The organism is Phenylobacterium sp. LH3H17 (genome assembly GCF_024298925.1).
In the GTDB taxonomy this organism is placed as follows: Bacteria; Pseudomonadota; Alphaproteobacteria; order Caulobacterales; family Caulobacteraceae; genus Phenylobacterium.
This window is the reverse complement of record NZ_CP101283.1, coordinates 1,610,845-1,717,603: the sequence shown is the minus strand read 5'-3', so window position 1 is coordinate 1,717,603 and position 106,759 is coordinate 1,610,845. Positions and strand designations below refer to the sequence as shown.

Here is a 106,759-nt window from a genome sequence, read left to right as displayed (position 1 = left end):
TTGAGGGAGTGGAGCGCGCTGATGGTCCATGGTTGGCTCTTCGACGGGTTCGTTGCGGCCCCCATTACGACCTTCAAAGTCGGTGACGAAAAGGCTCCGCTACCCTCAGTCTGCGCCCGTGTCGGCCCCGAGATGGTGCAGGCTGTTCCAGCGGCGACGCCCTGCATGCGCCTGAAAAGCGCCGCACCTAAACATCACAATTGGTTGATGAATTTCCCATCAGCGATCGCTCGCCACTGTCCTCCGCATGCGAAAGCCCTCTGAGTCTCAGGGTCGATTAGACAATCTGCCGGCTGATGCGGGTTCCTTGGCGATCCACTGCCGTTCCGGCAGTTTCTCCGGGCCTAGCCGGCGCTAAATCCCAAGGTTCAAGCAGCCTCAATCCGTCGCCAGCACCACCATCCGCGCGCCCGTTCCGATTGCCCCTAGGCAGCAGTCACTAGGTGGAGGTGCCTGCGTTGCGGCGACGGCGAAGCATCGTGGTCCTGCGGCGTCAGCCCCTGGACGTGGCGGCCCCAGGCGTCGAGCGCCTGACGCTTATCGGCCAAGTACTCGTTTCGGTCATAAACCGACGTGACGGCCGCACCGTCGTGGGCGGTGTGCCCCAGGACCTTCCCGACCACAAATCGCCGAAAGCCGTAGCGTTCGCTGGTCAAGGTCGTTGCGCCGGTCCGGCGAAAATCGTGTGGGGAGCCCAGCGGGAGGCTCAGCCGGGCGCACATGCGATTAACGGCGCGGGTTATCGCGTGCGGTTCCAGATGGGCTCCGGGCCTGGTCGGCGACGGGAAGAGGTAGCCATCAAGAGCGGCCCCGGGCAACCGGCGCGCCGCGTCGAGCACCTCGATTGCCTGCGGGGAAAGCGGTACTACATGGGCCTGCCGGTTCTTCGTTCGCTCGCCAGGGATCGTCCAGGTTCGAGCGGCAGGATCGATCTCGGATCGGCGCGCGCCGGCCGCCTCAGTTCGGCGCGTTAGAGTCAGGATCAGGAACCGGAGGCCAAGAGCCATGTGCGGTGCCATCCGGGCATAGGGATCACTGCGGCCATCTCCAGCCCCGGAGGCGTCATGCAACAGCACGAGCATCTGGGAGAGCGCGGCGTCCGTGAACAGCCGTGAACGCGATTGCGGCGCGATGGGTCGGGTGAGCCCGATCGTCGGGTTGGCCTCCACGAGATCCTGATGCAGCGCGTAGGCGAAGAGCGCGCGGAGTTACGTCACCGATGCTGGCGACGGTTGCTGGACTGAGGTTCCCCTTTAGCACCAAGCCCTGCATGAACTCCCGGACGTCGGCGCGGCGCATTTCCTTGTATCGACGTCCGCCCAGGACAGGTTTTAAGTGCCTCGTCCAAAGGCTCTTCTGGCGGTCGACTGTCTCGCGCCGCAGCGGACGCTTGCGGCCCCCATGGATTCCGATAACCGCTGCTTTCCAATATCCTTCCGCCAGCTGCTCCAGGGTCTCTCCCATCCGCGCTTCGAGGCGCGCTGCTACGCGTTCCCCGGCGGGATCCTTTCCCCCCATGACTTCAAGGCGCAACGCCCCAGCCTGCAGACGCGCGGTGGCCAGGGTCACCGCGGGATAGTCCCCCAGCGCGAGGCGCCGGCGAGCGCCGCCGGGCGACCTGTAACGGACCACAAACGTCTTGCAGCCGTTGGGGTGGATGAGGACGGAGAGCCCCCTCGCCTTCGCGACGGCGCGCTCATAGCGGGCGCTGTCTGGCTTCAGCGCATTGAGTTCACGATCGGTGACTATGGCGCGGCTCACGAGTGACCTCCTCGTTGCCGGACATTGGTTCGTTTCTGGGGGCAGATTGGGGGCAGTTCCGGCAGAACTCGATGATACAATCTGAAGATCAACGCGAAAGTGTTTTTTAGTAACACCAAGGTTTGAAACGATCTGAAACCGCATGAATACTTATTTTGACAGCTTCACACCGAGGGGGTCACAGGTTCAATCCCTGTCGCATCCACCAACCTTCTTTGTTTTCGCTGAGAAATGAGGAGGCTTGAATCTCCTACCCATCATCTCAGCCATCAAACCAGCGGCGCGCGGTGTTCCCCCAACCTTTGGCCCCCGCGATTCTCGTAGTGACCGGTAGTGCGACCCGCCCCCTGGGGTCGGATGTGCTTAGCGGGACGGGGTGGTGAACGGCAGCATCGACCGGGCCACCAGAGTCGCCCCCTGGGGGAGGGGTCCGGCCCATGCGCGCGCATCCCCTACCCCACCGTCGCAGGAAATTTGCAGAATTGCCTGAATGCGGTCTGCTGCCACCGTTCGCCGACAGTGGGCGCCGAGCTGTGCCCACTGCATACCTCGGCAGGGCGAAAAGCGGGCTGCCCAAGTCCATGAGAATTAATTCCACATGACATTTATTCCCGTCAGGGGGGTTTAAACTCCTGACTTTCCGGACTTCGGCTATAGCTGAGCAACGCTCGTGTTTGGGTTTTTTCGAGCTTGCCGGGAGGGCATTGTGCGGAAATTCGGATCTCTAATCGTGTTTGCTGCGGCCATGACACTGGCCTCGACGCCCGCGCTAACTGCAGAGACCTTGCGGGTTACCCTCGACACGAGCGGCGTGTTCGGAACCTTAGGCACCGTGACGTTTGAGTTCGGTAGCCCGCTAGTCACCGGCCCCGGCTCATTCAACGCGACCGGCACGGCGACAATCACCAACTTCTTGACCGACGGGTCGCTGATGGGGGCTAGCGGGGGTGGCTACCAAAGCGGAGGCTTGCCGGGCGTTTTGACGCTCTCTGATCAGGGCGATGGGACGACTAGCCTTTACTCGCGAGGCCAAGTCTTTGGCAGCTTCAACCGGTTTGACCTCACCCTTGACTCGGGCGTGTTCTGCCCGACCACAGCCACCAACTGTTCTCGTCCGACGTTCAACCTGTACCTGAACGGGGTTCCACAATTCCAGGCCTCACTCGACCGCAACGGAGTTGGCGTTTCTGGAACGCGATTGGTAAGCCTTAGCCCCGTTTCCTCCGCCGTTCCCGAGCCTGCTACTTGGGGAATGATGATTGTGGGATTTGCTGCGGTTGGCGCTTCGATCCGCCGCCGACCGAGGCTAGCGACGATCTAAGCGTCCACTATGGGTCGAGAGCGGTCGCAGACGGACAGGGCGGACGAAGGTCCGCTCTCCGGCCCGATCCCAATGTCGGTTCATGGCGCGCTGCCGATCTATCAGGCATGCAGGCCGGCAGCGGCGAGCTGCCCGCGCTGCTCCATAGGCCATGTTGCATGCTTGCTGGATCCGATTCAGCTAATCGACCTTCCGCCGCGTGAATGTCACGGCAGGAGATTCCGCAGGCTTCGCCGGACTGGTCCGTAGGCCGATCCGCCCCCACCTCTGCTGTCATCGCCCGCCCCGGCGGCTGGTGGCCACAAGGGCCTGGCGCTAGTTCGGCGAGTCCTGAGCGCCTCCAGCCGGCTCGGGGCCTCCGCCATCGAGGAACGCCGACACCTCCGCGCGGACCGCGGCCCCGCGTCCGACCAGGAGGTGTCCCCCGGTATCGAAGACGGCGAGCCGCGCGCCGGGGATCCGGTCCGCCGCATACCGCGCCGCCGGCAGGGTGTTGAAGAGGTCGTCGCGGGCCGAGACGATGAGGGTCGGGGCGGAGATCCGCTCCAGCGGCAGTTCGTGCAGGTCCGGCGTGCTGTCGACATTGATCCCGCGATAGCGCCGCGACAGGGGCTCGACGCTGCGCACGATGTCCAAGACACGTCGCTGCTCGGCCGGCGAGGCAGCCGCGACCAGTTCCGGCCGGACGCCGAGGAATCGGATGAGGGTCGACGGCGCCATTTTCATCGCGGCCCACCAGGCGAAGTCGCCACCGGCGTTGACCACCCAGAACGCGAAGCGGCTGCCGCGGCTGGGCTCGATCGAAACGGGGCTCTGCGGCGCGTAGAGGCCGGGGACCATGAGGACCAGGGCCGCGACCCGTTCGGGCCGCCGTAGCGCCAGCTCCACCGCCGATCGGGCGCCCGCCGAGACGCCTAGGACGATGGCCTTGGGGATCGCGAGCGCCTCCAGCAGCGCCGCATGGGCCTCGGCCTGCGCCGCCGGGGAGGCGTCGGGTGGGACCGGCGTGCGCAGGTAGCCGAACCGCGACGGCGCGACGATCCGGTAGCCGTCCCCCACCAGCTCGGAGGCGTTGGCGAGCCCCTGGTCGAAGCCGCCGCCCGCTCCATGGATCGACAGCAGGGCGGGACCGCCGCCCCGGTCAGCGTACTCGATCAACTGGCCGGAAAGGCTCAGCAACCGGCTCCCGTCGCGGGCGCCGGCCTGCGCGCGGCCGAGGTCCATGCGGAAGCGCCAGGCGACCCCGCCCAGCGCCGCCGCCGCCGCCGCGAGGCCGCCGACCAGCATTCCGCGCCTCGTCATCGCCGGCTCCTCGGCGGCCGCCCGTGAGCGGATCTGGGCTAGGCGGACTTCTTCCGCGTGACGCTCAGGATGGTGATCAGCGCCGCCGCCGCCGAAAGGGCCGCAGCCGCGGTGGCGACCGGATGCGCCTTGGCCTCGGCCACGGCCTTCTGCGCCACGTATTTCACTTCGGGCGAGGCCTTGTCGGCGAGCGCCTCAGCGGCCAGGCGAAGGGCCTGAGCGGCCTGCGCCACCGCCTTCTCGGCGTCGTCGCTCAAGCCGTCGGCGGCTTGGCGCAGCGTCTTGGCGACGTCCTCAAGGGTGTCCTCAAGCTCGTGCTTCACCTTGCGGGTCAGGGATTTCGACATCGGCATTTCTCCTGTGGGCGTTAAACTAGGTGGCAACCGGCGGCGCGCCTTGCGCGAGATCAACGGCGCGGCCAGCGGCGGCTTGGAAGGTGAGCTCGAGGGTCATGCGCGGGCGCGGGCTTCGCGGAGATGGCGACGCAGGGACTCCGCGTCGTCCTGCTTGCGCTCGTGCGGATCGGTGACTTCCAACCGCGCCGCCACGGATGCCGGCAGCGCGCTCTTGAGGGCTCCCAAGGCGTGCGGCGGACCCATCAGCACGAGTCGGTCGAAGTCGCCGCGCCCGGCGCTCACCATGAGACGCGTGGCCACTCGCGTCATGAACCGCCGCTCGGCCTCGTGTTCGGGCGAGCGCTCGCCCGCGCCATGGCGCCCCGCGCCGACGCGCTGATGCACGGTGGCCCCCTGGCGGCGCCCGGCGCCGCGCTCGGCGTTGCTCGCGGTCATCCGCAGATCCGGCAGCTCGCGCAGCGCGCCGGCCCGCACGGGTTCGGAAAAGAACCGCGCCTCCACTGCGTCGGCTGTCACGATCCAGGTCACGCCGAACTCGTCCATGCTGTCCTCCTAATCTCCAAGGCAGCGTGCGCCGATGGAAAGTCTCGTTCCGTGACGGAGATCAAATCGAAGTCTGCCGTCGCCTCCGTGCTGATACTTAGGGGACGGCCCCAAATGTTCGGACAGCGTGGGGAGGCGTAGCTGTTGAGGCACCGACGAGGAGTCTTCCATGACCCTGGCCCTTCCCTTGAGCGATCCTCGCGCGGCCCGTCCGGCCACGGCCCTCACCGACGCCTTTGACCGGCTCGGCATGCGCATGCCCTTTGTCCGCAATGCGGAAATCTACGCCCAGGAGGATGAGGCCGAACTGCTGTATCGCTTGGTGCGTGGCGTGGTCCGCACCAGCAGACTGACCGTTGAGGGCCGTCGCCAGGTGGGCGCCTTCTACTATCCCGGCGACATCTTCGGGCTGGAGCCCGGACCGGACCACCGTTTCGCGGCGGAGGCCCTCACCCTCTGTGAAATCCAGGTTGTGCGGCGGGCCACCGTGCGGGCTTTCGCCGGCGACGCGGAGGTCGACCGCGCAATTCTGGAAGCCACCTACTTGGAACTTGAGCGCCTTCAGGACCACGTGATGATGCTGGGCCGCAAGAGCGCCCGGGAGCGCGTCGGCAGCTTCCTGATGTCGCTCGCCCGCAGCCGTGAGGAGAGCCATGTGGAGCTACCCATGAGCCGGCAGGACATGGCCGACTATCTCGGCCTAACCATCGAGACCGTCTCGCGCATGCTCACCCAGTTGCAGGGCGAGGCGATCGTCGAGTTTCCCTCCTCGCGGCGCTTCCAAATCCGGAAATGGGCCGCATTGCAGGCCCTCGCGGCCTAGCGGGTAATGTCGCCTGTGCGGCCGCAGGCGTAGCGCCGGCCGCGACTTGGCAAGGAAGACAATCATGACCCAGACCAAGGAACGGACCGCTGCCGAAATCGTGACTCGCCCGAGTAGCTACGCCACCCTGCTGGTCCACGCCGAGCCCGGCCTTGTAGCGTCGCACCGCGTCGAGGTCGCCGGCCGGCTCGCGCGAGACCTGGGCGCGCGGCTGATCGGCCTGGGCGCGGAAACGCTGGAGCCGATCCCGACGGCCGACCCGATCACCGGCTTCGCGGCGGCCGAATGGGTAGTCCTCGCCCAGGAGCAGGTCGGAAAGAACCTTGAGGCGGCCGAAGCCGTCTTCCGTCGCGACGCCGGCGGCGCCGACATCGAGTGGCGCGTGGTCCAGGACTATCCGGGCCGGGCTTTGATCGGCCTAGCCCGCGCCGCGGACCTGATCGTCGTGGGGCCGCGGGCCGCTGCCAGCCTGACCCGTACGGCCGACCCCGCCGACGTGGTGATGGGCGCCGGCCGTCCAGTGCTGATGGTCCCGGACGGCCAGCATCACCTGAGGGCCCGGACGGTGGTGATCGCCTGGAAGGACACCCGAGAAAGCCGGCGCGCCGTCGCAGACGCCCTGCCCTTCCTACAGCGGGCCGAGGACGTCATCGTCCACGCGGTCTGCAAGTCGGACGAAGCCGACCGGATGGCGTTTGAGGTGGATGACGTGGTCGCCAATCTCAAGCGCCACGGCGTCGAGGCTCGCGCCCTCATCACGACCAGCACGCCGGAAGGCGTCGCCGGGGAGATCGAGCAGGTGGCCAAGTCCAACAACGCCGACCTGATCGTCTGCGGCGCCTACGGCCATACGCGTCTGCGCGAGTGGGCCTTCGGCGGCGTGACCGACGACCTCATGAATCGGCCGGGATGCTTCGTGCTGATGAGCCACTGACCCCCACCGACGCGCGGGGTCGCGGCGGCTCCGCGCCGCAACACAGGAGGCCGACATGAACAGGTTGAAGGGCAAGGTCGCGGTGATCACCGGCGGGGCGCTCGGCCTCGGGCGCGCCACCGCCATCAGGATGGCGGAGGAAGGCGCAGCGGTCGCCATCACCGATGTGCTCACAAAAGAGGCCAACGATCTCGTCGACGAACTCCTCGCTCGAGACCTGCAGGCCTGCAGTTGGGTGCTGGACGTCTCGCGCGAGGACGAGGTGAAGCGTGTGCTGGCCGAGGTCGCCAAGCGCTTCGGCCGCATCGACATCCTGGTGAACAACGCCGGCGTCTCGGGCGCGAACAAGCCCACCGACCAGCTCACCGAAGCTGAATGGGACCATGTCCAGGCTATCAACGTGAAGGGCGTGTTCTTCGGCGTGAAGCACGTGATCCCGCACCTGCGGCGCGCGGGCGGCGGCAGCATCATCAATCTGAGTTCGATCTATGGCCTGGTCAGCGCGCCCGATGTGCCGCCCTACCATGCCTCCAAGGGCGCCGTGCGGATGATGACCAAGACCGACGCCCTCCTCTACGCGAAGGAGAAGATCCGGGTGAATTCCATCCATCCGGGCTTCATCCTGACCCCGATGGTCGAGGGTTTCGTAAGGGAGCTGGGGGACGAGGCCGCCAACCGCGTCGCCATCGACGCCCTACATCCGCTCGGCCACATCGGCGAGCCGGACGACATCGCCTGGGGCTGCGTCTACCTGGCCTCGGACGAGGCCAAGTTCGTCACCGGCGCGGAGCTCGTGATCGACGGCGGCTACACGGCGCGGTGAGGACCCGCCGAGCCCGGCGGCCACGGGCGGCTGGGCGGCGCCCCGCTGCCTCACCTGGAGGCTCTGCAGGTAGCGCAGGATCGCGTCGATCTCGCGCGGCTCGAACCGGAACTCCGGCATTTCCGGATGGCCGGTGAGAATCCCCTCCGCCAGGGACTCGCCCAGCGCCTCCACATCGTAGTGTTGCGAAAGGTCACGGAAGGCCGGCGCGACGGGATTGGAACTGTCGTCGGAGGGGCCGACCGCATGGCAGCGGCCGCAGTTGCCGACCACGAGCGTGCGGCCGAGCGCCAGCGCCTCGGCTGGGTCGACACCGGCCTCACCGGCTTGCGCGATGGCGGGCATGACGGCCCTGCGGAGGTCCTGTGCACGGGAAACAGCCTGGGAGCCTCCCCCGGAGCGGGCGCCTCGTTCGCCCAGGCTCTCGATGTAGGCCACGATGTCGCCGACCTCCTGGGCGCTCAGCGTGATCGGCGCCATGCCGTAGTGGCCCTGCCGCGTCAGGGCCGCGACCCTACCCTCAAGCCCCGCCGTGTGCTGCATTTCCCGGCTGGCGAACGCCGCGGCCCTGGGCTGCGGGCTGAGGCCGCCCGGCTCCACCGCATGGCAGGCGGCGCAGTGGCGCACCGCCGCCTCGTGGCCGCGCATGGCCGGCGTCGGCGCCGCCCTGCGCGGTGCTTCGAGAAGCGCGCAGCCCGTCAAGGACACGGCGAGGGCAAGAATCACGGGACCTGTTCGCATGGACCTCTCCCTGTCGGCAATGGCGCAAAGGCGACGCGGCGCGCCTTCGGCGTAGCCCGCCACGGAGGCGCGGGCGAGTCATTCCGGATTGGGGCCGAGTGATCGTCGGAGCCTGAAACGCGGCGCCTCATGGAAGGTCCTGTTGGCTATGGAGACGCCCCGGCCAGGACGTTGGGGGCTAGTTGAACTGGATCTCGATGGTCTTGGGCTCGACGCCCGGGCGCTTCCGGATGGCGATTGGTGAGCACGCCGTCTTTCATGTTGGCGGCGATCTTCGACCGGGCCGCAAAGCGCCATCCGCGCCGTCGGATTGGCTGCGCCTGCAAGAAGTGATGCAGACGAGCGGCAGCGGGTGTAGGCTTTCCCCTATCAGGATGGGGGAAGCCGCGATGAGCTATATCGCCTCCGAGAATGTCCGCCGGTTTCGCGCGCTGCTGGAAACGCCGCTGTCGCTTGAGAAGCGCAAGACGATCGAGACCCTATTGGCGGAAGAAGTCGCGGAGCTCGAAAGAGAATTGCGCCAGAAGTCCGACGCCGCGCCCCGAGCTGACTTCTGACGAAATCGCGGAATGTTGATCTGGCTCAAGGCTGCTTCGTCAACAACTAGGCGCAATGGACGCTAGTGCTCGCCGCGTCCGCCTTCCTCCGGAACCCGCCATGTCCATCCATCGCTCCGTCCCCCGCCTCGGGGTGTTTCATTGTACGGCCACAGGCGCCGCGGCGCTCGGCATCCTCTTCCTGCTGCTGTGGGCGACCGCCGCGATCGCCGGTCCTGAACCTACCGGCGTGCTGGCTTTCCTAACTCAGCAGGCTCAACGCGGGCCCGGACCCATTGGCCTCGGCCTCGTGCAGGCCGTCCTGCTGGGCGGACTGGTCGGGGGCCTGGTCGCAGTCTGCTACAACGCACTGAAGTTCCTCAACCGGCCCTCGCCGGGGTCCTGAGGCGGCAACGCCGCCGCGCCGGGTCAGCGCGTTGGGCGGTTTGAGCGCCACAGCAACCACGCCCCCAGCAACACCATCGTCTGGGCGACCGCCGAGAGGAGCAGGCTGAGGGTCAGGCCCAGCCGAAGCGCCCACGCTTGGGCCGTGGCGGACTCTCCGTAGGTGATCGCGATCAGGGCGGCCGTGCCTGCCAGTCCCGCCAGGAGCAGGGCGAGGCCAGACGCAAGCTGAGCGAGGTTAGATCCGCGAGCCGCCATGGTCAGGCCGCGAACCCTTCAGCGCGCGTGCCGTGGTTCATGAGTCCAGCGGTCGCAGGGCTCAGCAACAGGTTTCGAAAGGCCAACGCAGGTTCCTCCATACGCCCACGCGAGCCCCCCTGCGCCGTTGCGTCGAACTTCACTTCCGTGGTCACGGGCGCCTTCATCTGGAATCGAACCTCACTCCGCGTCGACGACGCCCAGCACCATGGAAATCCGTCCGTCGCCCCACATCGGCAGCAGGAGCCGTGAATAGGCGCCGCGGCCGCGCGCTTCGTCCATGTGGAAGCAGGTGGGCGCCGCGCATTCGATGGTGACGCTGCACTGGGCGCGGAGGAATTCGAACGGGTGGGCGAGCGCGGTTTCGTCAAGAAAGCGGCCTTCCATTTCGTCGCCTCCTATCCCTCCCCCCACCTCGCCGAACCGGAAGCGCTCCGGGCCCTGGAAGACGTCGATCAGGAACAGCCGACCGGTGAGGTCAGGCAGGTCCGACAACTTGGCGTCGTCCCAGAAGGGCATCTTCGCCTCCCCGCGCAGCAGCCCGCGCCAGTAGGCCCGGACCCGCGTCAGGTCGGGGGACAGGTGCGCCGGAACGTCGAAGGGATGTTTCATTAGAGTGGTCCTGGGTGAAGCCCGCACCGCGGCGCCGATCAAGCGCACGATCAGCCAGCGGCGCCGTCGTCGCCTTGATACGGGTCAAATGGCGGGCGCGACCGTCTTGACGAGGCTCAAGGAAGCCGCGCGGCGTCCATGCACTCTGCAGGCATGGAGGCGCTCCCATGCCCATCGTCGTGACCCTGACCCCGAATCCGGCCGTCGATATCTCCACCTCGGTGGATCGGGTCGAGCCCGTGCGGAAGTTGCGTTGCAGCGGCGAAAGCCGGGATCCGGGCGGCGGCGGTATCAATGTCGCACGCGTCGCGAGCCGGCTGGGGGCGCGGGCCATCGCCATCTATCCCGCCGGCGGCTTCACCGGCCAGCGCCTGGAGTCGCTCGTCCAAGGCGAAGGCGTCGAGAGCCTCGTCGTTCCGATTCAGGGCGAGACGCGGGAAGACCTGACCGTGCTCGACGAGACCACCCACGAGGAATACCGCTTCGTGCTCCCAGGCCCGCACCTGCGCGACGTCGAGTGGATGGCGTGCCTCAAGGTCCTGGCGGAAATGGAGTTGAAGCCGGACTTCATCTGCGCCAGCGGCAGCCTGCCGCCGGGCGCCCCCGAGGACTTCTATGCGCGCGTCGCCGAGATCGCCGAAATCCGCGGCGTGCGGTTCGCGCTCGACACCTCCGGTCCGGCGCTCAAGGCCGCGCTCCGCGACCGCGTGCATCTGATCAAGCCCAACCTGGCCGAACTGCGCGAGCTTGTCGCCGGCGCCCTGGACGAGGACCGCTCGCTGATCGGCGCGTGCCGCGCGCTCATCGCGCAGGGCCGGACCGAGGTCGTGGCCCTGACCTTAGGCGCGCAGGGGGCCTTGCTGGTGGTGGCCGACGCGGCCTGGCGCGCGCGGCCCCTGCCGATCCGGCCCCTGAGCACGGTCGGCGCCGGCGACAGCTTCCTGGGCGCCATGGTCTGGGCCCTGGCGTCGAAGCTGAGGCTGGAGGAGGCCTTCCGCTATGGCGCGGCCGCCGGGGCCGCCGCGCTCCTGGCCCCCGGAACCGACCTCTGCGGGGCGGCGAATGTGCGCCGCTTCCTGCCTCAGATTGAGATCGAGCGGATCGACGAGCCCTCGGTCGCGGCATGACAGGCGCACCGTCCATCTGGTCGCCCCAGGATCCGCGGCCGCTGCACCTGCCGCAACGGATGCGGCTGTTCGCGCTGGGAGCCACGGCCGAACTCGGCGCCGCTGTCGCCGGCGACCTGGGCCACCACCTCTCGCCGCTTGAGGAACGCAGCTTCGAGGACGGTGAACACAAGGCCCGGCCGCTTGAGGCGGTCGCCGGCGCCGACTGCTATGTGATCCATAGCCTGCACGGCGGCCCGGACCAGAGCGCCAACGACAAGCTCTGCCGGCTGCTGTTCTTCATCGGCGCGTTGAAGGACGCCGGCGCTGCGCGGGTGACCGCCGTGGCGCCCTACCTCTGCTATTCGCGCAAGGACCGGCGGACCAAGCCGTTCGACCCACTGACCACGCGCTACGTCGCGGCGCTCTTCGAGGCGATGGGGACCGATGCGCTGGTGACGCTCGAGGTCCACAATCCGGCGGCTTTCGAGAACGCCTTTCGCGGCCGCGGGGTCACCCTGCCGGCGGCCGCGCTTTTACTCGATGCCGCGATGCGGTTTCGCGACGAACCATTGTGCGTGCTGTCGCCGGACCCGGGGGGCGTGAAGCGCGCCGAGCTGTTCCGCGAGGCCCTGGAGGCGAGGGCCGGCAAGCCCATCGGCAAGGCGTTCGCCGACAAACATCGCAGCGCCGGAGTCGTCACCGGCGACCTGCTGGTCGGCGATGTGAAGGACGCCACCGTGCTCCTGATCGACGACCTCATCAGCACGGGCGGGACCCTGGTCCGTGCAGCCCGGGCCGCCAAGCAGGCGGGCGCGCGGCGGGTGATCGCCATGGCCGCCCACGGACTGTTCATGCCGGGCGCGGCCGAAGCCCTGGCCGACCCCGCCATCGAGCGGGTGGTGGTGACCGACGCCGTGCCCGCGTTTCGGCTGGAGGGCTGCGCAGTCGCCGGGAAGATTGAGATCGTGGCCTGCGCGCCCCTGCTGGCAGAGGCGATCTCGCGCCTCGCGACGGACGCGCCGCTTACGGACCTGTTGGTTTACTGATCAGCCGGTCGAGACGGCGTCCGTCGCGGGCCGCCATGGCGAGATAAGCCCGCGCCTGCCGCGGCCACTTTTCCGGCGTGCGCGGCGCGGGCTCCAGCAAGTGGGCGATCGCCAGGCGCGCCCGCAGGGTCGCGCGATAGCACCGGTAGAACAGGTAGACCTTGGACGCGTTGCGCTCGTGCAGCGCGGCGATGACGTGGCGGCTGATGCGCGCGCCCACCTCCGGGGCGCCCAGCCGTTCGGTTTCCAAATCGAGGAAGGCCAGCTCGTCCAGGGGATCGACGGCGCGCAGGCTGGCGCTGAATTCCAGGCGGTCGATCACCTTGACCGGCGGACCCATCCAGATGTGCTCGGGTCGGAGGTCTCCGTGCGCGTCGAGGATCCGGGCCTGGTGGACCCTCGTCTCCAACAGATCGCCCTGCGTTCGCAGGAACCTCAGCTGCGCAGCCAGCACGCCGCGGACCAGGCCGACCGGCAGGCCCAGGCGCGGCTCGAGCAGGACGCGCCGGTGATAGGCGAGCCCGTTGCGAAAGCTCCGGAGATAGGCGGCCGGCGTGATGTGGACACGCGCCGCCCGCTGGTAGAAGCGGGCGAGGAAGCCCCCAAGCGCATCGAGTTCCTGCGCCGTCAGCTCGCCCGCCACTAGCCGCGCCTCGAGCGTCTGGGCAGGATCGAAGCGGCGCATCCGCACCAGCCAATCCACCACCTCCCCGTCGCCGCCGAGCGCCAGGCCACCGGCCGTCGCCACGATCGGAACCACCGCTTCATAGATGTTGGGCGCCAGGCGCTGGTTGAGGGCGAGCTCGGCGCGGCAGGCGGCCTCCCGACGCGCCAGTGTCGAGAAGTCGAGATAGGGGAAGCGGACCGGCTTTTTCAGCTTGTAGACGGCGCCGTCCAGGAAGAAGAGCCAGGACATGTGGGTCTCGCGAAAGCTGATCGGACCCTCATGGCCGGGATGAGCCGCCGCCGTACTCAGGAAGGCGACCTTCTCGGCGAGCGTGGGAGTCGCTCGGCTCTCTGTTCTCATATCCACGCCCCCACCCAATCAGTCCTGGCGACCACGGCTCTTGACCGAACGCAATGCGGCGGCGGTTGAACAGACAATTCTCGGCTACGGACCAAGGGAGGTCGAGATGGACGCCAAGACACTTCAGGAGATCGTCTCGATCGAGGTGGAGCGTGTGAGCGGCGGGGCGCCGGTCAAGGCGTCCGTCGTCGAAGGTGTCGTCACCCTGACCGGCGAGGTCAAGGACGACGCGCGTCGGGTTTTGATCGAGCAGGAACTGCTGCGGCTGCCCGAGGTCCTGGACGTCCACAACCACCTGCATGTGCCGACGCCGGGCGGCGACGTTCAAACTCAGTTCCTGGCGCTCCTGGAGCGGGCGGGCGTTCCGACGTCCGGGATGAAGCTCGAGGAGCACGAGGGGGTGGTTGTCCTCTTGGGCCGAGCGTCCAGCTGGTTCGACCGCGACGCGGCGGAGCGGCTGGCCTGGACCCTGCCCGGCGTCCGCTCGGTGGAGAACCGGATTTCTCTGCCCCCTGACGCGGTCCAGCCCGACGACGACGGCGCCGGCGACGTCCTGGCGTGACCATGACCTGGCCCCTCATCCGCAAGACGTCGGGAGAGCGGGCGCTCGCGAACCTCAAGGACTATGACGGCGCGGTCGCCGGTTTCTCGTGGGACGCGGCGCGGGCCGAACTCGCCGGATTCGCCGACGGCGGCCTCAACATCGCCCACGAGGCCCTCGACCGACATGTCCAGTCCGGCCGCGGCGCGCAACTGGCCCTGCGCTGGATCGGCCGTGACGACACCGTCCTGGACTTCACCTATGCGGAGCTGACGGCCGAGGCGAACCGGTTCGCCAACGTGCTGCGGAGCCTGGGTCTGGGGAAGGGAGATCGGGTCTACAGCCTGCTCGGCCGCACGCCCGAGCTCTACATTGCGGCCTTGGGGACGGTGAAGGCGGGCGCCGTGTTCACGCCCCTCTTCTCGGCGTTCGGGCCCGAGCCGATCCGCGCCCGAATGGAGATCGGCGAGGCGACTGTCCTGGTCACCTCCGAGGCGCTTTATCGGCGGAAGGTCGAGTCCTGGCGCGCTGACCTGGCGAGCCTTCGCCACGTTCTGCTCACCGGTTGCGCGGCGGAGTCACCGAGCGGGACGGTCGTGCTGAAGTCCGCGATGGCCGATGCGGAACCGGCGTTCGCGACCGTCCACACGGCGCCCGAAGACATGGCGCTGCTGCACTTCACAAGCGGCACCACCGGGCGTCCGAAGGGCGCCGTGCACGTCCATGAGGCGGTGGTGGCGCACCACATCACCGGCCGCACCGCCCTCGATTTGCGGCCGGGCGACGTCTACTGGTGCACCGCCGATCCCGGCTGGGTGACCGGCACTTCCTACGGGATCATTTCGCCGCTCACCAATGGCGTCACCCTTATCGTCGACGAGGCGGAGTTCGACCCGGAGCGCTGGCGGGACATCCTGCGCGAGCAGGCGGTGACCGTCTGGTACACTGCCCCGACCGCCATCCGCATGCTGATGAAGGCCTGGGCGCAGGACCCGCGCCCCTTCGATGCCCCGGCGCTGCGGTTCATGGCCAGCGTGGGCGAGCCGCTGAACCCGGAAGCCGTGGTCTGGGGCGTCGAGGCCTTCGGCAAGCCGTTCCACGACAACTGGTGGCAGACCGAGACCGGCGGCATCATGATCGCCAACTTCGCCGCCATGGACATCAAGCCCGGCTCCATGGGCCGCCCCCTGCCCGGCGTCACCGCGGGAATCGTCGAGCGCATGCCCGACGGGTCCGTGCGCGAGGTGGAGAAGCCCATGGCCCTGGGCGAACTGGCGCTCCGCCCCGGGTGGCCATCGATCATGCGCGGCTACCTCCACGAAGAGGCTCGCTTCCGCAAGTGCTTCGCCAACGGCTTGTACCTGACCGGCGACCTCGCGATGCGGGACTCCGACGGCTACTATTGGTTCGTCGGCCGCGCCGACGACGTGATCAAGAGCGCCGGCCACCTGATTGGTCCCTTCGAGGTCGAGAGCGTGCTCATGGAGCACGCCGCCGTCGCCGAGGCCGCCGTGATCGGCCTGCCCGACCCGGTCTCCGGCGAGGTCGTGAAGGGTTATGTGGCCCTGAAGGTCGGCCTGGAACCTGGCGAAGATCTCCGCCGCGAGATCCTCGGCCACGCGCGCAAGCGCCTGGGCGCGGCCGTCGCGCCGAAGGACATCGCATTCCGCCAGAACCTGCCCAAGACCCGTAGCGGAAAGATCATGCGCCGGCTGCTCAAGGCCCGGGAGTTGGGTCTGCCCGAGGGCGACCTCTCCACCCTGGAAAGCGAGGAGCGATGAGCGACTCCGCACTGAAAGCGCACCTCACCCACGCCCATGTGGCCGAGCAGCTCGGCCGCATGATCCGCGTCCGCGCCTTCGAACAGGCGTGCGTCGAGGCCTACACCCAGGAGAAGATCCGCGGTTTCTTGCACCTCTACGACGGCGAAGAGGCCATCGCGGTCGGCGCCATCCCGGTCCTGGAGCCGCGGGATCGGATCGTCGCCACCTACCGCGAGCACGGCCATGCGCTGGTCCGCGGGGTGCCGATGAACGCGATCATGGCGGAGATGTTCGGCAAGCAGGCGGGCTGCAGCGGCGGACGCGGCGGATCGATGCACCTGTTCGACCGCGCCACCAACTTCTACGGCGGCAACGCCATCGTGGGCGGCGGGCTGCCCGTCGCGGTGGGTTTGGCCCTGGCCGACCGCATGCGCGGCGAGGACCACGTCACCGCCTGCTTTTTCGGCGAGGGCGCGGCCGCCGAGGGCGAGTTCCACGAAAGCCTCAATCTCGCGGCGCTCTGGAGCCTGCCGGTGCTCTTCGTCTGCGAGAACAATCTCTACGCCATGGGCACGGCCCTCGCCCGCTCCGAGGCGGAGACCGACATCCATCGCAAGGCGGAGAGCTACCGCATCGCCTCCGAGGTCGTGGACGGCATGGATGTCGTCGCCGTGGAAGTCGCCGCCCGCCGCGCGATCGCAGCGATCCGCGAGACCGGCAAGCCGTTCTTTCTGGAATGCCGCACATATCGCTTCCGCGCGCACTCCATGTTCGACGCCCAGCTCTATCGGGACAAGGCCGAGATCGAGGTCTGGAAGGCGAAAGACCCGATCACGCGCTTCCGCGACTGGGCGCTCTCGGCGAACCTGATCCACGCCGAGGACGTCGCGCGCCTGGAGAGCGAGGCCGCGGCCGAGGTCCAGGCGGCGGTCGCCTTCGCCGAGGCCGCGCCGCTGGAACCGGTCGAGGATCTCACGACCCACGTCTATGCCCGGGAGCGGCCGGAGCCGCCGCCCAAGATCGCCCCGGCCGCGCCGCCGCAACTGACCACCTACCGCGAAGCCGCCAGGCAGGGCATCCGTGACGCGCTGCTCCGAGACGAGCGTGTGTTCCTCATGGGCGAGGACGTGGGCGCCTATGGGGGCTGCTACGCAGTCTCAAAGGGGCTTCTGGCGGAGTTCGGTCCCGACCGCATCCGCGACACCCCGCTCTCCGAGGCGGGCTTCACCGGCGCGGGCGTGGGCGCGGCCATGGCCGGCATGCGGCCCATCGTCGAGCTGATGACCGTGAATTTCAGCCTGCTGGCGCTCGACCAGATCCTCAATACCGCCGCCACCATCCGGCACATGTCGGGCGACCAGTTCGGCTGCCCGCTGGTGATCCGCATGGCGACCGGCGCCGGCCGCCAGCTCGCAGCCCAACATTCCCACAGCCTTGAGGGCTGGTACGCCCACATCCCCGGCTTGCGGATCCTGGCGCCGGCCACCGTCGAGGATGTCCGCGGAATGCTGTCGACAGCTCTGCGGGAACCGGACCCGGTGCTGATCTTCGAGCACATCATGCTCTACAACCGGACGGGTCCGCTCTCGCCGGACGCCGGCGCCGTCGATATCGACAAGGCCGCTATCCGCCGGCCCGGCAAGGACGTGAGCTTGATCACCTATGGCGGTTCGCTGTGGAAGACCCTGGAGGCGGCGGAGGCTCTGGCGAAAGATGGCATCGACGCCGAGGTCCTGGATCTGCGCGTCCTGCGCCCCCTGGATGACGCCACGATCCTGGCCTCCGTGGCCAAGACCCGCCGCGCCGTGATCGTCGACGAGGGCTGGCGCTCGGGCTCGCTGGCCGCGGAGATCGGCATGCGGATCGCGGAACGGGCGTTCTATGACCTCGATGCGCCATTGGCCCGGGTGTGCTCCGAGGAGGTTCCGATCCCGTATGCCGGTCACCTGGAGGCGGCGGCCCTGCCGCAGGTCGACAAGATCGTCGCCGCCGCGAAAGCGGCCCTGGGGCGGGCCTGAGGATGGCCGAGTTCCTCATGCCCTCGCTCGGCGCCGACATGGAGGCCGGCACGCTCGTCGAATGGCTGGTCAAACCCGGCGCGCTGGTGAAACGCGGCGACATCGTCGCCGTGGTCGAGACCCAGAAGGGGGCCATCGAGATCGAGGTCTTCGAGGAAGGCGTCGTGGAGAGGTTCCTGGTGGAGCCGGGCGCCACCGTACCTGTCGGGACTCCGCTCGCGGTGATCCGGGGCGAAGCCGAACCGGCGGGGGAGGAAGCTGCGCCGTCGCCGGCGATCGCGGCTGAGCCTGCCGCGCCCGAACCGGTTGCGCCCGAACCCGTCTCGCCGGCCCCTGAGCCGCCGCCGGCGCCCAGCGCCGCAACTCCCGAACATGTCCGCATCTCGCCAGCCGCCCGACGGCTCGCCGCCGAGCGCGACGTCGATCTGGCGAAAGTCAGCGGCACGGGACCGGGCGGCGCGATCCAGTTAGCCGATATCGAGTCCCTGGCGGCGCCGACGCCGGCAAGCCGTCCCGCCCCGTTCGACTTCACCCAGATGCGCGCGGCGATCGCCGCGGCCATGTCGCGGTCCAAGCGCGAGATCCCGCACTACTACCTCTGGGAAACCGTGGAGCTTCGCGCCGCCAGCGCCTGGGTGGCGCACGCCAACGCCGAACAGCCGCCGGACAAGCGGCTCCTACTGGGGGCTCTGTTCGTGAAGGCGACAGCCGTCGCCGCCCGCGCCTATCCGGAATTCAACGGTTTCTTTGAAGACGGGTCCTTCCGGCAAAGCGCCGCTGTCCACGTGGGCTTGGCGATTGCCCTGCGCGGCGGTGGGCTGGCTGCGCCCGCGATCCACGATACTGCGGACCTTGACCTCGACACGCTGATGGCGCGCATGCGCGACCTGGTCGGCCGCGTGCGCGCCGGCCGGTTCCGCAGCTCCGAAGTCGCCGACCCGACGATCACCGTGTCCAGCCTCGGGGAACGCGGTGTCGAAGCGCTGTTCGGCGTGATCTACCCGCCCCAGGTGGCGATCGTAGGCTTCGGCAAGGTGGTGGAGCGCCCCTGGGTCGTCGACGGCGCAATCGGGCCGCGGCCGGTGGCGACCGTGACCCTCGCCGCCGATCACCGGGTCAGCGACGGTCATCGTGGCGCGCTGTTCCTGGCCGAGATCGGGCGGCTGCTCCAACACCCGGAGGCCCTGTGAGCGAAGCCGACATCCGCGCTGTACTACGCGATGAGCTCGCGCGCCTGGCTCCCGAGATCGACTTCGAGGCCCTGGACCCAGCGGTCGACATCCGCGAACAGGCCGACCTCGACTCGATGGACTTCCTCAACCTGGTGACGGCGCTGCACCAGCGGCTGGGAGTGGACATCCCGGACGCCGACGCCGCCAGCCTGGCCACCCTCGACGGCGCCGTCGCCTACCTGGCGCGCAAGGCCGGCGCACCGCCCTCATCGTAAGGGGGGCGATGGCCCGGTGAGCGGAAATCGCCTGAGGATCGAGGTCACGTCCTCATCGGACAGCTGGCGAAAGTCGACGTAGTAAAGCCCGATGGCGCCGAACTCCGGATAGGCTTCGAGGCAGACCACTTCATCGGCCTCGGCCCGCAACTCGGCCAACGTGTCGGTCGGCGCCACCGGCACGGCCAGAACCAGCTTCGCGGGACCTTGGCGGCGGACGGCGCGCAGGGCCGCGCGCGTCGTGGCGCCCGTGGCCACGCCGTCGTCCACGAGGAGGGCGAGACGGCCCGCCACGTCGACCCTCCGACGATCGCCGAGATAGGCTGCGCGCCGCCGCTCGATCTCTTGAAGCTGCCCCGCGCGGACGGCGTCGAACGTCGCTTCGTCGGTCCCCGTCATCGCGATGACGTCCGCGTTGCGGACGGTGCAGGGGTGTCCCGCGGCGTCCGCCACCGCGCCCATAGCGAGCTCCTCGTGGAAGGGGACGCCGATTTTTCGGACCAGGACGAGATCGAGGGGCGCGTCGAGCGCCGCAGCGACCTCCGCCGCGACGGGCACGCCGCCCCTGGGAAGGGCCAGCACCACCACGTCGTGGCCGCGATAGGCGGCGAGCGCTTCCGCGAGACGTTGTCCGGCCTCTTTGCGATCCCTGAAGGGCATGGGCGATCCTCCGGGGACAGACTGCGCTCATCGCCCGACAGCCGTCTTGACCCACGTCAACGCGCCGCCCGCCTGCAGGCGCATCTTGCAGGCTTCTCAGGAGAAGGGTCATGAGCACCGGACTGCCTGTCTTCGACACCACCGTCCAAGAAACCAATCTGTGGCTGAAGGACGTGGAAGGCCTCCTGCCGCCCTGCAACCGGCAGGAGGCCTATGGCGCCTTGCGTGCGGTCCTGCATGTGCTGCGCGACCGGCTGCCGACCGAGGCGGTGCTCGGTCTCTCCGCGCAACTCCCGATGCTGTTGCGCGGCGTCTTCCTGGAAGGCTGGCGCCCTGCCGATGGACCCACGGCCATCCGCGACCCGAAGGTCTTCGCCGGCGAGGTGGTGGAACATCTCGCGCCGACCTTCCCATGCCTGCCGAAGGACACCGTGGCGGCGGTGTTCGCCGTGTTGGCGCAACAGCTCGATCCCGGCGAGGTCGCGAAGCTCGGGCAATACCTTCCGCCACGGCTCCGAGGCCTCTTTCCTCGGCAACCCGCCTGACGGGACAACACAATTCAAGGGTGGCGAACCATGTCCAACAAGCTCCTCTTCGTCCTGGCTGATGGCGGTCGCGTCCGCTTCGTGGAGCGGTCGCAATCCAACGGCCACTTCGCGACCTTCGAAGAGATCGACCGCACCCAGGCGCTGTCGCAGCTGCGCACCGAGCTGCGGGCCAGCCCGCCCGCGCGAACCCACTCCAGCGCTTCACCGCGCCGCTCAGCAGTCGGCAGGGAGGATTACCTGCGGCCGGCCAAGGAGGCCTTCATGGTCGAAGTCGCCGCGCGCGCGGCCGCCCTTGTCCGTGAGCGCAAGCTCGACGGCGTCTTCCTGGCGGCCCCGACGCAGCTGATCGGACCGCTGCGAGCCGGCCTCGACGGGACGGCGACGGTGGTCGGGGCGATCCGCAAGGACCTGACCAAAACCCCGGACCATGAACTCGGCATCTGGCTGAGTGGGATTCACACCAGTCTGTCGCCTTCGCCCTGACGGCTCGTCATCGCCCCGGGACCAACGGCGCGACTTGATCTACCTCAAGGCGCGCCGTGACGAAGGCGCCAGGGTCAAGGTCGCTCGACCGGCCGCGAACCCGCGGCGGCCGCCTCGCCCTGGAGACACCTATGTCAGAAACCCGAGCCCTTCCGCTCGACGACCGGCCAGTCAGGTCTTCCGGCTACGCCAGCATCCTTATGCATGCGGAGGCTGGCCCGTCCGCTTCGCATCGCACGGAGGTGGCGGCAGGGCTCGCGCGGGACTTCAACGCTCATCTGATCGGCCTGGGCGCGGAAGCGGTCGAAGCGGCCTATATGGCCGACCCCTACTCCAGCCTGATGACGGCGGAGTGGATCGTCGCCGCGCAGGACCAGGTCGCGGCGCGCCTCAAGGAGGCGGAAGAAACCTTCCGGCGCGACGCCGCGGGCGTCGATCTTGAATGGCGTGCGATGCAGTCCTTCCCGAATGCGGCGCTGGTAGAGGTCTCCCGGGCAGCGGACCTCATCGTCGTGGGCGCCGTCGCCAGGGGCGCCTCCAACTACCGCACGGCCAACGCGGCCGAGGTCGTGATGGGCAGCGGGCGGCCCGTGTTGGTCGTGCCCGAGGCCGGCCGCCATCTTCGGGCCGCCAATATCGTCATCGCCTGGAAGGATACGCGTGAGGCCCGTCGTGCCGTCGCCGACGCCATGCCTTTCCTCCTGCGCGCGGAGAACGTGGTCGTGCAGGCCGTCTGCACCGACGACGACGGCGTCGAGTCCGCCGCATTTCAGGCCAATGATGTGGTCGCCGCGCTGAGGCGGCATGGGGTCGCGGCCAGGCCCGGGGTCACCACGGCGCGGGACGAGGATGTCGTGAAGGAACTCTACCGGATCGCCGGCCTGAACGAGGCGGACCTGATCGTCGCCGGGGCCTATGGCCACAGCCGCCTGGCCGAATGGGCCTTCGGTGGGGTCACAAGCGACCTGCTGCATCGCCCCGAGCACTTCGTTCTGACCAGCCACTAACCCCCACCGGTAGCGGGCTTCGGCACATCAGGTTCGCACGGATTCGGCGATCGGACGGCTGTTGGGCGCGGCCGAGGCGAGAGCCGCTTCGGCCTCCCGAACCACGCTCAGCGTACGCGGCAGGCTTTGTGGATTCACGCTCATGGAGTCGATGCCGATGTTCGTCAGGAAGGCGGCGATCTCGGGATAGGTCGCCGGCGCCTCGCCGCAGATGCCGACGTGGCGGCCGTTCCTGTGCCCGCCCGCCACGGCCTGCCGCAGCATTTCCAGGACGCCGGGATCGCGCTCATCGAAATCGAAGGCGACCGTCTCGGAATCCCTGTCGACGCCCAACACCAGCTGGGTCAGGTCGTTCGAGCCGATGGAGAAGCCGTCGAACAGCTTCGCGAAGGCGTCGATCTGGATGACGTTGTTGGGAATCTCGCACATGACGTAGACCTCGAGCCCGTCCTCGCCACGCTTCAATCCGTTGGCGGCCATGGCGGCCAGCACCCTCTCCGCCTCCTCCACGCGCCGGCAGAACGGCACCATCACCTTGAGATTGGTCAGACCCAGCACCTCGCGAACGCGGGCCAGGGCCTCGCATTCCAGGGCGAAGCCGTCGGCATAGAGCGGATGGGCGTAGCGGGCGGCGCCACGGAACCCGAGCATTGGGTTCTCCTCCTCCGGCTCGAAGGCCCTGCCGCCGAGCAGCCGGGCGTACTCGTTGGTCTTGAAGTCCGATAGCCGCACGATCACCGGCCGGGGATAGAAGGCCGCGGCGATCACGCCCACGCCCTCGGTCAGCTTGTCCACGAAGTAGCGTCCTGGCGAGGCGTAGCCCTTGCTCAGGCGGTCGATCGCCGCACGTTCCCGCGCCTTCGCCACGCGCTCGGGATGGACCGCGGCCATCGGATGCAGCCGGATCTGCTCACCGATGATGAACTCCAAACGAGCCAGGCCCACGCCGGCGCTGGGCAACTGGGCGAACCGGAAGGCGAGGTCCGGCTGCGCCAGGTTCAGCATGATGTGGGTCTTCGGCTGTATCAGATCCTCCGCCTTGAGGCGTTGGACCTCAAAGGCGACCTCGCCATCATAAACCCGCCCGATGTCGCCCTCGGCGCAGGAAACGGTCACGCGGACTCCATTCGCCAGGCGCGCCGTCCCGTCTCCCGTGCCGACGACCGCCGGCACGCCGCGCTCGCGCGCGACGATGGCCGCGTGACAGGTGCGTCCGCCGCGGTCCGTGACCACCGCGCTCGCGCGCTTCATCACCGGCTCCCAGTCTGGGCTGGTAGCTTCGGCCACCAGAATTTCTCCGGGCTGGAAGGCGGCAAGGTCGGCCGGCCCGCGAATAACCCGAACGATGCCGCTGGCGATCCGCTCACCGACCGCCTTCCCGGCGGCCAGCACGACGCCCGAGCCGGTCATCCGGAAGGTCTCGATATCCGTGCCGCGCTGGGAGGCCACTGTTTCCGGCCGCGCCTGGACCACGTAGAGCCGGCCGTCGGTTTCGTCCTTCGCCCATTCGATGTCCATGGGCGTCGGCCGTCCCGCCCGTTTGGAATAGTGATCCTCGATGCGGATGGCGACATCGGTGAGGACCATGACCTCTGCGTCGGTCAGGCAGTAGCGCTCGCGGAGGGCCCGCGGGACCGGAATCGTCAGCAGTCCCGCCCCGTCGCCCTTCGGCTCGGAGATGATGCGCGTCTGCTTGGCGCCCAGGCTGCGGCGCAACACACTGCGGAAACCCTGCCGGAAGATGGGCTTGTGCACATAGAACTCGTCGGGGTCCACACGGCCCTGGACCACGTTCTCGCCCAGGCCGTAGGCGCCGGTGACGAACACCACGTCGCGAAAGCCGCTCTCGGTGTCGAGGGTGAAGATCACGCCGCTCGACGCGTGGTCGGATCGCACCATCCGCATCACCGCGACCGAGAGGAAGACCTTGGCGTGGTCGAAGCCGTTGTTGACCCGGTAGACGATCGCCCGATCGGTGAAGATCGAGGCGAAGCACCGTCGGCACGCCTCCACCAGCCCATCCTCGTCGCGGATGTGCAGGAAGCTTTCGTGCTGGCCGGCGAAGCTGGCGGTCGGCAGGTCCTCTGCGGTGGCCGAGCTCCGCACGGCCACGCTCAGCTCGGACCCGCACGACTCCTGCAGGAGTCTGAAGGCCGCGACGATCTGGGCCCGCAGGGCAGGTCCGCCCGTGGCCTGGTACACAATCTCCCGCGCCTGCGCCGCGCGCCGGGCGAGTTCGGCCACGTCTTCGACGTCGAAGGCGAGCAGCTCCCGGAGTTTCGGCCAGGCCTGCGCGTCCGAGAGGGCGTCCCGATACGCCTCGGCGGTGATCGCAAATCCGTCCGGAACCCGGACCTCGTCATCGCGGAGCAACTGGCAGAGCTCCCCCAACGAGGCTGTCTTCCCACCGACACGCGGGATGTCGCTCAGCGTGAGGGTGTCGAAGGGTGCGATGTAATCGGCCTGCGGCATGTCCCGGCTCCGGATTTGATCTGACGCCGCAGGATGAGGGACGGATGGCGCCCTCGCCTTGAGCAGGGTCAACGCTGAACGGTCCCCCAGGACCTGCCGGGATCTAGTTAGGCCTCGGCTCGCGCTCGCGCACGCGGACCCCATCGACCACCTTGTCGGAGGGAAACGCCACGACGCGCTCGCCGCCGCGGAGCCCCTTGCGAATTTCCGCCTCCCGGTCGGTCATGGCGCCGACCGTCACAGGCGTCAGGCGCGCCCGGCCGTCGGCGATGCGGAACACCGCCCATCCGCCGTCCGCCCGCACCAGGGCGCCCAGCGGCGCCTTCACGGCCCGGGTCTCGCGACGCAGGAAGACGCGTCCCCAGACGCGGTAGCCCGGCCCGATGCGCGCCCATGCGGCGGGCGGACCTTCGAACTGCAGCAGCACGAGCACGCGCTGCTCTTCCACCCCCAGGGCGGACACCTTGGTGAAGCCCTGGGGCTCCACGCGGCGGACTGTCGCTGGAAGCGCGCCCGCGCCGCCCCAGTCGAACACCTCCGCCCGCATGCCCTCGCCGATGCGCACGGCGTCCTGGGTCAGGAACTCGATCGCAGCCTCCAACCCGCTCTGGTCGCCGATCTCCACCAGCGGCGCGCCCACGGCCACCGTGCCCTCGCTCTCCTGCAGCACGCGAGTGACATAGCCGGAGGCCGGGGCGATCACGGGGACAGCGCGACCGCCCTCGGCCTCCGGTCCCATCAAGGCCGATCGGGCGACCGCCAGCTCCGAGCGACGCACGCCAAGTTGCGCGGCCGCCGCGCGCGACGCGGCCCGCGCGGCGCGAGCTTGGGCTTCCGCCGCGTCGAGGGCCTGACGTGCAGCGAAGCCCTGCCTGGCCAGCGTCTGCACGCGGGTGAGGTCGCTCTCGGCCTTGCGGGCCTCGGCGGCGTAGCGATCCTGATCGGCCCGAGCCGCGCCGACGGCGGCCTCAGCGGCCGCGACAGTCGCCTGCGCCTGGGCCCGCGAGCGTGTGTCCAGGAGGCCGGGGCTCGCTGGGCGAACGCGCGCCACAACCGTGGCGCCGGCATTGACCCGGTCTCCGACATGCAGGTCAACGCGCTCCAGCCGGCCCGAGACCGGCGCGGCGACCACATAGGCTTCCCGGACGCGGGCCGCGCCCTGGTCGGCCACGCTGTCGGCGATCGGGCCCACGCTGACGATCGCTCCGTCGACAGCCACGGGTCGCGGCGCCAGCAGGAGGCCGAGCATCACCACGACGACCAGCGCCGCGGCCGCGCCGATGGCCCATCTCGCCCACTTGAACTTGGCCATTTGCTAGTCCCTCGTCTTCAGCACGGCCACAAGATCCAGGCCCCAGATGCGGCGGGCCACCAGCCCGCCTGCGACGATCACCGCGGTCAGGTAGGCCAGCAGCGCGATGCCGTAGCTTCGGGCGCCGATGACAGCCGGCAATCGCACCTCGTCGCGCGAATAGGCCGCGACCAGCCCGTGGGCGAGCGCTTGCCCCCCCAACACCCCCAGCGGCGTCGCCACCAGCGCCAGCACGGCCAGTTCGCCGGCCAGGATGTAGGCGCACTCGCCCTGGCCGAATCCCAGGACGCGCAGGGTGGCGAGATCGCGCGCCCGTTCCGACAGGGCGATGCGGCTGGTGTTGTACGCGACCCCGAAGGCGATGGCGCCGGCGAAGCCCACGTAGAAGCTGACGGTGACGCGGAAAGCCTCGGCCATGGCCTGCCGCCAGTTGGCCACGGTCTCGTCGCGAGACGACGCTCCAACGATCTGTGGCGTGCGCTCGATGGTCCGGTAGAAGTCCGGGCGACGGTCGGCGGCGACCTGCAGATGCGCGCCGCTGGCGAGGTCGCCCTCGCCCATCAGCGCATTCAGCCGTCGGCGGTCCATGTAGGCGGCGAAACCACTGTAATCGCGGGCCAGTCCGGTCACCGGAAGCACCCCGACCGGTCCGCGCCCATCGATGATCTCAACCCTGACAAGATCGCCCGGGTGCAAGCCCAGGCGGTCGGCCAGCGCCTCGCTGACCACGAGCCCCTGGCCTTTGAACGGCACGCGGCGGTCGCGCGCGTCCAGCGGCCGATCGAGGCTTCCGTCGGGCTGCAGGCCGACGATGCGGGTCAGTTCCACCCGGCCGTTCGCCTTCAGCCGCGCGGCCACGATGCGGACAGGCTCGGCTGCGACCACGCCGGGCAGGCGCGACACCTCGCCGAGGGCCGCTATGCTCCGCGCTTCGGCGAAGCCGATCGCCTCGCTCCACCGCTGCGTTCGATAATAGGCTTGGTCGACCACCTTATCGAGGCTGTCGAACAGGAACTGGGTGCCCACCAGCAGGGTCAGGCTCGCCGCGAGGCCGAGGGTCGCCAGCAGGCTGCGGACCGGAAAGCGCTCGAGATTGCGGACGATCACCCGCGTCGCCTGGTCCACCGCCGGCCCCCGGACCAGCCGATCGAGCGGGCCGGAGCGGTAGGTCGCCGGCCTTAGGGGCTGCATCGCCACGACTGGGGAAAGAGCCGCCGCGCGGCGCACCGCGGCCAACGACCCCGCGACGGTCGCCGCCACCGCCACGGCCGAGGCGCTCGCGAACGCCAACCAGTGGAAGTGTACCGCCAGGACCGGAAAGCGGAAGTAGTCGCGGTACAGGTCGACGATGGCGGCGCCCAGGGACGCGCCCACCAGACCGCCGGCCGCCGCGCCCACGAGGCCGATCGCAACGGCCATTCGCAGGTAGGGCTGCGTGGCTTCCGCGTCGCGATAGCCAAACGCCTTCAGCAAGCCGATCTGCTCGCGTTCGGCGTCCACCAGCCGCGACATCGTCAAATGCACGAGGGCCGCGGCGATGATCAGGAAGATCGGCGGCAGGATCGAGGCGGAGGTGGAGAGTTCCTTGAGCTCAGCGGCCAGGAACGCGTGTGACGCCTGATCCTCCCGCGCGTAGGCGACGCGACCGCCATAGGGCGCGAGGATCCGGTCGACGTCCGCCAGCACAGCCGGGATCGAGGCGCCGGGCGCCAGCCTCAGCGCCACGACGTTGAACGCTCCGGTCATGCCCGCCGCCCGTTCGACGGCCGGCTTTGGCGCCCAGAGGACGGCCTGGTGAGCGTCGTCCGGCATGAACGACTCCGGCGCCGGAACGTAGACGTACTCCGGCGACAGGACCGCGCCGACCACGGTGAAGGTGAAGGCCCGGCCTTGCACCACCGCGGTCAGCCGGTCACCCAGCCGGACCCCTGCGGCCTCCATGAAGGCCTTCAGCGCGACGACCTCGTCGGTGCGGACCGGATCTGGCATCCGGCCCTGCGTGAGGCGGATGCGATTGAGTTCGCGGCCTTCGTCGTCGGGAAGGGAGATGAGGCGCGCCATGGCTGGGCGCGAGAGCCCTGGCACGTCCATGAGCCCGGCCTCCAGGATGCGGGCGTCGACCGCCGTCACGCCATCGATGCGGTTCAATTCCTGGAGACGGGACACCGGCGCGCGCTTGGCCTGGGCGAAGACGTCCGCGAACCGGGTGTCGGCGTAGAAGGTCGCCTGGGCCTCGGCCAGCGCGCCCTGGGCCGAGAACGACATGACCGCTACCGAGACCCCGCAGGCGATCAGCAGCGCGATGGCCATCATCTGCCACTTCAGGCGCCATAGATCGCGCAGGAGCTTGCGGTCGAGCGGTTTCACCAGCTCATCTCCCGCGGCGCCGACTTCCGGGTATTGCGCTCCAAGTCGGTGATGCGGCCGTCCCGGAACCGGATGACCCGATCGGCCATGCCCGCGATCGCGGCGTTGTGCGAGACGATCATGGTGGTCGCCGCGACTTCGCGTGTGACGTCCGCGATCGCCTCCAGCACCTGGATGCCGCTTTCGCTGTCGAGGGAGCCCGTGGGTTCGTCGCAAAGCAGCAGCTGCGGCCGTTTGGCGATGGCGCGCGCCACCGCCACCCGCTGCTGCTGGCCGCCGGAGAGTTGGGCGGGAAAGTGATCGAGCCGATCGGAGAGGCCAACCCGCGCCAGAGCCTCCTCGGGCGACATGGGGTCGTGCGCGATCTCGGTGATCAGCGCCACATTCTCCCGCGCCGTCAGGCTGGGGACCAGGTTGAAGAACTGGAAGATGAAGCCCACCGAGGCCCGGCGATAGCGAGTCAGCACGGGGTCGCTCGCGCCGGTCAGCTCCAGGCCCTGGAACCGCGCCGAGCCCGAGCTTGCCCGGTCAAGACCGCCCAGGATGTTCAGCAGGGTCGACTTGCCCGAGCCGGATGGGCCCAGGAGCACGAGCGTCTCACCGCTCTCGATGTCGAGATCGACGCCCCGCAGCGCATGCACCTCGCCCGCCGCGGTCGAATAGACCTTGGCCAGGTCGCGCACCTCGAGTGCACTGTCGTTCATTCGGACACGGTTGCTCCCGGCGAGCGCCTGTCAGGCTCGGTACGGCGCCGCTCCCGAGCTCGCCTTGACCTTACGCAAAGCTTCGGCCCCCTCGAGGACTGGACGACACAAGAAGGCACGCTATCAGGTCTTCGGAAGAACCACAGCTTCGCCGCCCTCCTGGCCGTGAGGGTATCGGCCACCCCACCGCGCCCGAACCGAGCGGCTAGCCGCAGGCTCGCGGTCCGGCCTGGACGAACCCGAACGGGGGTCGGTCACGCCCGCGAAAGAGCGACGGACACCACGCCTGCGCCCGCAGGCGAGCTCTCAAGGCCGCCGCCAGGTCCTCGCCGGCATGGGCGCTATCAATGGCCACGATCTCCCGGTCCGGCGCATGGCGATCGCCGCGCGCCAGCCCGGCGACCCCTATGATTTCCGGGCGGGCGCCGCAGGGTCGTCGGGCCACGATCAACGAACCGGCGGCTGCAAGCCGGAGCAATCGCACCGGCGTCGTGTCGTCGCTCGATCCCATGAGGCCGGCGATCTCCGCGATCGCCTGGTCGTCGATCTCGGCGCCGGCAAGGCGCACGAACTCAAGCTGGTCGTTCCGGCTCATCCGCAGCCCCCCGCGATAACCCTGGCCTTAGCGATCCCCGATTCGCGGCGCGGCAGAAGACGTTGACGCGTGGCCGCGACGAATTCGTCCTGGTCATGGACGGGCCGGACCGCGGCGAAGGTTCGAGGATGGAAGGCCCGCGCGTCAGGGATAAGCTCGCGGCTATCAACCGGGCGGGACGCCACATGACTGCAGGGCAAACTCCGACGCTTCGGCGGCGACTCCACGAGCAGCTGGATCCGAGGGCGCGCAAGGCAAAGGGGCTGTCGCCGCTCAATCGCGTGCTGATGGTCCTCATCCTCGTCGCCACAGGCCTGGCGATCGTCGAGACCGAGCCCGCCCTCGCCGCCGCCTACGGAGGCGCCTTTGTCCTGGCGGAGGTCTCGCTCGGGCTGCTCTTCAGTCTCGAATACGCCCTGCGCCTCTGGACGGCGCCGGAACGGGAGCTCGAGGCACGCCCCTGGCGCGAACGGCTGCGGTTCGTCTTCTCGCCGGCGGCGATCGCGGACCTGATCGCGATCCTGGCCTCGTTCGCGGTGTTCGACGGTTCGAGCGCCATGCTGCTGCGCCTGGTCAGGGTCGGACGGATCCTGCGCCTGGCCAAGCTCGGGCGCATGTCGCGAGCCTTCAACCACATGGTCGAGGCGGTCACGACGCGGCGCGAGGAGCTGCTGCTCAGTCTCGCGGCGGGGTTCTTCCTGATGATCGTCGCGGCCACCGCGCTCTACCTCGCCGAAGGCGCCATCCAGCCCGACAAGTTCGGCAGCATCCCGCGCGCCCTATGGTGGTCGGTCGCGACCATGACGACGATCGGGTACGGCGACGTCTATCCGGTCACCGTGCTCGGCAAGGTGCTCGCCGCCGTCACCGCCATCTTCAGCATCGGCTTCATCGCCATGCCCACCGGCATCCTGGCGGCGTCGTTCAGCGACGCCATGCAGCGCCACCGGAGCGCACTGCAAGACGGGTCGGCCGATAACTCCGCGCCATGACCCCGATCGATCGGCGGCTCGCCGGCCCTAGGCCGTGACAGCCTCGGTCAACAAGGCGGCCAGCAGGCCGGCGGCCCAGGCCTGGCCGTCGGGGTCGGCGATCAGGTCCTGGCGGACCTCCAGCTCCAGATAGTCGAGACCGCGCGGATCAGCGTGGAGGGGAACGGTGTTGTCGATCTCGTCCATCCGGTAGGGCTGGTTGTCGCCCGCGTCCTCGCCCAGTTCGCGCCTCAGCAGGGCCAGCATGCGGTCCGACAGACGCGAGTCACCCCGGTGCAGCACGCCGATGCGCCAGGGACGGGCCTGGCCCTGAAAAACCGGGGTGAAGCTGTGCAGCGACACCAGCAGCGTCGCCACGGACGTCCGGCGGTCCAGTTCGGCGGCGATGGCGTCCTGGTAGGGCAGGTAGATTTCGTCATGCCGCGCGGCGATCTCGGCCGCGCCGAGCCCTGCATTGCCAGGGATCGCCACGTCGTCGCTGACCTCGGGGATCGAGCCCGCCGCGCCCGGCCGCCGGTTGCAGTCGATCACCAGGCGAGAATAGGCCTGGCGAATGAAGACGGCGTCCAGCGCCTCGGCCAGCCGCGCGCCGAGGCCCGCCACCCCAATGTCCCAGGCGATGTGCCGGTCCATGGCCGCCGGCGCCAGGCCGAGGTCGCCCAGCCGCCTTGGGATCGCGCGGCCGGCATGGTCGCCGAGCAGCAGGAATGGCGAGCAGCCGCCTAGATTCGTGACAACCACCGGCGACACATCGTCCTGACCCAGCAATAGGTTCGACGGCGGCGCTGAATCGGCCCAGCTCTTGCTCAATGCCGATCCTCTCGATCCGTCATGTCACCCGCTACCGGTACCGCAACCCCGTTGCGCTCGGCGAGCATCGCATGATGCTGCGTCCGCGCGAGAGCTACGATCAACGTCTGCTGGCCTGCGAGCTGACCATAACGCCCACGCCCGCGCGCCTGCGCTCGATGCACGACGTTTTCGGCAATTGCGTCGAGGTGGCGGGTTTCGGCGGCCGCACCACCGAGCTGGTCATCGAAAGCAGGGCTCGCCTGGACCATACCCCCCTGCCCGCCTTCGCCGACATCGACGGTGAGATCGAGGTCTATACGGGCGCCATGCCCTTCGCCTACAGCCCCGAGGACCTGCCCGACCTGCGGCTCTCCATGGAGCGGCAGTATCCCGATCCGGAGGGTCTGATCGACCGCTGGGCGCGGCGCTTCGTGCGCAAGACCGCGACCACCAGCCTGCAGCGGCTGCTCAGTGAGATGACCCAGGCCATCTATGCCGACTTCAAATACAGCACGCGCCTGGAGACTGGCATCCAGACTCCCCTGGAGACCCTGGGCCTGCGCAGCGGCTCGTGCCGCGACTACGCGGTGCTGATGATGGAGGCCGTGCGCAGCCTCGGCCTCGCGGCCCGTTTCGTGTCCGGATACATCTACAGCCCCTATTCCAACGCCGAGCACGCCCGGATCGGCGGAGGCCACACCCACGCCTGGGTTCGTGTCTATCTGCCGGCCTGCGGCTGGGTGGAATTCGACCCCACCAACGGCATCGTCGGCAACGCCGACCTCGTCCGGGTGGCGGTTTCCCGCGATCCGCGCCAGGCGGTGCCCCTGCACGGAAGTTGGGCAGGTCCGGCCTCCGACTACCTCGGCATGGAGGTCGAAGTGGACGTCCGCGGCGAAAACGAGCTGGTGGTGCAACCTCCGTCGCAGCGAATCGTTGGGGCGGCCTGCTAGCCATCCCCGGGAGATATCGATGCGCATCCAGACGGGCTTCGAGATCACCTACGACTGCCCGGCCCCGGTCCCCATGATGCTGACGCTCAGCGTGCATCCGTCCCGGCGCGGCGACCTGGAGACGCCCGACTGGGTCAGGACCGATCCGGCCCTGGACGTGCGGCAATACCTCGACGGTTTCGGCAACATCTGCAGCCGGATCCTGGCCCCGGCCGGCCGGCTGGTCCTCTCGGCGGAGTTCGTGATCCGCGACTCAGGCCTGGTGGATGACTACGCCCCCGACTCGCCGCAGATCCCCGTCGAGGACCTGCCGGACGATGTGCTGATCTTCTTGCTGGGCAGCCGCTATTGCGAGACCGACCGGCTGAGCGACATGGCTTGGAGGCTGTTCGAGAACACCCCGACCGGCTGGGCCCGAGTCCAGGCGATCGTCGACTACGTCCACAACCACATCCGCTTCGACTACCAGCACGCGCGACCGACCAAGACCGCCTACGAGGCCCATGCGGAGGCCGTCGGCGTTTGCCGCGACTACGCCCACCTGGCGATCGCCTTCTGCCGGTGCATGAACATCCCGGCCCGATACTGCACGGGCTATCTGGGCGATATCGGGGTGCCGACCGTCGGCGTGATGGATTTCAGCGCCTGGTTCGAGGTCTATCTGGGCGGCCGCTGGTACGTGTTCGACGCGCGAAACAACCGCCCGCGCATCGGCCGGGTGCTGATCGCGCGCGGCCGCGACGCCGTCGATGTGGCCATCGCCAACACCTTCGGCCAGGCGGACCTAGCCGGCTTCAAGGTGACGGCCTACGACCTGGCGGAAGCCGCCTAGCCGTGGGCGTTCATGGGCGGCTGATATTCCTCGATCAGGTCCTCACGCTCGGCCATCCGCACCGCGCTGCGGACATTGAGCCGGGTGAGGACGTCGACCTCGGAGCCATAGGTGTCCTTGGCGCGGGCCAGCTGATCGCGCCAGACCGTGCGGGCCAGGCTGTCGGTCTCGCCCACATAGAGGATGTCGACCCCCTGCGAGCCGGGCTTGGCGATGATATAGTTCGCGCCCGCAGGCGGCAGGATGCGATCCTCTTCCAGCGTTGTGTAACGATAACGGTTGCCGGACTTACCGACGATCTCGATTTGACGGGTCAAACCACGCTCCCGACCTGGACGGACACTCCGGGGTCGGACGGACCCGCCCCCGGCTCGTGATAACCGTGCGAGTGGGGCGAAATATAGACCAACCGCCGCGACAAACCATCACCAAGTCGCGAGGCGGGCGCCTTATCCATTGCACGGAACAACCGGCGCCATAAGGCGTTCCGGGTCCGGGCGCAGCTCTGCTAGGTTGACGCCGAGGGGCGTCGACTCAACCCCGCTTCCCAGGTTCGAGGCTCTACACCGCCGTATGGAACGCCCTGCCGAGTTCAGCCTTGTCGACGCCGCCGACGGTCCCAGGGCCGTCCTGGCCGGCGACTGGACAGCGACCTCCATTGGCGAGGCGGCGCGCGACCTCTACGACGCCATCGTCGAGAAGACCGCCAAATCCCTGGACCTGACCCGGGTCGGCCGGCTGGACACGGCCGGGGCCTTCGCAGTGGTTCGCGCGGCCGACGGCCACATCGACACGGACCGTATCTCGGGCCGCCCGGAATCGCTGCGGCTGCTGGAATTGGTCAGCGCCGCGGCCGCGGCCAAGCCGGTGACCCGGCCGCAGCCGCGCGGCTTCCACGAAATGACCATCCGCATCGGCAAGGGGGTGTTCAATCTCGGCCGGGAGATCTTCGAAACCCTGGTCTTTGTAGGCCACCTGCTGGTCGCCGTGGGGCGGACCTTCGTCTACCTGTTCACCAATCCGAAGCGGGTCCGCTGGGCGCCGATTGTCTCGCTGATGGAGCGCGCCGGCCTGGACGCCATTCCCATCGTCGCCACCACCTCGTTCTTCATCGGAGCCGTGGTGGGGCTGCTGGGCGCCAACATGCTGCGCCAGTTCGGGGCCGAGGTCTTCGCCGTGGAGCTGATCGGCATCGCCGTCCTTCGCGAGTTCAACATCATCATCACCGCCGTGCTGCTGGCCGGCCGTTCGGCCTCGGCGTTCGCCGCCGAGCTCGGCTCGATGAAGATGAACCAGGAGATCGACGCCATGCAGGTGCTGGGCGTCGACCCGTTCGAGGCCTTGGTCTTCCCCCGCTTCGCGGCCCTGCTGCTGACCATCCCCCTGCTGACCTTCGTGGCCACCCTGGCCGGCCTTTTCGGCGGCCTGCTTGTCACCTGGACGGCGCTGGACCTCGGTCCCTCGTTCTTCCTGCAGCGGATCGTCGACAATGTCGGCGTGACCCAGTTCTGGATCGGCCTGTCCAAGGCTCCGGTCATGGCCGCCGTGATCGCCGGCATCGGCTGCCGCCAGGGCCTGGAGGTCGGCGGCGACGTGGAATCCCTGGGTCGGCGCGTGACGGCCGCGGTCGTCCACGCCATCTTCGCCATCATCCTGATCGATGCGGTCTTCGCCTTGGTCTACATGGAGCTGGACATTTGAGCGCCGAGCCGCATCCGGAGGACGTCCTGCCCACCACAGGCCCGGCCATCGAGGTCCGTGGCCTGGTTTCGAAGTTCGGCGACCGGGTGATCCACGACGGCCTCGACCTCGTGGTCAAGCGCGGCGACGTGGTGGGCGTCGTCGGGGGCTCGGGCACCGGCAAGTCGGTTCTGCTCAACACCATCATCGGGCTGAAGGCGCCCGACGGCGGTACGGTCCGCGTGTTCGGCCAGGACATCCAGCGGGCCTCACGCCGCAAGTGGTCGGCCATCGAGAGGCAGTGGGGCGTGTTGTTCCAGCAAGGCGCGCTGTTCTCGAACCTCACCGTGCGCGAGAACGTCTCGGCGCCGATGTACGAGCACACCGACATCCCGCGCCGCATCGTGGCTCAGCTCGCCGACCTGAAGATCGCGCTGGTTGGCCTCCCGCCCGAGGCAGGAAGCCTGAAGCCGTCGGAGTTGTCGGGCGGCATGCGCAAGCGCGCCGGCCTCGCCCGCGCCCTGGCCCTGGACCCCGAGTTGCTGTTCCTCGACGAGCCCACCGCGGGCCTCGACCCCATCGGCGCGGCCTCGTTCGACGAGCTGATCAAGGACCTCTCCGACAGCCTGGACCTGACCGTCTTCATGATCACCCACGACCTGGACAGCCTCTACACGATCACCGACAGCGTCGCGGTCATAGCCGACAAGAAGGTCGTCGCGCACGCGCCGGTGGGGACGCTGGAAGACTCCGACCACCCCTGGATCCGCGAGTACTTCCTGGGCCCGCGCGGACGCGCCGCGGTCAAGGCGCACAAAGCCGCAATGGTGAACTGATGGAAAAAGACGCCAACTACGCCCTGGTGGGCCTCTCAACCCTGATCCTGTTTCTCGGACTGGTGATCTTCAGCGTCTGGCTCGCGCGCCTGAGCTTCGCCCAGGACTACGACCTGTATGACGTCGTCTTCCAGGGACCGGTGCGCGGCCTGTCGCAAGGCGGCGAGGTGCACTTCAACGGCATCAAGGTGGGCGAGGTCACCAAGATCCAGCTCGATCCCGCCAACCCCAATCGTGTGATCGCCCGCGCCCGGGTCAGCTCCGACGTGCCGATCCGCGTCGACTCGTTCGGCACCCTGGAGCCGCAAGGGATCACGGGGGTCAATTACATCCAGATCACAGCCGGGACGCCGACCAAGAAGCTGCTCAAGGATACCTACCCGGCCAACGAGGTTCCCGAACTGCGCACCCAGAGAAGCGCGCTGGCCGACCTTCTGGAGGGCGGCGGCACCGTGCTGACCCGGACGGTGGAGGCCCTGGACCGGGTCAACCGCGTGCTCTCAGACCAGAATATCAGGGCCTTCAGTGGGGTGGTCGGCGACACTCAGTCGTTCACCGCCGAGCTGCGCGAGCGCAAAGCAGTGATCGCTGACGCCCAGAACGCGCTGCGCAGCATCGACGCCGCGGCGCAGCAGATCGCCACTCTGTCGCAATCGGGCCAGCAGCTGGTCGAGGGCGACGGCAAGCGCACCATGAAGAATGTCGCCGACGCCGCCGAGGAGGCCCAGGCCGCCGCGAAGGACCTGCGCGTCATGGTCGGCAAGCTGGAGGGACCCACCAGCGACTTCGCCACCAACGGCCTGCCGCAGCTCACCGCCTCGGTCGCCGCCCTGCAGCAGACGGCCGAGTCCCTCGACCGCCTGATCCGGGACATCGAAACCAACCCCCGCGGCCTGGTCGGCAAGCCGGCGGCCCAGGAAGTGGAGATCAAGCCATGAGCGCCCTCACCCGCTCTCTCGGGGCGCTGGGCGCCGCCGTGCTCGCCGTCTCGCTCAGCGGCTGCGTCTCGCTGTTCCCCAAGAGCGACCCGGCGCAGCTCTACAGGTTCGACGCCGCCGCACCCTCCGCTGAGCAGAGCGCGGGTCGCCCGGCCGGACAGTTCGGCGTGGTGCGCGGCGGCGGGAGCTTCACCCGCGCGGCCGCCGGCGACCGTATCCTGACCGTCGACGGCGGCGAGGTGGCCTATGTTGCGAATTCGCGATGGGTGGCGCCGGCGGTGACCCTGTTCGACGAGGCCCTGGCCCAGGCCTTCGACACGAACAGCGGCGGCGCGCGGCTGATCTCCCGGGGCCAGGCCGCCAAGGCCGACTACTCCCTGCGCGTCGACATCACCCGCTTCGAGGCGGTCTATGACCGCGGCCCCAAGGCCGCGCCGCTGGTGGTGGTCAACCTGCGGGTCGCCCTGACCCGCGCCGACCGCACCCTGGCCGGGGCCGATCTCATCGAGGCTCAGGTGCGTGCCGGCGACAATCGGGTTTCCGCGATCGTGGCGGCCTTCGATCAGGCCGTGGGCGAAGCGTTGAACGGCCTGGTCGCCTGGACCAACCGCACGGGGGCGGCGCCCGCCTAGGCTTCGAGGCCGGCGATCCGCTTGGCGGCGGTGAGCGTGTTCCTCAGCAGGCAGGCCACGGTCATGAGGCCGACGCCGCCGGGCACCGGCGTGATGAAACCCGCCACGGCCGAGGCTTCCTTGTAGGCCACGTCGCCGACGATCTTGGTCTTGCCGGCGGCGGCCTTCACGGGATCGCGAAACGGCACGCGGTTGATGCCCACATCGATCACCGCCGCGCCCGGCTTGATCCAATCGGCCTTGATCATCTGCGGCCGGCCCACGGCGGCCACCAGGATGTCAGCCTCCCGACAGACGGCGGCGAGGTCTCGGGTCCGCGAATGGGCGATGGTCACGGTGCAGTCAGCGGCCAGCAGCAGCTGGGCGATGGGCTTGCCCACCAGCACCGAGCGGCCGACCACCACGGCGCGCTTGCCGGTCAGGTCGCCCAGGGCGTCGGAGAGCATGATCATGCAGCCCAGCGGCGTGCAGGGGACCAGCGCCTTCTGCCCCTGGGCCAGCAGGCCGATGTTCATCGGATGCAGGCCGTCAACGTCCTTGGCGGGATCGATGGCGGTGATCACCGCTTTCTCGTCCAGGCCCTTGGGCAGAGGAAGCTGCACCAGTATGCCGTGGATGGCCGGATCGCGGTTCAGCGTCTCCACCAGGGCCAGCAGGTCGTCCTGGCGGGTGTCTGCCGCCAGCAGGTGCGTCACCGAATGCATGCCGACGGCCTTCGAGTGCTCGCCCTTGGAGCGCACATAGACCTGGCTGGCGGGATCCTCGCCGACCAGCACGACCGCCAACCCCGGGGTCAGGCCGTGTTCCGCCTTCAGCGCGGCCACCTCGACGGCGACTTCCGCCCGGATGCGTTCGGCCGTGGCCTTGCCGTCGATGATCTGAGCCTGCGACATTCACCCTCGCGCGCGGTCGGAACAGGGCCGTGCACTAGCCGTTCAGGCCCCGGTACGCAATGACGAGGAACCGCTGGAATGATGTCGAGATTCAGCAAGGTCTTCACCCGGTTCGCCTCGGCGATCTCGCGCTGGACCGGACATCCCGTAGTGTTCATCGGCTGTTGCACCATCGTGGTGCTCTGGGCGCTTTCCGGGCCGATCTTCGGCTTTTCCGACACCTGGCAGCTGGTGATCAACACCGGCACCACCATCATCACGTTCCTGATGGTGTTCCTGATCCAGAACACCCAGAACCGCGACAACAACGCCATCCACGCCAAACTGGACGAGCTGATCCGGGTCTCGGAGAGCGACAACTATTTCATCGGTATCGAGAACCTGCCGCAGGAAGAGCTCGAACAGCTCCTGAAGGAGCTCGACGGCCTGGCGCCGGAGCTTCGCAGTTCGACGGCGCCCCACAAGGTCCGCCATCCCAGCGCCAGGGTATCCAGCCACCCCAAGGCGCCCGCGCCGCCGTCGGCTAACGGCGCAGCCAAGCGCCCACGGCCCAGGCGTGCGCCTCGTGCCGCAAAGTCCTGATCGCCTCCAGCGGATCGACCCAGATCAGGGTGTGGTCATCCTCGACCTTGAGGTCCGGCGCCTCGGCCTCGATCCGCGCGGCGAAGAACGTTCCACGATTGTTGAACCCCTTGCCCTCGGTGTTCAGGAAGAACTGATCGATCTCGGCGAAGGCTTCGCCAGCCGCGATCTTGAGGCCCGCCTCTTCGCCAAACTCGCGGACCACGGCCTGTTCGGCGGTCTCGCCGGGATCGATCGCGCCGCCCGGCAGGTCGCGCCAGACCGCGCCATCCGGTTTCTCGATTCGCACCAGAGCGATCTTGCCGTCCCGCTCGGCGATCCCGAATGCGGCCGGACGGTCGGCATAGACCCGGCCGCCCACCCGCTCCCCGAACTGCGGGACGGCGCGCATCAGTCCTTGCCGTAGAGGGCGTCGTAGGGATCGACCTTGCCGGCCAGCACATCGTCCACGCGCACCACCGGCCAGCCGACGGTGACCCGGGCGCTGGCCTTCCAGGCGGAGACCACCATGTCGCGCAGCTCGGAGGCGCCGGCCGCCAGGCGCTCGCTGGCGAAGGCCACGCCGCGCGGGTCGCCGGGCCGCAGCCCGCCACCATTCTCCATCTCATAGAACGGAACGACGAAACGGCTGGTGGCGGTCAGGTAGTTTGTCGTCCGCTGCTCGACGGGGCATTTGCAGTCCACCGGCGCCGTCATCTTGGCGTCGATGCTCAGCGGATCGATGTTGGCGAACACGAACTCACTCTCGAACGGCCCGTGGACCTTGGCGGTCGTGTAGCCGTTGGGGTTCGGGTACTCGCCCCAGCCGTTGTAATGCACGGTGACGTGCAGCGGCTGGGACCCGTCGCCGACGAAGTGCGACAGATGTCCGAGGGTCGCCAGGATCTGGGTCTCGCGCCGCGCAAGGTCTCGGCGGAGCCAGGCCCTGCGGGCCTTGTTCCGCTCGCGCGCCGCGGCGTAGCTCAACACCCGCCAGTACCCGAAGTCCTTCGCCAGTTGCTGGTGCTGGTCGATAATCGAATAGGGCAGGTAGCCTGCCTTCCAGCTGTCGATCCCGGCGGCCTGCAGCGCCTTCTCATATTCGGCGCGAGTTGCCGGCAGCGGCAGGAACGGCGGGCCGCCCAGCAGCTTGCCCTCTTCGTCCAGGTCCAGGAAATGGCCGGCGTCTCGGTTGTGATCGTGGATCCGGCCCGAACCCTTGGAGCGGTCCTGTTCGCGCGAAAGCTCGCCCACGTCGCGCACGGACCCCGGCGTGCGCAGGAAGGCCGGGAGCTCGCGCGGCAGGGCGCGCATGGCGGCCTCGCCGACGATGCGGTGGCCCATATTGCCCCAGGCCAGGGCGGGTGCAGGCGCGAGGGCCAGAAGAAAAGCGGAGGCGAGTGCGGCGGCGCGGATCATGCCTTCCCGTTTAGGCGATCTTCAGCGCGCCCTCCACCCGCTTCACCCAGGCCTGCACGTTCGGATAGCGGTCCAGGTCGAAGCCGCCCTGGTCGGCGACCCGCGTGTAGGCCACCAGGGCGATGTCGGCGAGACTCACCCGACCGCCGACCAGGAAGCCGCCGCCCGCGAGGGCGTCCTCGAGGCGTTGCAGCGCGCCATTGCCGCGATCGACGATCTTCGGCTCCAGGTCGGCGACGGGCTTGCCGAGATAGTGCACGTGGAAGCGGGCCACGGCGACATAAGGCTCGTGGCTGTACTGCTCCCAGAACATCCACTCCAGCATCCGCGCGCGCTCATAGGCATCGCTCGGGATCAGGTCCGAACCCTCCGCCAGGTGCAGGATGATGGCGTTGGACTGGGCTAGCGGCCGGCCGTCGGCGAGAATCACCGTCGGCACCTGACCGGCGGGATTCAGCGCCAGGAACTCGGCCGTGCGCGTCTCGGCCTGCAGGACACTGGTCTCGATCCAGTTGTAGGCGAGCCCCAGATGGTCCGCGGCCCATTTTACTTTCAGGCAGTTTCCGGAGATCGAGTCGCCGTAGATGCGCATGACGGATTCCCTTGCTGGACAAGGATTCCAATAGCCGAGCGCGGGGCGTTCGCAAGCCAAGCTCTTCGGGGGCGCCTGTTAGCTGGGCTGCAAGCCGGTTTGACTCGCAACCCTGAGTCCGGGTACCCAAGAGGCTGCTGCACAGATCAACGACGAAGGAGCCGCCGTCATGCGACGTCGCCTCGCCGCCCTTGCCGCCCTTTCCCTCCTCTTCGGGGCCGCCTCCACCGCACAGGCTGAATCGCCCTCGGACCCCATTGGGGACCTGATCGTTTCGGCCCTGACCGGGACCTTGCCGGGCACGCCCCAGTTCCGCCTGAAGGCCACGCTCTACCACGCCGGCGCCAAGGGCGTGGGCGCCCTCGACTCGCTCGGCTGCAAGGTGGTCGCCATGCGAACCGTGGCCATCGATCGCAACCTGATCCCGCGCCGCACGAAGCTCTACATCAAGGAAACCGTCGGCCTGCCGATGCCTGATGGCTCAAAGCACGACGGCTATTGGTACGCCTCCGACGTCGGCGGGGCGATCAAAGGCGAGAAGATCGACCTCTACACCGGCCACGGCTCGTCCTCGATGCGACCGCTGATGGCGCTGAACCTCGCCAAGCTGACCGTCGCCAAGGCCGGCGAGTTCAAGGGCTGTCCCCCGGCCTAAGGCCGGCGTCGACGCCCGACACATTTCCCCAGGCCTGACCCAACGCCGCCGCCTCGCGCTGGCGCGAACCTCCATGGCTTGAGGACATCCATGATCATCTCGAAACCGAACTTCTTCCTGTTCACCGGAGGCCCCGGCGTGGGCAAGACCACGCTGATCGAGCATCTGCGGAGCCGCGGCGAGCGCTGTGTCGAGGAGACCCATCGCCGGGTGATCCGCGAGGAGGTCGCCGCGGGCGGCTCCGCCCTGCCCTGGCTTGACGTCCAGGCCTATGGCGAACGCACGGCGCGGGAGGACATCGCCATCTTCGATTCGATGATCGATGTGCAAGAGCGGGTGTTCTTCGACCGCGGCATTCCCGACACCGGCGGACCGCACTTCACCCCGCCGCCCTGGCATCTCGAGTCGCTCAGGACACGGCGCTACAACAGGACGGTCTTCGTGCCGCCGCCATGGCGCAAGATCTACGGCCAGGACACTGAAAGAAAACAGACTTTCGACGAGGCCCTGCAGGTCCACAACCTCATACTCGGCGCCTGCCGCGAGCTGGGCTACGAGCCGGTGATCCTCCCCCTGGCCAGCGTCGAGGACCGCGCCGCGTTCGTGTTGAAGGTCGTCGATCAAGTCTCTGCCAATTGCTCCCCATCTGGGGGAGCTGTCGGCCGAGTGGCCGACTGAGGGGGACTTTGACTCTTGTTTGGGGCTTCAACCCCCTCCACCGCTTCGCGGTCCCCCTCCCCCAGAGGGGGAGGATCTAGAAGCTCTCAGGTCTCGACGAAGGCGCGTTCCAGGACGTAGTCGCCGGGGTTGGCCAGGGAGCCTTCCACATAGCCGCGGGCTTCCAGCAGCGCCTTGAGGTCGGCCAGCACCGAGGGCCCGCCGCACAGCATCAGGCGGTCGACGGCCGGGTCCAGGGGCGGAAGGCCCAGGTCCTCGAACAGCTTCCCGGACTCGATGAGCGTCGTGATCCGGCCCTGGGTCTTGAACGGCTCGCGGGTCACGGTCGGGTAGTAGGTGAGCTTACCCCCGATCACCTCGCTGAGGATCTCGTCCTGCGCCAGGTCGTGCTCGAACAACTCGCGGTAGTTCAGGTCGGCGACGGCGCGCACCGTGTGGGTGACGATGACCTGTTCGAACCGGTCATAGACCTCCGGATCCCGGGCCAGGGAGAGCCAGGGCGCCAGGCCGGTGCCGGTGCCCAGCATGTAGAGACGTTTTCCGGGCTTGAGGCCGTCCAGCACCAGGGTGCCGGTGGGCTTGCGGCCGATCAGCACCTGGTCGCCCACCTTGATCTTCTGCAGGCGCGAGGTCAGCGGGCCGTCCTGGACCTTGATCGAATAGAATTCCAGCCCGTCATGCCAGGCGGGCGAGGCCACCGAATAGGCGCGCACCAGCGGCTTGCCGTCGACCTCCAGGCCAACCATGAGGAACTGGCCGCTCTGGAAGCGCAGGGTCGGGTCGCGGGTGGTGCGGAACGAGAACAGTTCCGGCGTCCAGTGCTGGACCCAGGTGACGGTCTCGGTGAAGAAGGCGCCGGCTTTCTTGGCCGGCGCGGCCGGGGCGATGGTCTGCGTCATGATGCGTCTTTAGCTGATCGGCGGCCTAGATGTCGCCGCCGACATTGGTGACGGCGCCGGGCGCGCGGGCGACGTGGATGCCGCACTCGGTCTTGTCCTGGCCCGCCCAGCGGCCGGCGCGGACGTCCTCGCCCTCCTCCACCGGCTTGGTGCAGGGCCAGCAGCCGATGGACGGAAAGCCTTGCGCCACAAGCGGATGGGCCGGCAGGTCATGCTCGGCCATATAGGCGTCGAGCTCGGCCTTGCCCCAGTTGGCCAGGGGATTGAATTTCACCTGGGTCTCCGCGGGCTCCACCACCGGCAGCGACAGACGGTCGCCCCCATGGAAGCGCTTGCGGCCGGTGATCCAGGCGTCGAAATCGGCCAAGGCGCGATCCAGCGGGATCACCTTGCGGATATTGCAGCAGGCGTCGGTGTCGGTCTGCCAGAGCTTGGCGTCGGGATCGGTGGTGGCCAGGTCCTGATAGTGCGGACGCAGGTCGCGCACGTCGGTGAGGCCGAGCTTGGACGCCAGGGTCTTCCGGTAGTCGAGGGTCTGGCCGAACAGCATACCGGTGTCGAGGAACAGCACCGGCGTGTCCGGCTTGATCTTCGAGATCATGTGCAGCAGCACCACCGATTCCGCCCCGAAGGACGAGACCAGGGCCAGCCTGTCGCCGAAGGCCTCGACCGCCGACTCCAGCACCGTCACCGGGTGGGCGTGGCGCAACTCGGCGTCCAGGCGGGCGGCGAGCGACGGGCGCTCGACATTATCGAAAGCCATACTCATCACTCCCGTTCCGCGAAGGCCGGAAGCCGGCCGTCGGCGGCGCGCTGATAGACATGACGTTGACGGTGGGCGACGTGGGCCCACTGCTCGGGGGTCGAACCGTCGGCGGGTTCGAAGGCGTCCATGCCGGTTCGGACCATGAAGCCCGCCTGTTCGCGCAGGACATCGCCCACGGCGCGGATTTCGCCCTTGAACCCGTAGCGCTCCCGCAGCAGCCGAGCGGCCGTATAGGCTCGCCCGTCGCGGTACTTGGGGAAGGCCACCGCCACCACGGCGATCCGCGGCAGGTCGTAGGCCAGGGTCTCGACCTCCTCGGCCGGTTCGATGCGCACTCCCACCGAACGACCTTCCGACAACAGCCGGTCGCCATCCGACTGGAAGCGGGTCAGCGAGATGATCACGTCGCCGGGAGGCAGGCCCTCGTCGTCGCCGACGTGGGTGAAGGGGTCCTCGGCCAGGACGAAAGTCCCGTCGGACTGGAGCTTAATTCGCGTCGGCATAGACGGCCTCCTTGAACGGGGCGACGCCGGTGCGGCGCACGGTGTCGAGGAAGCGTTCTTCGCCCTGGCGTTCGCGCAGATAGACGTCGACCAGGACGTCGATGGCCTCGGCCACCCGGTTGGCCGGCAGGGCGGGACCCAGCATGGAGCCCACCGCCGCATCCTCGGCGCCGGAGCCGCCCAGGGTGAGCTGGTAGAACTCCTCGCCCTTCTTATCGACGCCCAGGATGCCGATATGGCCGATGTGGTGGTGGCCGCACGCGTTGATGCAGCCGCTGATCTTGATCTTCAGCTCGCCGATCAGCTCGGCGCGGTCCTGGTTCTCGAACTTGCGCGCGATGTCCTGAGCGATCGGGATCGCCCGGGCGTTGGCGAGCGCGCAGTAGTCCAGCCCCGGGCAGGCGATAATGTCGGAGATCAGGTTGACGTTCGGCGTCGCCAGACCGGCGCGCTGCAGCTCGGCGTGGACGACGGCGAGGTCGTCCAGCTTCACGTGCGGCAGGACCAGGTTCTGCTCGTGGGTCACCCGGATGTCGTCCTGGCCGTAGCGTTCGGCCAGGTCGGCCACAAGGTCCATCTGGTCGGAGCTGGCGTCGCCCGGCGTGTCGCCGATGCCCTTCAGCGAGATCTCGACGATGGAATAGCCGGGACGCTTGTGCGGTCGCAGGTTGTTGCGCGCCCAGCGCGCGAAGATCGGATCAGCCGCCTTGGCCTCCTCGAAGGCCTCCGAGCGGTTGACCAGGGTGTCGAAGCTGGTGGGGGCGAAGGCGCCGCGGATGCGGGCGATCTCCGTGTCGGGCAGGTCGCCGGCGGCGCCTACCTTCTCCCACTCGACCTCCACCTGGCGGGCGAACTCCTCGGCCCCCAAGGCTGCGACCAGGATCTTGATCCGGGCCTTGTAGCTGTTGTCGCGCCGGCCGTGGCGATTGTAGACCCGCAGCACAGCTTCCAGGTACGAGAACAGACGGTTGGCGGGCAGGAACTCGCGGATGGTCGGGCCGACATATGGCGTGCGCCCCAGGCCGCCGCCGACGATCACCTCGAAGCCCAGGGTCCCGTCGCGGGCGCGACGGACCATCAGGCCGATATCATGCACCTTGGCCGCCGTGCGGTCCTTGGCCGAGGCCGTGATGGCGATCTTGAACTTGCGCGGCAGGAACGAGAATTCCGGGTGCAGGCTTGACCATTGGCGGATCGCCTCGGACCAGACGCGAGGATCGTCGATCTCTTCGGCCGTCGCGCCGGCATAGGGGTCGGCGGTGACGTTACGGATGCAGTTGCCGCTGGTCTGGATGGCGTGCATGTCCACCGCCGCCAGCTCGTCCAGGATCGCCGGCGTATCGGCCAGCTTGATCCAGTGGAACTGCAGGTTCTGGCGCGTGGTGAAGTGGCCGTAGCCCTTGTCGTACTTGCGGCCGATCTCGGCGAGGGCGCGCATCTGGGTCGGGTTCAGCGAGCCATAGGGGATCGCCACCCGCAGCATGTAGGCGTGAAGCTGCAGATAGAGGCCGTTCATCAGCCGGATCGGCTTGAACTGGTCCTCGGTGATCTCACCGGCCAGCCGGCGGCCGACCTGTTCGCGGAACTCGGCGGCGCGGTCGGCCAGGAATTCTTTATCGAGGGTGTCGTACTGGTACATTGGCTCCCTCCTCTCCTAGCGCTTGATCAGGTTGACGCGGCCGGTCGAGCGCGCCGCGCCGGAGGCGTGTTGCAGAGCCTGGATGGCCGCGCCGCCCTCGGCCTGCTTGCCGTGTCCGAGGTGATTGGTGGGGCCGAGCGCCCGGATGCGTTCGCGGTAGCTGAGCGGCGCCCACAGGCCCTCGCTCTCAACCAGATCGATCAGATAGGCGTCCACAACAACAGTCGGCTGGTTCTTGGCGTGGGCTTCGGCCACCTCGCCGGTCTCCGCGCCGGCGAACAGCTCGGCCTCGGCGAACCGCTCGACCCAGCGCCCGGCTTTCCAGAACACCACCTCGCCGTCGTCCAGGCGGTTTGCGGTCAGGGCTTTCAAGACTTCGCTCCCCGCTCGCGGCCGCGAGCTTCGACGTGTGAGACAAGTTCGGCGGTCCCGGCCTGAGCCAGCGCCATGGCCTCGCCGACGATCAGAAGCGCCGGTCCGGCCACCTCCGCCGCGGCCTCGGGGAGACCGGAAAGCGTGGTGACGATACGGCGCTCGTCGGCGCGGCTGGCGTTCTCGACGATCAAGGCCGGGGTCGAGGCCGCGCGACCGGCGTCGATCAGCCGCGCGGAGATCCCCGCCGCGGTCGAAACGCCCATATAGATCACGACGGTCTGGTTGGCCTTGGCCAGGCTATCCCAGTCCAGGTCCGGAACCTGCCCCGTCGAGGCATGGCCGGTGACGAAGGTCACCGCCTGGGCCGAGCCGCGATGGGTGAGCGGCGCGCCGGCGCCGGCGGCGGCGGCGAGCGCCGAGGTGACCCCGGGGACGACCTTGCACGCCACGCCCGCTTCGCGGCAGGCCTCGAGCTCCTCGCCGCCCCGGCCGAAGATGAACGGGTCGCCGCCCTTCAGCCGCACGACGGTCAGGCCGTCGTGGGCGAAGGCGACCAGCATCCTGTTGATGTCATCCTGGGCGTAGGAGTGGCGCGACTTGCGCTTGGCCACCGAGATCCGCCGCGCCCGCGAGGGCGCCAGGTCGAGGATCTCGTCGGAGACCAGGCCGTCATGCACCACCACGTCGGCGGTCTGCAGGACCTTCAGGGCCTTGACCGTCAACAGTTCAGGATCGCCGGGACCCGCGCCCACCAGCCAGACGGTCCCGGCCGCGCGATCGCCCCGTCCGCCGATGACGACGAGGCGCTTGGTCTCCTTCGCCTTGGGCTCATCTTGGGACATAGGCTTTAGGTTCTCTAAAGGCTAAAACTCTGGAATCGGAGCGGGACGGGCTGGCGCCCGCCCCGCCGGTTTGCCCGCCGACGAAAAGGGCCGATACGACTGCGGACGGTTGCAAACTGGTCGCCGAGGCCCCAATTCGCAACCCAAGGACTTCTGCCGGGGCTGTCAGGAAAACTTGATGGAGAGAAACACTGAGCGCCGCCGTTTGCCGCCGCTCAACGCCCTGCGGGCGTTCGAGGCCGCCGCACGGCACCTGAATTTCTCACGCGCCGCCGACGAGCTTTCGGTGACGCCCGGCGCGGTCAGCCAGCAGATTCAAAACCTTGAGGACTATGTGGGCGCGGCGCTGTTCAAGCGTACGCCCAAGGGCCTGTTGCTGACCGACGCGGCCCAGACCGCCCTGCCAGCCCTGCGCGAGGCCTTCGACCGCCTGGCCGAGGCCGCGTCCATGCTGACCGCCGCCGTGGACGGTCGGCGCCTGACCCTCACGGCCGCCCCCTCCTTCGCCGCCAAGTGGCTGGTTCCGCGCCTGGGACGGTTCGAGGAACTCCATCCGCAGGTCGACGTCTGGCTGTCGGCCGGCCTGGAACTGGTCGATCTGACCGCCGGCGAGGTGGATGTGGCCATCCGCTACGGCGCCGGCCGCTATCCGGGCCTGGAGGTCCGCCGGCTGATCGGCGAGACCGTGATCCCAGTCCTCAGCCCGGCCCTGGCCGAAGCCCAGCCCCTGAACACCCCCGCCGATCTCGCCAACCACATCCTGCTGCACGACGGATCGCCCGAGCCCGACGACTCCTGCCCAGACTGGACCATGTGGCTGGCGGCGCGGGGCCTTCGAAGCATCGACGGCGCCCGTGGCCCGCGGTTCAATCAATCGAGCCTGGTGATCGAGGCGGCGCTCAACGGCCGCGGCGTCGCCCTGGCCAAGCGCACCCTGGCCCAGGCCGACCTGGACGCCGGCCGGCTGATCACCCCGCTGGACATCACGACCAACGTGGATTTCGCCTATTACGTGGTCCATCCGAAGGCCAAGGGCCGCCTGCCGCAGGTGAAGGCGTTCATCAATTGGATCGCCGCCGAGGCCGAGGCGCACGAAGCCGCGCTGAGAAGCCTGGACAATGGCGCCGGGATTTAGTCCTAGAGCCCCATGACCCTGTTGACCGAAGATCGGCCCCTCCCTGCCGACTGCGAGACCATGGTCGACGTCCGCAAGGGCGTCGACGCCTTGGACCGCGCCCTCGTCCTGCTGTTGGCCGAGCGCCAGCGCTACATGGACGCCGCCGCCCGCATCAAGACCGACCGCGCCACCGTGCTGGACACCGGCCGCATCGAGGACGTGGTGGCCAAGGTGAAGGCTTCCGCCCGCGACGCGGGACTCTCGGAAGGCATAGCCGAACCGGTGTGGCGGCTGCTGATCGACCGCTGCATCGCCTACGAGTTCGGCGTCTGGGATCAGCTGCGCGGCGTGCGCAGGGACTGAATCGCCCGCTCGTGGGCATAGGCGGCGATGTCGGCCAGCGCCAGGTCCAGGGCGTCGCGCACGGCGTCGAGTCCGACAGCGCCTGAGTCCTCGGCCGCGGCGCAGACATCGCCCAGATCGAAGGCGCCCACCCCACGCGCCGCACCCTTGATGGTGTGGACGGCGTCGCGCCAGCCCTCCGAGGCCGGATCCAGCATTCCCGACCACATGGCCGCCTGTTCGCGAAACAGGGCCAGGACTTCGTCGATCATGGCGTCGTCGCCGCGCGCGAAGTCTTCCAGGTAACGGAAATTCACCGCTCCGGTGAGGTCTCGCCTGGCCATGTAATTTCCCTCGTCCCCACGCCTTGCTTTCGGCCGCGCTTCGCGTATGTTCCGCGCCCTCGCCGCCGGGGCTCGACAGGTCCCGAACGACGAATGGGTGCATAGCTCAGTTGGTAGAGCAGCTGACTCTTAATCAGCGGGTCGTAGGTTCGAATCCTACTGCACCCACCACTTTTTCAAAGATGGTGGGAAGATCCCAGGGCGCAGGCGTCGGCCTGGGCCGGCCAAGCCTCGAACTCATCGGGGCTCGCGCGTTCTGGCGCGGAACCCCGATGACGCCGCCCTTGCACTCTCCCACCCAACGGCCGGTCACCAGGCGCATTGGCGCGCAGATCGCCGGCAGGGTCAGAACTGCGGCCTAATACCCGGCCGTCCGGCCGCTGGGCTCGCCGTCCACGATCTGGTCGAGATATTCGCTGAGCCCGTAGCCCACCAGTTCGCCGCAGCGGTACTCCGTCATGCCCTCGGTGATCCGGGTTTGCAGTTCCTGCCCGTCCGGCGTCTTCCGGCGGTTTCTCAGGGGGATCAGGGAGATCACCCGCCCGCTGACCTCGTAGCGCTTGCCGGCGACGGTCTTCACCTTCGCCCTGAGCGCCGTCTGGTAGCCGTGCTCGTCCCAGTCGCTATCGATGACGCACTCCTCGATCAGGTCGTAGACCCCGTCGCGGAACACCATGCCGCCCTGGCGGGCGCCGCCCTTCCCGTCGCCGATCACCGACAGCATCATGCCGAAGTCTCGGGAGAAGTTCATCGGGCACCACCTGTACCAGTCGATCGCCTGCCAATGGCGCGGCCCCCACGACTTGTCGCGCAGGCCGTAACCGGAGATCTCGAACCGCTCGTCGCCGACCGACACGACGCCCTTGGCGGCGCAGTGCTGTTCGTAGTGCGCCTTGGCGAACGACTTCTCCGGGTCGATCTCCAGCGAGGAACCGTCAGCCTTGACGGTTTCGCCGCCATACATCGGAGAGACGCCCTCGTAGTCGAGTTCGACGGTGCAGGGCACGCTCGGGTTCTCGCGGTACGCCTTCTTGGGATCGGCCATCTCCAGCGGGCGCTCCAGCAGGAGCGCCTTGCCCGAAAAGCTCACCTTCAGCCGCTTGAAGGGTTCGACGACCTCGACCCTCAGGCCGCCCGCCGCCATCTCGCGGTTGCCCTCGATCGTCGGACGGCCGAATGCGAAGGCGATCCGCCCGTCCGGCAGATAGATGCAGACGCTGATCTCGGCATAGTTCTCGTTCGGACGGTTGCCGATGCGGAACCACCCGCCCGTCTTCTTCACCGGGTCGAAGACGTTGAAGTACATGCTTTCATTGTAGTTCTTCGCCTCGCCGGGCTCGTGCGGATACTCGTCCGCGGGATCCAGGCGGGTCGTGAGACCCTCAGCCGTCTTCGCCATGCGATCCTCCCGTTGTCGTCTCGGCGCGAGCCTAAATCCACTGACGCAAGGGAACGCCAATCACTCCGCGCCGGGTGCGCTTCGGACCTGCTATCGCTCCAGGAGGCGAGCCGGAATATCGATCTCCATGTCCAGAAGTTGCTGCGCCTTGCCCTTGGCGAGCGGGTCCAGCCGCAGGCTGGAGAACTGTCCGCCGCCAAGCGACTGGATGCAGTGCAGGTTGATCGCTAGGAGGCCCGGCAGGTCGTAGCGGATCACCTCGGGGGCCTTGGCCCCCTCGAACTCGTGGGCGAAGAAGGCCCGTACGGCCTGGGGGCTCAGGGCGCGCCGGATCCAGGGCAGGTATTCCGGACGCCGCGCGATGACCCCGATATTGAAGGCGTCGCCCTTGTCGCCCGACCGGGCCCACGCCAGGTCGATCAGCGGCGCCTGGACAAGAGCCTCGCCGGAGTCGGGGGCGTCGGCCGCCTCGGGACGCACCACCGCGCCCGGGTCGAAAGCCCTGGCGGGCGGCTCCGCCGCCACCTCCATCCGGGCCTCGCCCAGGGTCACCACCGCGGAAACCTCTGTCCGGGGCAGGAGGATCGAATAGACCCGCGCAACGGGGGTGATGGTCGGCGCCCCGCCGAACCAGCCGGTCGAGCCCACGCTCATGGAGGTGGTGGGCGAGGCGAATTCCCGCGCCAGCAGGCCCAAGGCCTCGGCGCTCTCGTGCTCGGCGCCGACGCGCGCGACGACCTCGCGCACAGCCTTGGCTTCCGGCCGGGCCTGGGCGCCGTAGGACGCCTCGGCGCCCAGCACCTCGACCCGGCGGTCGCGCAGGGGCGGCAGGTTGCGATCGCGCAGCATGTCGCCCAGGCGTTCCAACACCGCCTCGGCCTGGCGAGCCGCCTTGCGCACCGCGTCGCGCCCGACGACAGGCATGGCGCCGATGAACCGATAGCCGTCCTCGAAGGTGATGCAGACCTTGTAGCTGCCGCTGGCCGGATATCCCTTGGCCCCCGTGACGCGGACCCGGTTATCGCCCACGGACTCGACCCGCACCTCGGTGAAATCGCACACAACGTCGGGGAGCGCATAGCCCTGGGGATCGCCGACTTCGTACAGGATCTGCTCGGCGACGGCGGCCGGCGACACCAGCCCGCCGGTCCCCGCGGGCTTCGTGACGACGAAGCTGCCGTCGGCATGGCACTCGATCACGGGATAGCCGATGTGGGCCCAGTCGGGCACGTCCTCCCAGTCCGTGAAGAGGCCGCCCGTCGCCTGGGCGCCGCACTCGATCACGTGTCCGGCGAGCGAGCCCGCGGAGAGCAGGTCATGGTCGGCGTCAGTCCAGCCGAACTCATGCATCAGCGGACCGAGCGCGAGCGCGCTGTCCACCACGCGCCCGGTGATCACCATGTCGGCGCCGGCCGCGAGGGCCGCGGCGATGGGCCGGCCGCCGAAATAGGCGTTGGCCGTGAACACGCGGCCGGTATCGGGGAACGCGGCGTTGGTGAACATTTCCGTCAGGCCGCGTCGGGACAGGTCGTCGAGGCGGTCCATCAGGTCGTCGCCCTCCACCACGGCGATCTTGAAGCTCAGTCCGGCGGCGGCGGCCAGCTCCTCCATCCGCGCCCGGCAGGCGTGGGGGTTGAGGCCGCCGGCATTGGTGACGATCTTCACGCCCTGCGCCTTCAGGTCCTGCAGGTTGTCTTTCCAGACCCACTCCGTGAAATCGCGGGCATAGCCCTGGTCGGGACGCGCGGCCTTGAGCTGGCCCAAGGCCGACATCGTCGCCTCGGCCAGATAGTCCAGGATCATGTAGTCGAGCTTGCCGCCCTTCAGCAGCTGCGGCGCCGCCACCGATGAGTCGCCAAGAAAACCACCGGCCCCGCCGATCCGCACGACCTTGTTCATGACGAGTCTCCTTGCCGCATCGGGAAGCCGGCACAGTTAGAGAGCTGCCGTAAGGGCCGGCAAGCCACCCGCCGGCCTAGCGACCTGCATGATCCAGCTCAAGAAGGGCCGACTCGACCTCAGCGGATGCGTCAGCCGGTTCCGCCAGCCCCTTGCGACTGAGGCGGGTTCGGATCGTCTCGGCGGAACTCGATGAGATCGCCCGGCTGGCAGTCGAGCACGTCGCAGATCGCCTCCAGCGTCTCGAACCGGACCCCCTTGGCCTTGCCGGTCTTGAGGATCGAGAGGTTGGCCAGGGTGATGCCGACCCGGCCCGCGAGTTCTGTGAGCGTCATCCGCCGCTCGTGCAGCATGTCGTCGATCCTGATGAGTATGGGCATCAGATCATCGCCTGCAGGTCGCCGCGCAGGCGCGCGCCTTCCTCGAACACGCGGGCCAGCACGAAGATCAGCAGGACGGCGAGCCAACCCGCCGGGGAGAAGTCCCATTCCATCGGCACATGGGACGCCTGCACCTGATGGACCAGGAGGCCCATGCCGGCGTGCAGCACCTCGATCATCAAGAGGCACCAGGCGACGACGCGCAGGCGAGCCGCGTTCTCGGGCACGAAGGGATCGCCGCTCCGGACCGTCTCCGTCATGTCGAGGATGCGGGAGAGCAGCACGTGGATCAGAGCGAACATCGGCGCGCCGACCAGCACCATGCCGCGCAGCGCCGGCAGGAGGCGACCGACGTCGGCTTCCGGCATCTGCGTCCGGTAGTAATGGACGAAGGCGTCTTCGTTGAAGAAGCTGGCGACCAGCAGCACGAAGAAAAGTCCCGCCGCGATGATGTTCAGCGCGCGGCAGACCTTGAGCAGCCCCCGCGACAGGCCAAGCGTGGCGTTGGAGACATCCGACATCAAAATCGCTCCTAAAAATTATCGTCCAACGATATGCCGGTTATTGTTTGGGAGCAATCTATTTATCGTGCGACGATAATTTCTCTTCGTAGGAAGCTCTACGGGAAGCCGGCGATCGGATCCGTGATCGCCTGCGCCATGATTCCGGTCCGTGTCGCCACGAAGGTCAGCGCGCCTCACCCAACCGGCCACGCGTGATCCAGACGACGGCCAAGGCGAGCGCCGCGACGACAACATAGGCCACGGCCTGGTAGGCGCCCACGTAGTGGGCCCCGACCACGGGGAATGTGGCGATGCGACTGAGGTTGAGGAGGGCGTGGAAGATCAGCATGGCGCAGAGGCTTGCCGCGCTGTTGTTGTAAATCCAGGTCATGAGGATGCGGAGGCCGAACGCGCCGAGCAGCCACCAAGCCATGTCGCTTCGCGACGCGCCGATCGCCGACATCGACGGCAGGTGGCCCAGCCACCAAGGGATCGCGAGCACAATGCTCGCACCCAGCGCGCCCCAGCGCTGCTGCAACGGATCGAACGCATATCCCATCCAACCGATCTCCTCGCCGGCCGCCAGAACCAGGAACAGAGCGAAGAGCAAGGCCAGGCGCGGCAAATCCGGCGTGGGGATCGGGTGATCCGCGCCGCTCAGCCGCATGAGACCCCAGCTCGTCAGATAGATGAGCGGCGGAAGCAGACAGGCGGCGGCGATCCAGCGACCACCCCGGATGGTGGTCACATCCACGGCGCTCCGCAACAATAGCGCCGCCCTCCCCCACCCCTCCCGCCAGACCACGAGCGCCAGGCCTGCGATCATCGGCGTGAACGCCAGGGCCAGATCGCTGGTGGGGATTCGAAGAGATCCGATCACGCCCAGGCGGTCGCTGACCAGCCATAGAGGACCCGCGAGCGCCAGGATCAGCAGGAAGAAGGCGACGGCCGAGCGTCTGGCGGTCATGCAGGGTTCCCGTTCAGCGTGTAAGCTTGAGCTTGCGCTGTAGGGGACGGGCGATCAACCGACGAAAGGGTCCGCCTCATTGACGCGATCAAGTCGCGGCGGTCCTGACGCGCGATTGACGTCCCTCAAGGCAATCGGGCGCGCCTTCGGCTTGGCTGTGAGCGTCCCGCGGTCACGGCTAAGATGGCGAGGCGGTCCCTCGTGCCCTCACCGGTGCTAAACCTGACCCCGCTGGAGGACTTCACATGGCTAGACAACTCGCAGTCCCAACCGACCACACGCTCAAGATGGCGCTCCTGCTCCTGCTAGCGGCGGCGGTGCTGGCCTTGTTGCCCTCTCGGCTCCAGTGACGCGCGGCGATCCCGCCGCGCCGGAGCCGTCCGGCGAGGCCCGGCCGTTGTCCCTGGCGGCCTTCGCCCAGCGGCTGGCGCTGACCGCTGCCGCGGTGGTCGGCGTCGCCCTGGTGGTTCGGCTTGCCGATGTGCTCCTGCTGGTCTTCGGCGCCATTCTCGTCGCGGTCCTGCTGCACGCGGTCGCGTCCCCGTTGCGTGACCGCACCCCGCTCGGCCGCACCGAGCTCGGCCGCATGGCCAGCCTCGTCATCGCGGTGGTGGTCTGCGGCGCGCTGATCGCCGCCACGATCTGGGCGTTCGGCCGCCAAATTGAGATGCAATTGGCGAACCTCGCCGACCTGCTCCCGCGCGCCTGGACCGAACTGGAAGCGCGGCTCGCACGCTCGACGCTCGGTGATCTGCTGCTGGTGGAGGTCGGCCGGCTCACCGGGCCGGACGGCGGATGGCTCAGCCTGGCTCCGAAGTTCGCCGCCAACGCCGCGACGGCGATGGCCGCGACCTTGATCGTCGTGTTCGCGGGACTCTATCTGGCGTTCCACCCCCGCGCCTACGCCCAGGGCTTCGTTCGGCTGTTTCCGCGGCCGGCTCGCGCCCGGACCACTGAGGTCCTGGAGGCGACCAACGACGCCCTGAAACGCTGGCTGATAGGGCAGTTGCTGTCGATGGTTCTGGTCGGAGCCACGACGACACTCGGCCTCTGGCTGGTCGGCGTTCCCTCCCCGATCGGTCTGGGAGTCCTGGCCGGAGTCAGCCAGTTCGTTCCGGTGGTCGGTCCGATGGCCGCCGCCGTTCCCGGGCTCCTGATCGCGCTGACGGCAGGTCCGCAGACCTTCGCCCTGGCGGGCGCGGTCTATCTCGCTGCGGCGCAGATCGAGGCCAATCTCGTGACCCCGCTGATGCTCCGCCGGATGGCCGAGCTGCCCATGGCGGTGACCCTGTTCGCGGTCCTGGGCATGGGCATGCTGCTCGGCCCGCTCGGGGTGCTGTTCGCAACGCCGCTGGCCGTCGTCGCCTATGTGATCGTCAGGAAGGTCTATGTCGAAGGCGTGCTGGGCGACCCGCCGGAGCCCATGGCGCGGGCTCGGCGCGAGGGCCGGCCAGCCTAGTCCTTGCCGGCCGCCTCGCTCAGGGCGATGAACCCCAGGCCGGTGCTCAGCACCGCCACGCCGACCAGAATGCCGAACGCCGTGGTCGATCCGGCGAATTGCCCGGGTGCGATCATCACGGCCGCCACGGCGCTTGCCAGGGCCGAGGCCAGAATCCAGCGCCAGACCTTCAAGGGACGCAGGTCCAGGGCCAGGGCGAGCTGGAAGGCGCCGTCGGCGACGAACACCGCCGTCGCCAGGATCGTCACCGCCAGCGCGCCGGCGGTCGGGTTGAACAGCAGGAAGGCGCCGGCCCCGATCGCCACCAAGCTGCTGAGCAGCCCGCCGAGAAACGGCCGGCCGCCGATCAGCAGCAGCGACGCGCCGAACATGATGCCCCCCGCCAACCAGAGCAGCCAGCCGGCGAAGGCCCCGATGAGCAGGTGTGTGAAGCCGGGCGAGACGATCGCCACGGCGCCGAGCAGCGACATGGCGCAACCGATCCAGAACAGCAGTCTTCGCCGCGCCTGGAGTCGCGGCCAGATCAGCGGCCGGTCACTGATGGAGCGTACGGCGGTCATGGCGTGGTCTCCTCGCGAGCCGGCGGCTTGACGGCTGCCCTGGGTCGGCAAGCCCTAGGTTGCGTGGTGGATCGCCGGCCAGAGACGGCGCAGCGCGACCGGCTGGTATTGGATCAGCTTGCGCGTCTCGCCCGGGTCGAGCTGGTCGGCGAGCACGCTCAAGACCGCCTCGGCCGTGTCGCTGCCCTCGCGGGGAAAGTCCCGCGGCAGGCCGGCCTCCACCGCCTGGGCGAAGGCCTGGGGGTCGTGGATGTCGGAAGCTCCGTCGCCGGGCCGCCAGCCCTCCAGCGCCACGCCTCGCAGCAGAATCGGCAGCTGCGCGGACAGGCCCATCACCGCGTCCATGGGCAGGCTGTCGCGAAGGACGTGGAGCACCGCTCGCAAGGCGCCGTAGGCCTGCTGCCGATCACACGGCTTCAGCCGATCCTCGACCAGCTTCAGCCACGTATTGGTTTCCTGGACGGTGGTGTCGAACACAGCGAGTCCGGTGCTCATGGATCGCACTCCTCTATCGATCCAAGATGAGTTCGGCGCCGCCGCCGCGCCTTGACCCCCGTCAACCGGGCGCCCGCTCAGGCCGGCGCGCCACCCCAGTAGAACGCCGCGGTCGCGGCGGCGGCGGCCAGCAGGGTTCCGGCCGCGAACAGCCCTCCGAACCGGACGCCGCCGACGACGGTTGCGATCGTCGCCTTCGACGCGCTGTCGACCGCTGCCGTGAGCAGCACGGCATAGACAGCAAGATCCAGGTCCAGCCCTTCCTGGGTCGTCATTCGGGCCACGGCCAGCGTCACGGCGTCGGCGTCGGCGAGGCCGGCCAGGGCGGCGACGGGCAGGAGGCCCTGGGCGCCATAGAGCGCCGACAGGACGCGGGCGGCGGCCATGACGGCGCCGAGCACCAGCGCGAATTTGAGGACGAGCTCCAGATCGAACGGGCTCTTCATCGGCGAGTCGCTCGCCGCCGCCGCCGCCGCCGCCGGCTTCGAGGCGCGGCCCAGGGCGCTGGCCAGGGCCAGGATCGTCGAGACGGCCGCGAAGGCGCCCAGCGGCAGGACCAGGCGTTGAAACAGGACGGGCGCGATCATGGCCGTGATGACGCCCAGCCGTGCGGCCATCACCGCCCCGGCCAGGAGCGCGGCGGCGGCGTGCAGGACCTCCGCACCCGCCGCCTGTCGGTTGAGCCGCGCCAAGTGAAGGGTCGTCGCGGTCGAAGAGACAACCGCGCCGGCCACGCTGGCCAGCATCAGACCGCGCGACGGACCGAATATCTTGATGGCCGCATAGGCCACGAATGACACTCCAGCCATCGCGATGGTCAGGAGCCAGAGTTCGTAGGGATTGACGCTTTCATAGGGACCAAATCCCCGGTTCGGCAGCAGTGGCAGGGCGACCAGGCTCATCGCCAGCAGGATCAGGGCGCTGCGCAGTTCCGGCCAGGTGAGCCGCGCGAGCCAGCTGTGAAGCAGACCCTTGAAGGCCAGCAGGGCGGTGGCCACCACCGCTGTCGCCGCGGCGACACGCCCGTCGCCGATCACCGCATAGGCGCCCAGCGCGAAAACCAGGAGCGCAGCAACGATGGCCGTCACCGAATAGTCGCCCTCCTCCTCCTGCTCGCGATGCTTGAACAGGATGAAGGCGGCGGCGAACGGCAGGCCCAGGGCGACGAACGCCCAGCCCCCCAGCGCCTGACTCAGCAAGGCCGTGACCCCGCCCAACAGGCCGGTCAGGGCGTATGTGCGTATCCCTGCCGTGCGACGGCCCTCGGCGACGTCGCGCGCGCGCCAGCCGCGTTCGACGCCGACCAGGAATCCGATGGCCAGGGCGAGTCCCAGGCGGTTGAAGAGCTCCAGGAGCATGAATTCTGACCGGTGCGATCTTCGCCTGAGCAGCGACGCGCGATCATAGTCCAGGCGGTCGGCGATGGTCTTGCGTCATGTCAACCGCGAGTGGGTCGCCGCGGGTCTGGGCGCCGCGTCAGGTTGAGTGGGATGACTTCGTCCCTCGCGTCGCGGCCCTCACCCTGCGCCTCGGGACTTCGGCGGCGCGCCCTGGCATGCTGGGGACATGCCCAGGTCCATGAGCGCCGCGCTCCTCGTCTACCGGCTACGCGATGGCTCGGCGGAGTTCCTGCTGGGCCACCCGGGCGGGCCGTTCTGGCGAAACCGGGACCAAGGCGCCTGGTCCATCCCCAAAGGGCTGGCCAATGACGGCGAGGCGCTACTGGCAACGGCGGTGCGCGAATTCGAGGAGGAGGTCGGCTTCACGGTGGAGGGCCCGTTCGTCGAACTCACCCCCCGGCGGCAGAAGAGCGCCAAGCTGGTGCATTGCTGGCTGGCGGCGGCCGATCTCGACCTGGACGCCTTCCGGAGCAACAGCTTCGAACTCGAATGGCCCACAGGGTCGGGGCGCCGGCGCGCCTTTCCCGAAATCGACCGGGTGGCCTACATGAAACCAGGCGAGGCTCTGACGAAGATCCACCCCGGTCAGCGCCCGATCCTGTTGGAGGCCCTCGAGAAACTGGCGTCGCCGGCGAGCTGAGCCACGGATGCGCGACCGTCCGTTCAGCGAAAGGCCGCCCCCGGCCTCACGCCCAGCTTCTTGAACACCATGGCGGCGGGGCAGAAGCCCGTGAAGGCCGCCTGGATCATGTTCACGGCGGCGAACACCGCCAGCAGAATCCACCACGGGCTGACGTAGTGGGCGAGGGCTACGCTTGCGAGGATCACGAAACCCGCGAAGACGAAGACAGCGCGATCGACAGTCATGTCACACTCCTTGAATGGCTCAGGCACGCGCCCAGTTCAGACCTTCAGCTTCTTGGCGCCTATGAGATCGAGGGCCATCTTTTCGTAGAACGGCGCGCTCTCACCGCGTTTGATCTTCCCGATAAAATACTTCTCGAACCCGACCTTGGCGAGGTGGACCCACCGCCCCTCCGCCGACCAGCTGACGTTGCGAGGCGGAATCTGCGGCTGGGCGATGAAGGCCACGCCGCCGTCGCCAAAGTCGGCGAGGCAGATGGCGTTCCAAGCGCCCTCGTGGATCGGGTCCTTGCCGTCCAGCAGGTCGCGCAGGTTTCGGGCGATCGCCGTGACCATGCTTTCGATCATGAAGCCGGTCTTAGGCACCCCCACCGGCACCGGGGTCTTGCCCATGGGCGGAATGGCGACGCAGACCCCGAGCGAAAAGACGTTCGGGAAGGTCGGATTGCGCTGGTGCTTGTCTGCGAGGATGAAGCCGCGCGGATTGGTCAGCCCCTCGATGCCACGCACCGCCTCCACGCCCCGGAACGCGGGCAGCATCATGGAGAGGGCGAAGGGCAACTCATGATGTGCCTTCACCGAGCCATCCTCGGCGATCTCGTCCACGTCGAGCATGCCGGGCCCGGCCTTCACGACCTTCGCGTTGGTGATCCATTTGATATGCCGGTTCCGCATCTCGCTTTCCAGCAGGCCCTTGGTGTCGCCAACGCCGTCGAGGCCGAGGTGACCGATATAGGGTTCGGCGGTGACGAAGGTCATCGGAACCCGGTCGCGGATCTTCCGCCTGCGTAGCTCGGTGTCGAGGATCATCGCGAACTCGTAGGCAGGGCCGAAGCAGGACGCGCCCTGGACCGCCCCCACGATGATCGGCCCGGGGTTCTGGACGAAAGCGTCGAAGGCGATGGCCGTCTGCTCGGCATGGTCCACATGGCAGATGGATTGCGTATAGCCGCCGTTGGGGCCCAGGCCCTCGATCTCGTCGAAGGCGAGTTCTGGCCCGGTGGCGATCACAAGGTAGTCATAGGAGACGCTGCCGCCGTCGTTCAGTTCGATCCGGTTCTCGGAGGGGTGGACACGGCGCGCGCCGGCGCCGGTAAATCCGATCCCCTTCTTGGCCATCACCGGCGGCAGGTTCACCTCGACCGCCTCTCGCGCTCGCCAGTGAACCGCGACCCAGGGATTGGACGGCACGAATTGGAAGGCGTCGCCCTGCGAGACGACGGTCACCTCCGCCATCGAGCCGACGGCTTCCTTGATCTCGAAGGCGGCCAGCGCGCCGCCGAGGCCGGCGCCCAGTATGGCGATGATCGGTTTGGTCATGGCGGGCTCCTGATGTTGCCATACTCAGTCTGCGCCGGCCCGAGCCCGGCTCATTGACCGGCGTCAAGGTGGCTGAGGCTGCCGCGCCGCATCATTTTCAAGCCTTGAATTGGCCTATCATATTAGTATATGCGAATATACGAATGTTGAACGTGCCAGCAGCTCGCTGGGAGGATGACCGATGCCCCGAACGAAACCGATCCAAGGCCTGACGCCCTCAGAGGTGAAGGAGTTGCTCGACCAACGCGCGATCGTGCTGGTCGATGTGCGCGAGCCAAGCGAGTACGCCGGTGAACGCATCCACGGCGCCTTGAATTTTCCCCTCAGCACCTTCGACCCCGCCGCCTTGCCGGGCGGCGGCCGACGCCCCGTCGTGTTTCATTGCGGATCGGGCAAGCGCTCGGCCGGGGCGATCGAGCGCTGCCAGGCCGCCGGGGTGAATATCGGAGTGCATCTTGCCGGCGGCATCGGCGCCTGGCGCGACGCGGGCCTGCCGACCATCCGCTTCGATCCCGCGACCGGCGCCGTCCTGGACGTGCGCTGATCGCCGAAGGAACACATCGATGCGCCGCCAACAGACTCACAGCCTGATCATCGCCCTCGCCCTCACCCTGGGAGCCTGCGGCGAGGCGCCGAAGCCGACGGCGCGGCCCGCGACCGCGTCCGGAGAACGGCTGGTCGTGCGCGAGAGCGTGACGGGAGACTTCAAGCCGGTCGCGGCGACCGTCACCACCAAGGATATGGGCGAGGCCCGCGCGCGCATCGGCGGCACCTTGACCCAGGTCCTCGTCAAGGAGGGCGATGTGGTCCGGAAAGGGCAGCTCGTCGGTCGCGTCCAGGACCAGCGCCTCACCTTCGAGACCAGCGCCTACGACGCGCAGGTGGTGGCCGCGGCCGCCGAGGCCAGTCGCGCCCGGGCCGAACTGGCTCGGATCAACACGCTTTACGAAAAGGGCATCTATGCCAAGGCCCGGCTGGAGCAGTCGCAGGCCTCCGCCCGCGCCGCCGACGGCCAGGTCGCCGCCGCCCGGGCCCAGCGCGCCGCAAGCGCCGAACTGGGCGCCCAGGGCGCCGTGCTGGCGCCCACGTCCGGTCGCGTCTTGCGCGCCGACGCGCCCGCCGGCTCCGTCGTGTCGGCGGGACAGTCCATCGCCACCATCACCGCGGGCGAGCCCTTGCTGCGCTTGGAAATCCCCGAAGCCCAGGCCCGCGCCCTCCGCCCCGGCGACCCGGTCTTCCTCGTGACGGAGGATCTGCCAGGAATCCAGCCGAGCGGTGTGATCGCCCAGGTCTATCCCGCCGTCACCGCAGGGCGGGTGATGGCGGACATCTCGGTCGCCGGGCTGCGCGCGGACCTGGTCGGCCAGAGGGTGCGGGTGCGCATAAAGGTGGGCGAGCGAAAGGCCCTGACGGTCCCTGCCCGCTTCGTCGCCACCCGGTTCGGCATCGATTTCGTGCGCGTGCTAGGCGCCGGTGGCCAGGCCAGCGACGTGGCCGTGCAGATCACCGGCGGCTCCGCCCCGGGCCAGGTGGAGGTGCTGTCGGGCCTCTCGCCCGGAGACACGATCCTCGCCCAGGGCCCGGCCCGATGAATCTGGGACTGTCCGGACGGCTGACGCGGGCGACCATCAGCTCGCCGCTGACGCCGCTCTTCCTCCTGGCGGCCATCGCAATGGGCCTGCTGGCGCTGGTCTCGATTCCCCGCGAGGAGGAGCCGCAGATCAGCGTCCCCATGGTCGACATCATGGTCCAGGCGCCCGGGCTGCGCGCGCAGGATGCGGCCGAGCTGGTCGCCAAGCCGCTCGAGACGATCGTCAAGAGCGTCCACGGCGTGGACCATGTCTACACCCAGGTCGAGGACGACCGGGTCATGGTCACCGCCAGGTTCGACGTCGGTGAGGACCCCGACAACGCCGCGGTGCGCATCCATGAGAAGGTTCGCGCCAATTACGACAAGATCCCCGTCGGCATTCCGGACCCGACCATCGTCACCCGCGGCGTCAACGACGTGCCCGCCGTGGTGCTGACCCTGTCGCCAAAGCCCGGCGTCGCCGGCAGATGGTCCGACCAGGCGCTGTACGACATCGCCGGCAAGCTGCGCACCGAGGTCGCCAAGGTCGAGGACGTGGGACTGACCTTCATCGTCGGCGGGCGTCCGGACGAAATCCGCATCGAGCCGGATCCCGAGCGCCTGGCGCTTCGGGGCGTGCCGTTGAGCGCGGTGATCGACAGCGTGCGCCAGGCCAATCGCAGCTTCCCGGCAGGCGCGATCCGCGAGGGCGGTCAGGCCGTCGACGTCGCCGCCGGCGCCACCCTGGCCTCGGCCCGCGATGTGGGGCTGCTGAGCGTCGCTTCCGTGAATGGCGACCCCGTCTACCTGCGCGACGTCGCCCGGGTGATCCAGGCGCCGCGGGAGGATCAGGCTCGGGTGTGGCGCTACGCCCGAGCAGGGCAGGACTGGTCGCAGACCCCCGCCGTCAGCCTGGCCATCGCCAAACGCAAGGGCGCCAACGCCGTCGTCGTTTCCGAGCAGATTCTGGAGAAGGTCGAAGGGCTGAAGGGCTCGCTCATCCCGGCTGGGCTCGACGTCTCCGTGACCCGAAACTACGGCGAGACGGCCAATGAGAAGGCCAATGAGCTCCTCTTCCACCTGGGCCTGGCCACCCTCTCCATCGTCGTGCTGATCGGTTTCGCCATCGGCTGGCGCGAGGCCGGCGTGACCGCCGTGGTGATCCCGACCACCATCCTGCTGACCCTCTTCGCCTCCAACCTGATGGGCTACACCATCAACCGGGTCAGCCTCTTCGCCCTGATCTTCTCCATCGGCATCCTGGTGGACGACGCCATCGTCATTATCGAGAACATCGCCCGGCATTGGGCCATGAACGATGGCCGGTCCCGCTTGCAGGGCGCCACCGAGGCGGTGGCGGAAGTCGGCAACCCCACGATCGTGGCGACCCTCGCCGTCGTCACCGCCCTGCTCCCGATGCTGTTCGTGTCCGGCCTGATGGGCCCCTACATGGCGCCGATCCCGGTCAACGCCTCGGCGGCCATGGTGTTCTCCTTCTTCGTCGCCGTGGTGATCGCCCCCTGGCTGATGGTCCGCTTCGCGCGCAAGTCCCTGGCCCAGGGTCATGGCGCGGACACCCACGGCGGCCGTTTGGGCCGCGCCTATCGCGCCCTCGCCGGCCGCGTGATCGCCACCCGCCGCAGCGCCTGGATTTTCCTGGTGGGCGTGGGCGTCGCGACCCTGGTCTCCATGGCCATGTTCGCCACCAAGACCGTGACCGTGAAACTCCTGCCCTTCGACAACAAGGCGGAGCTGCAGGTCGTGGTCGACATGCCCGAAGGGACCAGCCTGGAGGCCACGCAGCGGATCCTGGGCGCCGCCGCCGCGGTCGCCCAGACAGTGCCGGAAGTGGTCTCCCTGGAAGCCTATGCCGGCGCCGCCTCGCCGTTCAATTTCAACGGCCTGGTCCGCCACTATTTCCTCCGGGCGCGTCCGGAGATGGGTGATCTGGCCGTGGCCCTGTCGCACAAGTCGGAGCGCAAGCGCGCCAGCCACGCGGTCGCACTCGACCTGCGCGACCGCCTCGGTGAGCTGCCGCTTCCCAAGGGTGCTTCGATCAAGGTGGTGGAGGCCCCGCCCGGCCCGCCGGTGCTGGCGACGCTCCTGGCGGAGATTTACGGGCCGGACGCCGAGACCCGGCGCGCGGTGGCCGCCGAGGTGAAGACCCTGTTCAAGAGCGTGCCCTACATCGTCGACATCGACGACAGCTATGGCGAGCCCCGGCCGCGGCTGCGGTTGCGCCCCAATCGCGAGCAGGTGGAGTTCTTCGGCCTCTCGGAGGGCGAGGTCTTCGACTCCATCGGCGCGGTGATGGGCGGCGCCACGGTCGGCTACGCCCATCGCGGTCAGGGCCGCACGCCGCTGGAGATCGCCATTCGGCTCCCGCAGTCGGACCGCACCTGGGACGAACGGCTGGCCGCCACCCCCGTCGGCGTGTCCCAGATCTCCGGTGGGCGGAGGCTTGTCGAACTGGGCGAGATCGTGGAGGCGACACGGGAGGCCGGGTCATACCCGATCTACCGCCGCGACGGACGCGACGCCGAAATGGTCACCGCCGAACTGGCGGGCCAGTACGAGGCCCCGATCTACGGCATGCTCGCCGTCAACAAGGCTATTGCGCAGCACGACTGGAAGTCGCTGCCCAAGCCGGACATCCGGCTGAACGGTCAGCCGGACGACGAGAGCCGCCCCACCTTGCTGTGGGACGGCGAGTGGGAGATCACCTGGGTCACTTTCCGCGACATGGGCGCGGCCTTCGGCGTGGCGATCCTGGGCATCTATGTCCTCGTGGTCGCCCAGTTCAAAAGCTTCCGCCTGCCGCTGGTGATCCTGACGCCGATCCCGCTCACTCTGGTGGGCATCGTCATCGGCCACATCCTGTTTCGGGCGCCCTTCACCGCCACGTCGATGATCGGCTTCATAGCGCTGGCCGGGATCATCGTGCGCAATTCGATCCTGCTCGTGGACTTCATCCGCCACAGCCAGGGGGACGGGCGGCCGCTGAGGGAGGTCCTGCTGGAGGCTGGCGCGATCCGTTTCAAGCCGATCCTGCTGACCGCCCTGGCGGCCATGATCGGCGCCGCGGTGATCCTGTTCGATCCGATCTTCCAGGGGCTGGCGATCTCGCTGCTGTTCGGCCTGGCGTCCTCGACCCTGCTGACCTTGCTGGTGATTCCAGCCATCTATATCGCCCTGCGCGACGATGGCCGTCCCCTGCCCGCGGCGCCCGACGCCGCCTCACGCGCGCTAGCGGAGCCGCTTCGCGAGGCGCCTTGAGTTTTATCGACCAGTTGGGACGGATACACTCGACAGATGACCACGCGTTCCGCAGCCGCGACCAAGACCTTGCCCAAATCGGCAGAGCTGGCCGCGCTGGAAGCCAATGCCGCCGCGGCCACCCGGCTGATGAAGCTGATGGCCAGCGAGCCACGCCTCATTCTCCTCTGCCGACTGGCCCAGGGCGAGTGTTCCGTCGGCGAGATCGCGACCCATGCGGGCCTCGCTCAGACTGCAGCGTCGCAACACCTGGCCAAGCTCCGGGCGGAGGGTCTTGTGGCGACCCGACGGGAGGGACAGACAATCCACTATCGGTTGATCGACCCGGCCGCGGCGCAGATTATCGAAACGCTCTGCAAGATCTTCCGCGATGGGGATGGCGCGCTCGGGTCATCCGAGCGGTGATCCGACCCGGCGTCACCAGTCCCAAGTTCGCCAGAGGGCGTCCTCGCGGCAGCTTAGCTCAGGCTAGACACATCAAGACGTCCGCCAGCAGGGCGCCGAGCCCGGCGGCGAGGCGAATCTGAGGAAGTGCGGGGTTGATCTGCTGAGTTTCCGCTCTAGCGTGCGCGCTGCTGCGATGGGAGCCCTCGGACAATGGCGGATGATGAGGAGTTGATCGCATTCATCCGCGCGCACATCGCCTCGGTCTGGACGCTCGAACTCCTCCTCCTGCTCAAGCGCAATCCTTGCCAGGGTTGGTCGCCAGGCGCGCTCGTCGCCGAACTGCGCGGCAGCACCGCTCTGGTGGCGAGTGGCTTGCGAAGACTGGAGCAAGCCGGAATCACCGTGGTCGATGAAGCAGGCGACTATCGCTACACCCCCGCCTCGCCGGTCCTCCACCGCCTCTGCGACCGGCTCGATGCGGAGTACAAGCTTCGTCCTGTGACGATGACCACTTTGATCGCCTCTCCACCCGACAAACTCCAGATCCTGGCGGACGCCTTCAAGCTGAAGAAGCCCGGCAAATGAGCCTATTCGCCCCTGCCATCGTCTATGTCCTTTGTCTCGCGACGAGCGTGGTCTGCGCAGCCCTCCTGATCCGAACCTATCGCATCAGTCGCTCGCGGCTCTTGCTGTGGACCGCCATCTCCTTCGGCTTGCTGGCGATGAACAACCTGTTCCTGGTTCTCGACATGGTCGTCTTCAACGCAGCGGATCTGCGCCTGTGGCGCCATGGAACCGCGGCGGCCGCAATCGCCGTTCTCCTCTACGGCTTCATCTCGGAGAGCGAGTGATGGACGCGCCCATCCATCTGAGCTTCATCAGCGGAGCCATCGCCGCAGGCTATATCGTCGCCGCCGCGTTCTTCCTGCGCTTCTGGGCGCGCTCGCGCGACGGGCTGTTCCTGGCTTTCGCCGGAGCCTTCGCGCTGATGGCGATCAATCAATCGCTCCCAGTGGTGCTTGGAATCCCGAGAGAGGAGCAGAGCGGCATCTATCTTCTTAGACTCGCCGCCTTCATCCTCATTATCGGCGCCGTGCTCCGGAAGAACCTGGGCTCGACGAAGGACTAGAGGCGCCTCTCAATCAATCCCCTCATCGGCGCCGCACGGGTAGCGCGCGGAAAGCGCCGCGGCGACCACGGTCGCGGCCGCGGCGCCTTGGGCCTCGGGGTGGCGATCGAGGAAATCGACCGCGGCGCCGCGCAGATCCTCGGCGATCACCGTCCGCGGCGGACAGAAACTCTTGAGCTGTGGCGGCGTTTCGGCCTCATCCGCCAGGATTTGGTCGGCCGATCCGACGACATAGCCCAGGCAGAGCGCCGAGCGCAGGTCCGCCAATTCGTCCGCCGGGCTTGGCCGACAGTGCTCGTGGAGTTGCTGGCCGTCGAGGAAGCCGCGCAGTTCGGCGGCGGGCGAGCCGACGACGACGCCGGTGGCGAGCAGGACAAGCCAGATCACCCGGTCACCCTTTCGCCTGGCCGTACGCCCTCCGCCAACAGGCGCGCCCAGATTTCCTCGGCCGTCTCGGCGAAATGGAAGAGGTCGAGGTCGCGCGCGTCGATCATGCCGTGGGCCAGCAAGGCCTCAAGGTTGATCACTGAAGTCCAATAGGCCCTATCGACCAGGACCACGGGAATGGGCGGACTCTTTCCAGTCTGGCGCAGGGTCAGGATTTCGAAGAGTTCATCCAGCGTCCCAAAGCCGCCCGGGAACACCACCAGCGCGTTGGCGCGCATCGCCAGGTGCATCTTGCGCATGGCGAAGTAGTGAAAGCGGAAGGTCAGATCCGGCGTGCTGTAGGGGTTTGGGCCCTGCTCCCGTGGCAGGGAGATGTTGAAGCCGATGGACGGAGCCCCGGCGTCGTTCGCGCCGCGATTGGCCGCCTCCATGGCGCCGGGGCCGCCGCCGGTGGCGATGACGTTGTCGCGCTGGCCGCCCTCGGGCCGCAACGCCCCGCCCTCTTCCGACGCCAGCCGGCCGAACCGCCTGGCCTGCTGGTACCACCGGCGCTGGTCGGGGCTTCCCGTGTCGCTGATGCGCGCGCTGCCGAAGACGACGATCGTGGATCTCACGCCCCAGGCGCGAAGGGCCTCGTCGGCCTTGGCGAACTCGAGCAGGAACCGCACCCCGCGCATGGAGCCGCCCAGCAGGAAGTCCTGGTCCAGCGCCGCCAGGGTATAGGAGGGCGAGGCGCGTTGCGCCCCATTGCCCTGCGGCTCGGTTGTCGGTGTGTGGGCTTGTTCGTCCGCTGGCATCGGATCGCCTAGTGGGAGACCAGCAGGGCGGTCGGCGGATTGTTCATGAAGTCGCGGCTGACGCCGCCGAGGATCCGCTCGGCCAGCCGCGTGCGGCCATAGATTCCCATGACCAGCAGGTCGGCTTTCCAGTCGTCGACCTGGCCGCGCAGCGTGTCGCTGACCGAGGCCTCCGGCGATGTCTCCACGAAGACCTCGACCTTACAGCCGCGCCGTTCGAAGCGCTGTTGCATGGCCGAGATGTCCGCCCGGTCGAGCCGCGGCGACACCATGGCCACGGCCACATGGTCGGCGGCTGAGATCAGCGGCCAGGCGTCGCGCAGGGCGCGGGCGGCCTCACGGCTGCCGTTCCAGGCGACCAGGACGCGGCGGCCGACGCTGACCGGCTCCGGTGCGTCGGGCAGCACCAGCACGGGGCCCCCGCAGGCGAACGCCAGCTCCGTCGGCGAGACATGGAACTCGCCCCGCGAAGGCGTTTCCCCTGGCGCGACGACGACCAGGTCCGCGCCGCGCGCGTGGTCGATGAATCGCCGGGGCAAGTCCTGCTTCAGCCTGAGCCAATCGCAGCCGACCTCGGCCCCCTGGGTGGCGGCGGCAAGCCAGGCCCGGGCCTGCTGTTCGGCGCGGTTGACCGCCGCCTCGTGCGCCTCGAGCGCCGAGGTCAGCAAGGCCGGCGGGATCCACGCTCCTCCAGCCGCGGTGCTGGGCAACGTGAAGGCGGGCTCGAGAAAGACCCCGGTGAGATGGGCGCCGAAGCGCTTGGCCAAGCGCGTGGCCTGGTCGCAGCGGCCTTGAGCGGCGGGATCGGCGGCCACCTCAACCAGAATGTCGCGATAGGTCATTGAACCATCTCCTTGCAGCGCGACGATGGGGCCCTGGCGGCAGGCCCGCTTTGACCGTCCTCAACGGGCGACCGCCAAGCTATGCTTGCGTTTCGAGGAGCCTTCAATGGTCAAGCCCTTCCAGGCCTGGGCCGTCACGGCGGCCTTGGTCCTGGCCGGCCCGACGCTGGCCTGGCGTCGGGGCCGCGGCCCGCCCGGCCCACCTCGCTAAGCCTGTCGGCGCGCGCTGACGAGACGCCAGGCTTCGGCCGCGAGGAGAGGCTGGGCCCGTCGGAGATCGAGGACCCTCACCGACGACGCCTGGACGCTCTCCATTCGATCGACGGACAACGCCTATTTGGGGGCCGACGCCGCGTCCTTGGACATCATCGCTTCGCACTGCTTGTGGAGCTGCTCCATCTCCTCGGGCGAGTGCTTCTTTCCCTGCGGCCAAGTCGGCGCGCCGGTCTTGTCGCGACCGTGATCATGCGGCTGCTTCGCCGCCATCTTGGCGCCCATCACGGCCTTGCATTTTTCGTGGGTGACCTGCGCGTCGGCGGCGGAAGTCGAGGCCGCCGGCGGCGTTCCAACGGGGGCGGGATGATGACCCGCGTGGTCCTGTTGGGCCAGGGTCGGCCCGGCGGCGAACGCCGCGAGGCTGGCGACAGATATGAGAAGGGCACGCATCGGAAATCTCCTATGTGCGAGTTCTCTCATTATGGCGCGTTCCGCGCTTTTGGCCTTGCGATACGTCAAGCCTTCCAAGCGGGAATCGCAAGGTCTCGAGGACCAGGCCGGGCCAATCTCGCCTGGGGCAAGGCTCTTGATACCGGTCAAAGCCGGCGGCGCGCGGCGCGATAAGGTTTCGTTGGGCCGGCGCTTTCGCCAGCTGTCGCCGAGGGTCACACGATGACCGCCACGTCTCCGCCCAACCATTCCACGAGGCCGCTGAGCGTCATCCGATGCGCGGCGTCCGCCGCCCTGGGCCTGACGGTCCTGTTCGCCCTCTGCTGGGCTGGAGCAGGTTTCGTCGAAAGCCCATCGCACATGTTCGTCGCGCTGTTCACGAGACAGCCGATCACCTCGACGGCCGCACTCCTGGATGGCCTTCTGTGGTCGCCCGTGTTCGGCGCGCTCGCCGGGGCGCTCATCTCGGCGTCCTACAACCTGCTGGGCCGCTTCGATCGGCGCTGACCGCGAACGAAACAAGCCGAGCGACCCTCGGTCCATAGCCTGGACGGATCTCGCCAATGACCAAGTACGACTGGAAGCGTCCCGCCCTTCTCGCCGCCGGTTCAGCCGCGCTCATCCTGATGTTCTATCTGGTCCGCGAGCATCGCGGGCACGCCGCTGGCTACCTGCCCTACCTGATCCTGGCGGTGTGCCCGTTGCTCCATTTGTTCCACGGCGGACATCGCCGAGGAGGAGATTCCTGATGTACGTGAAGCAAACCGCGCCGCTGGCGATACGAGCCCCAACCCGTCCCGCCAGGACGGTCCGCTCCAAGCTCCGTCGCCTGCACGTTCGGATCTGCCGCAAGCTGCGTCCGGTTTTCGAGGTCGCGGCATTCTTCGGCGCCGCCTTGTCGGCGGTCTTCGAGCTGTTCTCGGGACGCCTGCCGAGCTTCTCGGCCACCGAAGTCTCATGTCCCCCAGAGCCGGAGCCCGAGCCGCCGGCGGCGGCCGACAGCCCGCTCGTCCCCTACCCGGTTCACGACTAGCGCCCATCAAATCCCGACCCGGGTCGTCCAGCCGAGCCAGGCCGCGACGCCGACCAGGCCGCCGGCGAACACCCCCCTCATCGCCCGCTCATAGGCGCCGCCCCTGGGCAAGTTCAGGGCGGCCGACCCCGCCAGGGCGACGATGCCGAGGTGGACCACCAGGCTCACGCCCAGATGGACAGCGCCGAGGACCAGGACCTGGGGCGTCGTCTCACCGGCGTCCGGCGTCGTGAAACCTGGCAACAGGGCGAGATAGAAAACCGCGGCCTTGGGATTGAGCAAATTGGCGAGGAAGCCGCGGGCGGCGAACCGGCCATAGGGCGACCGCTCGTCGGCTGGGGTGGGCGCGACCTCCGGCGAGCCGCGCCAGGCGTCGAGCGCGAGCCATAGCAGATAGCCGATTCCGGCCACGCGAAGGGCTTGGAACAGCCACGGCGCCTGCGCGGCGATCCCGGCCAGGCCGGCGACGGTGGCGAGCAGGTACAGGGCCAAGCCCAGGGTCACTCCGGCCACAGTGGCCAGGCCGGCGACGCGACCGTGCCGAGCGGCCACCAGGCCGAGATAGGCCATGTTCGGCCCAGGCGTCAGCTCGACGAGGCCGACCGCCACGAGAAATGGAACGATGCGGCCGGACTCGAGGAGCGCGTCCAGGAGAGCCTCAGTCGGACGGCTGGGCGCGCCAGAACACCAGTCCGATCAAGGCGATCGCGGCGGCGGCGATGGCGAGGGCGGTCGCCGGGTGCTCCCTGGCCTGGGTCACGGCCTGGTCGGTCAGCTCACGCGACTGCCGGCGGGCCTCCACCGTAAAGTCACGGGACGCGCGCTGCAGCTTGGTGGCCACGCGGGTGAAATTGTCCCGCGCCTCATCGCTGATGGCCTCGCCGGCCTTCTTCAGCTCGTGACCGATGTCGTCGAGGGCGTCATCCAGCTCGTTGGCGATCCTCTTGGCGACGGACTTGCTCATGGCGCGGCTCCTTGCTGCTGTGCGCCCTCAAGTGACCGAAGCCGGCGCATCGGCGCCTTGACCTCTGTCAACGGGCTCCTCCAGGGCCGCGCGCAGGCGGCGGATCATGGCGCTGCGGGCCTCGTCCGACCCGGCGAGTTCGATGCGCCCGTCCAGGTCGAGCAGGAAGGCGGCGCGCTGGTTGTGCCAGTCCGGACGCGAGACGGCGGCGGCCGCGAGCCGCGGCTTGCCTTGGGCGTCGGCGGCGGCCTGGCCCTTGAGGATCACGAAGCGCTCGTCCAGCGACGGGATCGCCAGCCGGTCCTCGGCGAAGCCTGCGGCCGCCAGCCGGCCTCTCAGGCCCTCGAGCGCAGGCGGTTCGCCGTGAGCCAGGAACACGGTGCCGCCCACCGGCGCCCGAGCCTGAGCCCAGGCGACGAGCCCATCGGCGTCGGCATGGCCGGAATAGACGTCCAGGGATCGGATTCGCGCGCGGACACGGACATCCTCGCCCTGGATACGCACCCGTTCGGCGCCCTCTTCCAGGATTCGGCCGAGGGTGCCGACGGCCTGATAGCCGGACAGCAGCACCGTGGCCTGGCGCTGCCACAGGAGTCGTTTCAGGTGCTTGCGGACGCGGCCGGCGTCACACATGCCGCTGGCCGCCAGGATGATGTGCCAGCCCTTGAGGCGTTCGAGGCGGTCGCTCTCCCAGGGCTCGCGCAGGAACTTCAGCCGGTCGTTGGCGTAGAGGCCCTGGAACGGGTTGACGTCGGTCGCACGATTCCAGCCACGGCGACGGAAGACCTCGGTGGCTTCGATGGCGAGCGGGGAGTCCAGGAAGATGTCGGCCTCCGGCGCATGGCCGTCGGCCATGATCGCCAGGATATCGGCCAGCAGTTCCTGGGAGCGTTCCACGGCAAAGGCCGGAATCAGCAGCGGGCCGCCCGCCTCGTGAGCGTCGTTGAGTTCCTGCGCCAGCATCTTGCGGCGCGTGGCTGGATCAACGAGCAGGCGGGGCCGGTCGCCGTAGGTCGACTCCAGAACCAGGTGATCGACCCCGGCCGGCCCTTCCGGGTCGGCTGAATAGTCCCGGCCGCCGGGGCCGATATCGCCGGAGAACAGGATGGAGACGGGACCTTCCTCGGTCTCGACGCACACCTCGATGGAGGCCGCGCCCAGGATGTGGCCCGCCTCCCAATAGGTCGCGGTCACGCCGGGCGCCACGACGACGCTTTCGCCAAGCTTCACCCGCTCGAACAGTTCGGTCGTCCGCACGGCGTCGCGCACGGTGTAGATCGGCTCGACCTGGTCGCGACCGCGTCGCTGGTTGCGGCGGTTGAGCTGGCGGACCTCGCTTTCCTGAATGCTGCCCGCGTCGGGCAACATCACGCCGCACAGGTCGCGGGTCGCCGCCGTGGCGAAGATCGGCCCCTCGAACCCCGCCTTCATCAGCTTGGGCAGCAGGCCCGAGTGATCGATATGGGCGTGGGTCAGCAGGACGGCGTCGATCTTCGACGCTTCGAAGGGAAATGGCTCGTAGTTGAGCGCCTTGAGGGTCTTCGACCCCTGGAACATGCCGCAGTCGATAAGCAGGGTGGCGCGCCCGGTCTCGAGACGGGCGCAAAAGCCGGTCACACATCCCGCCGCGCCGTGGAAGGTGAGTTTCAGGCTCATGTGGATATCTCCTCGGTGAGCGCGGCCGCCAGGATGGGCGCCAGCGCCACGGCGTTGCTGGGATGGGGACAGCTGTCGGTCGAGATTATACGGCTGGCGCCGGCCTCGGCGAGGCGTCGCGCCGTCGCCCAGTCGAAGAGCGCGTGGACGACGGCGACCTCCACCCGTTCTGCGCCCTGGGCCAGAGCCAGGCGGACGGCGGCCTCCAGGGTCCCGCCGCTCGAACAGATGTCGTCGATGATGACCGCGCGGCGGCCTTTCAGATCAGCACCGCCGTCCAAGCATAGATCCACCCGGTGATCGCCGTGGCGGGTCTTGCGCAGAGTCATGTGTGGCGCGCCCAGGGCCTCGCCGATCGCCCGCGCCCAGGGCTCGGACTCGCCGTCGGGCCCGATCACCACGGGCGGCGGGTCGGCGCCGATCGCGCGGGCCAGGGGTTCGGCGGCCGACAGCGCCGTGACCTGGGCCGGCGCGAACACCGCCCCGAGGTCGGAGGTCCGATGCAGGTGAGGCTCGACCGTGACGATCCGGTCGAACCGCTCGCCCAGCAGGCGGCCGATCACATCGCGGCTCAAGGCCTGGCCAGGGGCGAAGACCGTGTCCTGGCGCAGGTAGCACATGTAGGGCGCGACCAGGATCAGCCGGGTGGCGCCGCCGCGCCGCCAGGCGTCGCAGGCGAGCATAAGGCTCATGAGCTTGGCGTTGGGCTGGTTGAGCGGGCAATAGGCGATCACGACGCCGGCGAAGGGCGTGACGGTGGGGAGGACCTCGCGATCGGGGAAGACGTGCAGCCTTACGGTCTCCAGCCCCAGCCCCAGGGCGTCGGCGAGCCGCGCCGCGCCGGCCTGATCGGCGGCGAAGGCCTGAACCACAGCGCTCATGGAACGATCCGGTAGCCGTCGTCCTCGGCGGCGGCCTCGCAGGCGAAGGAAAAGTCGGAACGCTCCGAACCGTGGATGCGAAAGAGCGGCTCGCCGCGAGACACCTTCGCCCCGGCTTTTTGCAGCAGGTCCACCCCCGCGCCAGTGTCGGTTGGGGCGCCGGCCAGCCGGGCGATCGAGGCGATCCGCAGGCAGTCGATCTCATTGATGCGACCGGCCTGGGTGGCGCAGACCACGTGAGTCATGGCCCCGATCCCGGCGCTCTTGGGCGAGCGGCCCTGGGCGGCCATGATCTCATCCATCTTGCGCGCGGCGGCGCCTGACGCGAGCAGCTCGCGCGCGCGGCGTTCGCCCTGACCGCCCTGCAGCGCCGGATCGGCCTCGAGCACGCGCCCGGCCAGCATGACCGCCTTCTCGGCCAGGTCGGCCGGGGCCTCGGCCCTGCCCTCCAGGACCGCGCGAACGTCTCGCGCCTCCAGGGCCGGCCCGACCCCGAACCCGATCGGTTGGACCGTATCGGTCAGCAATACCTCGATCCCGAGGCCGAGGCGGCCCGCGACGTGCTCGAAGAGCTTCTTCAGGCGCAGGGCCGCGCGCCGGTCGCGGATCTTGGCGGTCGGCCCGACCGGAACATCGAGGACCAGGTGCGTCGCGCCGGCGGCGAGCTTCTTGGAGAGGATCGACGCGACGATCTGTTCGGGCGTGTCGATGGACAGCGACCGTTCCACCGCGATCAGCACGTCGTCGGCCGGCGAAAGGTTCACCCGCCCGCCCCAGACGACGCAGGCGCCGCAACGCTCCACGACCTCGCGCATCTCGCCCTCGTCCAGATCGACCCGGGCGAGGACCTCCATGGTGTCGGCCGTCCCGGCCGGGGAGGTGATGGCGCGGGAAGATGTCTTGGGCATCCACAGTCCGTGCGCCGCCACGATCGGCGCCACGATCAGCGAGGTGCGGTTTCCCGGAATTCCCCCGATGCAATGCTTGTCGACGATGGTCGGGCGACTCCAGGTCAGCCGACGGCCCGCCAGGACCATGGCCTCCGTCAGCGAGAGGACCTCGTCGGCGGTCATGAAGCTGGCGCAGCTGATCAGGAAGGCGGCCACCTCGATGTCGGACCAGCGGTGGTCGGCAAGGTCCCGCGCGATGGCCCGGTATTGCGCGTCCGTAAGCACATCGCCCGCCACCTTCGCGGCCACCGCGCCCAGGGTGCGCGACGGCGGCGCTGGGGTGACCTGGACCAAGGCTCCGGCCGCGGCGCCCAACCGGCGCAGCAGCGGCTGGGGCAGGCCGACCTCGTCGCGCCCGACCAGACCCCCGTCCTCGCAGATCATGCAGGTGGCCAGCAGCCGACGGCCATCAAGCGCAATCTCGACCTTTCGCACCCCGGCGAGGCGTTCCGGCCGCACGGCCGTGCAGCCGCGCGCCAGCACCACGACATTCTCGCGTACCGTGTCGAGGGGCAGCGGGCGCACTCGCAGCCCGGTCTGGGTCGGCCCCTCGGCCCCTGGCGACGGCTCAGCGCGAGTCAATGGGCGATCCGCGCCGCTTGCAGCGCGTCGCGCAGCACTTCCTCGGCGAGACTCGACTTGTCGCGCGGGGCGTCGACCTCGATGCGACGCGCGGTCTTGGGATCGAGCTCAGCGCGCAGCACCCCCAGCGCGCGGGCAGGCGCCAGCAGCACAAGGCGCTCGAACCGTCCCGCCTCGGCCGCGGCGTCGAGAACCTGGGCGACGCGCGTCAGGAACCGGCGTTCCTGGATTTGAGTCAGTGGCTTGTCCCCGCCGCCGAAGCCCGCGCGATCACGCACCGTGGCCCTATGGGCGTGAGCGTCCGGGCGGTCCTGGCTCTCGGCGTCGATGGAATATTGCGGCAAGGGATGCAGCGGCCCGCCGTGCATCCGCTCCTCGAACACCCGCGCTTGGCGTCCGTCGGCAGCGACAACCCAGGTGGTGACCTCTTCCATCATGGGAACCTCCATACTTGAGGCGACGATGAAGACCCACCGTCAGGCACGCTGTGACGACGATCAATCCCAGGCGCGATGATTTGGGCTCCTATCAAGGCGCTCGAACGCAGGAGACCGGACCATGAGGCACGCTGTCATCATCGCCCACCCAAATCCGAAGAGCTTCACCCACAGCGTCGCGCGAGCCTACAGCGCCGCGATCGCGAGCCAGGGCGATGAGGCGGTCGAGCGCGACCTCTACGCCATGGACTTCGACCCCTGTCTGAAACGGGAGGAGATCCCCACCGGAGAAGGCTATCAAATCGCGCCGGACGCCGCGGCCGAACGCTTGGCGTTGGCCGACATCGATGTCTTCGCCTTCTTCTATCCGTGGTGGTTCAATGCGCCGCCCGCGATCCTGAAGGGCTATGTGGACCGGATATTCAGCACCGGATTCGGCTATCGACCCAGCTTCGGCGGGACGGAGCCCATGCTGACCGGCCGCAAGCTGATCAGCTTCAGTTCCTCCGGCGCGCCGGACCGTTGGGTGCAGCAGACCGGAGCCCTGAGCAACCTGATGACCGTGTTCGATCGCCACCTGGCGGCGGTATGCGGCCTGCAGGTTGTCGATCACCTCCATCTGGGAGGCGTCATCCCCGACATCACCCCTGAGTCGGTCGAAGACATGCTCGAACAGGTGCGGGCCGCCGTCGGCCGTGCGTTCCCGCAAGTCGGCGCCACGGCCTCCGTATGACTACTTAGGGGGCGCTGCTTAGGGAGCGTTCCCGAATTTCGAGCCGCCCGCCTGAGGCCTAGCCATAGGTCAACAGGAGGCTCGCCATGACCTACATCCAATCCTTCGATGACACCCGCGCCAACCCCGTCGCCGCCGAGGCCGGTCCGGACGACCTGATGTCGCGCATCGGCGTGCGGATGACCTTCGCCAAGGATGAGGAGATTTACGGTCAAGGCGAGAACGCCGACCTGATCTACCGCGTGATCAGCGGAACGGTGCGCACGTCGCGGTTCATGGCCGACGGACGCCGGCCGATCGGCGACTTCTACTATGCAGGCGACCTTTTCGGCCTGGAGACCGCCGGCGAACACGCCATGGCCGCCGAGGCGCTCAGCGACTGCACGATCCTGGTGGCCAACCGCCAGGCCCTACGCGCCGCCGGTGGAGAGGACGAGCTGAAGCGCCTTATCTGGGAAGCGACCGTTCGCGACCTGGAAAGCGCCCGCCAGCATCTGACGCTGCTGGTGCGAAAGACCGCCTGCGAGCGGGTCGCGAGTTTCCTGTTGGGCCTGGCCAATCGCCGCCGGGGCGGCCACGTGGAACTCGCCATGGGCAGGCAGGACACAGCCGACTATCTCGGCCTTACCATTGAGACCGTCTCGCGGATGATCACCCAGCTCCAGGCCGCCAAGGTCGTGGAATTCAAGGGCAGCCGACTGTTCCGGATCTGCGACGCCGAAGCCCTGCACGCGATGGCTGCGGGTTGACCGACCTGCCGGCGGCGGAGAAGCATGGGCTGCCCGCAGGTTGCGGACCGACGAAGAAGGCGAAGACCATGGAAGACCGCAAGCTCAAGGAACGCGTCGAGCGCGAGCTCGAGTGGGATCCGGCCATCGACGCCAGCCGCGTGGGCGTGACCGTCAAGGACGGCATCGTCACCCTGACCGGGCATGTCCCCGACTATGTTCAGCGCATCGTCGCCGAGCGGGCGGTTAAGCGCGTCAAGGGCTTCCGCGGCCTGGCCCAGGATCTCGAGGTTCGCCCCGCCGAGGGGGCCGGCGCGCCCGACGACGAGGTCGCCGCCTGCGCGCTCCGAACCCTCGACTGGAACGTTTCGGTCCCGAAGAATGCCGTACAGATCCGCGTCGATGAGGGCCACATCATCCTCGCCGGCGAGGTGGACTACGAATACCAGCGCAAGGCCGCCGAGGAGTGCCTGTTGGGCCTGCGCGGCGTCGTGCGGCTGACCAACCACGTGACCGTCAGACCCCGCGGGTTGGCGCCGGACCTGAAGCATCGCATCGAAGAGGCGCTGGAACGGCAAGCTCACCTCGACGCCGGCAAGATCGTGGTCCTGGTTCAGGACGGAAAGGTCCGCCTTGAGGGCGCCGTCCGCGCCGCCTATCAGCGTGACATCGCCAGGGCCGCCGTCCTGGCCGCGCCCGGCGTCACCGCCGTCGACGACCACATCGAGATCGGCGCCTGAGGCGCGACCCGGCCGCCCGCGATGCGGGCCGGTCCTCCAGGGAGGCATCCGTGACCTTTACGAGCATACTCGTCCATGCCGAGCCCGATGCCGCGGCCTCGCCGCGCCTGGCCTGCGCGGCCGCCATCGCCGAACGCTTCGACGCCCTGCTGATGGGGGTGGGCGCCGAACTCATACAATCGACCGCCGTTGCAGACCCCTTCGGCATTCTGGCCATGGAATGGCTGGGCGTGTTGCGCCAGCAACTCGAAGACAATCTGAAGGCAGCCGAACAGACCTTTCACCAGCATGCCGGAAGTCTGCGGACCGACTGGCGCACTCTCTATCAGCCGCCGACGGAGGCCCTGTGCGACACCGCGCGGGGCGCGGACCTGATCGTGGCGGGCGGCGCGCCCCTGACGGGCGCCGACTACTGGCGACAGGCCGATACCGCGGAACTCGCCATCCGCGCCGGCCGCCCCGTCCTCGTGGCGCCCCCAACTCTCCGGACCTTCCGCGGCGACCGCATCCTCGTGGCCTGGAAGGACACCCGCGAAGCGCGGCGCGCGCTCGCTGACGCCCTGCCGTTCCTGAAGCGCGCCGAGGCCGTCGTGGTCATGGAAGTCTGCGCGGAGGACCGGGTCGAAGCCGCGGAAATGCACACCTCCGAAGTGGTGGCCCACCTCAAGCGCCATGGCGTGGAGGCCAGCGCCAAGATCGAGGTCGAGGCCGACGACCGCGCGTGCGCCGCGATAAACATCCAGGCCCAGGCGATGGCGGCCGACCTTATCGTAGCCGGTTGCTACGGCCACAGTCGGATGCGCGAGTGGGTGTTGGGCGGTGTGAGCCGCGGCCTGATCCACGCCCCGGAGCGGTTCGTGCTCCTGAGCCACTAGTCCGTCCTCGGGCCGGCGCAATGACTACCCGAAACCTCGACGCCCTGTTCCATCCTGGGGTCATCGCTCTGATCGGAGCCAGCAATTCGCCAGGCTCTGTGGGCCAGGTGCTGTCGCGGAACCTGTTGGAAAGCGGCTTCGCCGGGCCGGTGCTGCCGGTCGCCCTGAACGCCTCCGCGATCCGCTCGGCCGTCGCCTATCGGTCCGTCGCCGAGCTGCCGCTGACGCCGGATCTGGCGGTCATCGCCACCCCGGCGCCCACGGTTCCCGGCCTGATCGCCGAACTTGGCGCGCGCGGGTGCCGGGCCGCGGTGGTGATCAGCGCTGGCCTCGACGCCTCCCTTCGCCAAGCCATGCTGGACGCCGCCCGGCCGCATCTCCTGCGGATCGTGGGGCCCAACTGCCTCGGCTTCATCTCGCCGATGGTCGGGATCAATGCGAGCTTCGCCCACCTGACCCCGGCCGCCGGCGGACTGGCCTTGATCTCGCAGTCCGGCGCGGTGGCCGCCGCCGCCCTCGACTGGGCCCACGGCCGCGGAATCGGCTTTTCCCACATCCTGAGCATCGGCGACGCCGCCGACGTCGATGTCGGCGATCTCCTCGACTATCTCGCGCTCGATCCCGACACCAAGGCGATCCTGCTCTACGTCGAGAGCCTGGCCGACGCCCGGAAGTTCATGACCGCGGGCCGCATCGCCGCCCGCGCCAAGCCGGTGGTGGTCGTCAAGGCCGGCCGCAGCGCTTCGGGCGCCAAGGCGGCGTTCTCGCATACCGGCGCGCTGGCGGGATCGGACCTGGTCTACGACGCGGCCTTCCGGCGAGCGGGGATGCTTCGCGTCGACGACCTGCGCGAACTCTTCGACGCGGTCGCGGCCCTGGGCGCGGGCTTGAAGGTGACGGGGGACCGGCTCGCGATCCTGACCAATGGCGGCGGCGCGGGCGTCATGGCCGCCGACGCGCTGGAGGCCCGCGGCGGCCGGCTGGCCGAGCTGTCGCCCGCCACCCTCGAAGCGCTGAACGCCGCCGCGCCGGCCAACTGGTCGCACGCCAACCCGGTGGACATCCTCGGCGACGCGCGAGCGTCGGCCTATGGCCGCGCGCTTGAGGCCTTGTTGGCCGAACCCACCGCCGACGCCATCCTGGTGATGAACTGTCCCACCGCCGTGGGCGACAGCACCGAGGCCGCCGACGCAGTAATCGAGACCCTGGGCGCCGACCGCTCGCATCGGCCTGTACTCAGCGCCTGGCTGGGCCAGACGGCCGTGGCGGAAGGCCGCCGACGGCTCTCCGCAGCCGGCGTGCCAGCCCACGAAACGCCCGACGAGGCCGTGCGCACCTTCATGCAGCTGGTGGAGCATCGCAAGAACCAGCAGGCCCTGTTGCGCACGCCGGCCGCGCCGGCGGGGCCGGCGGGGCCGGCGTGCGACCAGTCGGCGGCCCGCGCGGTCATCGACCAGGCCCGCGCCGAGGGCCGCACCGCACTCACCGACCCCGAGGCCCGAGCGATCCTGCAAGCGTACGGCGTACCGGTCCTGCAGAGCGTGCAGGCCGAGGACCCCACCGCCGCCGCCGCCGCCGCGGCGACCATCGCCGGGCCCGTGGCCCTGAAGATTCTGTCCCCCGACATCAGCCACAAGTCCGATGTGGGCGGCGTCGCCCTCGGCCTTAAAGGTCCGGCCGCGACGGAGGCCGAGGCCCGGGCGATGCTGGCGCGGGTCGCGGCGGCCCGACCCGAGGCGCGCATCCAAGGCTTCGTCGTCGAGCCCATGGCGCACCGTCCGAAGGCGCTCGAGCTGCTCGCCGGCGTGGCCCAGGACGCCGCCTTCGGGCCGGTCATCGTCTTCGGTGCGGGCGGGATCGCCGTGGAGGTGGTCGCCGACCGCATAATCGGCCTGCCGCCGCTCGACGAGGTTCTGGCCAAGGACATGATCGCGCGCACGCGGATTTCACGCCTGCTGGCGGGCTATCGCGATCGCGCGCCCGCGAACCTGGACGCCATCGCCGACGTGCTGGCGCGGCTATCGCGGCTGGTGGTCGATCTGCCGGAGATCGCCGAGCTCGACATCAACCCCCTGCTCGCCGACGCCGAAGGGGTGCTGGCGTTGGACGCGCGCGTGGGACTGCGGCCGGTCGGCGCCAAGCCGGCGCGGACCGCGATCCTTCCCTACCCCGACCACCTACGCCGCGAACTGACCGTGGGCGGCGAGGTCCTCATCGTGAGACCGGTGCGACCCCAGGACGGACCGGGCCTGGCGCAGATGGTGGCGATGAGCGCGCCGGAGGATGTCCGGCTGCGCTTCCGCTCCGGTCTCCGGACCCTGCCCCACGGCTGGCCTGAGCGGCTCTCGCAGATCGACTATGACCGGGAGATGGCTCTGGTGGCCGAGGCGCCCGACGGCCTGATCCTCGGTGTCGCTCGCCTGGTGGGCGATCCCGAGGGCGAGACGGCGGAGTTCGCGCTCATGGTGCGCAGCGACCGCCAGGACCATGGCCTGGGCCGCCTGCTGCTCGACGCCCTACTGGAGCATGCGGAGGCGCGAGGGCTCCGGGAAATATGGGGCGACGTCGATCGCGACAACGCCCGCATGCTGGCCATGGCCACCGCGTTCGGCTTCGAGCGTCGCGCCGCCGACGGGGATTTCAGCCGCGTTCGGGTGGTGAAGACGCTCGGCGCGCCGGCGCCGGTTCCCGCGCAATCCTGACCTCCGGGATTTTACCTAGGGGCCGCTCCCGAGTTTCGCCTGACGTCCCGTGGCGGTACCTCCCCGCCATCAGATACGTCATTAGTTCGGCGCAAAGGCCTAGGAACAGCATGAGCACGCCCCTTGTAGACACCTCGATCCATCACGCGCCGGCGGGGGTCTCCGACCGTGTCGCCTACGGTTTCGTGAAGCTGCTCCGGTTCTGCGCCGACACGTTCTTCGCCAAACGCTACGGCCACCGCGCCGTGGTTCTGGAGACCGTGGCCGCGGTTCCCGGCATGGTCGGAGCGACGCTCACCCATCTGAAGTGCCTGCGCCGAATGGTGGACGACCATGGCTGGATCAAGACGCTGATGGACGAGGCCGAAAACGAACGCATGCACCTGATGACCTTCATCGAGGTGTGTAAGCCGACCGCGTTCGAGCGCTTCGTGGTCGTGGCCGCCCAGTGGGTCTTCTACCTGTTCTTCTTCGCCCTCTACATCGTGTCGCCCAAGACTGCCCACCGCGTCGTCGGCTACTTCGAGGAGGAGGCGGTGATCAGCTACACCCACTATCTCGCCGAGATCGACGAGGGACGTTCGGAAAACGTCCCCGCTCCCGCCATCGCCCTGCGCTACTGGAACCTTCCCGACACCGCCACCCTGCGTGACGTGGTCCTGGTGGTCCGCGCCGACGAAGCCCACCACCGGGATGTGAACCACGGCTACGCCAACGAGCTCGCGGGGTTGCCGCAAACCGCGACCGCGCCCAGCCCGGCCCATCAGTCGCCGGATCCCGCCTGGAAGGTCGCGGCTTGACCCCGGCGCACGTAGCGTCCCGGGGCGACCTGCCCCGGGTTCTGCTGGTCGATGACGATGCAGCGCTTCGCGCGGCCCTGCAGTTCGCGCTTCAGCTTGACGGCCTGTCGGTGGAGACCTTCGCCAGTGCTGAGGACCTGCTCGAGCGCGCCGACGTGACCGGGGTCGGATGCCTGGTGCTCGACCAGAATCTCCCGGGTATGACCGGCCTCGACCTCCTGGCTGTCCTCCGCCGTGGAGAAGTCACGACACCGGCGCTCCTGATCACGACCCACCCTGCGGCCTCCCTGCGCCGCAGGGCCGAGGCGGCCGACGTCGAGATCGTCGAAAAGCCGTTGATCTCCGACGCGCTGTTGCGCTCCGTTCTCAACCTCGTGGCGGCTCGACGATGACCGGGGCCTGAGCCTCGCGGAGTTCGTTCGATCGACGCGTACCGATGCACCTTGCCGCGGCCGGTCTTGGCGCCTACCAGTTGAGGCCATGAAGGGTCCCGCCAAAGCCGCAAACTCCGCCGCCCAGCGCAACGCGCCGCCGTGGGGGGGATATGCCTTGGCGGTCGCCGTGAGCCTCGCGTCCCTGGCCCTGCGCCTGGCCCTGGAGCCGATTTTCGGGGACCAGGCCGTCTTCCTGATCTTTGTGCCGTCCGTGATCGTCAGCGCCGCGCTGGGCGGCGGGGGGCCGGCCCTGGTCGCGACCGGGGTCGCCCTTGGCGGAATGCTGCTGTTTCGCTGGGGCGATATCCTGGAAGACGCCGCCAGCTTCACCAACGCCACCCTATTCCTGGTGATCGGGGTGGCTATCGGTTTTGGCGGCTGGCGCTACCATCGCGGCCGGCGCGAGAACGCTGAAGCCCTGGCCCATCTCGAGGACCGCGAGGCGCACCTGCGCTCGATCCTCGCCACGGTGCCCGACGCCATGGTGGTCATCGACGAGCACGGGATCATGCAGTCCTTCAGCGCCACGGCCGAGCGGCTGTTCGGCTGGACGCCCGGCGAGGCGATCGGGCGGAATGTCTCAATGCTGATGCCGTCGCCCTATCGCGACGGCCACGATGGCTACATCGCCCGGTATCTCAAGACCGGCGAGCGCCGGATCATCGGCATCGGCCGCGTGGTGGTGGGCGAGCGGCGCGACGGATCGACCTTTCCCATGGAGCTCTCCGTGGGTGAGATGGCCACGACGCCCCGGTTCTTCACCGGGTTTGTCCGTGATCTCAGCGAACGGCAGGCGACGGAACGGCGGCTGCAGGACGTGCAGTCGGAACTCGTCCATGTCTCGCGCCTCACCGCCATGGGCGAGATGGCCTCAGCCCTGGCGCACGAGCTCAACCAGCCGCTGTCGGCCATCGCCAACTATGTGAAGGGTTCGGTGCGCCTGCTGGAGGCGGAGAATCCCAATCGCACCATGATCCGCGACGCGCTGGCCAGCGCCGGCGACCAGACCTTGCGAGCCGGCCAGATCATCCGACGCCTCCGGGACTTCGTCTCCAAGGGCGAGGCGGAACCGCGCATCGAGAGCCTGCCCAAGCTGCTCGAGGAGGCCGGCGCCCTGGCCATGATCGGGGCCAAGGAGCGCGGCGTTCGGCTTCAGTACCGCATCCATCCGCATGTAGAGCTGGTCCTGGCCGACAAGGTTCAGGTCCAGCAGGTCGTGCTGAACCTGATGCGCAACGCCATCGACGCCATGGAAGATGCGCCACGGCGGGACCTCACGGTCTCCGCTCTTCCGGCCAAGGATGGCTTGGTCGAGATCGCGGTCGCCGATTCCGGATCCGGCATCAGCCCCGAGGTCGCCGAACAGCTCTTCCAGCCCTTCTTCACCACCAAGGCGCAGGGCATGGGGGTCGGGCTGTCGATTTCGCGTACAATCATCGAAGCGCATGGGGGCCGAATCTGGGTCGAGCCCGGCCCCGAGGCCGGATCGGTGTTCCGATTCACGCTGCGCGCCGTGACGGAAGGGGAGCTTGTCGACGGTGACTGAAGCCGTGGTGCATCTGATCGACGACGACGAGGCGGTGCGTGACTCGCTGTCCTTCCTGCTTACGACAGCCGGAATGGTCTCCCGGACCTATGAGTCGGCGGTGACCTTCCTCGAGCAGTTGGCGGACGCGGCTCCCGGCTGCGTGGTCACCGACATCCGCATGCCCGACATGAACGGCCTCGAGCTCGTCCGCCGGCTGAAGGAACGCGGCGCGAGACATCCGATCATCGTGATCACCGGCCACGGCGATGTTCCGCTCGCCGTCGAGGCGATGAAGGCAGGGGTCGTGGACTTCCTGGAGAAACCCTTCGACGACGAGGCCCTGCTCGGCTCAATCCGGGCGGCGCTGGCGATCGGCGGTCAGGCGACACAGGCGAGCGAGGAACGGCGAAAGTTCGAAGCCATGCTGGCCGCGCTCTCCCCACGCGAGACCGAGGTTCTGAAAGGCGTGCTCGCCGGCAAGCAGAACAAGGTGATCGCCTTCGAGCTCGGCATCAGCGCTCGAACCGTCGAAGTCTATCGCGCCAACGTCATGACCAAGACCTCGGCGGGCAGCCTCTCGGAACTGGTTCGCCTGGCCCTGCTGGCCGGCGGCCTTTGAGGTCCGTCAAAGCGGCGAGCGGCGGAGCGGGTAATCTGAACCCCCAACCGCCATTTCCGCCGACGGGCCATGTTGAACCCGCTCCATCCCAAACCGACGATTCTGCTGGTCGATGACGACGTGGCCCTGTGCGCGGCCTTGAAGTTCAATCTTGAGATCGAGGGCTTCGACGTCCTGACCTGTGAGAGCGGCGAGGCCCTGCTGCTGAGGGACCTTCCGGCCGGTCCGGCCTGCATGGTGCTCGACTACAATCTTCCCGGCATCACCGGCCTGGACGCCCTGGTCCAGCTTCGGCAACGGCAGGTGGACCTCCCGGCGCTGATCATCACCAGCACCCCCTCCCTGAATGTGCGCGCGAGGATTCGCGCGGCAGGTGCGAGTCTCATCGAGAAGCCGCTGCTGGGCGATGGCTTGGTGAGCGGCATCCGCGAGGCCTTGGCCCGCTAGGTTCCCGCCGCGCCGCGCCGCTCCATGGTCGCCAGCCAGCGCCGCCGAGTTCGCGGGCCGGCATCCTCAACGCCGCCGATGAGGTCGTGCCGGATCGGCTTGAAGCCGGACATCCATAGGATGCCCTTCGTGAGGCTTTTCAAACCGTGCGCCCCGAAAACCACTCGGAAGATCATCGCCGGCATGCCCATGGTCACCACCACGCGCGCGGACTTGCCCTTGAGCAGTCCGGTCGGCGGCGTCCCTGGCGGACTCAGGGCCACGCCGTAGCGGAACACCTGCTCCAGGAAACCCTTGAGGAGCGCGGGTGCGCCACCCAGCCACAGCGGATGCAGGATCACCAGGTGGTCCGCCCAGCGAAGTGCTTCCTGCGCCTCGCGCATGGCCGGATGAGCGGCCTCGGACATGAACTCGTCCTTCGTACGCACCAGGGGAAAATCCAGCGCCCCGACGTCGATGCGCCGGATCCGGTGGCCCGCGCTGCTCGCGCCGCGGACATAGGCGTTGGCGAGCGCAGCACAAAGCCGCTCGCCGCGCGGGTCGGGATGTCCGTTGAGAACGAGGATGTTCTTCCCGGCCACTACAGCGCCCTCGAATGCCGCCCCTCCGCCGCCGCGAAGTAGCGGTCGAAGACTGCGCAGATCGTGCGGACCACCAGGCGGCCCGTCTCGGTGACGCGCACCCGGCCGCCGTCGCAGATGACGAGCCCGTCGTGTTCGAAGGGCCGCAGCCGTGCGAGTTCGCGACTCAGTTCGCCGAGCTCCCGGTTGTGCCGCTCGCAGATGTCGAAGAGATCGACCTGGAGATCGCACATCAGCCGTTCGATGATCTCGCCGCGGAAACGGTCCTCTCGGGTCACGGCTACGCCGCGCGCAACCGGCAGCTCGCCCTTGGCGACCAGCTCGCGCCAGCCGAGCTCCGGCGTGACGTTCTGGACGAACCCTTGCGGCAGGCTGCCGATCGCCGAGGCTCCGAGGCCCAGCAGTGTCCCGGCCGCGTCGGCGGTGTAGCCCTGGAAGTTACGGTGCAGGCGGCCTTCGACCTGGGCCCGGGCCAACTCGTCGCTCGGCAGGGCGAAGTGGTCGAGGCCGATCCGGACATAGCCTTCCGCCACGAGCCGCTCGGCGGCGGCCTCGCTCTGGTCGAGCCGCTCGGCGGGACCGGGCAGCGCCGCCTCATGGATGAGCTGCTGATGGGACTTCATCCAGGGCACGTGGGCATAGCCGAACAGGGCCAGCCGCTCAGGGCGCAGGGGCAGCACCTCGTCGAGCGTCGAGAGGGTGTTGGCCACCGTCTGATGCGGCAGGCCGTACATGAGGTCGAGATTGATCGACGCGACGCCAGCCTCGCGCAGCCAGCCCATGCAGCGCGCCACTTCCTCGACGCTTCCCTGGCGGTTCACGGCTTCCTGCACCCGTGGCGACAGATTCTGCACGCCGAGACTCGCCCGATTCAGGCCGTGACCGGCCGCTGCCTGCACCCATTCGCGCGTCAGGCCCGGCGGATCGATTTCGGCGGCGACCTCGAGCCCCGGCTGAAAGCGGAACACCCGCCCAAGGCCGGCGAACAGCACGTCCAACTCGTCGACCGTCAGCATGTTGGGGGTGCCGCCGCCGAGGTGGATGGCGCCGGCGTCGAGCCGACTGGGCAGCGCCGACTCCAGCAGGGCCAGCTCGTCCATCAGATAACCCACATAGTCGGCCACCGGACCGTGGCGGCGCACCGCGCGGGTGTTGCAGCCGCAGTACCAGCACAGGCGCGAGCAGAACGGGATGTGGATGTAGATCGAGACCGGATCGGCGGTCGGCAGGTCGCGCAGCCAAGCCCGATATTCGGCGGCGTCGACGGATGGCGTGAACTGAACCGCGGTCGGGTAGCTGGTGTAGCGCGGGGCGCGGCCGTCGTACTTGGCCACCAGGTCGGCCAGGGCGGGCGCGGGCGAATAGGTTGACTGGACGGTGGTCAAGGGTCGCTCCTGTAACAGGCCGCCAACTTACCGGAATGCCTGTTTCGCGCCGTGATATCGGTCAATCGTCGGTCAGCGGTGCGTCCTTCGGGTCCTTCGCCAGGATGCGCTCGGCGTCGCCGATCGGGTCGTCGTACTGGCCGCTCCTCAGCGTCCATCGGAAGGCGGCGAGGCCGATGAGGGCCAGGAAGACCGAGGCCGGAGCCAGGAAGATCAGGATGTCCATCGCCGCCCGCCTCCGGCGCCCATGCGCAGGGCGTTGAGCGTCACGGCGAGGGAGGAACCCGACATGGCCAAGGCCGCGACGAAGGGGTTGATTAGGCCCGCCATGGCCGCCGGCGCGGCGATCAGGTTGTAGGCCGCCGCGAACCCGAAGTTCTGCAGCGCCCGCCGCCGCGCGGTGCGCGCCGTGTCGAAGGCCGTCACCACCGCATCGAGGCCCTCGCCCGAGAACACCAGGTCCGCCGCGTTCTGGCTGGCGTCGAGTGCCGTGCCCGGCGCCATGGCCGCATGTGCGTTGGCGAGCGCCGCGGTGTCGTTGAGCCCATCACCGACCATCAGCACGCGGCGGCCCTCGGCCGTCCGCTGAGCCACGATCTGCGCCTTCTCGGCCGGGGTGAGGCCGGCGCGCCAGGCGGTCACCCCGACGGCTTCCGCGACGTGTCGAACCGGATCGGTCCCGTCGCCGGACAGGATCTCGACGCTCAGTCCGCGGGCCAACAGGGCCTGGACCGTGGCGCCGGCGTCCGCCCGGAGCTTATCCTGGAAGACGTAGCGGATCCTGGGCTCGCCCTCGATCGCCAGCCAGAGCTCGGTCTCGCCGTGCCCGGCGCCCGTCAGGCCGACGAAGGCGGCCCGGCCCAGGCGGGCCCGGCGACCCCGGATGAAGCCTTCGACACCCTGGCCGGGCGTCTCGATCACCTTGTCGGCTATGATCGTGGGTCCCGCCTCGAGGGCAAGCGCGCGAGCCAACGGATGGGCCGAGGCCCGCGCCAGGGGCGCGGCCAGAGCCACCGCCGCGGGAACCGGATCGACAAGGCGTGGACGCCCTTCGGTCAGGACGCCGGTCTTGTCGAGGATGACATGGTCGATCTCAGCCAGCCGCTCCAGGGCGGCCCCGGACTTCACAAGCACGCCGCGGCGGAAGAGCCGCGCCGAGGCGCTGACCTGCACCGCGGGCACCGCGAGGCCGAGCGCGCAGGGACAGGTGATGATCAGGACGGCGACCGCGCGCAGCAGCGCCTCGCGCGGTCCCATTCCCAGGATCATTCCGCCGGCGAAGGTCAGGGCCGCGGCGCTGTGGACCACGGGCACGTAAAGCGCCGCGGCCTTGTCCGCGAGCTGGACGTAGCGGGAGCGCGACTGCGCGCCGGCTTCCACCAGCCGGGCGATGTCGGCGATGGCGGAGTCCTCGGAGGTGGCCGTGGCCAGCAGGCGCAGGGTCCCCGTGAGGTTAAGCGCCCCAGCCCGGCAGGTGTCGCCGACCCGAGCCAGGACAGGCGCCGTCTCGCCGGTGAGGAGGGCGTTGTCGAGGGACGACTGGCCCGCCTCGATCCGGCCGTCGACCGGAATGCGGTTGCCCGGACGGACGAGAAGCAGATCGCCCGGAACGATGTCGGCGATCGGTCGCCGGTGTTCCTGCCCGTCCCCGCCGATGACGGCGGCGACCGGCGCCTGGAGCGCCAGGATGTCGCCGGCCGCGCTGCGCGCTTTGGCGCGCAGGCGATGATCCAGCCACCGGCCGATGAGCAGCAGGAAGAGCAGCGAAACCGCCGCGTCGAAATAGGTGTCGGCGCCGCCCAGCACGGTCTCGACGAAGCTGATCGCCAGGGTCAGCAGCACGCCGATGGAGATCGGCACGTCCATATTGGCCCGCCGGGCCTTGAGCGAGCGCCAGGCCGAGGTGAAGAACGGCATGCCCGCATAGATCGCGCAGGGCGCGCCGACCGCCGCGCTCATCCACTGCATCATGGTCCGCATCGCCGGACCCAGTTCCTGGCCGAACAGCCCGGCCCAGATCGGCACGGAGAACATCATGGCGTTGCCGGCCCCGAAGGCGGCCACGCCGAGCGCCATGGCCAGGCGGCGCCCCTCGGCGTCGTGCGCCGCGGCGGACTTGGCCGGATCGAAGAGCGTCGCGGGATAGCCCAGGCGATCCAGAGTCTCGATCACCAGGGCCGGGTCGCCGCCAGCATCCGCGAACCCGACCGAAAGCTTGCCGGTCGTGAGGTTCATGCGCGCGGAATCCACGCCGGCGAGCGCCCTCACCTGACCCTCGATCTTTGAGATGCAGCCGGCGCAGCGGGCGCCTTGGACCAACAGATCAAGTCGCTCGCCGCCGCCCTCGTTTGGACGCAGGAAGGCCGAGAAGTCCTGTCTCGGCGTGTAATCGGAGGTCAGGGCCATGTGAGGCGCCGCTCCGCTTCGAAGGGCTGCGCCCCGGTGGTCGTGAACCGAAGGTCCCAGACGCCTGGCGCGGGCGCCGCAGGCGCCGAGTAGCGTCCCGGTGAAACCTCGGTGAACGTGAGAACGATGCGACCGGTCTCGGTCGCCGGCCGCTGCAGGTCGCCCGACAGCGCCAGGCCCCGGATCGGCTGGCCGGTCTGGTCGACCATCTCGACCTCGACCCGACCCTGGGTGGGCGCGGCCAGGGCGCGCCATCCCAGCGCGGACTGGGCTTTCAGCCGGGCGACGGAGCGGTTGTGCCGCAGACCGTCCTCGTAGGGGGTCGCCGAGACCTGGCCCGGGAAGGTGCGATAGGCGTTGACCACGAAGATGGTGTCGACCGCGATCACGATCCCGAAAAAGGCGACGACGGCGATGAGGACATGCCAGCCGGTCACGCGAAAGCCAGCGGAGCGAGGGGCAGCTGTCATGGCGTGTTCGCGGCTCCCGACAGGAAGGTGGTCTCGACGCGCGCCTCGGCTTTCGAGGTTCGGACGACAAAGCTCGCAGGCAGGTTGGGCGCGCTGAGGGCTTGGGGCGGCAGGGTGACGAAAACACGCAGCGCCCGAACCTCGTTGGCCGGCGCTACGACCGTCAGGCTGGCGCCGCTCGAAGCGGCGGCCGGGGTCTTGATCCTGGCGCCCGGCGGGCCGTCGAAGGCGACAATCACGGTCTCATCCTCGAACCCGCGATTGACGATCTTGAGCGTGTAGCCGTTGCGGACCGCACCGTCGTGCAGGCGGACGAACACCGGGTTCCGGTCGCGCAGCACATGGAGGTCGAGGGTGGTCCGGACGCTGAATCCCCAGGCCATGGCGCCCGACACCGCGGCGAGGGCGACGCCGTAGAAGGCGGTCCGCGGGCGCAGCAGCTTGTAGATGGCCGGCCTGCCGGCGGCGCGCGCCTCGACCGCGGCGTCCGTATCGAAGGCGATCAGACCCTTTGGCCGTCCGACCCGATCCATGATCTCGTCGCAGGCGTCGATGCAGAGTCCGCAATTGATGCACTCGAGCTGCGGCCCGTTACGGATGTCGATCCCCATGGGGCAGGCGGTCACGCATTGGGCGCAATCGACGCAGTCGCCCCGGCCCGTCCAGTCGGCGCCTTTCTTGTGCGCGCCGCGCGGTTCGCCTCGATCGTAGCGATAGGTCACCTGCAACGAATGCTCGTCGAGCATCGCGCCCTGGATGCGGGGCCAGGGGCACATGTAGATGCAGACCTGCTCGCGCATGAACCCGGCGAAGACGTAGGTCGTGAAGGTCAACAGGGCGCAGAAGATGTAGCCGGTCAGCGGCCCCTGCCCGATCCAGAACGTGCGGATCAGCGTCGGCGCATCGTGGAAGTAGAAGATCCAGGCGCCGCCTGTGCCGAACGCGATCCCGAGCCAGACCGCATGCTTGCCGATTTTTCGCCAGGCCTTGTTCAGCGACCAGGGCGCCGCATCCAGCCGCATGCGCGCATTGCGGTCGCCCTCGAACAATCGCTCCACGTGGATGAACAGGTCGGTCCAGACCGTCTGGGGACAGGAATAGCCGCACCACAGCCGTCCGAAGAGCGCGTTGCTGAGGAACAGGACCAGGGCTGCGAGCACCAGCAGGCCCGTCAGGAAGTAGACTTCCTGCGGCCAGAGCTGGATCCAGAAGAAATAGAACCGCCGGCCCGCGAAATCGACCAGCACCGCCTGGTCCGGCAGGGTTCCGGGCCGCTCCCAGCGAATCCAGGGCGTCACATAATAGATGGTCAGGGTCGCGATCAGCAGCGCCCACTTGATGGCGCGCCAGCGCCCGTGGACCAGTTTCGGATAGATGGGCTGCCGCGGCTTGTAGAGCCCGGTCACATAGGCCGGTCCCCGCGCCTTGGCCGCCGCCGAGACCGGCGAGGTCCTGGCGGCGGTTGGGCCCGACCGGTCGATCACCACGGTCATCGCCGGACTATCGCCCTCCGGCGTTGGCGTGGATGTAGACGGCGAGCGCCTTGAGGGTTTCAGGATCGAAGCGGTCCTTCCAGGCCGGCATGACACCGCCCTGCCCGTTCCAGATCTGGTCGTGGATGGCCTGGCGGGTGGAGCCGTACAGCCACTCCTGATCGGTCAGATTGGGGGCGCCCTGCTTCTGGTCGCCCAGACCCTTCACCCCGTGGCATGCGACGCACTGGGCCACATAGACCGGGGCGGCGCGCCGAACGGCGGCGACGTCGGCCGGCCGACGCGAGAGCGCCACCACGAATTCGGTCAGGTCGTCCACCTGGGCCGGGGTCAGCATCTGGTCGCGCCCGAAGGCCGGCATCTGGGAGAACCGCGCATCGGGGCCGCCCGATCGGACGCCGACCTGGATGGTCCGGTGGATGTCCGCCAGCTCGCCGCCCCAGAGCCAGACGTCGTCGCGCAGGTTGGCGTAACCCTTGGCGCCGACACCGCCCGTGCCGTGGCAGGTGGCGCAGTTGTCGCCGAACACCGACTGACCGACCGCCTGGGCGTAGGCCTGCAGTTCCGGATCACGCTCGATCTCGTCCAGCGAGGCGGTGCGCAGGCGTGCCGCCTGGGCGCCGCGCTCGGCTGTCAGCGCCTGGAGTTCGCCGACGACCGCCTGGCGGTCCGACTGTCCCAGGATCCCCTTGGAATAACTGGTCAGGCCTGGCCAGGACGGCATGAGTACCCAGTAGACCGCGGCGACCGCGATGCTCGCGTAGAACACCCAAAGCCACCAGCGCGGCAGGGGATTGTCCAGTTCGCGGATGCCGTCCCACTCGTGGCCCGTGGTCTCGACGCCCGTAACCTCGTCGGACTCACGCTTCGACATCGGGATCCTCATGATCTTGCAGGGGAAGGTGGGCCAGGCGCTGGAACGCCTCGCGGTTCTTGGGCCAGAGCGCGTAGGCGACGCCCCCGGCGAAGAGGGCGCCGAAGTAGATCAACCCGCCCTGCTGGGAGAACTGCGCGACGGTTTCGTAGGTAAGGCCGCTCATCGCTGGTTCTCCGGGGCTTCGGCCCGATAGGTCTTGAAGTCCACCAGGGTCCCCAGCATCTGGAGATAGGCCACGAGGGCGTCCATTTCGCTGATCTGGCTGGGATTTCCGTCGAAGTCGCGTTGCTGGGCCTTGGCGCCGTACCGGGCCAGGAACTTGGCGGAACCGGCGAAGGGATCGGCCTGGGTCTCCAGGTCCTCCTTGGCGCTGTCGATCATCTCCTGGGTGTAGGGGACGCCGACCTTGTTCATGGCCCGGATCTTCGCCTGGATGTCGCGATAGTCGAGCGGCTTGTCCGCCAGGAACGCGTAGGGCGGCATCACCGATTCCGGCACCACCGAGCGCGGATCGATCAGGTGGTCGCGATGCCAGGCGTCGGAGTACTTTCCGCCCACCCGCGCCAGGTCGGGCCCGGTGCGCTTGGACCCCCACTGGAAGGGGTGGTCGTACATGCTCTCGGCGGCGAGGCTGTAGTGGCCGTAGCGTTCGACCTCGTCGCGCAGGGGCCGGATCATCTGCGAGTGGCAGAGGTAGCAGCCCTCACGAACATAGATGTCGCGGCCTTCGAGCTCGAGGGGGGTGTAGGGGCGCACGCCCTCCACCTTCTCGATCGTGCTCTCCAGGTAGAAGAGCGGCGCGATCTCGACCATCCCGCCGATGGAGACGACGATCAGGATCCCGAGGACGAGCGGCAGCGAATTCCGCTCAAGCTTGGTGTGATGTTTCCACATGGTTGGAGTCCCCTACTCGGCCGCGACAAGCGCGGGGGCGGGACCGGCGGCCTGGGCGACGGGCGCCTGGCTCGGCATGCGGATCGTACGCCACAGGTTGTAAGACATGATCAGCGCGCCGGTGAGGTACATCAGACCTCCGAGGGTGCGGATGACGTTTTCGATGTGCTTGGCCGACACGGTCTCGACGAACGAGTTGGCGAGGAAACCTTGGGGCGTGTACTCGCGCCACATCAGGCCTTCCATGATGCCGGAGACCCACATCGCGCAGATGTAGAGGACGATCCCCAGGGTTGCGATCCAGAAATGCCACTCGGCCAGAGCGTTGGAGTAGAGCCGGTCCTTCTTCCACAGCCAGGGGACCAGGCAGTAGACCGCCCCGAACGAGATGAAGCCGACCCAGCCGAGCGCGCCGGAATGCACGTGCCCGATGGTCCAGTCGGTATAGTGGCTGAGCGCGTTGACCTCGCGGATGGACATCAGCGGGCCTTCGAAGGTCGACATGCCGTAGAAGGCGATGGAGACCGCCATCATCCGCAGGACCGGATCGGTGCGCAGCTTGTCCCAGGCGCCCGAGAGCGTCATCAGGCCGTTGATCATCCCGCCCCAGGACGGCATCCACAGCATGATCGAGAAGGTCATGCCAAGGGTCTGGGCCCACTGCGGCAGGGCCGTGTAGTGGAGGTGGTGGGGACCCGCCCAGATGTAGATGAAGATCAGCGACCAGAAGTGGACGATGGACAGGCGGTATGAATAGACCGGCCGCTCCGCGCGCTTGGGCACGAAGTAGTACATCATCGCCAGGAACCCGGCGGTGAGGAAGAAGCCCACCGCGTTATGGCCGTACCACCACTGGATCAGAGCGTCCTGCACACCTGCGAACAGGGAGTAGCTGTGGCTGCTCAGCAGGCTGACGGGCATGGCCAGGTTATTGACCACATGCAGCATCGCGATGGTGATGATGAAGGCGAGGTAGAACCAGTTTGCCACATAGATATGCGGCTCCTTGCGCTTCCAGATCGTGCCCAGGAAGACCAGCAGATAGGCGACCCAGACCACGGTCAGCCACAGATCGACGTACCACTCAGGTTCGGCGTATTCCCGTGACTGGGTGATGCCGGCCAGGTAGCCGGTGGCCGCCAGCACGATGAACAGCTGGTAACCCCAGAACACGAACCAGGGCCAGGCCCCGCCGGCCAGGCGCGCCCTGCAGGTGCGCTGCACGACATAGAATGAGGTCGCGATCAGGGCGTTGCCGCCGAATGCGAAGATCACGCCCGAGGTGTGCAGTGGCCTCAGGCGTCCGAAGTTCAGCCAGCCCGCCTCGGGAAAGTAGAAGATGGTCGGCCAGGAGAGCTGGGCGGCGATCACCACGCCGGCCAGCAGGCCGGCGATGGCCCAGAACATGGTGGCGATGACGCCGGCGCGGACCACGCCGTCGGCGTACTCGTTCTGGGGCGAGCGAAGCCGGCCCGAGGACAATCCCACGGTCATGGCGCTGAGCGCCGCCACGAAGGCGGCGATGAATATCCAGCCATGGAACCGGAACAGCCGGTCGTCGGAAAATGCCGTAGCCATGAGGGCGCCGAAGGCCAGCAGGCCCGTCAGCGCATAGAGCAGGACGGCGTTCAGCGGCGCCGCGTCTGTTTGTGCCGGTTGAGTAGTCATGTTCCCCGTGAGTCGCTGTGACGCCAGCCGCCAATCACACCGTTGGGGGCCGGATGGCATTGATTTCAGTCAAGGCACGCGCAAGCGGACCCAGCCAGCCTGCGGGCGCCATCAGGAGACACCATGCGGGCCGCAGCGATCACATTGACCGATATCCGGATGATTTCCGCAAGCGCGTGCCTGGTCGGCGCGGCGATCAGCCTCGACATGGCCTGGCTTCACGCGCGGTCCCTAGAGGCCCTGGGCGTCATCTGCGGCCGATCGGCCGAGGTTCATTGCGCCTGGTGTCCGCTCGCCGCCGTCCTGCTGGTCACCAGCCTGTTCTTGTTTGGCGCAGGTCTTCGCAGCCGCGATCGGCCGCGGCCGTCGGCCTGACCCTCCCCCGCACCTGGAGACCTCTGATGGGCAAGCGAATTCTGATGATCGCCGCGGTGATCGCCCTCTGGGTTCCGGCCGCCTCGGCGCTGGCGCAACCGGCCACGGCTCAGGACACGGTCCGGGCATTGGACGCCCGGGCGCGAACCGCGGCCGACAGGGCCATTGACGCCGCCAGCGCAGCCTCCCTTGCCGCCGCGCGAGCGCTGGACAAGGCCGAGGCCGCCTTGCGCGATCTCTCCAGGGAAAGCAGCGAAGCCTCAAGGATAGCCGCCGGCGAGACTGAGGCCGCGGCGATCGTCGCGGCTCAGAGGACGAAGACCGCGTTCGCCCAGGCGACCTCGGACACCCGGATCGCGGCCGACCGTTCCGTCGCGGCGGCCCGTCACGCCGCACAGGAAGCCGCCGTCGCCGCCAAGACCGTCCAAGCCGCCGACCAAGCCACCACCAAAGAGACGCTTCGGGCGGCGCGGGACGCCGCCAAACTCGCCGCGGCCGCCGCGAACAAGGCGCTGGAGACGATCAAGGCGGCCGCCCATCGGACAGCCGGCCCCCCGTCGAACTGAGACCAACTTGGGTCAGAAGGACTTCGCCGTTGTTGCCCGGTCCGCGCTGGCCCTTACGCCCGCCATCTATGGCTGCAGCACGGCGGCGCCGGCAAAGGCGCCGCGTCGCAGATCGTCGAGGGCCTGCTGGGCCTGCTCCAAGGGGTAGGTCACCACGTGCGCGCGGACCCCGGCCCTCGCCGCGCGGGGCAAGTAGGCCGCGGCGTCGGCGCGGGTGACGTTGGCCACCGAAAACAGCCTGCGTTCCTCCCACAGCAGGGCGTAAGGGAAGGACGGAATGTCGCTCATGTGGATACCGCCGCAGACGACGGCGCCGCCCTTGCGCACGGCGCGCAGGGCGATGGGGACCAGGTCGCCCGCAGGCGCGAAGATGATCGCCGCGTCGAGCGGCGCCGGCGCCAGCTCATCCGATCCGCCCGCCCACGCGCATCCCAGGTCGCGCGCCAGGTCCTGGGCTGCGGCGTCGCCGGGGCGGGTGAAGGCGTAAACCGCCTGCCCCTCGAAGATCGCCAGCTGCGCCAACAGGTGGGCCGCCGCCCCGAACCCGAAGAGCCCCAGGCGCTCGACGCGGCCGCCCTCGCAGGCCATGCGCCAGGCGCGAAACCCGATCAGGCCGGCGCATAGCAACGGCGCGGCCTCGGCGTCGGCGTAGACCTCGGGTATCGGGAAGCAGAAGCGCGCGTCGACGACGACCTGGTCGGCGTAACCGCCATCGCGCGTCCAGCCGGTGAACAGCGCATCGTCGCAAAGGTTCTCCTGGCCGTCCCGGCAGTAGCGGCAGCGGCCACAGGTTTGGGCGAGCCAACCGACCCCGACGCGCTGGCCGACTTCAAGATCGGTCACGCCTGGTCCCAGGGCGACGATGCGCCCGACGATCTCATGGCCCGGGATCGCGCCGCGGCGGCGAGACGCCAGTTCGCCATCGACCACATGCAGGTCGGTGCGACAGACGCCGCAGGCCTTGACCTGCAGCGCGATCTCGCCCGGCCCAGGATGCGGATCGGCGCGCCGGACCGCCTCCAGCCGCCCAATTTCCGCGAGCGCCATGGCGAACACAATACAACCCTCTTCCGCGCGATAATGCGCCGTCAGTTCGTCGCAGGATCGTCCGATCGGCCTTGAGCGCTGTCAAAGCCGCGTCGGCCGCGCGAGCCGACACTCACCCTGCCCCGGGTTCCCCATGGAGGCGACGATGACCGCAAAGAGCGTCCCCGCGCCCGTCGAGATCGACGGCGCCGACGAACACGAAATTCAACGCCTGATCATCGAGATCCTGGACGAGAACCGGCTGATGAGCCTCGCTGTCAATCGCCCCGACGGCTGGCCTCAGGTCACGTTGGTGAACTATCTGCGGCGGGGTCGCGCCCTCTATTTCGTCGTGGCCCGCGACAGCCAGAAGTTCGCCAACATCAGCCGCGACCCGCGGGTGTCCATCGCCATCGGCGGCGGGACCGGCCCAGCGGCGCCGGTTCGCGGTCTGTCCATGGCTGCGCGCGTGAGCGAGATTCTCGAGCCCGATCTGATCCTGGAGCTCAACAAGCTGATCTGGGGCCAACCCGCGCAGGCCGCCTTCACCCCCCATCCCAGTTCGGCGAATGTGGCGGTGCTGGAGGCGCGGCCGCAGATCGTCTCGGTGATCGACTACGCCACCCCGCCCGGGCGCCGGGTATTGGTCCGGGTCATCGAAGACTGGCGCGTCGAACGCGTGCCGGCCTGACCCGACCGGCTGCGGGCTCGCAGGCGAAGCGCCAGGCCGAGCCAGCCGCCGCTCACCAGGGCGATCAGGAGGGCCAGGATCAGCAGCCGAGCATCCGGAAGCGCCATGCTGAACACCTTGGCCAGGGCCGGGACCGCCATGACCAAGGCCAAGACGCCCGAGGCGGCCGCGGCGATCGACCAGTAGGCCCAGCGATGCGTTGCGAGCAGCCGCCCGCCGACCGACACCGTGTCGGCGAGCGCGAGCACGAGATTGCCGCCGACGAGCGCGATGAAAGCCGCCCCTCGGGCTTGCGGTTCAGGATAGACTTCGAGCGCCCAGGCGTAGACGCCGAACACGCCCAAAAGCACCCCGCCGCCCTGGGCCAGGGCCAGGGCGAGCTGGGCGGGCCCGAACAGCGCCTCGTCCGGGCGCCGCGGCGGACGTGTCATGGCGTCGGCTTCGCTTGGCTCGCCTTCGAAGACCAGGGCGCACATCGGATCGATGACGAGCTCCAGCAAGACCACATGCATCGGAAACAGCAGCGGCGGCATGCCCAGGACGATTGGGCCCAGGGCCAGCCCGGCGATGGGCACGTGGATGGCGGTGACATAGGTCAGCGCCTTGCGCAGGTTCATGAAGATGCGGCGGCCCAGGCGCACCCCGCCGACGATCGCGACGAAGCTGTCGTCCAGCAGCACGAGATCGGCGGCCTCGCGGGCCACGTCGGTCCCCCGCTTCCCCATGGCGACGCCGATATGGGCCGCCTCCAGCGCCGGGGCGTCGTTGACCCCGTCTCCGGTCATGGCGACGACCTCGCCATTGGCCTTGAGGGCCTCCACCAGCCGGAGCTTCTGCTCCGGAACCATGCGGGCGAAGACCCGCGCGGTCCGAAGGCGCTCGCGGAGCAGGGGTGTCGACATCGCGGCGACCTCGGGGCCCGTGAGTACCCCCACGGCGATGTCGATCCCGGCGGTCTCGGCGATCGCGCGAGCGGTCGCCGGATGGTCGCCGGTGATCATCACCACCGATATCCCGGCGGCGTGCGCCTCGCGCAAGGCGGTCGGCACGTCGGCGCGGACCGGATCGAGGAAGCCGACCAGGCCGGCGAACTGGAACGCCATGGAATGTGGGTCGTCGGAAGGTTCGCCTTCGATCTGGGCAGATGCGACGCCCAGTACTCGCAGGCCTTGGCGGGCGAAGTCGTCGACGACTTCGTGGAGACGCCTGACCTCGCGCTCTGACAGCCTGCAGAGGTGGAAGATCGCTTCCGGCGCGCCCTTGGCCGCGGCAAGCCGCGCCGCGCCGTCTTTCCGCCAAGCCTGGATGACCGCCATCCTGTCGGGTTGCAGCGGCCAGCAACGTTCGGGTTCGGAGGCCTCAGGTCCAGGCTCGGCGGGCGCCCAGCGCAGGCGATCGCGGATCGCCCGGTCCATGGGATCGACCGGACGGACGGCCGAGGCCAGGCCTGCCAATCGCAGCAGTTGAACCGCTTCGTCCGCCAGGGTCCCGGGGTCCTCGATCGCGATGTCGCCCGCCTCGGTCCAGAGGCGCGCGACCTCCATCCGGTTCTCTGTGAGCGTGCCCGTCTTGTCGACGCAGAGCACGGTCGCCCCGCCCAGCGTCTCGATCACCGCGCTTCGGCGGACCAGCACCCGATGGGTGGCCAGCCTCCAGGCGCCCAGGGCCAGGAAGACGGCCAGGACCATCGGGAACTCTTCCGGGACCAACGCGATGGCCGCGGTCACGCCGGCCAGTACGCCGCCCACCCAGTCGTCGCGGATCAGCCCGTAGGCGACGGCCACCAGAACGCAGTAGCCGAGCGCCAGCAAACCGAGCAGGCCCACCAGCCGGCCGGCCTTGCGCTGCAGGGGCGTGGGTTCCTGGACGATGGCGGCGAGCGAGGCGCCGATGCGGCCCAGCGCCGTGTCTGCGCCCGTGCGGGTGACCCGCGCCACGCCCTGCCCTCGCACCACGAGCGCGCCCGCGTACAGGTGCGGGCCGAGTTCCGCGCCGGGCGCCGCATCGCTGTTGAGAGTCTCGCTGGCCTGCGCCCATCTCTTCGACACCGGCGCGGACTCACCGGTCAGCGCCGACTCATCGACGCCCAGCATGTCCCCCGCCACCAAGAGGCCGTCGGCCGGCAGCCGCTCGCCCTCTCCCACCAGAACGACGTCGCCAACCACCAGTTCGCGGGCCGGGATCCGCCGCTCGGCGCCGCCTCGGATCACCCGCGCGACGGGCTGAGCCAGGTCGCGAAGGGCGGCCATCGCCCGTTCGCTGCGCGCCTCCTGCAGGATGACCAGGCCGATCGTGGCCAGCGCTCCGGCCAGGATGAACAGGCCTTCGCCCAGGTCGCCCAAGACGAGGTAAAGGACGGCCGCGACCATGAGCAGGATGAACATGGGCTCGCGCATGGTTTCGGCGGCGATCCGCAGGAGCCCCCGTCCGGCGGCGCGCGGGAGCTCATTGGCGCCGTCCTGACCCAGCCGCAGCGCCGCCTCGTCTTCGCTCAGTCCTCGCAGTGGTTCGGCGGCCATGTTCGATCCCGGCTCGATCCCGCCTCGCGCAGGGTCCATCTGGTGGGATATCAGAACGGGTGTAGCCGGCTCGACCAGAATGTGGTCGGTCGCTCCGGCCAGGACGATTTCCCGCGACCGGGATTGGTCATGCGCCCCGATGATGGGAAAGCCGACCGCGTCCAACTCTTCTCGCGAGGCCGCGACGCCGTAGCGCCCGGCCCCGACGCGCCTTGGCCACAGGCCGCCATCAAGCCAGGTCGAGCGCCGACGGGAGCGTGACAAGAACCGTCAGACCGGCGCCCTCGGACTTGAACGCGATGCGCGCGCCAAGCTGTTTGCCGAGGGCGCGCATCAGGCGCAGGCCCAGCCCGCCGCCCGAGATCGTATCAACCGCCACCGGGAGCCCCGGTCCATCATCGGCGATTTCGATGACAAGCGCGCCGGGCCCAGGTTGGCGGCACCGAACCAGGATCTTGCCCGTCTGTCCGGACGGATAGGCATGCTTGACGGCGTTGGTGATCGCCTCGGAAACGATCTGGGTGAGCGGAAGGATCTGGTCGGGGCGCGCCAGGCATCCGGGCGCGAAGTCCTCGATCAGTTCGATCCCGCCGGTCAGGAGCGACTCCAGCGGCGCACAGACCTCGTGCAGATGTTCGCCGAGGTCGGCGGATGCGCGCCTGCCGTTCCCGGCCAAGGACCGATGCAGCCGGGCGACCGCCTCGATCTGAACCCGGATGCTCTCAAGGAGCAGTTGGACGGATTCACCCGTCAGCTCGGAGGAGGACGGGCGAGCTACCTCGATGGCCTTGAGGCGCGCGAAGGCGGCCAGCATGGAGAGATGGTTGGCGATCCGATGATTGGCCTCTTCGAGAAGGCGGCAGTCGTCGCAGAAGCCGCCTCGACTGATGGGGGTCGTCGGGCCCAGGCGGACGTCCGCGGCGCCTCTATCGGCAACGGCGTCGGGCATGGCGATCTCCCCATCCGCTACCGGCGGCGCGCCGACGCGAACGGTTAACACTACGCGTCTGCCGCCCGCGTGGTTTTGACCGTGGTCAAGATCGCCCAGCCTGAGCTGCCGAGGCCCGCCGGCTTAAGCGGAGGTTTGGCGGACCCCGCACCCCGATCTCGACGACGGCGCGCGAGATAACCCCCAAGGTCCTTCACATCATCATTGATGTTTTCGACATCATGCATGATATTCCCTCCGGCGATTCCCCAGGTTCACCTTCTCGTCGCCCCGGCGAACGTTGCGTGGGGTCTTCGGGGGAGTCGGCGCTATGAAGGTGCTTGTCCAATGCGATGACGTGGACAGAAGGGTGCGCATCTTCGAAGCGGTCGACGACGGGTCACGCTTCTATTTCGAAGACGGCGCGCTCTACACCCACGTGGACGCCGAGGGCGTCAACCTCCTGCAATACGTGTCGGCCATGGAGGCCGCGCTCAAGGATCGCGAGAATCTCCTGCTGCTGGGGACCGCGGGCGGGGCCCTGGCGACCCAGCTCAGCCGACGCGGTGCGAAGGTCACCGCCGTTGACAACTGGCCTATGGCTTTCGAAATCGCGCGGCGATGGTTCCACCTCCCGGCCGACGTCGAGTGCATCCACGCCGACGCCTTGACCTTCCTGCGCACGACGGAACGGCGCTGGGACGCCGTCGCCATCGACGTCTTCAGCGGCACGGAGATTCCGGGCGCCATGCTGACGAGCGATATCGGTGAACTGCTCGCCGGGGTGATCTCGCCCGGCGGCTTGATTGTCTGGAACGTGGCCGACTGCACGGCGTCGTGGCCCGCGCAGTGGATCGCCCGGGCGTTGCGGAGGGCAGGTCTGACGCCCCGACTGGTTCCCGTGCTGGCCGAGGATGTCGGCAACACCCTGGTGGTCTGCCGGTCCAAACCCGGCCGTTGAGCCGCAACCCGCGGTTCGCCTCGTCGAGCTACTTGCGCTCGAGAAGCCGCACGCCGCGCCCCTCGCCTTCGCTCCGCGCACCACTGGCGATCAGCTCCACGCCGGCCGCGTTGATGGCGTTGACCACTTTTTCGAGGCTGTCGACGACTGCGCGCACGATCCCGTCGCTGGCTTCCATCCGTTGGATGGTGGGCAGCGATACGTTGGCCAGCCGCGCCAACTCCTTCTGGTCAATCCCGAGCAGCGCGCGCGCCGCCTTCATCTGTGAACCCGTGATCATTCCCGTGTCTATAATGATGTCCAGCGCATCATCAAGTCATCAGTCGGGCCTTCGCGCCGGCGGCTAGGACGTGACCAGGCGCGGATCGTGGCTTGGGCTTGCGGCGATCGGCTCGCAGCGATCGCCCGTGGTCCCCGCCGCGCCCGCTATGCGTTCGCGCGCGGCGTATTTCGGATCCTGGCGCAGGAGATTGAGCACCGATCGCGCCGCGGCCGAGCCATCGAACACGAGGTCCATCCGGTCGTACCAGGCGCATATCGTCAGGCGCCCGGCGGACGGGATGGCGACCTCGTCGATCTTCGCGATGGGGATCGCCGACAGGCGCAGCGCGCTATCGATGAAGATCAGCCGCCAGTTGGTCACCGTCACCAGCCCCAGGCAGCCCTCTCCTGAGGTCATGCGCACCGCCGCCCATCCCTCCAGCAGCGATTCCCCTTCGAACAGGGGGAGCGATCTTCTCAGCCGGGCGAAATCCATCGCGCAGTCCAACAGGCAACCACCCTCACGGAGGGGTCGAGCGCCGCCATGCGCCCCACCTCCAAGCATCACTGATGTTTTGCATATCGACTTCGATATGTGAATAGGCACCCTTCATGAATTTCCGGAAACCGTCGCACGGGAACCCCCGGCATCGGCGCAGGTGATATTCTGAACGGCTTGAGGAGCCCCTAAAGACAATGTATTGATCTTCAAAACATTCTTGGTGATATTTGACATATCACTCCATCGGTGTGAGATTGCACATGGCTCGGCTATCCCGGTCGCGCTCGCCCTCCAAGAGTCCGCCATGCCGCCGAACGTCGCCAGCGACCGACCGACCATCGTTCTGGTGGAGAACGACGGAGAGCTTCGTGGCCGGCTCGCCGCCGGACTGCGGCATGACGGCATGCGTGTCGTTGAGTACGAGGATGGAGCCCCCGCCCTCGCGGCGATCGAACAGGGCCTGTCGGCGGACGTCCTGGTGATCGCCCCTCAAACCGACGGGATGGCGACCTGCGACGTCGCTCGGCAAGCCAGGACGCTGGCGCCCCGGATCCAGATCGTGGTCACGCCCGCGTCAGAGGCGACGGACGGCCTTCCGCGGGACGCCCATATGCTCATCAAGCCTTTCGAGCCAAGCCGGCTCTCGCGATACATCCGCTTCGTGGCGGCCAGGCCCGCCCTGCGCGGCGCCCTGCGCGCGGTCTACCGGCAGGCGCGTTCGGCGCCGCCGCCGTCCGCGCCCGTCGCCCAGTGAGCGGGCCCGGTGGCGCCAGTCCCATGAACCGGCTCAATCCCATCCTTATCGCGCCGCAGGTCCGCAACGGCGCCTCGGAGGCTCGTCATGACAGCTAGGGTATTTTCCCGCGGGGACGCCAAACCATGATCGCCGGCGCCCAGATGCGGGCCGCCCGCGCCTTGCTCGGTCTCGACCAACGCGACCTGGCCCGGCTGTCGGGACTGTCGTTGCCGACCATCCAGAGGATGGAATCATCCGAGGGCTCGGTCCGCGCCGTGGTCGACAGCCTGGAGAAGGTGGTTGACGCCCTCAACGCTGCGGGGGTCGAACTGATCGCGGACGGCGCGCCAAGCGCCGGCGTGGGCCGTGGCGTGCGATTGATCGCCAGGTCCGAGAAGAGGCGTCCGCTCCATGTCGCATGACTGGCGGCTGTTCATTCCCAAGACCGTGACGGTCCTGCGTCAGGGCTATGGCCTGTCGCCATTCCGCGGCGACGTCGTCGCGGGCTTGACGGTGGCGATCGTCGCCATGCCGCTGGCCATGGCCTTGGCGATCGCGTCCGGAACCACCCCCGAGCGCGGCCTGATCACCGCGGTGGTCGCCGGTTTCCTGATCTCACTCCTGGGCGGCAGCCGATTCCAGATCGGCGGACCGACGGGAGCGTTCGTCGTCGTGGTCTATGGCGTGATCGCCAAGCACGGATATGACGGGCTGCTGATCGCCACGACGATCGCCGGCGTCATCCTGATCGCCGCTGGGCTTCTGCGCATCGGGACCCTGATCAAGTACATTCCCGATCCGGTCACGACCGGCTTCACCACCGGCATCGCCACCATCATCCTGGTCAGCCAGTTGAAGGACATCTTCGGTCTTTCGATCGAGCGCGTCCCCGCCGACTTCCTTCCCAAGCTGCAGGCGCTCTGGGCGGCGCGCGCCAGCCTGAGCCTTCCCACCCTGGCGCTCGCGGTCGCCTGTTTCGCTGCGATCATGGTCCTGAGGCGTCTGGCGCCGAAGGTTCCCGGGTTCCTGGTGGTGACGGTCGCCGCCGCGGTGATCGTCAGCCTGCTGGCCCTGCCTGTGGAGACGATCGGCACGCGGTTCGGGGGCGTGTCCTCCACCCTGCCCGCCCCGAGCCTGGACTTCTGGTCCTGGACCAAGGCGCGGGACGTCCTGCCGAGCGCCTTCACCATCGCCTTGCTGGCTGGGGTCGAGTCGCTGCTGTCGGCTGTCGTCGCCGATCAGATGACGGGCCGGCGGCATCGCTCCAATATCGAGCTGGTGGCGCAGGGGATCGCCAATATCAGCTCGGCCGCCTTCGGCGGGCTGCCGGCGACCGGCGCCATCGCACGCACGGCGACCAATATCCGCGCCGGCGCCCATTCTCCGGTGGCCGGCATGCTGCACGCGGCCTTCCTGCTGCTCTTCATGCTGCTGCTCTCGCCCCTCGCCAGGTTCGTGCCGCTGGCGGCCCTGGCGGCCATCCTGGTGGTGGTCGCGATCAACATGGCCGAACTGCAACGCTTCCGGCTGCTGCTCGGCACGTCCAACGGCGACCGGGCCGTCCTGCTGCTGACCTTCGGTCTGACCGTCGTCGTGGACCTGACCTTGGCCATCGAGGTCGGCATGGTGCTGGCCGCCTTCGTGTTCATGCATCGCATGAGCCAGCTCTCCACCGTGGAGGGCGGCGGCCCGCGCCTCATCGATGGCGACCGGGACGACTTCAGCCGCGCGGACGAGCCGGCCTACGAGCCGCACGAGGGTCTGCCGCACGACACCGCGGTGATCACCTTCAGGGGACCCATGTTCTTCGGCAGCACCAGCGTGCTGAAGGACGCCCTCGACCAGATCGGCGGCCGCAGCCGACGCTACATCCTGAGGTTCGAAGAGGTCCCCCTGGTCGATCCAACCGGAGCCGCCGCCCTCTCTTCGTTCCTTCACCGCGCGATCCGGGACGGCGCCGAGATCATCGTCTGCGGCGCCAGCGACAGCGTGCGGGCCAACCTTCTGCGCACGGTGGAGGCAGACGTCCTGGAGAGGGTCGGGTTCGTGCCGGACTTCGCCGCCGCTCGCGCCGCAACGGCCGCGGTCGCATGATCCCGCTGCGAACCGTCCAGACGGCTGGCGGCGAAGTGACGGTCCTGCTGCGCAGGGCCGATCGCGCCGTCGGCTATGTTAAAGATGGGGTGCTCCAAACCCTGATCGACGCCGCCGGCCGAAACCTCGCGCCGCATGTCACCGCCGCGGTCGATGTCCTGCTGCAGGAGAAGGTTCGTCAGGCGCTCGTGCTGGGCCACGGCGGCGGCGCGGCCTCGACCATGCTGCACAGGGCCGGCGTGGATGTGTTCGCCGTCGATAGCGACCCCTGCGCCAAGCCGTTGGCGCAGCTCTTCTTTCGGGCGCCCCCCTGCCTCGACGTGATCGTCAGCGACGCCGCGGCCTATGTCGAACTCGCCGCGGCGGCCTCCTTCGACGGCGTCCTCATCGATTTCCAGGACTCCATCGAGACGCCCAGGGCCTATCTGTCCCCGTCCTTCTGGCGGGATGTGGCCAGGGTGCTTCGCCCGCGGGGCATGGTCGTCATCAACGTGACCAGCTGGCTCCATGGCGGATGCGCCTGGCGGACGTTCCAGGGCGCTCTCGGACTGGGCGGCTTCGACGCCGTGGCGCTTAGCGAGGAGTACGGCGCCGGCAATCGGATACTCGTGACCGCTCGCGGCGCCACGGCGCCATGATCCCGCGCCGAACAAAAGCCCAGGCGACCTTTCTGGGTCTCAAGCGTGGGGCCTTGGGCCGCTGTCCGAACTGCGGGGACGGCCGGCTCTTCGGCGCCTATCTGAAGGTGCGGCCGGTCTGCGAGGCCTGCGGCCATGACAATGGGCGCTATCCGTCGGATGACGCTCCGCCCTATTTCACCATCCTGATCGTGGGCCACCTGGTGGTTGCGCCGCTTCTCGCCTTCCAGGTCATCTGGACGATCCCGACCGGTCTGCTGCTGGCGATCCTGCTTCCAGCGCTCGCGGCGCTCACCCTGACGGTCCTGCCGATCGTCAAGGGCGCGGTCGTGGGCGTCCTCTGGTCGCTCGGCAAGACTCCCAACGCCTGAAGGGCCGCAGCATGACCATCGAAGAGCGGCGCGCCCGCGCCGAGCGGGAAGCCCTCGACTTTCACCGCTATCCCCAGCCCGGGAAGATCGCCATCGCCGCGACCAAGCCCATGG

Annotated in this window: 122 protein-coding genes, 1 tRNA gene and 1 pseudogene (2 of these 124 running past the window's edge); 61 read left to right on the top strand and 63 right to left on the bottom strand. The window is 68.6% G+C overall.

The window, feature by feature from the left end:
* The 3 genes from M9M90_RS08385 to M9M90_RS21280 form a co-directional block, all read right to left on the bottom strand.
* A protein-coding gene (locus M9M90_RS08385) for an AlpA family transcriptional regulator (protein ID WP_254836707.1) crosses the window boundary here: on the bottom strand, positions 1-30 show its 5' portion. The gene continues 243 nt to the left of window position 1, outside the view; only the first 30 of its 273 coding nucleotides appear in the window; its start codon is at positions 28-30; its stop codon lies off the left edge, out of view.
* A gap of 395 nt (positions 31-425) precedes the next feature.
* Complete coding sequence (locus M9M90_RS08380) at positions 426-1,169, bottom strand: site-specific integrase (RefSeq protein ID WP_254836706.1); 744 nt, start codon at positions 1,167-1,169, stop codon at positions 426-428.
* Positions 1,063-1,905, bottom strand: a complete 843-nt coding sequence (locus tag M9M90_RS21280; protein ID WP_371876912.1) for an integrase arm-type DNA-binding domain-containing protein — start codon at positions 1,903-1,905, stop codon at positions 1,063-1,065. Before M9M90_RS21280 ends, M9M90_RS08380 begins: the two co-directional genes overlap by 107 nt.
* Before the next feature lie 562 nt (positions 1,906-2,467).
* On the opposite strand from M9M90_RS21280, the gene M9M90_RS08375 reads away from it, so the two are divergent.
* Complete coding sequence (locus tag M9M90_RS08375; RefSeq protein WP_254836705.1) at positions 2,468-3,082, top strand: PEPxxWA-CTERM sorting domain-containing protein; 615 nt, start codon at positions 2,468-2,470, stop codon at positions 3,080-3,082.
* 315 nt (positions 3,083-3,397) lie between these two features.
* Here M9M90_RS08375 and M9M90_RS08370 read toward each other — a convergent pair whose 3' ends face one another.
* The 3 genes from M9M90_RS08370 to M9M90_RS08360 all read right to left on the bottom strand — a co-directional run bounded on the left by M9M90_RS08370 (position 3,398) and on the right by M9M90_RS08360 (position 5,283).
* Positions 3,398-4,384 carry an alpha/beta fold hydrolase gene (locus M9M90_RS08370; RefSeq protein ID WP_254836704.1) on the bottom strand — a complete coding sequence of 329 codons (987 nt, stop codon included), beginning with the start codon at positions 4,382-4,384 and terminating at the stop codon, positions 3,398-3,400.
* Positions 4,385-4,422: 38 nt separating this feature from the next.
* Complete coding sequence (locus tag M9M90_RS08365) at positions 4,423-4,731, bottom strand: hypothetical protein (RefSeq protein ID WP_254836703.1); 309 nt, start codon at positions 4,729-4,731, stop codon at positions 4,423-4,425.
* A 102-nt stretch (positions 4,732-4,833) separates the two neighbouring features.
* On the bottom strand, positions 4,834-5,283 hold the full coding sequence (locus tag M9M90_RS08360; protein WP_254836702.1) for a host attachment protein: 450 nt from the start codon (positions 5,281-5,283) through the stop codon (positions 4,834-4,836).
* A gap of 169 nt (positions 5,284-5,452) precedes the next feature.
* On the opposite strand from M9M90_RS08360, the gene M9M90_RS08355 reads away from it, so the two are divergent.
* The 3 genes from M9M90_RS08355 (at position 5,453) to M9M90_RS08345 (ending at position 7,863) form a co-directional block, all read left to right on the top strand.
* Positions 5,453-6,106, top strand: a complete 654-nt coding sequence (locus M9M90_RS08355; protein ID WP_254836701.1) for a helix-turn-helix domain-containing protein — start codon at positions 5,453-5,455, stop codon at positions 6,104-6,106.
* 64 nt (positions 6,107-6,170) lie between these two features.
* On the top strand, positions 6,171-7,040 hold the full coding sequence (locus M9M90_RS08350) for a universal stress protein (protein WP_254836700.1): 870 nt from the start codon (positions 6,171-6,173) through the stop codon (positions 7,038-7,040).
* A gap of 55 nt (positions 7,041-7,095) precedes the next feature.
* Positions 7,096-7,863, top strand: a complete 768-nt coding sequence (locus M9M90_RS08345) for an SDR family NAD(P)-dependent oxidoreductase (protein ID WP_254836699.1) — start codon at positions 7,096-7,098, stop codon at positions 7,861-7,863.
* A 69-nt stretch (positions 7,864-7,932) separates the two neighbouring features.
* On the opposite strand, the pseudogene M9M90_RS08340 reads toward M9M90_RS08345, so the two are convergent.
* Positions 7,933-8,511 (bottom strand): annotated as a pseudogene (locus M9M90_RS08340) (c-type cytochrome); the annotation flags it as partial.
* Positions 8,512-8,786: 275 nt separating this feature from the next.
* Here M9M90_RS08340 and M9M90_RS08335 point away from each other — a divergent pair.
* Entirely contained in the window at positions 8,787-9,161 is a 375-nt protein-coding gene (locus M9M90_RS08335; RefSeq protein ID WP_254836698.1) for a hypothetical protein, read from the top strand.
* A gap of 100 nt (positions 9,162-9,261) precedes the next feature.
* The gene (locus M9M90_RS08330) at positions 9,262-9,546 is read left to right on the top strand and encodes a hypothetical protein (RefSeq protein WP_254836697.1); all 285 of its coding nucleotides are present in this window, start codon (positions 9,262-9,264) and stop codon (positions 9,544-9,546) included.
* A 437-nt stretch (positions 9,547-9,983) separates the two neighbouring features.
* Here M9M90_RS08330 and M9M90_RS08325 read toward each other — a convergent pair whose 3' ends face one another.
* On the bottom strand, positions 9,984-10,415 hold the full coding sequence (locus M9M90_RS08325) for a hypothetical protein (RefSeq protein WP_254836696.1): 432 nt from the start codon (positions 10,413-10,415) through the stop codon (positions 9,984-9,986).
* A gap of 167 nt (positions 10,416-10,582) precedes the next feature.
* On the opposite strand from M9M90_RS08325, the gene M9M90_RS08320 reads away from it, so the two are divergent.
* Complete coding sequence (locus M9M90_RS08320) at positions 10,583-11,542, top strand: 1-phosphofructokinase family hexose kinase (protein ID WP_254836695.1); 960 nt, start codon at positions 10,583-10,585, stop codon at positions 11,540-11,542.
* Positions 11,539-12,570 (top strand): ribose-phosphate pyrophosphokinase, encoded by a 1,032-nt coding sequence (locus M9M90_RS08315; protein WP_254836694.1) that lies wholly within the window; start codon positions 11,539-11,541, stop codon positions 12,568-12,570. Before M9M90_RS08320 ends, M9M90_RS08315 begins: the two co-directional genes overlap by 4 nt.
* Here the strand turns inward: M9M90_RS08315 and M9M90_RS08310 are convergent.
* Positions 12,548-13,597 carry a hypothetical protein gene (locus M9M90_RS08310; protein WP_254837093.1) on the bottom strand — a complete coding sequence of 350 codons (1,050 nt, stop codon included), beginning with the start codon at positions 13,595-13,597 and terminating at the stop codon, positions 12,548-12,550. The genes M9M90_RS08315 and M9M90_RS08310 overlap by 23 nt on opposite strands.
* Before the next feature lie 106 nt (positions 13,598-13,703).
* On the opposite strand from M9M90_RS08310, the gene M9M90_RS08305 reads away from it, so the two are divergent.
* Genes M9M90_RS08305 through M9M90_RS08285 form a run of 5 tightly spaced genes read left to right on the top strand, consistent with a single transcriptional unit; the run spans position 13,704 to position 19,366 of the window.
* On the top strand, positions 13,704-14,159 hold the full coding sequence (locus M9M90_RS08305) for a BON domain-containing protein (protein WP_254836693.1): 456 nt from the start codon (positions 13,704-13,706) through the stop codon (positions 14,157-14,159).
* A 2-nt stretch (positions 14,160-14,161) separates the two neighbouring features.
* Positions 14,162-15,919: an acetate--CoA ligase gene (gene acsA, locus M9M90_RS08300; RefSeq protein ID WP_254836692.1), complete on the top strand. Its 1,758-nt coding sequence runs from the start codon at positions 14,162-14,164 to the stop codon at positions 15,917-15,919.
* Complete coding sequence (pdhA, locus tag M9M90_RS08295; RefSeq protein ID WP_254836691.1) at positions 15,916-17,919, top strand: pyruvate dehydrogenase (acetyl-transferring) E1 component subunit alpha; 2,004 nt, start codon at positions 15,916-15,918, stop codon at positions 17,917-17,919. The genes acsA and pdhA overlap by 4 nt, the downstream gene beginning before the upstream one ends.
* 2 nt (positions 17,920-17,921) lie before the next feature.
* Positions 17,922-19,109, top strand: a complete 1,188-nt coding sequence (locus M9M90_RS08290) for a dihydrolipoamide acetyltransferase family protein (protein WP_254836690.1) — start codon at positions 17,922-17,924, stop codon at positions 19,107-19,109.
* A complete protein-coding gene (locus M9M90_RS08285) occupies positions 19,106-19,366 on the top strand; it encodes an acyl carrier protein (protein ID WP_254836689.1) in 261 nt (86 codons plus the stop codon). The genes M9M90_RS08290 and M9M90_RS08285 overlap by 4 nt, the downstream gene beginning before the upstream one ends.
* Here the strand turns inward: M9M90_RS08285 and M9M90_RS08280 are convergent.
* Positions 19,358-20,026 carry a phosphoribosyltransferase gene (locus M9M90_RS08280; RefSeq protein WP_254836688.1) on the bottom strand — a complete coding sequence of 223 codons (669 nt, stop codon included), beginning with the start codon at positions 20,024-20,026 and terminating at the stop codon, positions 19,358-19,360. The two genes, M9M90_RS08285 and M9M90_RS08280, sit on opposite strands and share 9 nt — an antisense overlap.
* Before the next feature lie 110 nt (positions 20,027-20,136).
* On the opposite strand from M9M90_RS08280, the gene M9M90_RS08275 reads away from it, so the two are divergent.
* The 3 genes from M9M90_RS08275 (at position 20,137) to M9M90_RS08265 (ending at position 22,064) form a co-directional block, all read left to right on the top strand.
* On the top strand, positions 20,137-20,571 hold the full coding sequence (locus M9M90_RS08275; protein WP_254836687.1) for a DUF2267 domain-containing protein: 435 nt from the start codon (positions 20,137-20,139) through the stop codon (positions 20,569-20,571).
* A 30-nt stretch (positions 20,572-20,601) separates the two neighbouring features.
* A complete protein-coding gene (locus M9M90_RS08270; RefSeq protein WP_254836686.1) occupies positions 20,602-21,057 on the top strand; it encodes a host attachment protein in 456 nt (151 codons plus the stop codon).
* 242 nt (positions 21,058-21,299) lie between these two features.
* The gene (locus M9M90_RS08265; protein WP_254836685.1) at positions 21,300-22,064 is read left to right on the top strand and encodes a universal stress protein; all 765 of its coding nucleotides are present in this window, start codon (positions 21,300-21,302) and stop codon (positions 22,062-22,064) included.
* Positions 22,065-22,091: 27 nt separating this feature from the next.
* Here M9M90_RS08265 and ppsA read toward each other — a convergent pair whose 3' ends face one another.
* The 5 genes from ppsA to M9M90_RS08240 all read right to left on the bottom strand — a co-directional run bounded on the left by ppsA (position 22,092) and on the right by M9M90_RS08240 (position 29,514).
* Positions 22,092-24,536: a phosphoenolpyruvate synthase gene (gene ppsA / locus M9M90_RS08260; RefSeq protein WP_254836684.1), complete on the bottom strand. Its 2,445-nt coding sequence runs from the start codon at positions 24,534-24,536 to the stop codon at positions 22,092-22,094.
* Between the two features lie 103 nt (positions 24,537-24,639).
* The gene (locus tag M9M90_RS08255; protein ID WP_254836683.1) at positions 24,640-25,848 is read right to left on the bottom strand and encodes an efflux RND transporter periplasmic adaptor subunit; all 1,209 of its coding nucleotides are present in this window, start codon (positions 25,846-25,848) and stop codon (positions 24,640-24,642) included.
* A gap of 3 nt (positions 25,849-25,851) precedes the next feature.
* Positions 25,852-28,215, bottom strand: a complete 2,364-nt coding sequence (locus M9M90_RS08250) for an ABC transporter permease (RefSeq protein WP_254836682.1) — start codon at positions 28,213-28,215, stop codon at positions 25,852-25,854.
* Entirely contained in the window at positions 28,212-28,919 is a 708-nt protein-coding gene (locus M9M90_RS08245) for an ABC transporter ATP-binding protein (RefSeq protein ID WP_254836681.1), read from the bottom strand. The genes M9M90_RS08250 and M9M90_RS08245 overlap by 4 nt, the downstream gene beginning before the upstream one ends.
* Positions 28,920-29,124: 205 nt before the next feature.
* The gene (locus M9M90_RS08240) at positions 29,125-29,514 is read right to left on the bottom strand and encodes a hypothetical protein (RefSeq protein ID WP_254836680.1); all 390 of its coding nucleotides are present in this window, start codon (positions 29,512-29,514) and stop codon (positions 29,125-29,127) included.
* Positions 29,515-29,699: 185 nt separating this feature from the next.
* On the opposite strand from M9M90_RS08240, the gene M9M90_RS08235 reads away from it, so the two are divergent.
* Positions 29,700-30,506 carry an ion transporter gene (locus M9M90_RS08235; RefSeq protein WP_254836679.1) on the top strand — a complete coding sequence of 269 codons (807 nt, stop codon included), beginning with the start codon at positions 29,700-29,702 and terminating at the stop codon, positions 30,504-30,506.
* 27 nt (positions 30,507-30,533) lie between these two features.
* Here M9M90_RS08235 and M9M90_RS08230 read toward each other — a convergent pair whose 3' ends face one another.
* The gene (locus tag M9M90_RS08230; RefSeq protein WP_254836678.1) at positions 30,534-31,316 is read right to left on the bottom strand and encodes an N-formylglutamate amidohydrolase; all 783 of its coding nucleotides are present in this window, start codon (positions 31,314-31,316) and stop codon (positions 30,534-30,536) included.
* On the opposite strand from M9M90_RS08230, the gene M9M90_RS08225 reads away from it, so the two are divergent.
* Together M9M90_RS08225 and M9M90_RS08220 are read left to right on the top strand one after the other, a co-directional pair.
* Positions 31,316-32,251 (top strand): transglutaminase family protein, encoded by a 936-nt coding sequence (locus tag M9M90_RS08225; RefSeq protein ID WP_254836677.1) that lies wholly within the window; start codon positions 31,316-31,318, stop codon positions 32,249-32,251. The genes M9M90_RS08230 and M9M90_RS08225 overlap by 1 nt on opposite strands.
* A 19-nt stretch (positions 32,252-32,270) precedes the next feature.
* Positions 32,271-33,083 carry a transglutaminase family protein gene (locus M9M90_RS08220; protein WP_254836676.1) on the top strand — a complete coding sequence of 271 codons (813 nt, stop codon included), beginning with the start codon at positions 32,271-32,273 and terminating at the stop codon, positions 33,081-33,083.
* Here M9M90_RS08220 and M9M90_RS08215 read toward each other — a convergent pair.
* On the bottom strand, positions 33,080-33,400 hold the full coding sequence (locus M9M90_RS08215; protein WP_254836675.1) for a hypothetical protein: 321 nt from the start codon (positions 33,398-33,400) through the stop codon (positions 33,080-33,082). The two genes, M9M90_RS08220 and M9M90_RS08215, sit on opposite strands and share 4 nt — an antisense overlap.
* A 256-nt stretch (positions 33,401-33,656) precedes the next feature.
* Here M9M90_RS08215 and M9M90_RS08210 point away from each other — a divergent pair, with 256 nt between their 5' ends.
* From M9M90_RS08210 to M9M90_RS08195, 4 genes are read left to right on the top strand one after another with little or no spacing between them, the layout of a single operon-like run.
* The gene (locus tag M9M90_RS08210; protein ID WP_254836674.1) at positions 33,657-34,784 is read left to right on the top strand and encodes an ABC transporter permease; all 1,128 of its coding nucleotides are present in this window, start codon (positions 33,657-33,659) and stop codon (positions 34,782-34,784) included.
* Positions 34,781-35,599 carry an ABC transporter ATP-binding protein gene (locus tag M9M90_RS08205; RefSeq protein WP_254836673.1) on the top strand — a complete coding sequence of 273 codons (819 nt, stop codon included), beginning with the start codon at positions 34,781-34,783 and terminating at the stop codon, positions 35,597-35,599. Before M9M90_RS08210 ends, M9M90_RS08205 begins: the two co-directional genes overlap by 4 nt.
* The gene (locus tag M9M90_RS08200; RefSeq protein WP_254836672.1) at positions 35,599-36,537 is read left to right on the top strand and encodes an MlaD family protein; all 939 of its coding nucleotides are present in this window, start codon (positions 35,599-35,601) and stop codon (positions 36,535-36,537) included. The genes M9M90_RS08205 and M9M90_RS08200 overlap by 1 nt, the downstream gene beginning before the upstream one ends.
* Positions 36,534-37,169: an ABC-type transport auxiliary lipoprotein family protein gene (locus tag M9M90_RS08195; RefSeq protein WP_254836671.1), complete on the top strand. Its 636-nt coding sequence runs from the start codon at positions 36,534-36,536 to the stop codon at positions 37,167-37,169. Before M9M90_RS08200 ends, M9M90_RS08195 begins: the two co-directional genes overlap by 4 nt.
* On the opposite strand, the gene folD is transcribed toward M9M90_RS08195, so the two are convergent.
* Complete coding sequence (gene folD, locus M9M90_RS08190) at positions 37,166-38,062, bottom strand: bifunctional methylenetetrahydrofolate dehydrogenase/methenyltetrahydrofolate cyclohydrolase FolD (protein ID WP_254836670.1); 897 nt, start codon at positions 38,060-38,062, stop codon at positions 37,166-37,168. The two genes, M9M90_RS08195 and folD, sit on opposite strands and share 4 nt — an antisense overlap.
* Before the next feature lie 78 nt (positions 38,063-38,140).
* On the opposite strand from folD, the gene M9M90_RS08185 reads away from it, so the two are divergent.
* Positions 38,141-38,644 carry a low affinity iron permease family protein gene (locus tag M9M90_RS08185; protein WP_254836669.1) on the top strand — a complete coding sequence of 168 codons (504 nt, stop codon included), beginning with the start codon at positions 38,141-38,143 and terminating at the stop codon, positions 38,642-38,644.
* Here the strand turns inward: M9M90_RS08185 and M9M90_RS08180 are convergent.
* From M9M90_RS08180 to M9M90_RS08170, 3 genes are read right to left on the bottom strand one after another with little or no spacing between them, the layout of a single operon-like run.
* Complete coding sequence (locus M9M90_RS08180; RefSeq protein WP_254836668.1) at positions 38,586-39,035, bottom strand: NUDIX domain-containing protein; 450 nt, start codon at positions 39,033-39,035, stop codon at positions 38,586-38,588. The genes M9M90_RS08185 and M9M90_RS08180 overlap by 59 nt on opposite strands.
* Positions 39,035-40,042, bottom strand: a complete 1,008-nt coding sequence (locus tag M9M90_RS08175; RefSeq protein WP_254836667.1) for a S1/P1 Nuclease — start codon at positions 40,040-40,042, stop codon at positions 39,035-39,037. The genes M9M90_RS08180 and M9M90_RS08175 overlap by 1 nt, the downstream gene beginning before the upstream one ends.
* A 10-nt stretch (positions 40,043-40,052) precedes the next feature.
* Positions 40,053-40,634 (bottom strand): glutathione S-transferase family protein, encoded by a 582-nt coding sequence (locus M9M90_RS08170; RefSeq protein ID WP_254836666.1) that lies wholly within the window; start codon positions 40,632-40,634, stop codon positions 40,053-40,055.
* A gap of 169 nt (positions 40,635-40,803) precedes the next feature.
* Between M9M90_RS08170 and M9M90_RS08165 the strand changes: the two genes are divergently transcribed.
* Both M9M90_RS08165 and M9M90_RS08160 read left to right on the top strand, forming a co-directional pair.
* Positions 40,804-41,289 carry a 3D domain-containing protein gene (locus tag M9M90_RS08165; protein WP_254836665.1) on the top strand — a complete coding sequence of 162 codons (486 nt, stop codon included), beginning with the start codon at positions 40,804-40,806 and terminating at the stop codon, positions 41,287-41,289.
* Positions 41,290-41,379: 90 nt separating this feature from the next.
* Positions 41,380-41,967 carry an AAA family ATPase gene (locus M9M90_RS08160; RefSeq protein WP_254836664.1) on the top strand — a complete coding sequence of 196 codons (588 nt, stop codon included), beginning with the start codon at positions 41,380-41,382 and terminating at the stop codon, positions 41,965-41,967.
* A gap of 86 nt (positions 41,968-42,053) precedes the next feature.
* Here M9M90_RS08160 and M9M90_RS08155 read toward each other — a convergent pair whose 3' ends face one another.
* Genes M9M90_RS08155 through cobA form a run of 6 tightly spaced genes read right to left on the bottom strand, consistent with a single transcriptional unit; the run spans position 42,054 to position 46,991 of the window.
* Positions 42,054-42,866: a ferredoxin--NADP reductase gene (locus M9M90_RS08155; RefSeq protein ID WP_254836663.1), complete on the bottom strand. Its 813-nt coding sequence runs from the start codon at positions 42,864-42,866 to the stop codon at positions 42,054-42,056.
* A gap of 25 nt (positions 42,867-42,891) precedes the next feature.
* Entirely contained in the window at positions 42,892-43,629 is a 738-nt protein-coding gene (locus M9M90_RS08150; protein WP_254836662.1) for a phosphoadenylyl-sulfate reductase, read from the bottom strand.
* A gap of 5 nt (positions 43,630-43,634) precedes the next feature.
* Positions 43,635-44,135, bottom strand: a complete 501-nt coding sequence (locus M9M90_RS08145) for a DUF934 domain-containing protein (RefSeq protein WP_254836661.1) — start codon at positions 44,133-44,135, stop codon at positions 43,635-43,637.
* Entirely contained in the window at positions 44,119-45,774 is a 1,656-nt protein-coding gene (locus M9M90_RS08140; RefSeq protein ID WP_254836660.1) for a nitrite/sulfite reductase, read from the bottom strand. Before M9M90_RS08140 ends, M9M90_RS08145 begins: the two co-directional genes overlap by 17 nt.
* Positions 45,775-45,789: 15 nt before the next feature.
* The gene (locus M9M90_RS08135) at positions 45,790-46,146 is read right to left on the bottom strand and encodes a DUF2849 domain-containing protein (RefSeq protein WP_254836659.1); all 357 of its coding nucleotides are present in this window, start codon (positions 46,144-46,146) and stop codon (positions 45,790-45,792) included.
* Positions 46,143-46,991, bottom strand: coding sequence for a uroporphyrinogen-III C-methyltransferase (cobA, locus tag M9M90_RS08130; RefSeq protein WP_371876911.1), 849 nt, complete (start codon positions 46,989-46,991; stop codon positions 46,143-46,145). Before cobA ends, M9M90_RS08135 begins: the two co-directional genes overlap by 4 nt.
* 178 nt (positions 46,992-47,169) lie before the next feature.
* Here cobA and gcvA point away from each other — a divergent pair, with 178 nt between their 5' ends.
* A complete protein-coding gene (gcvA, locus tag M9M90_RS08125; protein WP_254836658.1) occupies positions 47,170-48,126 on the top strand; it encodes a transcriptional regulator GcvA in 957 nt (318 codons plus the stop codon).
* Positions 48,127-48,138: 12 nt separating this feature from the next.
* Positions 48,139-48,471 carry a chorismate mutase gene (locus tag M9M90_RS08120; RefSeq protein WP_254836657.1) on the top strand — a complete coding sequence of 111 codons (333 nt, stop codon included), beginning with the start codon at positions 48,139-48,141 and terminating at the stop codon, positions 48,469-48,471.
* Here the strand turns inward: M9M90_RS08120 and M9M90_RS08115 are convergent.
* Positions 48,444-48,794: an Hpt domain-containing protein gene (locus M9M90_RS08115; protein WP_254836656.1), complete on the bottom strand. Its 351-nt coding sequence runs from the start codon at positions 48,792-48,794 to the stop codon at positions 48,444-48,446. The two genes, M9M90_RS08120 and M9M90_RS08115, sit on opposite strands and share 28 nt — an antisense overlap.
* Before the next feature lie 95 nt (positions 48,795-48,889).
* Between M9M90_RS08115 and M9M90_RS08110 the strand changes: the two genes are divergently transcribed.
* A tRNA-Lys gene (locus M9M90_RS08110) sits at positions 48,890-48,965 on the top strand.
* Positions 48,966-49,152: 187 nt separating this feature from the next.
* Here the strand turns inward: M9M90_RS08110 and M9M90_RS08105 are convergent.
* The 5 genes from M9M90_RS08105 to M9M90_RS08085 form a co-directional block, all read right to left on the bottom strand.
* Positions 49,153-50,193, bottom strand: coding sequence for a hypothetical protein (locus M9M90_RS08105; protein WP_254836655.1), 1,041 nt, complete (start codon positions 50,191-50,193; stop codon positions 49,153-49,155).
* A gap of 90 nt (positions 50,194-50,283) precedes the next feature.
* A complete protein-coding gene (locus tag M9M90_RS08100; protein WP_254836654.1) occupies positions 50,284-52,092 on the bottom strand; it encodes an acyclic terpene utilization AtuA family protein in 1,809 nt (602 codons plus the stop codon).
* 131 nt (positions 52,093-52,223) lie between these two features.
* Positions 52,224-52,472, bottom strand: a complete 249-nt coding sequence (locus M9M90_RS08095; protein ID WP_254836653.1) for a helix-turn-helix transcriptional regulator — start codon at positions 52,470-52,472, stop codon at positions 52,224-52,226.
* Positions 52,472-52,993: a DUF2975 domain-containing protein gene (locus M9M90_RS08090; protein ID WP_254836652.1), complete on the bottom strand. Its 522-nt coding sequence runs from the start codon at positions 52,991-52,993 to the stop codon at positions 52,472-52,474. Before M9M90_RS08090 ends, M9M90_RS08095 begins: the two co-directional genes overlap by 1 nt.
* Positions 52,994-53,159: 166 nt before the next feature.
* Positions 53,160-53,942 carry a type II CAAX prenyl endopeptidase Rce1 family protein gene (locus M9M90_RS08085; RefSeq protein ID WP_254836651.1) on the bottom strand — a complete coding sequence of 261 codons (783 nt, stop codon included), beginning with the start codon at positions 53,940-53,942 and terminating at the stop codon, positions 53,160-53,162.
* Between the two features lie 346 nt (positions 53,943-54,288).
* On the opposite strand from M9M90_RS08085, the gene M9M90_RS08080 reads away from it, so the two are divergent.
* Positions 54,289-55,401, top strand: coding sequence for an AI-2E family transporter (locus M9M90_RS08080; RefSeq protein ID WP_254836650.1), 1,113 nt, complete (start codon positions 54,289-54,291; stop codon positions 55,399-55,401).
* Here the strand turns inward: M9M90_RS08080 and M9M90_RS08075 are convergent.
* The 3 genes from M9M90_RS08075 to M9M90_RS08065 form a co-directional block, all read right to left on the bottom strand.
* Positions 55,398-55,961: an HdeD family acid-resistance protein gene (locus M9M90_RS08075; RefSeq protein WP_254836649.1), complete on the bottom strand. Its 564-nt coding sequence runs from the start codon at positions 55,959-55,961 to the stop codon at positions 55,398-55,400. The genes M9M90_RS08080 and M9M90_RS08075 overlap by 4 nt on opposite strands.
* 54 nt (positions 55,962-56,015) lie before the next feature.
* Positions 56,016-56,456 (bottom strand): DUF2267 domain-containing protein, encoded by a 441-nt coding sequence (locus tag M9M90_RS08070; RefSeq protein WP_254836648.1) that lies wholly within the window; start codon positions 56,454-56,456, stop codon positions 56,016-56,018.
* 77 nt (positions 56,457-56,533) lie between these two features.
* Complete coding sequence (locus M9M90_RS08065; protein WP_254836647.1) at positions 56,534-57,814, bottom strand: DUF4010 domain-containing protein; 1,281 nt, start codon at positions 57,812-57,814, stop codon at positions 56,534-56,536.
* Between the two features lie 220 nt (positions 57,815-58,034).
* Between M9M90_RS08065 and M9M90_RS08060 the strand changes: the two genes are divergently transcribed.
* Entirely contained in the window at positions 58,035-58,496 is a 462-nt protein-coding gene (locus M9M90_RS08060) for an NUDIX domain-containing protein (RefSeq protein ID WP_254836646.1), read from the top strand.
* Between the two features lie 23 nt (positions 58,497-58,519).
* Here the strand turns inward: M9M90_RS08060 and M9M90_RS08055 are convergent, their stop codons facing one another.
* Both M9M90_RS08055 and M9M90_RS08050 read right to left on the bottom strand, forming a co-directional pair.
* Positions 58,520-58,723 (bottom strand): DUF2892 domain-containing protein, encoded by a 204-nt coding sequence (locus M9M90_RS08055; RefSeq protein ID WP_254836645.1) that lies wholly within the window; start codon positions 58,721-58,723, stop codon positions 58,520-58,522.
* Between the two features lie 36 nt (positions 58,724-58,759).
* Positions 58,760-60,040, bottom strand: a complete 1,281-nt coding sequence (locus M9M90_RS08050; protein ID WP_254836644.1) for an NAD(P)/FAD-dependent oxidoreductase — start codon at positions 60,038-60,040, stop codon at positions 58,760-58,762.
* A 181-nt stretch (positions 60,041-60,221) separates the two neighbouring features.
* On the opposite strand from M9M90_RS08050, the gene M9M90_RS08045 reads away from it, so the two are divergent.
* From M9M90_RS08045 to M9M90_RS08015, 7 genes are all read left to right on the top strand, one after another.
* The gene (locus tag M9M90_RS08045; RefSeq protein ID WP_254836643.1) at positions 60,222-60,584 is read left to right on the top strand and encodes a rhodanese-like domain-containing protein; all 363 of its coding nucleotides are present in this window, start codon (positions 60,222-60,224) and stop codon (positions 60,582-60,584) included.
* 19 nt (positions 60,585-60,603) lie between these two features.
* The gene (locus M9M90_RS08040) at positions 60,604-61,632 is read left to right on the top strand and encodes an efflux RND transporter periplasmic adaptor subunit (RefSeq protein WP_254836642.1); all 1,029 of its coding nucleotides are present in this window, start codon (positions 60,604-60,606) and stop codon (positions 61,630-61,632) included.
* Positions 61,629-64,886, top strand: a complete 3,258-nt coding sequence (locus M9M90_RS08035) for an efflux RND transporter permease subunit (protein WP_254836641.1) — start codon at positions 61,629-61,631, stop codon at positions 64,884-64,886. The genes M9M90_RS08040 and M9M90_RS08035 overlap by 4 nt, the downstream gene beginning before the upstream one ends.
* 36 nt (positions 64,887-64,922) lie before the next feature.
* A complete protein-coding gene (locus tag M9M90_RS08030) occupies positions 64,923-65,291 on the top strand; it encodes a metalloregulator ArsR/SmtB family transcription factor (protein WP_254836640.1) in 369 nt (122 codons plus the stop codon).
* 192 nt (positions 65,292-65,483) lie between these two features.
* Positions 65,484-65,858 (top strand): hypothetical protein, encoded by a 375-nt coding sequence (locus M9M90_RS08025; protein WP_254836639.1) that lies wholly within the window; start codon positions 65,484-65,486, stop codon positions 65,856-65,858.
* Positions 65,855-66,124: a DUF5985 family protein gene (locus M9M90_RS08020; RefSeq protein WP_254836638.1), complete on the top strand. Its 270-nt coding sequence runs from the start codon at positions 65,855-65,857 to the stop codon at positions 66,122-66,124. The genes M9M90_RS08025 and M9M90_RS08020 overlap by 4 nt, the downstream gene beginning before the upstream one ends.
* Positions 66,124-66,402: a DUF5985 family protein gene (locus tag M9M90_RS08015; RefSeq protein WP_254836637.1), complete on the top strand. Its 279-nt coding sequence runs from the start codon at positions 66,124-66,126 to the stop codon at positions 66,400-66,402. The genes M9M90_RS08020 and M9M90_RS08015 overlap by 1 nt, the downstream gene beginning before the upstream one ends.
* A gap of 9 nt (positions 66,403-66,411) precedes the next feature.
* Here M9M90_RS08015 and M9M90_RS08010 read toward each other — a convergent pair whose 3' ends face one another.
* From M9M90_RS08010 to M9M90_RS07995, 4 genes are all read right to left on the bottom strand, one after another.
* A complete protein-coding gene (locus tag M9M90_RS08010) occupies positions 66,412-66,789 on the bottom strand; it encodes a Rap1a/Tai family immunity protein (protein WP_254836636.1) in 378 nt (125 codons plus the stop codon).
* Complete coding sequence (locus M9M90_RS08005) at positions 66,786-67,586, bottom strand: LOG family protein (protein WP_254836635.1); 801 nt, start codon at positions 67,584-67,586, stop codon at positions 66,786-66,788. Before M9M90_RS08005 ends, M9M90_RS08010 begins: the two co-directional genes overlap by 4 nt.
* 8 nt (positions 67,587-67,594) lie before the next feature.
* The gene (locus tag M9M90_RS08000; RefSeq protein ID WP_254836634.1) at positions 67,595-68,428 is read right to left on the bottom strand and encodes a universal stress protein; all 834 of its coding nucleotides are present in this window, start codon (positions 68,426-68,428) and stop codon (positions 67,595-67,597) included.
* 333 nt (positions 68,429-68,761) lie between these two features.
* Complete coding sequence (locus M9M90_RS07995) at positions 68,762-69,094, bottom strand: hypothetical protein (RefSeq protein WP_254836633.1); 333 nt, start codon at positions 69,092-69,094, stop codon at positions 68,762-68,764.
* Between the two features lie 222 nt (positions 69,095-69,316).
* Here M9M90_RS07995 and M9M90_RS07990 point away from each other — a divergent pair, with 222 nt between their 5' ends.
* Genes M9M90_RS07990 through M9M90_RS07980 form a run of 3 tightly spaced genes read left to right on the top strand, consistent with a single transcriptional unit; the run spans position 69,317 to position 70,127 of the window.
* Positions 69,317-69,601: a hypothetical protein gene (locus tag M9M90_RS07990; RefSeq protein WP_254836632.1), complete on the top strand. Its 285-nt coding sequence runs from the start codon at positions 69,317-69,319 to the stop codon at positions 69,599-69,601.
* Between the two features lie 56 nt (positions 69,602-69,657).
* Positions 69,658-69,843, top strand: coding sequence for a DUF2933 domain-containing protein (locus M9M90_RS07985; RefSeq protein WP_254836631.1), 186 nt, complete (start codon positions 69,658-69,660; stop codon positions 69,841-69,843).
* Positions 69,843-70,127 carry a hypothetical protein gene (locus M9M90_RS07980; RefSeq protein WP_254836630.1) on the top strand — a complete coding sequence of 95 codons (285 nt, stop codon included), beginning with the start codon at positions 69,843-69,845 and terminating at the stop codon, positions 70,125-70,127. Before M9M90_RS07985 ends, M9M90_RS07980 begins: the two co-directional genes overlap by 1 nt.
* Positions 70,128-70,133: 6 nt before the next feature.
* Here the strand turns inward: M9M90_RS07980 and M9M90_RS07975 are convergent, their stop codons facing one another.
* Genes M9M90_RS07975 through M9M90_RS07950 form a run of 6 tightly spaced genes read right to left on the bottom strand, consistent with a single transcriptional unit; the run spans position 70,134 to position 75,597 of the window.
* The gene (locus tag M9M90_RS07975) at positions 70,134-70,736 is read right to left on the bottom strand and encodes a LysE family translocator (protein WP_256549242.1); all 603 of its coding nucleotides are present in this window, start codon (positions 70,734-70,736) and stop codon (positions 70,134-70,136) included.
* A 49-nt stretch (positions 70,737-70,785) separates the two neighbouring features.
* Positions 70,786-71,091, bottom strand: a complete 306-nt coding sequence (locus tag M9M90_RS07970) for a hypothetical protein (RefSeq protein WP_254836628.1) — start codon at positions 71,089-71,091, stop codon at positions 70,786-70,788.
* Between the two features lie 27 nt (positions 71,092-71,118).
* A complete protein-coding gene (locus M9M90_RS07965) occupies positions 71,119-72,747 on the bottom strand; it encodes an MBL fold metallo-hydrolase (RefSeq protein ID WP_254836627.1) in 1,629 nt (542 codons plus the stop codon).
* Positions 72,744-73,628 carry a ribose-phosphate diphosphokinase gene (gene prs / locus M9M90_RS07960; protein ID WP_254836626.1) on the bottom strand — a complete coding sequence of 295 codons (885 nt, stop codon included), beginning with the start codon at positions 73,626-73,628 and terminating at the stop codon, positions 72,744-72,746. Before prs ends, M9M90_RS07965 begins: the two co-directional genes overlap by 4 nt.
* Complete coding sequence (locus M9M90_RS07955) at positions 73,625-75,160, bottom strand: thymidine phosphorylase family protein (protein WP_254836625.1); 1,536 nt, start codon at positions 75,158-75,160, stop codon at positions 73,625-73,627. Before M9M90_RS07955 ends, prs begins: the two co-directional genes overlap by 4 nt.
* Positions 75,157-75,597, bottom strand: coding sequence for a host attachment protein (locus M9M90_RS07950; RefSeq protein ID WP_254836624.1), 441 nt, complete (start codon positions 75,595-75,597; stop codon positions 75,157-75,159). The genes M9M90_RS07955 and M9M90_RS07950 overlap by 4 nt, the downstream gene beginning before the upstream one ends.
* A 121-nt stretch (positions 75,598-75,718) precedes the next feature.
* On the opposite strand from M9M90_RS07950, the gene M9M90_RS07945 reads away from it, so the two are divergent.
* The 10 genes from M9M90_RS07945 to M9M90_RS07900 all read left to right on the top strand — a co-directional run bounded on the left by M9M90_RS07945 (position 75,719) and on the right by M9M90_RS07900 (position 85,203).
* A complete protein-coding gene (locus M9M90_RS07945) occupies positions 75,719-76,330 on the top strand; it encodes an NAD(P)H-dependent oxidoreductase (RefSeq protein ID WP_254836623.1) in 612 nt (203 codons plus the stop codon).
* Between the two features lie 86 nt (positions 76,331-76,416).
* A complete protein-coding gene (locus M9M90_RS07940) occupies positions 76,417-77,079 on the top strand; it encodes a helix-turn-helix domain-containing protein (protein WP_254836622.1) in 663 nt (220 codons plus the stop codon).
* 68 nt (positions 77,080-77,147) lie between these two features.
* Entirely contained in the window at positions 77,148-77,798 is a 651-nt protein-coding gene (locus tag M9M90_RS07935) for a BON domain-containing protein (RefSeq protein ID WP_254836621.1), read from the top strand.
* 50 nt (positions 77,799-77,848) lie between these two features.
* On the top strand, positions 77,849-78,673 hold the full coding sequence (locus M9M90_RS07930; protein WP_254836620.1) for a universal stress protein: 825 nt from the start codon (positions 77,849-77,851) through the stop codon (positions 78,671-78,673).
* A gap of 20 nt (positions 78,674-78,693) precedes the next feature.
* The gene (locus M9M90_RS07925) at positions 78,694-81,375 is read left to right on the top strand and encodes a bifunctional acetate--CoA ligase family protein/GNAT family N-acetyltransferase (RefSeq protein ID WP_254836619.1); all 2,682 of its coding nucleotides are present in this window, start codon (positions 78,694-78,696) and stop codon (positions 81,373-81,375) included.
* Between the two features lie 110 nt (positions 81,376-81,485).
* Positions 81,486-82,175 carry an alternative oxidase gene (locus M9M90_RS07920; protein ID WP_254836618.1) on the top strand — a complete coding sequence of 230 codons (690 nt, stop codon included), beginning with the start codon at positions 81,486-81,488 and terminating at the stop codon, positions 82,173-82,175.
* A complete protein-coding gene (locus M9M90_RS07915; RefSeq protein ID WP_254836617.1) occupies positions 82,172-82,567 on the top strand; it encodes a response regulator transcription factor in 396 nt (131 codons plus the stop codon). The genes M9M90_RS07920 and M9M90_RS07915 overlap by 4 nt, the downstream gene beginning before the upstream one ends.
* A 169-nt stretch (positions 82,568-82,736) precedes the next feature.
* Positions 82,737-84,155 (top strand): PAS domain S-box protein, encoded by a 1,419-nt coding sequence (locus M9M90_RS07910; protein ID WP_371876910.1) that lies wholly within the window; start codon positions 82,737-82,739, stop codon positions 84,153-84,155.
* Entirely contained in the window at positions 84,148-84,756 is a 609-nt protein-coding gene (gene fixJ, locus M9M90_RS07905) for a response regulator FixJ (RefSeq protein ID WP_254837092.1), read from the top strand. The genes M9M90_RS07910 and fixJ overlap by 8 nt, the downstream gene beginning before the upstream one ends.
* A 69-nt stretch (positions 84,757-84,825) precedes the next feature.
* Positions 84,826-85,203: a response regulator transcription factor gene (locus M9M90_RS07900; RefSeq protein WP_254836615.1), complete on the top strand. Its 378-nt coding sequence runs from the start codon at positions 84,826-84,828 to the stop codon at positions 85,201-85,203.
* Here the strand turns inward: M9M90_RS07900 and M9M90_RS07895 are convergent.
* The 10 genes from M9M90_RS07895 to ccoN form a co-directional block, all read right to left on the bottom strand.
* Positions 85,200-85,784, bottom strand: a complete 585-nt coding sequence (locus M9M90_RS07895) for an NAD(P)H-dependent oxidoreductase (RefSeq protein ID WP_254836614.1) — start codon at positions 85,782-85,784, stop codon at positions 85,200-85,202. The genes M9M90_RS07900 and M9M90_RS07895 overlap by 4 nt on opposite strands.
* On the bottom strand, positions 85,784-87,169 hold the full coding sequence (gene hemN / locus M9M90_RS07890; protein WP_254836613.1) for an oxygen-independent coproporphyrinogen III oxidase: 1,386 nt from the start codon (positions 87,167-87,169) through the stop codon (positions 85,784-85,786). Before hemN ends, M9M90_RS07895 begins: the two co-directional genes overlap by 1 nt.
* Before the next feature lie 61 nt (positions 87,170-87,230).
* Positions 87,231-87,395, bottom strand: a complete 165-nt coding sequence (ccoS, locus tag M9M90_RS07885) for a cbb3-type cytochrome oxidase assembly protein CcoS (RefSeq protein ID WP_254836612.1) — start codon at positions 87,393-87,395, stop codon at positions 87,231-87,233.
* Positions 87,383-89,569 (bottom strand): heavy metal translocating P-type ATPase, encoded by a 2,187-nt coding sequence (locus M9M90_RS07880; RefSeq protein WP_371876926.1) that lies wholly within the window; start codon positions 89,567-89,569, stop codon positions 87,383-87,385. The genes ccoS and M9M90_RS07880 overlap by 13 nt, the downstream gene beginning before the upstream one ends.
* Positions 89,566-90,012 (bottom strand): FixH family protein, encoded by a 447-nt coding sequence (locus M9M90_RS07875; protein ID WP_254836610.1) that lies wholly within the window; start codon positions 90,010-90,012, stop codon positions 89,566-89,568. The genes M9M90_RS07880 and M9M90_RS07875 overlap by 4 nt, the downstream gene beginning before the upstream one ends.
* Before the next feature lie 29 nt (positions 90,013-90,041).
* Positions 90,042-91,538, bottom strand: coding sequence for a cytochrome c oxidase accessory protein CcoG (ccoG, locus tag M9M90_RS07870; protein ID WP_254836609.1), 1,497 nt, complete (start codon positions 91,536-91,538; stop codon positions 90,042-90,044).
* Positions 91,539-91,545: 7 nt separating this feature from the next.
* Positions 91,546-92,412 carry a cytochrome-c oxidase, cbb3-type subunit III gene (gene ccoP / locus M9M90_RS07865; protein WP_254836608.1) on the bottom strand — a complete coding sequence of 289 codons (867 nt, stop codon included), beginning with the start codon at positions 92,410-92,412 and terminating at the stop codon, positions 91,546-91,548.
* Positions 92,399-92,578, bottom strand: a complete 180-nt coding sequence (locus tag M9M90_RS07860; RefSeq protein WP_254836607.1) for a cbb3-type cytochrome c oxidase subunit 3 — start codon at positions 92,576-92,578, stop codon at positions 92,399-92,401. Before M9M90_RS07860 ends, ccoP begins: the two co-directional genes overlap by 14 nt.
* On the bottom strand, positions 92,575-93,309 hold the full coding sequence (gene ccoO, locus M9M90_RS07855; RefSeq protein ID WP_254836606.1) for a cytochrome-c oxidase, cbb3-type subunit II: 735 nt from the start codon (positions 93,307-93,309) through the stop codon (positions 92,575-92,577). Before ccoO ends, M9M90_RS07860 begins: the two co-directional genes overlap by 4 nt.
* A 12-nt stretch (positions 93,310-93,321) precedes the next feature.
* Positions 93,322-94,887 (bottom strand): cytochrome-c oxidase, cbb3-type subunit I, encoded by a 1,566-nt coding sequence (gene ccoN, locus M9M90_RS07850; RefSeq protein ID WP_371876925.1) that lies wholly within the window; start codon positions 94,885-94,887, stop codon positions 93,322-93,324.
* Between the two features lie 213 nt (positions 94,888-95,100).
* On the opposite strand from ccoN, the gene M9M90_RS07845 reads away from it, so the two are divergent.
* Both M9M90_RS07845 and M9M90_RS07840 read left to right on the top strand, forming a co-directional pair.
* Entirely contained in the window at positions 95,101-95,352 is a 252-nt protein-coding gene (locus M9M90_RS07845) for a hypothetical protein (protein WP_254836605.1), read from the top strand.
* Between the two features lie 26 nt (positions 95,353-95,378).
* Positions 95,379-95,918 (top strand): hypothetical protein, encoded by a 540-nt coding sequence (locus tag M9M90_RS07840; RefSeq protein ID WP_254836604.1) that lies wholly within the window; start codon positions 95,379-95,381, stop codon positions 95,916-95,918.
* A gap of 66 nt (positions 95,919-95,984) precedes the next feature.
* Here the strand turns inward: M9M90_RS07840 and M9M90_RS07835 are convergent, their stop codons facing one another.
* Positions 95,985-96,965 carry a zinc-dependent alcohol dehydrogenase family protein gene (locus M9M90_RS07835; RefSeq protein WP_254836603.1) on the bottom strand — a complete coding sequence of 327 codons (981 nt, stop codon included), beginning with the start codon at positions 96,963-96,965 and terminating at the stop codon, positions 95,985-95,987.
* 145 nt (positions 96,966-97,110) lie between these two features.
* Between M9M90_RS07835 and M9M90_RS07830 the strand changes: the two genes are divergently transcribed.
* Entirely contained in the window at positions 97,111-97,635 is a 525-nt protein-coding gene (locus tag M9M90_RS07830; RefSeq protein WP_254836602.1) for a pyridoxamine 5'-phosphate oxidase family protein, read from the top strand.
* Here M9M90_RS07830 and M9M90_RS07825 read toward each other — a convergent pair.
* Positions 97,560-100,154 (bottom strand): cation-translocating P-type ATPase, encoded by a 2,595-nt coding sequence (locus M9M90_RS07825; RefSeq protein WP_254836601.1) that lies wholly within the window; start codon positions 100,152-100,154, stop codon positions 97,560-97,562. The two genes, M9M90_RS07830 and M9M90_RS07825, sit on opposite strands and share 76 nt — an antisense overlap.
* A 229-nt stretch (positions 100,155-100,383) precedes the next feature.
* On the bottom strand, positions 100,384-101,103 hold the full coding sequence (locus M9M90_RS07820) for a sensor histidine kinase (protein ID WP_254836600.1): 720 nt from the start codon (positions 101,101-101,103) through the stop codon (positions 100,384-100,386).
* Positions 101,104-101,452: 349 nt separating this feature from the next.
* Here M9M90_RS07820 and M9M90_RS07815 point away from each other — a divergent pair, with 349 nt between their 5' ends.
* Positions 101,453-102,043 (top strand): spermidine synthase, encoded by a 591-nt coding sequence (locus tag M9M90_RS07815; protein WP_254836599.1) that lies wholly within the window; start codon positions 101,453-101,455, stop codon positions 102,041-102,043.
* A 28-nt stretch (positions 102,044-102,071) separates the two neighbouring features.
* Here M9M90_RS07815 and M9M90_RS07810 read toward each other — a convergent pair whose 3' ends face one another.
* Entirely contained in the window at positions 102,072-102,323 is a 252-nt protein-coding gene (locus M9M90_RS07810) for a helix-turn-helix domain-containing protein (RefSeq protein ID WP_254836598.1), read from the bottom strand.
* Positions 102,324-102,386: 63 nt separating this feature from the next.
* On the bottom strand, positions 102,387-102,800 hold the full coding sequence (locus tag M9M90_RS07805; protein ID WP_254836597.1) for a hypothetical protein: 414 nt from the start codon (positions 102,798-102,800) through the stop codon (positions 102,387-102,389).
* Between the two features lie 310 nt (positions 102,801-103,110).
* Between M9M90_RS07805 and M9M90_RS07800 the strand changes: the two genes are divergently transcribed.
* The 6 genes from M9M90_RS07800 to M9M90_RS07775 form a co-directional block, all read left to right on the top strand.
* A complete protein-coding gene (locus tag M9M90_RS07800; protein ID WP_254836596.1) occupies positions 103,111-103,560 on the top strand; it encodes a hypothetical protein in 450 nt (149 codons plus the stop codon).
* A 125-nt stretch (positions 103,561-103,685) separates the two neighbouring features.
* The gene (locus M9M90_RS07795; RefSeq protein ID WP_254836595.1) at positions 103,686-103,964 is read left to right on the top strand and encodes a helix-turn-helix domain-containing protein; all 279 of its coding nucleotides are present in this window, start codon (positions 103,686-103,688) and stop codon (positions 103,962-103,964) included.
* The gene (locus tag M9M90_RS07790) at positions 103,954-105,636 is read left to right on the top strand and encodes a SulP family inorganic anion transporter (RefSeq protein ID WP_254836594.1); all 1,683 of its coding nucleotides are present in this window, start codon (positions 103,954-103,956) and stop codon (positions 105,634-105,636) included. The genes M9M90_RS07795 and M9M90_RS07790 overlap by 11 nt, the downstream gene beginning before the upstream one ends.
* Positions 105,633-106,274 (top strand): methyltransferase domain-containing protein, encoded by a 642-nt coding sequence (locus tag M9M90_RS07785; RefSeq protein ID WP_254836593.1) that lies wholly within the window; start codon positions 105,633-105,635, stop codon positions 106,272-106,274. The genes M9M90_RS07790 and M9M90_RS07785 overlap by 4 nt, the downstream gene beginning before the upstream one ends.
* A 53-nt stretch (positions 106,275-106,327) precedes the next feature.
* Positions 106,328-106,645, top strand: coding sequence for a DUF983 domain-containing protein (locus M9M90_RS07780; RefSeq protein ID WP_371876909.1), 318 nt, complete (start codon positions 106,328-106,330; stop codon positions 106,643-106,645).
* An 11-nt stretch (positions 106,646-106,656) separates the two neighbouring features.
* Positions 106,657-106,759, top strand: partial view of an NADP-dependent malic enzyme gene (locus M9M90_RS07775; RefSeq protein ID WP_254836591.1) — the start only. It continues 2,183 nt past the right edge of the window; 103 of the gene's 2,286 nt are visible here — the first part of the coding sequence; the start codon lies at positions 106,657-106,659; its stop codon lies off the right edge, out of view.

What these genes read in the sequence shown, in the direction of transcription:
- M9M90_RS21280 (WP_371876912.1), bottom strand. Translation starts at nt 1,905, where the DNA reads ATGCGGTTTCAGATCGTTTCAAACCTTGGTGTTACTAAAAAACACTTT.
- M9M90_RS08370 (WP_254836704.1), bottom strand. Translation starts at nt 4,384, where the DNA reads ATGACGAGGCGCGGAATGCTGGTCGGCGGCCTCGCGGCGGCGGCGGCG.
- M9M90_RS08365 (WP_254836703.1), bottom strand. Translation starts at nt 4,731, where the DNA reads ATGTCGAAATCCCTGACCCGCAAGGTGAAGCACGAGCTTGAGGACACC.
- M9M90_RS08360 (WP_254836702.1), bottom strand. Translation starts at nt 5,283, where the DNA reads ATGGACGAGTTCGGCGTGACCTGGATCGTGACAGCCGACGCAGTGGAG.
- M9M90_RS08355 (WP_254836701.1), top strand. Translation starts at nt 5,453, where the DNA reads ATGACCCTGGCCCTTCCCTTGAGCGATCCTCGCGCGGCCCGTCCGGCC.
- M9M90_RS08350 (WP_254836700.1), top strand. Translation starts at nt 6,171, where the DNA reads ATGACCCAGACCAAGGAACGGACCGCTGCCGAAATCGTGACTCGCCCG.
- M9M90_RS08345 (WP_254836699.1), top strand. Translation starts at nt 7,096, where the DNA reads ATGAACAGGTTGAAGGGCAAGGTCGCGGTGATCACCGGCGGGGCGCTC.
- M9M90_RS08330 (WP_254836697.1), top strand. Translation starts at nt 9,262, where the DNA reads ATGTCCATCCATCGCTCCGTCCCCCGCCTCGGGGTGTTTCATTGTACG.
- M9M90_RS08325 (WP_254836696.1), bottom strand. Translation starts at nt 10,415, where the DNA reads ATGAAACATCCCTTCGACGTTCCGGCGCACCTGTCCCCCGACCTGACG.
- M9M90_RS08320 (WP_254836695.1), top strand. Translation starts at nt 10,583, where the DNA reads ATGCCCATCGTCGTGACCCTGACCCCGAATCCGGCCGTCGATATCTCC.
- M9M90_RS08315 (WP_254836694.1), top strand. Translation starts at nt 11,539, where the DNA reads ATGACAGGCGCACCGTCCATCTGGTCGCCCCAGGATCCGCGGCCGCTG.
- M9M90_RS08310 (WP_254837093.1), bottom strand. Translation starts at nt 13,597, where the DNA reads ATGAGAACAGAGAGCCGAGCGACTCCCACGCTCGCCGAGAAGGTCGCC.
- M9M90_RS08305 (WP_254836693.1), top strand. Translation starts at nt 13,704, where the DNA reads ATGGACGCCAAGACACTTCAGGAGATCGTCTCGATCGAGGTGGAGCGT.
- acsA (WP_254836692.1), top strand. Translation starts at nt 14,162, where the DNA reads ATGACCTGGCCCCTCATCCGCAAGACGTCGGGAGAGCGGGCGCTCGCG.
- pdhA (WP_254836691.1), top strand. Translation starts at nt 15,916, where the DNA reads ATGAGCGACTCCGCACTGAAAGCGCACCTCACCCACGCCCATGTGGCC.
- M9M90_RS08290 (WP_254836690.1), top strand. Translation starts at nt 17,922, where the DNA reads ATGGCCGAGTTCCTCATGCCCTCGCTCGGCGCCGACATGGAGGCCGGC.
- M9M90_RS08280 (WP_254836688.1), bottom strand. Translation starts at nt 20,026, where the DNA reads ATGCCCTTCAGGGATCGCAAAGAGGCCGGACAACGTCTCGCGGAAGCG.
- M9M90_RS08275 (WP_254836687.1), top strand. Translation starts at nt 20,137, where the DNA reads ATGAGCACCGGACTGCCTGTCTTCGACACCACCGTCCAAGAAACCAAT.
- M9M90_RS08270 (WP_254836686.1), top strand. Translation starts at nt 20,602, where the DNA reads ATGTCCAACAAGCTCCTCTTCGTCCTGGCTGATGGCGGTCGCGTCCGC.
- ppsA (WP_254836684.1), bottom strand. Translation starts at nt 24,536, where the DNA reads ATGCCGCAGGCCGATTACATCGCACCCTTCGACACCCTCACGCTGAGC.
- M9M90_RS08255 (WP_254836683.1), bottom strand. Translation starts at nt 25,848, where the DNA reads ATGGCCAAGTTCAAGTGGGCGAGATGGGCCATCGGCGCGGCCGCGGCG.
- M9M90_RS08245 (WP_254836681.1), bottom strand. Translation starts at nt 28,919, where the DNA reads ATGAACGACAGTGCACTCGAGGTGCGCGACCTGGCCAAGGTCTATTCG.
- M9M90_RS08240 (WP_254836680.1), bottom strand. Translation starts at nt 29,514, where the DNA reads ATGAGCCGGAACGACCAGCTTGAGTTCGTGCGCCTTGCCGGCGCCGAG.
- M9M90_RS08235 (WP_254836679.1), top strand. Translation starts at nt 29,700, where the DNA reads ATGACTGCAGGGCAAACTCCGACGCTTCGGCGGCGACTCCACGAGCAG.
- M9M90_RS08225 (WP_254836677.1), top strand. Translation starts at nt 31,316, where the DNA reads ATGCCGATCCTCTCGATCCGTCATGTCACCCGCTACCGGTACCGCAAC.
- M9M90_RS08220 (WP_254836676.1), top strand. Translation starts at nt 32,271, where the DNA reads ATGCGCATCCAGACGGGCTTCGAGATCACCTACGACTGCCCGGCCCCG.
- M9M90_RS08210 (WP_254836674.1), top strand. Translation starts at nt 33,657, where the DNA reads ATGGAACGCCCTGCCGAGTTCAGCCTTGTCGACGCCGCCGACGGTCCC.
- M9M90_RS08200 (WP_254836672.1), top strand. Translation starts at nt 35,599, where the DNA reads ATGGAAAAAGACGCCAACTACGCCCTGGTGGGCCTCTCAACCCTGATC.
- M9M90_RS08195 (WP_254836671.1), top strand. Translation starts at nt 36,534, where the DNA reads ATGAGCGCCCTCACCCGCTCTCTCGGGGCGCTGGGCGCCGCCGTGCTC.
- folD (WP_254836670.1), bottom strand. Translation starts at nt 38,062, where the DNA reads ATGTCGCAGGCTCAGATCATCGACGGCAAGGCCACGGCCGAACGCATC.
- M9M90_RS08185 (WP_254836669.1), top strand. Translation starts at nt 38,141, where the DNA reads ATGATGTCGAGATTCAGCAAGGTCTTCACCCGGTTCGCCTCGGCGATC.
- M9M90_RS08180 (WP_254836668.1), bottom strand. Translation starts at nt 39,035, where the DNA reads ATGCGCGCCGTCCCGCAGTTCGGGGAGCGGGTGGGCGGCCGGGTCTAT.
- M9M90_RS08175 (WP_254836667.1), bottom strand. Translation starts at nt 40,042, where the DNA reads ATGATCCGCGCCGCCGCACTCGCCTCCGCTTTTCTTCTGGCCCTCGCG.
- M9M90_RS08170 (WP_254836666.1), bottom strand. Translation starts at nt 40,634, where the DNA reads ATGCGCATCTACGGCGACTCGATCTCCGGAAACTGCCTGAAAGTAAAA.
- M9M90_RS08165 (WP_254836665.1), top strand. Translation starts at nt 40,804, where the DNA reads ATGCGACGTCGCCTCGCCGCCCTTGCCGCCCTTTCCCTCCTCTTCGGG.
- M9M90_RS08160 (WP_254836664.1), top strand. Translation starts at nt 41,380, where the DNA reads ATGATCATCTCGAAACCGAACTTCTTCCTGTTCACCGGAGGCCCCGGC.
- M9M90_RS08155 (WP_254836663.1), bottom strand. Translation starts at nt 42,866, where the DNA reads ATGACGCAGACCATCGCCCCGGCCGCGCCGGCCAAGAAAGCCGGCGCC.
- M9M90_RS08150 (WP_254836662.1), bottom strand. Translation starts at nt 43,629, where the DNA reads ATGGCTTTCGATAATGTCGAGCGCCCGTCGCTCGCCGCCCGCCTGGAC.
- M9M90_RS08145 (WP_254836661.1), bottom strand. Translation starts at nt 44,135, where the DNA reads ATGCCGACGCGAATTAAGCTCCAGTCCGACGGGACTTTCGTCCTGGCC.
- M9M90_RS08140 (WP_254836660.1), bottom strand. Translation starts at nt 45,774, where the DNA reads ATGTACCAGTACGACACCCTCGATAAAGAATTCCTGGCCGACCGCGCC.
- cobA (WP_371876911.1), bottom strand. Translation starts at nt 46,991, where the DNA reads ATGTCCCAAGATGAGCCCAAGGCGAAGGAGACCAAGCGCCTCGTCGTC.
- gcvA (WP_254836658.1), top strand. Translation starts at nt 47,170, where the DNA reads ATGGAGAGAAACACTGAGCGCCGCCGTTTGCCGCCGCTCAACGCCCTG.
- M9M90_RS08120 (WP_254836657.1), top strand. Translation starts at nt 48,139, where the DNA reads ATGACCCTGTTGACCGAAGATCGGCCCCTCCCTGCCGACTGCGAGACC.
- M9M90_RS08115 (WP_254836656.1), bottom strand. Translation starts at nt 48,794, where the DNA reads ATGGCCAGGCGAGACCTCACCGGAGCGGTGAATTTCCGTTACCTGGAA.
- M9M90_RS08105 (WP_254836655.1), bottom strand. Translation starts at nt 50,193, where the DNA reads ATGGCGAAGACGGCTGAGGGTCTCACGACCCGCCTGGATCCCGCGGAC.
- M9M90_RS08100 (WP_254836654.1), bottom strand. Translation starts at nt 52,092, where the DNA reads ATGAACAAGGTCGTGCGGATCGGCGGGGCCGGTGGTTTTCTTGGCGAC.
- M9M90_RS08095 (WP_254836653.1), bottom strand. Translation starts at nt 52,472, where the DNA reads ATGCCCATACTCATCAGGATCGACGACATGCTGCACGAGCGGCGGATG.
- M9M90_RS08090 (WP_254836652.1), bottom strand. Translation starts at nt 52,993, where the DNA reads ATGTCGGATGTCTCCAACGCCACGCTTGGCCTGTCGCGGGGGCTGCTC.
- M9M90_RS08085 (WP_254836651.1), bottom strand. Translation starts at nt 53,942, where the DNA reads ATGACCGCCAGACGCTCGGCCGTCGCCTTCTTCCTGCTGATCCTGGCG.
- M9M90_RS08075 (WP_254836649.1), bottom strand. Translation starts at nt 55,961, where the DNA reads ATGACCGCCGTACGCTCCATCAGTGACCGGCCGCTGATCTGGCCGCGA.
- M9M90_RS08070 (WP_254836648.1), bottom strand. Translation starts at nt 56,456, where the DNA reads ATGAGCACCGGACTCGCTGTGTTCGACACCACCGTCCAGGAAACCAAT.
- M9M90_RS08065 (WP_254836647.1), bottom strand. Translation starts at nt 57,814, where the DNA reads ATGCTCCTGGAGCTCTTCAACCGCCTGGGACTCGCCCTGGCCATCGGA.
- M9M90_RS08060 (WP_254836646.1), top strand. Translation starts at nt 58,035, where the DNA reads ATGAGCGCCGCGCTCCTCGTCTACCGGCTACGCGATGGCTCGGCGGAG.
- M9M90_RS08055 (WP_254836645.1), bottom strand. Translation starts at nt 58,723, where the DNA reads ATGACTGTCGATCGCGCTGTCTTCGTCTTCGCGGGTTTCGTGATCCTC.
- M9M90_RS08050 (WP_254836644.1), bottom strand. Translation starts at nt 60,040, where the DNA reads ATGACCAAACCGATCATCGCCATACTGGGCGCCGGCCTCGGCGGCGCG.
- M9M90_RS08045 (WP_254836643.1), top strand. Translation starts at nt 60,222, where the DNA reads ATGCCCCGAACGAAACCGATCCAAGGCCTGACGCCCTCAGAGGTGAAG.
- M9M90_RS08040 (WP_254836642.1), top strand. Translation starts at nt 60,604, where the DNA reads ATGCGCCGCCAACAGACTCACAGCCTGATCATCGCCCTCGCCCTCACC.
- M9M90_RS08035 (WP_254836641.1), top strand. Translation starts at nt 61,629, where the DNA reads ATGAATCTGGGACTGTCCGGACGGCTGACGCGGGCGACCATCAGCTCG.
- M9M90_RS08030 (WP_254836640.1), top strand. Translation starts at nt 64,923, where the DNA reads ATGACCACGCGTTCCGCAGCCGCGACCAAGACCTTGCCCAAATCGGCA.
- M9M90_RS08025 (WP_254836639.1), top strand. Translation starts at nt 65,484, where the DNA reads ATGGCGGATGATGAGGAGTTGATCGCATTCATCCGCGCGCACATCGCC.
- M9M90_RS08020 (WP_254836638.1), top strand. Translation starts at nt 65,855, where the DNA reads ATGAGCCTATTCGCCCCTGCCATCGTCTATGTCCTTTGTCTCGCGACG.
- M9M90_RS08015 (WP_254836637.1), top strand. Translation starts at nt 66,124, where the DNA reads ATGGACGCGCCCATCCATCTGAGCTTCATCAGCGGAGCCATCGCCGCA.
- M9M90_RS08005 (WP_254836635.1), bottom strand. Translation starts at nt 67,586, where the DNA reads ATGCCAGCGGACGAACAAGCCCACACACCGACAACCGAGCCGCAGGGC.
- M9M90_RS08000 (WP_254836634.1), bottom strand. Translation starts at nt 68,428, where the DNA reads ATGACCTATCGCGACATTCTGGTTGAGGTGGCCGCCGATCCCGCCGCT.
- M9M90_RS07995 (WP_254836633.1), bottom strand. Translation starts at nt 69,094, where the DNA reads ATGCGTGCCCTTCTCATATCTGTCGCCAGCCTCGCGGCGTTCGCCGCC.
- M9M90_RS07990 (WP_254836632.1), top strand. Translation starts at nt 69,317, where the DNA reads ATGACCGCCACGTCTCCGCCCAACCATTCCACGAGGCCGCTGAGCGTC.
- M9M90_RS07985 (WP_254836631.1), top strand. Translation starts at nt 69,658, where the DNA reads ATGACCAAGTACGACTGGAAGCGTCCCGCCCTTCTCGCCGCCGGTTCA.
- M9M90_RS07980 (WP_254836630.1), top strand. Translation starts at nt 69,843, where the DNA reads ATGTACGTGAAGCAAACCGCGCCGCTGGCGATACGAGCCCCAACCCGT.
- M9M90_RS07970 (WP_254836628.1), bottom strand. Translation starts at nt 71,091, where the DNA reads ATGAGCAAGTCCGTCGCCAAGAGGATCGCCAACGAGCTGGATGACGCC.
- M9M90_RS07965 (WP_254836627.1), bottom strand. Translation starts at nt 72,747, where the DNA reads ATGAGCCTGAAACTCACCTTCCACGGCGCGGCGGGATGTGTGACCGGC.
- prs (WP_254836626.1), bottom strand. Translation starts at nt 73,628, where the DNA reads ATGAGCGCTGTGGTTCAGGCCTTCGCCGCCGATCAGGCCGGCGCGGCG.
- M9M90_RS07950 (WP_254836624.1), bottom strand. Translation starts at nt 75,597, where the DNA reads ATGATGGAAGAGGTCACCACCTGGGTTGTCGCTGCCGACGGACGCCAA.
- M9M90_RS07945 (WP_254836623.1), top strand. Translation starts at nt 75,719, where the DNA reads ATGAGGCACGCTGTCATCATCGCCCACCCAAATCCGAAGAGCTTCACC.
- M9M90_RS07940 (WP_254836622.1), top strand. Translation starts at nt 76,417, where the DNA reads ATGACCTACATCCAATCCTTCGATGACACCCGCGCCAACCCCGTCGCC.
- M9M90_RS07935 (WP_254836621.1), top strand. Translation starts at nt 77,148, where the DNA reads ATGGAAGACCGCAAGCTCAAGGAACGCGTCGAGCGCGAGCTCGAGTGG.
- M9M90_RS07925 (WP_254836619.1), top strand. Translation starts at nt 78,694, where the DNA reads ATGACTACCCGAAACCTCGACGCCCTGTTCCATCCTGGGGTCATCGCT.
- M9M90_RS07920 (WP_254836618.1), top strand. Translation starts at nt 81,486, where the DNA reads ATGAGCACGCCCCTTGTAGACACCTCGATCCATCACGCGCCGGCGGGG.
- M9M90_RS07900 (WP_254836615.1), top strand. Translation starts at nt 84,826, where the DNA reads ATGTTGAACCCGCTCCATCCCAAACCGACGATTCTGCTGGTCGATGAC.
- ccoS (WP_254836612.1), bottom strand. Translation starts at nt 87,395, where the DNA reads ATGGACATCCTGATCTTCCTGGCTCCGGCCTCGGTCTTCCTGGCCCTC.
- ccoG (WP_254836609.1), bottom strand. Translation starts at nt 91,538, where the DNA reads ATGACCGTGGTGATCGACCGGTCGGGCCCAACCGCCGCCAGGACCTCG.
- ccoP (WP_254836608.1), bottom strand. Translation starts at nt 92,412, where the DNA reads ATGTCGAAGCGTGAGTCCGACGAGGTTACGGGCGTCGAGACCACGGGC.
- M9M90_RS07860 (WP_254836607.1), bottom strand. Translation starts at nt 92,578, where the DNA reads ATGAGCGGCCTTACCTACGAAACCGTCGCGCAGTTCTCCCAGCAGGGC.
- ccoO (WP_254836606.1), bottom strand. Translation starts at nt 93,309, where the DNA reads ATGTGGAAACATCACACCAAGCTTGAGCGGAATTCGCTGCCGCTCGTC.
- ccoN (WP_371876925.1), bottom strand. Translation starts at nt 94,887, where the DNA reads ATGGCTACGGCATTTTCCGACGACCGGCTGTTCCGGTTCCATGGCTGG.
- M9M90_RS07845 (WP_254836605.1), top strand. Translation starts at nt 95,101, where the DNA reads ATGCGGGCCGCAGCGATCACATTGACCGATATCCGGATGATTTCCGCA.
- M9M90_RS07840 (WP_254836604.1), top strand. Translation starts at nt 95,379, where the DNA reads ATGGGCAAGCGAATTCTGATGATCGCCGCGGTGATCGCCCTCTGGGTT.
- M9M90_RS07835 (WP_254836603.1), bottom strand. Translation starts at nt 96,965, where the DNA reads ATGGCGCTCGCGGAAATTGGGCGGCTGGAGGCGGTCCGGCGCGCCGAT.
- M9M90_RS07830 (WP_254836602.1), top strand. Translation starts at nt 97,111, where the DNA reads ATGACCGCAAAGAGCGTCCCCGCGCCCGTCGAGATCGACGGCGCCGAC.
- M9M90_RS07825 (WP_254836601.1), bottom strand. Translation starts at nt 100,154, where the DNA reads ATGGCCGCCGAACCACTGCGAGGACTGAGCGAAGACGAGGCGGCGCTG.
- M9M90_RS07820 (WP_254836600.1), bottom strand. Translation starts at nt 101,103, where the DNA reads ATGCCCGACGCCGTTGCCGATAGAGGCGCCGCGGACGTCCGCCTGGGC.
- M9M90_RS07810 (WP_254836598.1), bottom strand. Translation starts at nt 102,323, where the DNA reads ATGATCACGGGTTCACAGATGAAGGCGGCGCGCGCGCTGCTCGGGATT.
- M9M90_RS07805 (WP_254836597.1), bottom strand. Translation starts at nt 102,800, where the DNA reads ATGGATTTCGCCCGGCTGAGAAGATCGCTCCCCCTGTTCGAAGGGGAA.
- M9M90_RS07800 (WP_254836596.1), top strand. Translation starts at nt 103,111, where the DNA reads ATGCCGCCGAACGTCGCCAGCGACCGACCGACCATCGTTCTGGTGGAG.
- M9M90_RS07795 (WP_254836595.1), top strand. Translation starts at nt 103,686, where the DNA reads ATGATCGCCGGCGCCCAGATGCGGGCCGCCCGCGCCTTGCTCGGTCTC.
- M9M90_RS07790 (WP_254836594.1), top strand. Translation starts at nt 103,954, where the DNA reads ATGTCGCATGACTGGCGGCTGTTCATTCCCAAGACCGTGACGGTCCTG.
- M9M90_RS07785 (WP_254836593.1), top strand. Translation starts at nt 105,633, where the DNA reads ATGATCCCGCTGCGAACCGTCCAGACGGCTGGCGGCGAAGTGACGGTC.